This is a genomic window from Pseudomonas sp. Irchel 3E13 (assembly GCF_900187455.1).
Lineage (GTDB): Bacteria > Pseudomonadota > Gammaproteobacteria > Pseudomonadales > Pseudomonadaceae > Aquipseudomonas.
The window spans coordinates 57,672-167,748 of record NZ_FYDX01000002.1; the positions used below are offsets into that span (position 1 = coordinate 57,672).

The following is a 110,077-nucleotide window of genomic DNA, read 5'->3' on the forward strand; positions in this document are numbered from 1 at the left end:
TGCAGGCGCAGCCAGGAGAAGAAGTCCGGCAGGTGCAGGAAACCGATCAGGGCAATGAGAAACAGCAGGAAGGGGAACAACGAGAACAGCATCTGGTAGGCGAGTGCCGAGGCGTAGGTGGACATCTCATCATCGAGAAACTCGCTGACCGTACGCACCAGCACGCGGTGTAGTGGAATCCCGCGCAAGTGGGGAAGAATCATGGCGTCTCCTTTCGCTGCCCGAAGCACTGGTTCCCGGGTCGAAATTGGGAAAAGTTACAAAACAGTCTAATAGACCCCACGCAGATGGTCGCGATTCAATCCTGCAGACAAAAAAACGGCCACCCGAAGATGGCCGCTTTCCGACAGCTACAGCAATCAAGGCTTCTTCACGGCATCCTTGACCTTGCCGACCGCTTGCTGGGCTTCGCCCTTGAGTTCCTGGGCCTTGCCCTCAGCGCGCAGACGATCATTGTCGGTAGCCTTGCCGACGCCTTGCTTGATGTTGCCGACCGCTTCGTTGGCCACGCCTTTGACTTTATCTTTGGTGCCACTCATGGGATTTCTCCTCGAAGGGAACGTCAGAATTGACATGGTGGTTGAGTGGCGGACGAAGCCGAGAGTTTCATTTATTTTTTGCCCGGAGACTCACTGGGTCTCGGAATAGCACATGGCGCGTAGATCCGAGTTGCTGATGGTCCCGCAACTCCCGCTCCCTGTCTTGGCATAGCAGTACGTACGCTGATCGCTGTCGCTGATCGTGCCGCAACTGCCGTTACCGGTCTCGGCATAGCATTGCGTGCGCAAATCGGAGTTGCTGATGGTGCCGCAACTGCCGCTCCCCGTCTTGGCATAGCAGTACGTACGCTGATCGCTGTCGCTGATGGTGCCGCAACTGCCGTTACCGGTCTCTGCATAGCATTGCGTGCGCAGATCGGAGTTGCTGATGGTTCCGCAACTGCCACTCCCCGTCTTGGCATAGCAGTACGTCCGTTGATCGGAGTCGCTGATCGTTCCACAACTGGCATTGGCATACCCGCTGAACATCAACAGCAAAGCGATGAGTACCCGCATTTCTTTTTCTTCCATGGCGATACCAGGGACCAGCCTGGCACTAAATAAGGCGACTTCAATTGTCGACGCTGGTTTTGCGCAATCAAATTGACATCATTTCTGGAAAAAGTTCAGAGAGGGCGTTGAGAACCAAAGCGGTCGCTTTATGTTTCACAGCATTGCCAGCACAATATCCGACCTTTCAAGCGTCACCCGTAGGAAACCTGCATGAAACTCGATAAACCCACCGCCATCGCCCGGCGCAACCAGGCGCTGGAAAAACCCATGCTGAACAGCGACAACACGCTCTTCGCGGTGCTCGACAGCAAGCGCAACCTGTGGTGGTTCGATGTCCCGGTGGCCTGGCTGCGCAAGAACAGTGAGTTCGTCAACCTGCTCCTGCACACCCCCGAGACTGACAATCTGCAGCACCTGAAAGTGCCGGTGCGCGACCTGCGCACGCACCAGGAGAAGATGGAAGTGCGTAACGCCGGCAAACGCCGCGCGACCATCAGCCTTGCGCTGTCGGCCGACCGTGACTCGCTGTTGCGTGACTTGCGGCCCGGTGGCGACAACCTGGACTTCTCCGGTTATCGCCAACGCTGATCAGGCCAGCTCGATGCGGTTGTCGTGGATAACGATCTGACCGCTCTTGTACAAGGCGCCGATGGCCTTTTTGAAGTTGCCCTTGCTGACCCCGAACATGTCGCTGATCACTTGCGGATCGCTCTTGTCGTTGAGCGGCAGCACGCCATCGGAAGCCTTGAGCTTCGCCAGGATCTGCTCGTGCAGGCCAAGAGCGGCGTCCTGGCCGATGGGCTGCAGGCTCAGGGCGATCTTGCCGTCGGCGCGCAGTTCCTTGATGTAGCCCTTTTCCTGCTTGCCGGAACGCAGGAACTTGAACACTTCGTTCTTGTGAATCAGGCCCCAGTGCTTGTTGTTGATGATGGCCTTGAAGCCCATCGGGCTCTCTTCCACCACCAGCAGGTCAACCTGCTGGCCGACCCGGTAGTTGGCCGGCGTCTGGTCCAGGTAGCGGTCCAGCTTGGCGGTGGCCGTGATACGGCGGGTGCGGCGGTCGAGGTAGACGTGCACCACGCAGTACTCACCGGCGCGCATCTGGCGCTTTTCTTCGGAGTACGGCATCAGCAGGTCCTTGGGCAGGCCCCAGTCGAGGAAGATGCCGATGCTGTTGATTTCGATGACCTTGAGGCTGGCGAACTCGCCCACCTGGACCTTGGCCTTCTCGGTGGTGGCGATCAGCTTGTCTTCGCTGTCCAGGTAGACAAAGACGTTCAGCCAGTCTTCGACCTCACTGGGCGTGTCCTTGGGGATATAGCGGTTGGGCAGAAGAATCTCGCCATCCGCGCCGCCATCCAGGTACAGACCGAAGTCCGTGTGCTTGACCACCTGCAAGGTGTTGTAACGCCCAACTAAAGCCATGTCCGAAAATCCTCGTTGCGAGCCGCGCATTCTACACCCGAACCATGGGAATCGCCCGACAGATCAGCGCTTTCATTGCTGAAGGAGATCAGGTTGAACCGGTATGGGAAGACCTGTTCTATACCCAGTAAGGATGCCAACCGAAGGGACTCGCCATGTCCGCTCGTCTACTGCGCTGCCTGCGCCCCGCTGCCTTGATCGTCGCCAGCCTGTTTCTGCTGTCATGCACCCGGCTGGACCTCGCTTACCGCAACCTCGATGTGCTGGTGCCCTGGTCCCTCAGCGATTACCTGGACATGAACCGCCAGCAGAAAAGCTGGCTCAACGAGCGCCTCAAGCAGCAATTGGCCTGGCACTGCAAAACCCAACTGCCCGGCTATCTGGACTGGATGGACCGCATTCGCGGCATGGTCGCCAACGATCAGGTCACCGATCAGGGTTTGCAGGAGCGCACCCAGGAAGCCCGTCAGGCCGTGGCCCGGGTCGCCGAGCAAATCACCCCGTCGGCGGCGCAGTTGCTCAAGGGCATGGATGACGAGCAGGTCCGCGAAATGCGCCAGAGCTTCGCGGAGGATATTCGCGAGCGGCAGGCAAAATACGTGAAAACACCGCTCTCGAAGCAGATCGCGCAGCGTGGCGAGCGAATGGAGAAACGCCTGTCGCCGTGGTTCGGCGGCCTCAGTCCACAGCAGCAAGAACGGGTCGCCGCCTGGTCGGCGAGCCTGGGCGAGCAAAACCGCGCCTGGATCGCCAACCGTGCTCACTGGCAGAACGAATTCAGCAACCTGATGGACCAGCGCCAGAGCGACAACTTCGAGCCGCGCCTGGGTGATCTGCTGAAAAACCGCGAACAATTCTGGACCCCGGAATACCGCGTCGCCTTCCAGAACACCGAAGAGCAATTGCGCAGCTTGCTGGTGGACCTGATGGCGCAGAGCAGTGCTCAACAGCGCCAGCACCTGGACAGCCGGCTGGCCCAGGTGCGGCGCGACTTCAGTGAACTGAAGTGCCTGAAAAGCTGAAGCGGTCCGTCAGGCGATCATTTCTTCGCGGCCTTTACGCCGGTACGGGAAGACATCGATCACCTTGCCGGCGCTGATCGCGTCCTGCAGGCCTTTCCAGTACTCGGCATCGTACAGCTCGCCATGCAACTGGCTGAACAGACGGCGCTGGCCCATATCGGCGAAGAGAAACGGCGGGAACTCCTCGGGGAACACGTCGTGCGGGCCAATGGAATACCAGGGCTCGCTGGACATCTCGTCCTCGGGGAAACGCGGCGCCGGGATGCGGCGGAAATTGGCCTCGGTGAGCAGGGTGATTTCGTCATAGTCGTAGAACACCACCCGGCCGTGACGGGTGACGCCGAAGTTCTTCAGCAGCATGTCGCCGGGAAAGATGTTCGCCGCCGCCAGTTGCTTGATCGCCAGACCGTAATCGTCCAGCGCTTCGCGGACCTGGGCATCGGTGGCGTTTTCCAGGTACAGGTTCAGCGGGGTCATGCGCCGCTCGGTCCAGCAGTGACGCACCAGCACCGTGTCGCCTTCCAGGGTCACGGTCGAGGGTGCCACTTCCAGCAGTTCGGCCAGGCAATCCGGGTCAAACTTGCTCACCGGGAAGCGAAAATCGGCGAACTCCTGGGTATCGGCCATACGCCCTACCCGGTCGACGCTCTTCACCATGCGGTACTTTTCGATCACCGTGGCGCGGTCGACGCTTTTCGACGGCGAGAAGCGGTCCTTGATGATCTTGAACACGGTGTTGAAGCCCGTCAGGGTGAACACGCTCATCACCATGCCGCGCACGCCGGGCGCCATGATGAAGCGGTCGTCGGTGCTGGCCAGGTGGTTGATCAGCGCCCGGTAGAACTCCGATTTGCCGTGCTTGTAGAACCCGATCGAGGTGTACAGCTCGGCAATATGTTTGCCCGGCAGAATGCGCTTGAGGAAGCCGACGAACTCCGCCGGCACCGGCACATCCACCATGAAATAGGAGCGGGTGAAGGAGAAGATGATCGACACATCAGCTTCGTCGGTGATCAGCGCGTCGATCTCGATGCCATGGCCTTCGCGGTGCAGCAGCGGGATCACCAGCGGCCATTGCTCGTCCTGGGTGAAGATCCGCCCCACCAGGTACGCGCCTTTGTTGCGGTAGAGCACCGGCGAGAACAGCTCGATCTGTAATTGCGGGTCCTTGCACATCCAGTCCGGCAGGTTGTCGCGCAATTGCGCTTCCAGGCGGGCCAGGTCGCCCGGCAGGTCGGCGTAGGGCACATCGAAGCGGTAGTCGTTGAAAATCTGCCCGAGCAGCCCGGCCAGTTGCCCGTCCGGGCGATAGACGCGGGTCTGCGCTGCACGTTCATGGGCGCGCAGCGACGGCCGGGTGGTGTGGATGAACATGCAGCCGTCGCTGATCAGGTCGTGGCTGAACAGGCTGCAGAAGATCGAGTTGTACCAGGTCTCCGACAGCTCATCGTCGAGACGCGGGTCGATCAGGTTGATATAGGCGCTCTTCACCAGCGGCCAGAACGAGACATCCAGCAGCACCTCGGCATCAAAGCCCTCGTGCAGGCGGGCGCTGACCTCGGCGACCTTTTCCTCGTAGAGATTGATCCGCGCCGCCGCAGCGCTCTGGATCTGTTGCCAGAGGGCTTTTTCGAAACGTTCGCGGGCACCGACGGTGATCTGGCGGAAGTGCTCGCGGTAGTTGTCGAAACCTTCGAGGATCATCCGGGCGATATCGGCGGCCGGCCATTGCTGGGGCATATCTAGACCTCTGGCACAAAGGACGAAAGCCTGAGAGTAACCGCGGCGCAGGCCGCTGCACAGGGGCGGATCGGCCAAATAGGCACCACTCTGCCAGCATCGCGAACGGGCGTTTTTGCGCGCTGGACGACATTAACCGGCATGAACGGATTCAGCCCGCAAGAAAGCGGACGAGATCGCCCCGGCTTATGCCTTACACTCCTTCCCCCGTTTCTGCCCGGAGAGTCCCGTGAGCCCCATCGCTTTGTCCCGTCTGCTGATCCTCGCCGCCGTCTGGGGCGCCAGCTTTCTGTTCATGCGCATCATCGCCCCGGTGCTGGGCACCGTGCCCACGGCGTTTTTCCGGGTGTCGATCGCCTGCGCCGGATTGCTGGTGATCCTCGCGCTGATGCGGGTGCGCTGGGATTTCCAGGGCAAGTTCAAGGTCGCCCTGATGCTCGGAATGATCAACTCGGGGATTCCGGCGACGCTCTACGCGGTGGCCGCGCAGGTGCTGCCGGCCGGCTACTCGGCGATCTTCAACGCCACCACGCCGCTGATGGGCGTGCTGATCGGCGTGCTGTTCTTCCAGGAAACCATGACGCTGCCCAAGCTGCTGGGGATCTTCCTCGGTCTGCTCGGCGTGGGGATTCTCAGCGGTGCCGGGCCGGTGGCCTTCGACCTGAAGCTGATGCAGGGCGCCCTCGCCTGCCTCGGTGCCACCACCTGTTACGGCCTGTCGGGCTTTCTCGCCCGGCGCTGGCTGGACCAGCGCGGCGGCCTCGACAGCCGTTTGTCCGCGCTGGGCAGCATGATGGGCGCCACCCTCCTGCTGACGCCGCTGTTCATCTGGAGCGTCGCCACCCAGCCACCCGCGAGCTGGGGCGGATGGCCGGTGTGGCTGTCACTGCTGGGCCTGGGCCTGCTGTGCACCGCCTTCGCCTACATCCTGTACTTCCGCCTGATCACGGAAATCGGTCCGGTGAAATCCTCCACCGTGACCTTCTTGATCCCGGCATTCGGCGTGCTCTGGGGCGCCTGGCTGCTGGACGAGCCGATCTCCACGGCGCACCTGTACGGCGGGCTGCTGATCGGCCTGGCCCTGTGGCTGGTGCTCAAGCCCGCGCCGGCTGGCGGAAGACAAACAACAAGCCGATAACGATCAGCCCCATGCCCAGCAGGCTCAGCGCGGCGAGACGGTTACCGAAGATCAGGTAATCCATCACCGCGGTGACCGCCGGCACCAGGTAGAACAGGCTGGTGACATTGACCAGATTGCCGCGGGCAATCAGCCGGTACAGCAGCAGGGTCGCCAGCAGCGAGACCACCAGCCCCATCCACAGCAACGAGCCCCACAGTTGCGCGCCCGGCTGCACCGCCAGCGGCTGGAACGGTGCGAACAACCCGCACAGCAACAACCCGGAGAGGTACTGCAACGGCAGCGTGCCGAGCGGGTTGCGGGTGATGCGCTTCTGCATGATCGAACCGAAGGTCATGCTCGCCAGCGCCAACAAGGCGAAGCCCATGCCGGCCAGGGAGATTCCGCCCAGGCCGAGCCCCTGCCAGACCACCAGCACCAGCCCGGCCAGGCCCAAGCACAAACCGAACACCCGACTGAACGAGCGTTGCCGTTCCATCAGCGCGACGGTGAGGATTGGTTGCACGCCCATGACCGTGGCCATGACGCCGGGCGTGACCTTCAGGTCCAGCGCCAGCAGGTAGAAGATCTGATAGGCGCCGAGTAGCACCGCACCGGTGATCAGCGCCTGACGGATGGCTGCGGGTTCACGGGGCCAGCGCAGCCTGAGCAGCGGCCCGAGCAACAACAGACCGCCGAGGGCGATGAGAAAGCGCAGCAACAGAAAAGCGAAGGGCGTGGCCTGCGCCAGTCCCAGTTTGGAAACGATCGCGCCACTGCTCCAGAGCAGGACGAACAGGCTGGTGGTAGCCGCCGAGGCCACGGATGCTTTGCAAAGAACAGACATGAATTTGCCACCTGTATTCGGGCAAGTAAGCCGAACGGCCGGAGGGGCCGCACTCAGAAGATCGGGATGGGATATGGGCCGATCAGGCCACTACCACCACAACGACGCTGCTGACAGGTGAAGGAGGGCTGATGACCGCCGGCGCACGCACAACCACGACCGCGGGAGGCGCGGTGTCGAATACGGTGGTGAGTGGGGTGGCGGACATGAAGAGGTCTTCGGATGAGATGAAGTGCTGAGGACTATAACCGTGGCCATTTAATGGAGCAAGACACTCTCGCTGGCAAGCGGTGCGCCGCTTGCCAGCGATTGAAATCAGAACAACCAGCGATACAGCAGATAAGCCACAACCACCGCCAGCACCGGCCGCATCACGCGGTAGGCCTTGGGATTGGCGCGCTTGAAGGTCTTCACCCGGGCGCTGATGACATTGCTGAATTTCTTGCTCCAGGCATAGGCCTGGTTGATCCCGCCGACGCGCTCGTCATCGGTGTTCTGCGGCGCGGTGGCGCGGCCGAGGAACGCGCTGACCTTGCGGTTGACGCGGGTCATGAACGGGCTGCTCAGCGGACGCTCGACGTCGCAGAACAGGATCACCCGGGTGGTTTCGGTTTCGTTCTTCACCCAGTGCACGTAGGTTTCGTCGAACATCACGTCTTCACCGTCGCGCCAGGCGTAGGGCTGGCCGTCGACGTAGATCCGGCAGTTATCGGAGTTTGGCGTGGACAGTCCCAGGTGATAACGCAGGGAACCGGCGAACGGGTCGCGGTGCGGGTTCAGGTGACTGCCGCCGGGCAGCAGGGCGAACATCGCGCCCTTGACGTTGGGGATGCTGTTGACCAGCTCGACAGTCTTCGGGCACAGCAGCTCGGCCGACGGCAGCGCCTTGTCGTACCACTTCAGGTAAAAACGCTTCCAGCCTTTCTTGAAGAACGAGCCGAAACCGGCGTCGTTGTCCTTCTCGGCGGCACGGATATAACCCTCGTCGAACAGGTGCATGGCCTCTTCGCGGATGGTTTCCCAGTTGTTCTTCAGCACATCCAGCTCGGGGAAGCGCTCGCGGTCCAGGTATGGCTTGGACGGTACGCCGGAGAACAGGTACATCAGCGAGTTGTAGGGCGCGAACAAGGCCGAATGGTTGACGAACTGGCGCAGCACGGGAAGGCGTGCCTTGCCGCGCAGGTGCACGTACAGGACGCTGCCGAAGAACAACAGCAGTACGCCAGCCTTGGCGACGAAGGAAAAAGTCATGCATCACTCCTGGAATTTTCGTTCAGGCTCGGCGCCGGAAATCGTCCATGATAAACCGAACAGGCCCCGGTAAAAACAACCGGGGCCTGATAGAGAGTTTTGAGGATTATGTAACAACGGCGGGATCGTGGATTTGCCGGAGATCAGGATTTAACGGTATGCCCATCGCTTACTGCATGTTTTCCTGATCCGTGAACAGATCACTGAACAGCATGCTGGACAGATAGCGCTCACCGGAGTCCGGCAGGATCACCACGATGGTCTTGCCCTGCATTTCCGGCTTCTCGGCCAGGCGCACCGCAGCAACCATTGCCGCGCCACAGGAAATACCGCACAGAATCCCTTCTTCCTGCATCAGCCGCAGGGCCATGGCCTTGGCGTCGTCATCGCTGACCAACTCGACCTGATCGACCATCGATAGATCGAGGTTCTTCGGCACGAAACCGGCGCCGATGCCCTGGATCTTGTGCGGGCTCGGCTTGATTTCCTCGCCGGCCAGGGCCTGGGTGATCACCGGCGAGACCACCGGCTCCACGGCCACCGAGAGAATGGCCTTGCCCTGGGTGTTCTTGATGTAGCGCGATACGCCAGTAATGGTGCCGCCAGTACCGACGCCCGCCACCAGCACGTCAACCGCGCCATCGGTGTCGTTCCAGATTTCCGGGCCGGTGGTCTTCTCGTGGATCGCCGGGTTGGCCGGGTTATCGAACTGCGCCGGCATGAAGTAGGTCGACGGGTCGCTGGCAACGATCTCGTTGGCCTTCTCGATGGCGCCCTTCATGCCTTTCGCCGGCTCGGTCAGCACCAGTTCGGCGCCCAGGGCCTTGAGCACCTTGCGGCGCTCGATGCTCATCGACGCCGGCATGGTCAGCACCAGCTTATAGCCACGGGCGGCGGCAACGAAGGCCAGGCCGATACCGGTGTTGCCCGAGGTCGGCTCGACGATGGTCATGCCCGGCTTGAGTTTGCCGCTGCTTTCGGCGTCCCAGACCATGTTCGCGCCGATCCGGCATTTGACCGAATAACCCGGGTTGCGCCCTTCGATCTTGGCCAGGATGGTGACCCCGCGCGGGGCGATGCGGTTGATCTGCACCAACGGCGTATTGCCGATGGAATGGGCGTTGTCAGCGAAGATACGGCTCATGGCAGGAGGTCCTTTTGGCACCGAGCGAAAAGCTCAAGGGTAAGCCTGCCATGGGGGTGCGTCTACCCCGGCCGAACTCCGCGCCCTTGACGGCGGTCAACCCTTCATGCGCATCCGGGAGACGCCGATGAAACGCCGCTACCGCTGGCCCTTGGTGGGCCTGGCCAGCCTGATCCTGCTGCTGCTCGCCCTGCACCTGTCCCTGCCCTGGCTGGTGCGCGACTACCTCAATGACAAGCTCGCCGACATGGGCGAGTACCGCGGCCAGGTCGCCGATGTCGACCTGGCGTGGTGGCGCGGCGCCTACAAAATCAACGGCCTGACCATCGTCAAGACCAGCGGCAAGGTGCCGGTGCCACTGCTCGACGCGCCGCTGATCGACCTGTCGGTGAGCTGGCATTCGCTGTGGCACGACCATGCGGTGGTCGCCGAGGTGACCTTCCTCAAGCCCGAGCTCAATTTCGTCGATGGCGGCAACAAGCAGGCGTCGCAGACCGGTCGCGGCACCAACTGGCGCCAGCAACTGGAAAAACTCCTGCCGATCACCCTCAACGAAGTGCTGATCCAGGACGGCACCCTGACCTTCCGCAACTTCAATTCCAAACCGCCCGTCTCGCTCAAGGCCACCCAGCTCAACGCCAGCATCCACAACCTGACCAACGTGGTGGACAAGGAAGGCCGCCGCGACGCCAGTTTCGAAGGCAAGGCCCGGCTGCTGGGCGACGCCGCCGTGGAAAGCACCGCGACCTTCGACCCGCTGAGCAATTTCGAAGACTTCGAATTCCGCCTGCGTGCCACCGATATCCAGTTGCGCCGCCTCAATGACTTCGCCAGCGCCTACGGCAAGTTCGACTTCAACGCCGGCCACGGTGACCTGGTGATCGAAGCCCGGGCGCAGAAAGGCAAACTCAGCGGCTACATCAAGCCACTGCTGCGGGATGTCGAGGTGTTCAACTGGCAGCAGGACGTCGAAAACAAGGACAAAAACTTCTTCCGCTCGATCTGGGAAGCGCTGGTCGGCGCCAGCGAAACGGTGCTGAAGAACCAGCCGAAAAACCAGTTCGCCACCCGCGTCGAGCTTTCCGGCAGCGTACATCAAAGCGATATCAGCGCCTTCGAGGCGTTTTTGCAGATTCTGCGCAACGGCTTTATCCAGGCCTTCAGTGCACGATATGAGCGCTCGCCGCCCAAGTCTGACTGAGTCATTGAGTGACGGCCCATTCAGAGACTGAATGGGCCGTCTGCGTTCCCAGTCTTGTAGGACGCACGTTATAGTCGCGCATGACAATTTTCCGCCAGGGCCATGCCCCTTGGCATCCGCAATTGAGGATGGGCACATGAAGTTCGAAGGCACCAGCGCATACGTCGCCACAGACGACCTGAAACTGGCGGTCAACGCGGCGATCACCCTGGAGCGGCCACTGCTGGTCAAGGGCGAGCCGGGTACCGGCAAGACCATGCTCGCCGAGCAACTGGCCGAATCCTTCGGCGCCAGGCTGATCACCTGGCACATCAAGTCCACCACCAAGGCCCACCAGGGCCTCTACGAATACGATGCGGTCAGCCGCCTGCGCGACTCGCAACTGGGCGTGGACAAGGTCCACGACGTGCGCAACTACCTGAAGAAAGGCAAGCTCTGGGAGGCGTTCGAGGCCGAAGAGCGGGTGATCCTGCTGATCGACGAGATCGACAAGGCCGACATCGAGTTCCCCAACGACCTGTTGCAGGAACTGGACAAGATGGAGTTCTACGTTTACGAGACCGACGAGACGATCAAGGCCAAGCAGCGCCCGATCATCATCATCACCTCGAACAACGAAAAGGAACTGCCGGACGCCTTCCTGCGCCGCTGCTTCTTCCACTACATCGCCTTCCCCGACCGCGACACCCTGCAGAAGATCGTCGACGTCCACTACCCGAACATCAAGAAAGACCTGGTCAGCGAAGCGCTGGACGTGTTCTTCGACGTGCGCAAGGTGCCGGGCCTGAAGAAAAAGCCGTCCACCTCCGAACTGGTGGACTGGCTCAAGCTGCTGATGGCCGACAACATCGGCGAAGCGGTGCTGCGCGAGCGCGATCCGACCAAGGCCATCCCGCCGCTGGCCGGCGCCCTGGTGAAAAACGAACAGGACGTGCAGTTGCTTGAGCGCCTGGCCTTCATGAGCCGTCGCGGCAACCGCTGAGCCAACGGGGGCGAATGCCATGCTGCTCAACCTGTTCAATGAAATGCGCGCGGCGAAAGTGCCGGTGTCGGTGCGTGAACTGCTCGACCTGATCAATGCGCTGAAGGCGCGGGTCACCTTCGCCGACATGGACGAGTTCTATTACCTGTCGCGGGCGATCCTGGTGAAGGACGAACGCCATTTCGACAAATTCGACCGCGCCTTCTCGGCCTACTTCAAGGGCCTGGAAAACCTCGACCGGCATCTGGAAGCGCTGATTCCGGAAGACTGGCTGCGCAAGGAGTTCGAGCGCTCGCTGACTGACGAGGAACGCGCGCAGATCCAGTCCCTCGGCGGGCTGGACAAGCTGATCGAAGAGTTCAAGAAGCGCCTGGAAGAACAGAAGGAACGCCATGCCGGCGGCAACAAGTGGATCGGCACCGGCGGCACCAGCCCGTTCGGCTCGGGCGGCTTCAACCCGGAAGGCATCCGCGTCGGCGATGCCGGCAAGCGCCAGGGCAAGGCGGTCAAGGTCTGGGACCAGCGCGAGTACAAGAACCTCGACGACCAGGTCGAACTGGGCACCCGCAACATCAAGCTGGCCCTGCGCCGGCTGCGCAAGTTCGCGCGCCAGGGTGCCGCGGAAGAACTGGATATCGACGGCACCATCGACCACACCGCCCGCGACGCCGGCCTGCTCAACATCCAGATGCGTCCGGAGCGGCGCAACACGGTGAAGCTGTTGCTGCTGTTCGATATCGGCGGCTCAATGGATGCCCACGTGAAAACCTGCGAGGAACTGTTCTCCGCCTGCAAGACCGAGTTCAAGCACCTGGAGTACTACTACTTCCACAACTGCGTGTACGAATCGGTGTGGAAAAACAACCTGCGGCGGACCTCCGAACGCACCTCCACCCTGGACCTGCTGCACAAGTACGGCGCCGACTACAAAGTGGTGTTCGTCGGTGACGCGGCCATGGCGCCCTACGAAATCACCCAGCCGGGTGGCAGCGTCGAGCACTGGAACGAAGAAGCGGGTTACGTGTGGATGCAGCGCTTCATGGAGAAATTCAAGAAGCTCATCTGGATCAATCCGTATCCGAAGGACACCTGGAACTACACCGCCTCCACCAACATCATGCGCGAGCTGGTAGAGGACCGGATGTATCCGCTGACGTTGCGGGGGCTGGAAGAAGGGATGAGGTTTTTGTCCAAGTAATTTCTGTTGCTCTTTGGGGCCTCATCGCTGGCAAGCCAGCGATGAGGCCCTCAGCTCAAACAAACCTCTTGAGCCAATCCCGCATCTCGGCCCACGCCAGTTCCTGCACCACCGCCCGAAACCGCACCCTCTCCCCCGGCAAGCACTGCGCCAGCCGTGCCAGCGCCAACGGCGTCAGCGCACCCAGCCGCGGATACCCGCCAATGGTCTGCCGGTCATTGAGCAACACAATCGGCTGCCCATCCGGCGGCACCTGCACTGCGCCCAGCGGAATGCCCTCGGAAATCATCGGCTGGCCCTGATACTGCAACGCCGGCCCCAGCAAGCGAATGCCCATGCGGTCGGCCCGGCTGTCCAGCGTCCAGTCACGGTTGAAGGCGTCGAACAGGCTCTGCCCGCTGAACTCGCCCAGTTGCGCGCCCATCACCAGATCCAGCAACGGCTCGCCCTCGAACGAAGGCCGTAACGCCAACGGCACCTCGCCCCGGCCCGCCGCCTGGCCAGCACATTCCAGTCGATCGCCCTTGATCAGCGCCCGCCCCTCGCCATCCGGCCCGCCGAGCCCTTCGCGCACCACCGTCGCGCAACTGCCCAGCACCTGCGGCACCGCGAAGCCGCCCGGCGCGGCAAGATAGGCGCGGGCGCCGTGCAGCGGCTGATTGAAGCGCAGGCGCTGACCCCGACGCAGGGTGAAGCTGCGCCAGGGTTTGAGGGGGTGATCGTCGAGCCGGGCATCCAGATCGGCACCGGTCAGGGCCAGGCAACAATCCGCCTCGGCCACCAGCGCAAAGCCGCCGAGGGTGATTTCAACGACGGCCGCCTGCGCTGGGTTGTCCAGCAGCCAGTTGGCCCAGCGCGCCGACCCCCAGTCCAGCGCTCCGCCTTGGGTCACGCCCAGATGACGCACGCCGAAACGCCCGGCGTCCTGCACCTGGCACAGCGGTGTGCTGGCCTCGACCGTCAGTACACTCATGGCTGTTCCTCCAGCGGGGTGTCGTCGCCGCCCAGGGCCAGGAATTCAGCGTGGGCGATGGCCACGAAACGCACGCGGTCGCCGGGTTGCAGCAGGCTGTAGCCGTCGCGCTGGCGATCGAACAACGGCGCGGGGGTGCGTCCGATCAGGTTCCAGCCGCCCGGCGACAGCGCCGGATAAGCAGCGGTCTGCCGCTCGGCGATACCGACGCTGCCGGCCGCCACGCGCTTGCGCGGGGTCGCCAGCCGTGGCGAGGCCAGGGATTCTTCCACCAGTCCCATAAAGGCAAAGCCCGGCGCGAAACCCAAGGCGAATACCTGATACTCGCGGCCGCTGTGACGACGGATGATCTCGTCCTCCGACACGCCGCAACGGGCCGCCAGCACGCTCAGTTCGGGGCCGACGCTGGCGTCATACCACACCGGAATCTCAAGCCGCCGCCCGCCGGCGCAGGTGTCTGGCTGCAGGTCGCGCAAGGCGTTATTGATAAGGTCGCGCGCCTCAAGCGGCGAGCACAGCAGCATGTCGAACTGCAGCATCAGCGTGGTGTACGACGGCACCAGATCGATCAGCCGCTCGCCGAACACGGCCCGCAGCCGCTGGCTGGCGGCGAGCATCCACGGCATGTTGGCTTCGTCGATGGCATCGAACAGACGGACCATCAGGCAATCGATGGCGACCACTTCGACGCGCAGCTTCATGGCGTGGCCAGGGCGTCCAGCGCCTCGCGGATCTGCCGTACCGCCGCCACCGAGCTGTGGTTGTCGCCGTGCACGCAAAGGGTCTGGGCCCGCAGCCGCACCGCGCTGCCATCGCTGGCGGTCAGCGGCTCGCCGCGGGCCAGGCGCAGGGCCTGTTCCAGTACCAGGGCGGGATCGTGATGCACCGCTCCCGGCAGGCGCCGCGACACCAACCGGCCGGCAGCGTCATAGGCGCGGTCGGCGAAGGCTTCGAACCACAGCGTCACGCCCAGTTCGTCGCCCAGCGCCTGCGCCGCGCTATCGTCAGCAGTAGCCATCAGCATCAGCGGCAGGGTCGAGTCGTAGGCGGAGACGGCTTCGAGCACGGCGCGCAGGGTGTCCGGGTTGGCCATCATGTCGTTGTACAAGGCGCCATGGGGTTTGACGTAGGCGACGTGGGTGCCCTGGACCCGGCAGATGCCGTCCAGCGCACCGATCTGGTAATGCAGCAGGTCGCGGATTTCCTCGTTGCTGCAGGCCATGGACCGGCGGCCGAAGCCTTGCAGGTCCGGGTAGGCGGGATGGGCGCCGACCAGCACCTTGTTGGCCGCCGCGAGGGCCACGGTCTGGCGCATGATGCCGGGGTCGCCGGCGTGGAAACCGCAGGCGATGTTGGCGCAATCAATGAAAGGCATGACCTCGGCATCCAGACCCATGGTCCAGTTGCCGAAGCTTTCGCCCATGTCGCAGTTCAGGAGCAGACGACTCACACGGGCCTCCGGTTTAACGGTTCAACGCCAGCTTGGCTGCACAGCTTTTCGCCGGCCACCCATGATGACCCAGCCGACCAGCAGCAACAGGCTCTCGATCAGCAGCGCGAACAACACCGCGCAACCCAAACCCCAGGCCGCAGCGTCCGGGGTCAGGAGGATCTGGTAGCTATAGCCCTTGAGGGTTTCTTCGAGGATCGCCGGGTCTGGTCGCGTCAGCACGTGCAGGGTGCGACTCAGCCAACCGCTCTGCAGCGCCTGCCATTCGCTTTCCAGCATCTGGTTGCGGCTGAGCAGGCTGTCGATGCTGTTGGCGTCACTCTGGAACACCGGGTCGTCGCTGGCGCGGTAGTGCCGCACCAGCGCCTGCAAATCGCCCTTGAAGAAGCGCTGCGCAGTTTGCTCGAAGCCTTTCAGGCCCTCGCGCGACTCCAGCAGATGGGCTTCGACCCGCTGGCTGTAGTCGTTGATCAGGCCGGGAATCTGCACCCCCAGCAGCAAACCGCAGGTGAACAGGATCAATCGCAGGTAGCTTCTGAGCATGACGCCTTTCCTTAGCGGGCCTGACCCCGTGCGATGCATTCGCCGCGCCGCCACAGGCCCCATTGGCCGGGCTCGTAGCGGTGCCAGGTTTCGTTTTCCGTGAGCGCCTCGGTGGCGATGACCGTGACCACGTCGTTGGGGGTGGTTTCGGCCTGGAAGTCGACGATCATGTCGACATCCTTGAGCCGGGCCGGGCCGAACGGCGCACGCCGGGTGATGTGTACCAGCTTGGTCGAACAGAAACAGAACAGCCAGTCGCCATCACTGAGCAGGCAGTTGAACACGCCCTTGCCGCGGTATTCGTTGCAGGCCTGTTCGAGCACCGGAATCAGTTCTTCCACCTCCACAGGCTCCGGGAAGGCTTCGCGGATACGGTTGAGCAGGTCGCAGAAGGCCGCTTCGCTGTCGGTGTCGCCGATGGGCCGGTAGAAAGTCGTCTGACCGTTGAACTCGGCCATCTGGCCGTTGTGCGCGAAGCACCAGTTGCGCCCCCACAGTTCGCGGACGAACGGGTGGGTGTTGGACAGGCAGACCTTGCCGACGTTGGCCTGGCGGATGTGGCCGATGACCACTTCACTCTTGATCGGGTAGCGCTGCACCAGGTTGGCGACTTCCGACTCGCAGCTCGCGGCCGGGTCCTGGAACAACCGCAGGCCGCGCCCTTCATAGAAACCGATGCCCCAACCATCGCGGTGCGGGCCGGTGCGGCCGCCGCGCTGCATCAGCCCGGTAAAGCTGAAAACGATATCGGTGGGGACGTTGGCGCTCATGCCCAGTAGTTCACACATTGCTCGGGTCGCTCCAGGCGTTACAGACGCGGTTCGAGACGTTGGCGCGGGCCGCCCGGCGGCAATTCCGGCGGCTCCTCGCGGTAGCGGCTGGCACTTGTAACAGGCTCGGCCATGACTTCGTCGGCATCACGCTTGGCGGCGGCTTCGGCGCGCTCGCGACGGGCACGGGCGCGGGCCTCCAGCGGCAGGCGGATGGCGACGAAGATAAGGTAAAGGGCGAAGGCGATCATGCCGTACATGGCCAGATCGGAAGCGGCGCGCCAGACGTTGTTGCCGACCTTGAACAGCATGTCCAGGGCGGTAATGGCGATGGCCGGGGCGAACAGCTCCTTGACCGGGTCGATGATGGTCGGGGTCAGCAGCAGCACCGCCATCAACACCCGCAGCGGCTCGCGCAGCCAGCGCCACATCCAGCCGGTGATGCGGAAACCCACCCACAGGCAGCCCAGGGCGGCCAGGGCGTACAGGCCCCAGGCGAACAGATAGTCGTTTTCGGTCATGGCGTCCGTGGAAAGGTAGGCAAACAGGCGCTTATGATAACGGCTTTTCCGCGCGCAGGCGCCCCCCAGCCAAGAGAACCCCATGTCCGCTACCGCCAACGCTTCCCCTGCACCGATCGCCCGCCAGGGCGACGGACCGGATCCCTACGCCTGGCTACAGGAGCGCGACGCCGCGGAGGTCATGGCCTACCTGGAAGCCGAGAACGCTTACCAGCAGGCGCAACTGGCCGACCAGGCGGACCTGCGCGAGCAATTGTTCGAAGAGATCAAGGGCCGCATCCTCGAAACCGATCTGTCGCTGCCTTCGCCCTGGGGCCCGTACCTGTATTACACCCGCACCACGGCGGGCGACGAGTATCCGCGGCACTACCGCTGCCCGCGCCCGGCGGACGATTCGAACACCGTCGATCAGGACCGCGAAGAACTGCTGCTCGACCCCAACGCCCTCGCCGACGGCGGTTTCCTCAGCCTCGGCGCCTTCAACGTCAGCCCCGACCACCAGCGCCTGGCTTACAGCCTCGACACCAGCGGCGACGAGATCTACACCCTGTACGTCAAGGAACTGGCCAGCGGCGAAATCCGCGAGCTGCCGTTCGACGACTGCGACGGCAGCATGACCTGGGCCAACGACAGCCAGACGCTGTTCTTCACTGAACTGGACGACACCCACCGGCCCTTCCGCCTGTACCGCCACCGCTTGGGCAGCGCGGACGCCGAGGCGGTGTTCGAAGAAGCCGACGGGCGTTTCTTCCTGCACTGCTACCGGGCCAGTTCCGAGCGCCAGTTGATCCTGCTGCTCAACAGCAAGACAACCAGCGAAGCCTGGGTGCTGGACGCCGACACCCCGGAGCAGCCCTTCACCTGCCTGGCAGCGCGGGTCGAAGGCCACGAGTACTACCCCGACCACGGCCAGCTCGACGGCGAATGGCGCTGGTTCATCCGCAGCAACCAGGACGGCATCAACTTCGCGTTGTTCCAAGCACCAAGCGGCGCGGTACCGAGCCGCGCCGACTGGCAGGTGCTGGTCCCGCACCGCGACGACATCATGCTGGAAGGCCTGACCCTCAACGCCAGCGCCCTGACCCTGAGCCTGCGCGAAGGTGGCCTGCCGATCATTGAAGTGCATCCGGCGGGGCTGCCGGTCTACCGCGTGCAATTGCCGGATGCCGCCTACAGCCTGTACGTGCAGGACAGCCTGGAGTTCGCCAGTTCGCGCATCCGCCTGCGCTACGAGGCGTTGAACCGCCCGGCACAGGTGCGTCAACTGGTCCTCGCCTCTGGCGAGCAGGCCGTGCTCAAGCAGACCCCGGTGCTCGGCCCGTTCGATGCCGACGCCTACGTCAGCCGCCGTCTCTGGGCCACCGCCGGCGACGGCACGCGCATCCCGATCAGCCTGGTGCAGCGCCGCGAAGACCTCGGCCGCCCGGTGCCGCTGTACCTGTACGGCTACGGCGCCTACGGCGAAAGCCTCGACCCGTGGTTTTCCCATGCCCGCCTGAGCCTGCTGGAACGTGGCGTGGCCTTCGCCATCGCCCACGTGCGTGGCGGCGGTGAACTGGGTGAAGCCTGGTATCGCGCCGGCAAGCAGGAACACAAACAGAACACCTTCGACGACTTCATCGCCTGCGCCGAACACCTGATCGCCGAAAACGTGACCAGCGCCGGGCAACTGGCGATCAGTGGCGGCAGCGCCGGTGGCCTGTTGATCGGCGCGGTGCTCAACCAGCGCCCGGAACTGTTCAAGGTCGCCATCGCCGAAGTGCCGTTCGTCGATGTGCTCAACACCATGCTCGACCCCGAGCTGCCGCTGACCGTCACCGAGTACGACGAATGGGGCAACCCGCAGGAGCCGGAGGTGTATGCGCGGATCAAGGCCTACGCGCCTTACGAAAACGTCAAGGCCCAGGCCTACCCGTCCATGCTGGTGATCGCCGGCTACAACGACAGCCGCGTGCAGTACTGGGAAGCGGCCAAGTGGGTGGCACGCCTGCGGGTGACCCGCACCGACGACAATCCCCTGCTGCTCAAGACCGAACTGGGCGCCGGCCACGGTGGCATGAGCGGGCGTTATCAGGGCCTGCGCGACGTGGCGCTGGAATATGCCTTCATCCTGAATGAGCTGGATGTGGTGTAAATCGCGTTTTCCGTTGTCAGAGCTTGCACCGCGACGCCAGTCGCGGTGCGATCACCACAACTCGACAACAAGAAAGACGGAACGCGATGCCTGAAGCCACCTTCCTCACCAACGAAATCCGCGACCTGTTGATGGACTGCGGCCTGTTCGACCAGCTCCTGCCCGGCGACTTCCTCGCCGCCGCCGGCTATTTCGCCCTGAGCAGCATGGACGCGGGCCAGGAGATATTCCGCGAAGGCGATGCCGGCACCTTCATGTGCATCATCGTTCACGGCCAGGTATCGGTACGCAAGACCGACGCCGACGGCCGCGAAGTGGAAATCGCCATCCTGCGCAAGGGCCGCGCCTTCGGCGAAATGGCCGTGCTGGACGGCGAGCGGCGTTCGGCCTCGTGCCTGGCCGCCAGCGACTGCCAATTGCTCAGTCTGGGCAAGGACGCGCTGGAAAAAATGCTCAACGACGCGCCGAAGATCGCCGCGAAAATCATCCGCGCGCTGGCCGTGGCCCTGTCCAAGCGGTTGCGCATGCTCGATGGCCAACGCTTGTCGCAACAGGTCTAGCCGTCTTTCGCCCGCTCCTTGCCGGCATCCGGGGACAACCCGGGCAACGGTTGATCCTTCGGCGGCGCGGGCAGCGGCACGGGCGGCAACAACGGCGCTCCCGGCTTGCCGGAACCGGCGCGCGGCACGACAGGCGGCGACACCTGCGGATACGGCGTCGGGGTGGCGGTTCCCGGGGCGCCGGGCACCGGTGCGATGACCCGCGGTTGCGGGTCGGCGGCCTGGGCCGTGGCGAGACTGGCCCAACACAGCAGGATACTCGTCAGACGCATGGGGGGCTCCTGGTCGAGGTTCTACACTACAGGCTACTCCGCCGCGCAGCAGTTTGCCTGCCCAGGCGCGAGTAGTGGCGTTAAACTGGCGTCAAAACCGTAACAAGCCCGAGCAGGTATAAAAAATGACTTCCTCTTCCTCCGCTGCCGCCACCGCGCGGCTCGATCGCATTCTCGCCGACGCCAAGCGCGACGATGAGCGCGGCTATCGCCAGAAAGCCCTGAGAATGTATCCCCACGTCTGCGGCCGCTGCGCCCGTGAGTTCGCCGGCAAGCGCCTGAGCGAACTGACCGTGCACCACCGCGACCACAACCACGACAACAATCCCCAGGACGGTTCCAACTGGGAATTGCTGTGCCTGTACTGCCACGACAACGAGCACTCCCGCTACACGGACCAGCAGTACTTCAGCGAAGGCTCCACCAGCACCCCGAGCATCGCCAAGGCCACCCATAACCCGTTCGCCGGGCTCGCCGGATTGCTGAAGAAGGACTGAAGTCCGACTTTTCGTACAAAGCCATGCCGGTGACCCCGTATACTCGCGCTTTTTTTGCGAAGGGGCCCGGCACGTGGCGAACAAACGGTACAGTTGCATTGGCCTGTACAACCCCAAATCCCCGGAAAACGTCGGTTCGGTCATGCGCGCCGCTGGCTGCTATGGCGTCAACTCGGTGTTCTACACCGGCAAGCGCTATGAACGCGCCCGCGACTTCGTCACCGACACCAAGCGGGTGCACTACGACATTCCGCTGATCGGCATCGACGACCTGCAGAAAATCATTCCGCTGGGCTGCACCCCGGTCGCCGTGGAACTGGTGGAGGGCGCTCGCCCGCTGCCGGAATACACCCACCCGGATCGCGCCATCTACATCTTCGGCCCCGAGGATGGTTCGCTGGACGACGACGTCCGCGCCTGGTGCGAAGAAACCATCTACATCCCGACCAACGGCTGCATGAACCTCGCGGCCACCGTCAACGTGGTGCTCTACGACCGCATGGCCAAGGGTTTGAACACCCGCTCCGGCCCGCGCTTCAAGTAACCGGCCACACCGATGGAACGCCGGTCGCGCACCGGCGGTCTGCTGACTATCACGTACCCGACAGGAGCATCGTCCATGTCCCAGAAGATCGAGATTCCGAGCACGCCATTCCAGAGCACGCCAGAACAGAACGTCCACGGCTGGGAGCGCGCAAGCTCCGTGGCCACCGGCGTACTGATGGTCGGCAAGGGCTTGCGCCGCGGCGGCCTGTTCGGCCTGATCCAGATGGCGATTGGCGGCGCAGTGCTGGCCCGTGGCGTGACCGGGCATTGCGCGGCCAAGAGCCTGATAGAGCGCGGCCGCGCCGACCTCGACCAGATCCGCTCACGCATCGAGCGCAGCGGCAGTGAGTTGAAGGCGTTGAAGGCAAGCGCCGAGGCGGCTACGCGAGAAGTAACGGTGACGGGGAATGTGTCGCTGGTGAATCCCAAGCCGTGATTTGAATGCTGTATCGCTGACGGCGCTTCGCGAGCAAGCTCGCTCCTACATCATCCATTGATCGCAACGCCCATGGACCTGTAGGAGCGAGCTTGCTCGCGATGCACCGGCACTGAGAACCTAGGTATGTAGATCCCCATAGACCGACAACACCCACACTATTTCAACAACGAACTCTGCAACACCTCTGACTCCCGCCCCAGCACACTCTCCGCCAACTGCACGAACTCCGCGGTACTCACGCTGTTCACCCGCATCAACGCGCGGGTCAGGTCATCCAGCGAGCGCTTGTTCTGGCTGTGCAAGCGTATCTCCCGGTCCAGCGCCTGCAACAGCAGCACCGCGCGGGAGATAGTCGCGCCGCTGATCTGTTCGCCACGCACGCTGGTGACCGCCTTGCCTTCCTTGTTCAGCCGCGCTTGCAGCGCCTGGTAGCGGTCATCGCTGATACCGCCAGCACGACGCAACAGTTCGATGGAGTAGTACTCGGCCAGACCCTCGGTGATCCAGTCGCTGCCCTCGCGGTCGCTGATCCGCGCGAACACCCGCACCAGCTCGCGCAACAGCGGGCTGCTGCCGTTTTCGCTGACCAGCGGCGTGGCGCTGTTGAGGAAGATCGAATTGTTCGCCGCCCGCGCCCCGCGCCACAGGTGCTCGCGCGCGCCGACCAGCAGCAGCTTCGGCGGCGTACGCGGGAACACCGCCTGGTACTGCGGCCAGACGAACGTCAGCAGGGTCAGCGCATCCATCCGCCGCAGCCCCTGGCCGAAAGGTCCGGCGACGCTGACCTCGGTGTCGCCCAGCCGGGTACGCCGGGCGCCGACGTTGCCGGCCAGCATCCAACCGGTGGGGCGGTCGAACAGCCGCGAGACGTTGTCGATGCGAAAACGCTGCTTGCCCACCCGCGGCCAGGCGGTTTCGATGCTTTTCCAGCCAGCGGGCAATTCCAGCGTCAGGCGCGCCACCAGTTCGGTGCCGTCCTGCTGGTCGAGGCGCGCGGGCGGCACCAGGTCATCACCGCGAAACAGCGCCCACTCCGACGACAGGCGGCTGTCATGGCTGCCGTTCTTCAAACGATGGTTGAGGTGCACCCGATAGCTCAGGCTGGCCTTGCCCGGTGCCGGGCGCCAGACGCCGCGCTGGTTGTCGGCCTGTTGCTGCCACGGGCCATCGGCCTTGAAATCGCTGTACAGGCCGTCCTTGCCCAGGTCGAAGTCGAGGCTGCGGACCTGCGCGCCGTCGGCGAGGGTCACGCGCACTTCGGCCTGCCCGGTCTGCGGCAGCAAGCGCACGTGGTAGTCCAGATCGACTTTTTTCGCCCAGGCGGCGTTGCTCGCCAGCAACAACACGACCCACGCCAGATGGTGACGCACAGACATCGCCCGACTCCTTGTTTTAATGCGATGACCGCGAAAGCAGGCTCTACAGCAAGCCTTAGCTGGCGCGGAAAATCAGATAGTCTTCCCAGTCATCCTCGTCCACGCTCTCCTCGCTGAGCATGCGTCCGGATTGTGATATGCGCTGCTTGTGCACCTGCTCGCGGTCGCCACACACCAGATGGTGCCAGCGCGGCAGGTCCTTGCCCTCGCTGACCAGGCGATAGCCGCAGGTCGGCGGCAGCCACTTGAACTGATCCGCCTTGCCCGGGGTGAGCTGGATGCAGTCCGGGACATGCGCGAAGCGGTTGGGGTAGTCGCTGCACTGGCAGGTCTTCAGGTCCAGCAGTTTGCAGGCGATCCGCGTGTAATAGACGCTGTTGTCGTCTTCGTCTTCGAGCTTTTGCAGGCAGCACAGGCCGCAGCCATCGCACAACGACTCCCACTCCAGACGATCGAGCTGCTCGAGGGTCTTGCGGGTCCAGAACGGTTCGGGCGTTGCCTGCATGTCGCGGTGATCCTGTTTCAAAATTCTTCTGCTCTATCGAGCGGCGCCAGTCTAGGACGAGTGCTTCGCCTTTGCCAGACCGCTTGTCAGGGTGTGTAGGACAGGCGTAGTTTTGCAAATCATTTCATACCCCCCTGTCAGGAACCCGCATGAGCGCCAATCCTCGCGTTGCCGAATACGCCATCAACGAACAGTTCATCCAGCGCTGGTCACCGCGGGCCTTCACCGCCGAGCCGATTGCCGAAGAAACCCTGCTGAGCTTCCTCGAAGCCGCACGCTGGGCGCCGTCGGCCTACAACTCGCAACCGTGGCGTTTCCTCTTCGCCCGTCGCGACACCGCGAACTGGGAGCGTTACCTGGGCCTGCTCAACGAGTTCAACCGTAGCTGGGCGCAGCACGCCTCGGCGCTGGTGATCGTGCTGTCCAAGACCACCTTCACCGCCCCCGGTGCCAGCGAAGAAACCCCGGCGCTGTGGCACACCTTCGACACCGGTTCCGCCTGGGGTCACCTGGCCCTGCAGGCCAGCCTGAGCGGCTGGCATACCCACGGCATGGCCGGTTTCGACCAGGAACTGACCCGCAAGGAACTGAAGATTCCTGACGAGTACGTGCTGCATGCGGTCATTGCCATCGGCAAGCTGGGCGACAAGGCGACCCTGGCCGAGTACCTGCAGGCCCGTGAAGTGCCGAGCCCGCGTCGTCCGCTGAGTGAGCTGGCGGCCGAGGGTGATTTTACGCTGTAAGGCATTAGCGCTTTATCGCTGCGGTTCGGAGCACCGAACCGCAGCGATGGCGATCTCAATACCCCCGCGCGAAATCCACTTCCCCGCGCAACGCCTCTCCCGCGCCATACGCCCCCAGGTTCTCCACGAACAACCGCGCCATCGCCACCGGCGAGGTCGGCGCCGAGCTGTGCCCGGTCAGCAGCAGGCCCAGGGCCGTCCAGAACGGATGATTGCGCGGCAGCGGCTCCTGGCGGCAGACATCGATTACCGCGCCGGCCAGATGGCCTTTGGTCAGTGCGTCGACCAGGTCACCATCGACCACCGCCATGCCACGACCGGCATTGATGAACAGCGCATCGGGGTTGAAGCGGGCGAACAGCGCAGCGTCATAGATATCGTGGGTGGCCGGCGTGTCCGGCAACAGGTTGACCACATAGTCCACCTCGCCCACCAGACGGCCGAGATCGTCCAGCCCCGCCACTTCGATAAACGGCGCCAACACACGCGGCTGGCTGGCGACGCCATAGAGGTGAACGCCGAACGGCACGAGGAACTCGCCAACCTGGCAACCGATGTCACCGGTGCCCACGATCAGCACCCGGCGCCCTTCCAGGCTGCGCCCGAGGCGGCCATCCCATTTGCGCTCGACCTGGCTCATCAGCCGGCTCAGCACTTCACGTTCGTGGCCGAGCATGTAGGTCAGCACGTATTCGGCCATGACCTGGCCGAAGATACCCACGGCGCGGGTCAGGCGGTATTCACGGGGCAGGCCATGGGCCAGCAACGGCGTGATTCCGGCCCAGGTCGACTGCACCCAGTCCGGGCGATGCCCCTGGCGCAACAAGGTCGCCAACAGGTCCGGCTGACCGAGCCAGACCGGGCAATCCGCGGCCAGACGCGACAGTTCGGCGGAATCGCCACTGGTGAGGATCTCGAGATCGGGCAGGGCCTCACGCAGCAGACGGGTGTAGAGGGCGTGATCCTGTTCGGCGATCAAAACGCGCATATCGATTACAACCTTGCAAAACGGCGGGATGGCCAGCGTACGGCGGCTGGCCACATGGAGACGAAAACGGGGACGGGATCAGACCGGATCGTTGCGGCGCAGCAGTTCTTCGGGCAGGTGCTCGATGTACTCGTCCTCGAGCGGCGGCATCTGCAGGTGGTAACCCTGCTGGTCGAGGTTTTCCAGGACCTTGGCGATGTCTTCGCGGGCCAGCTTGCGCTCCGGGCTCAACACCAGGTCAAAAGCCAGTTGCGGCGTGCCGAAGGCGGGCAGCAGCCCTTCGGGCACGCGCGCCAGGCCATCGGCCTTGAGCACGTAAAGGTACATTTCGTTCTTGCGCGGGCTTTTGTAGATCGAGCAGATACGTTTCACGAGACTTCTCCAGCAGTGGCCAGGCAGTCCAGCAGCGCCTGGCCCATCCGCTCGCGGCGCCAGCCACGCAGCGAATCAGGCAATTGGTAAGGACCGTCGGGGTAACCGCTCTTGAGCAGCGCCTCGAGGGTTTTCTTGCGCAGCATCAGCTCCGGGGCGATGCTCAGGCGCTCGGCTTCGGCCTGGCCGATGGCCCGCAGTTGTTTCAGCAGCGCCGAGGCTTCGATCGGCAGCGGCTCGGGCACGGCCGGCGGCCACTCGGACGGCGGCAGGCTGCCGGTGCGCTTGATCAGGTCAAGGAGGAACTCGCCGTCCTGGCGCAGGGTGCGCGGGTGCATGTCTTCGATACGGGCCAGCGCCGCCAGGTTGTCCGGCTGGGTCCGGGCCATCGGCCACAGCGCGTGCTCACGCACCACGCGGTTACGCGGCAAATCACGCGCCCGGGCCTCGCGCTCGCGCCAGGCACACAGTTCGCGCAGCACCGCCAACTGGGCGCGGGACAGTTTCCAGGCCAGCTTGGCGTCGCGGTACAGCTCAAAGGGATCGACATCGCGGCGCAGTTGCAGCACCAGTTCGGCGCCGTCGTCCAGCACCCAAGCGTTCTTGTCGTCGCTCAGTTGCGGACGCAGGCGCACGTACAGCTCGGCCAGGTGCACGGCGTCTTCCGCGGCGTAGCTGATCTGGGTTTCGGAGAGTGGGCGTTGCAGCCAGTCGGAGCGGGTCTCGCCCTTGGGCAGTTCGATGCCCAGCACTTCCTGAACCAGCCGCGAGTACCCCATGGAGAAGCCGAGGTTGAGGTAACCGGCGGCCAGTTGGGTGTCGAACAGCGGCGCCGGCAGGCTGCCGGTCAGGCGCAGGAGGACTTCGAGGTCTTCGCTGCAGGCGTGCAGCACCTTGGTGACGGCGGGATCTTCGAGCAGTTCGGCCAGCGGCTGCCAGTCGTTGACCCGCAGCGGGTCGATCAGAAAGGCGCGTTGCCCATCGCCGACCTGGATCAAACCGGCTTTGGGATAGAAGGTGTCGACCCGCATGAACTCGGTGTCGAGTGCCACGAAGGGCAGTTGACGCCACTGCTGGCAATGCTCCGCCAGGCTGCGGTCGTCAGAAATCCAGTGAATATCGATGGCCACAAGGCTCTCCCACGAACAATGGCGCGCAGTATATACGGCACAGGCCACTGCCGGGAAACCGCCCGACAGCCCTCTCCCTATGGTTTGTAAGAGAAGCAGACGAAGCGGCTTTTTGCATCCGACTCAGGAGGTAGTCCCTTTCGGCCGGCAACCGGCGAACAGGTCCAGTTGCGGGTTGTACAGGGCGGTTTTCACCTGCAACAGGCCGAGCATGGAGTGGAACAGGTTGTCCTGGCTCAGCGGTTGGTCACGCTCCTGTTTCAGGCAGTCGACATCCACGCCGAAGCTGCTGCGGTAGTTGTCGGAGAACCAGGCCAGCATTGGCACATGTTTCTGTTGCTCCGGCGCCACCATGTAGGGCGTGCCGTGCAGGAACAGGTTGTACTCGCCCAGCGACTCGCCGTGGTCGGACAGGTAGAGCATCGCCGTGTCCACCTTGTCCTGCTTGCTGCGCAGCAGGTCGATCAGCGAGGCCAGCACGTGGTCGGTATAGGCCAGGGTGTTGTCGTAGCCGTTGATGATGCTCTGCCGGTCGCACTGGTTCAGCGCGTTGCTGTGGCAGACCGGGGTGAAGCGCTCGAACTGCGCCGGGTAGCGCTTGTAGTAATCCGGGCCATGGCTGCCCATCTGGTGCAGGACCAGCACGGTGTCTTCCTTCAGGTCGTCGATGCGCGCGGCCAGGTCCTTGAGGAGGATTTCGTCATGGCATTCGCTGTCGGCGCACAGGCCCGGCTCCTTGAGGTTGCTGACATCCTCGAAGTGCACCCGGTCACAGGTGCCCTTGCAACCGGACTGGTTGTCCCGCCAGTACACCGCCAGGCCGGCGCGCTGGAGCATGTCGAGCAAGCCCTCCTGGTTTTTCGCGGTCGTGGCGTCGTAGGTCTTGCGGGTCATGCCGGAGAACATGCAGGGCACCGACACCGCTGTCTCGGTCCCGCAGGACGTGACATTGCTGAACGCCACCAGGCCCTGCTCTTTCGCCAACTGTGGCGTGGTGTCGCGGCTGTAGCCGAGCAGGCCGAAGTTTTCCGCCCGGGCACTCTCGCCCACCACCAGCACGGTCAGCGACTTGCGTGGATGGCCAGCCCAGGCCGGCGACAGCGTGGCATCTTCGCCGATCGTGCGGAACGACTGGGTCGCCCCGCCGACTTTTTCCCGCACATAGTTCACCGAGGCGCCGATGTAGTTGCTCGGCACGACCATCAGGCGCAGTTCATGGTGATTGCGAAACAGCGAGGCCAGGCCCTGATAGTTGAGCATCGCCACCACCGCGAGGATCAACAGGCTGGCCAGGCCAACCCATAACTTGCGCAACAACTCGCGAGGCAGACTGCGGAAGTTGACGGGTGTCCTGAGCAAAATAAAGGTCGGCACCACGCCCAATAAAACAATATAAACAAGCAACTTCAGCGAGAGCAGATCGCGCACTTCCGTCACGTTGGTTTCCACGGTATTGCGCAACATGCCGATATCGATCAGCACGCCGTATTGATTCATGAAGTACGCCACCCCGGCGCTGACAATAAACAGCAGCGCCAATAGTGGTTTGAGGGTTTTGCGAAACGTCAGCACGGTCAGTACGAAGTTGAAGGCGCACAGCAACAACACGCCGAACGCCAGCCGCAGCAGCAGCCCGTGAGTGTCGCCCTGGAGCACCGTGGAAACGTGCGTCCACAGGACCGAGTTGAAACCGAGCAACAGATAGACACTGGCAAACAGCGTCACCCACTCGGGACGCAACGACTTTATTTTCAACATGACGTTTCGCTTATGTAGAGTTCCCCGCCGAGACCGTTGCGGCCCCGCCTTTTACCGGGCGAACTTTAAGCAGCCATTCATCAATTTTCCGTGAAAAAAGCGCGAACAAACAATGTTCTGGATGAAGCTTTGTTAATCCTCGCCGTGCGTTCAGCCGCGGTTCAGAAACAGCGGCTGTTTTTTAGCTGGCGTCAGGCAGGCAAACGCACTTTGGAATAAGAATCGCGGTCGATATCGAGAATTTCCACGCACAACTGAATATCCACACCCGCCTGGGCCGGAACCACATCCTTCAGCGCCTCCAGCAGGCTGGCGGAGAGTTGCCGTTTGATTTCCGGAGAGCGGCCGCTCAACAACGCCAGCTTCACATGAACAAACGCCCGCTCCAGCGGAGCGATGCCGACCCGGAACACCTCATGGGCCACGGCCCGGCTCTTGATATCCAGCTCGTCGCTGAACTGGCCGCTGGCGACCAGCGCACTGTTCAGGCGCAACAGCGCTTTATCGGTGTCGAGGGTGCGCAGGTTAGCGCTGTACTCCAGATGCAGTTGGGGCATTTCGGTTTCCTGAGGCGGGACAAAGAGCCACAGCCTACTCCAGCTACCCATCCCGACAAAGGCAACTATCCTGAAGATTCACGCCCTCAACCTCAGGAGAACCGTAACCATGCCGGTTAAGCACGATTTACTCGCAGACCTGCAACTGACCCGGGAAGCATTCGAGGACCACAAGAAAAAAGACCCGCACCTGGGCAGCCTGCACCAACACTACCTGAACAAGGACAGCGAAGTGGTCGAGGCCGAACGGGACGGCAGCCCGGATGACAAGGTCACCAAATTGCGCAAAGAGCGCCTGCTGATCAAAGACCAGATCGTCGCCCACCTGAAACCCTGAACCCGCCCCCGGCGCTGACGCAGGCGAGTTCCTCCCCGCGTCAGCGCGACGCCAGACGCAAGGCTTCCAGCGCCTCATAAGACGGTCGCGTCCAGAACTCGATCCGTTCCCGCAATACGTCCGATGCCTCGTCGCGCTTGCGCTGGCTGTCCGGCACGAACGCTTCCGACGGCTGCTTGGCGTGCAGCCCGGCCGCCCGCAGGGCGAGCTGCGCGTCCTCACGGCCAAGACCGAAAAAGCCCGCCAGATGCTCGCCCATGCTTCCCGGCAATTCGGTGTAGTTGACCAGCAGGTTGCCCTCGGCGCGGCTGTGTTCCAGGCCCGCCGCAAGCATCAGGCCGAGGCGCCGGGCGATCTCGTCTTCACGCCCGCCCATGCCCTGGTCACCATCGAGCCACGCCGAACCGAGCATGCCAGGAATCATCTGCATCCCGCCCCGACGCATATGGGAAACGGCGATCTCCAGCGGCTCACGGTACAGGTACAGCCACGGCACCTCGGGGAAGCACTCACGCAACAAGTGCCGCTCACGGATGTTCCAGGCATCGAGCTTGATCACCAACGCCCGCTCCTGCCCGCCGCGGATCTGGCCATAGGCCGAGAGCAGGCCGCGAATCGCCGCCAGGCGTGTTTCATGGGGCAGTTCCGCACGCAGCAGGATGTCCAGCGCGGGCGGCTCAGACACCACCACGTGAGTTTCCAGTTGCGCGAGCATCTGGCCGATCAGGGTCGAGCCACACCGCGACGCGTGATAGACGAACGCGCTCGGCGCCACGCCCGGACACTCCGCCTGCCATTGGCTCAACGCGGCAAGGGACGTCTGCCGGCGGAACGCCTGGTTGAACGGCAGGGACAAGGCATCGTCCACCGAGTCGCGAAAAAACGGCTGGTCCAGCCGCTGCTGGCCAAACCAGCACCAGTCCACGCGCCATTCCGGCCCGTCCTGCCAGACGCTGATCGGCAACCAGCCCTGCAAATTCAGACTTTCCATTGATCACTCCAGCGAGCACGTCCTACGCGCATGGCCGACCGCACCTGGTCACGGCCAAAGATGAAGCCCTGTTCGCTCGCCAGCGCGAGCGTCCGTTCGACGAAGGCGTCCTTGTCGCGCAGCGCCTGCAAGGTCGCGCTCGCCTGCGGGTGTTGCTCCAGCCAGCGGGCGAAGTCGGCGAACGCCTGGGCGAAGCGCCCCACCCCGGCCGCGGGGGTGGTGGCCAGCCCGCTGTCGATCGCCGCGTCGAGCCAGGGCCCGGGACGACAATCGATGACCAAGTGGATACGTGGGCTGCTGTCGTGGTTCTGCACGCTGTGGGGACGGTCGAGATCGAGAAACCAGCACTCGCCCGCCTGCATCGGCACCCGCCGGCCTTCGAGCATGAAATCCACCTGGGCGGGGGTCAGCAGCGGCACGTGAAGGCGCATGTCGGCGTCCGGGCCGCCGAGGTCATAGTCGCGGTGCTCGTGAATATGCCCGCCCGGCCCCAGGCGCATCAGCCGGGCATTGCGGATGTCCACCGACAACCCGCGCAGGCCTTGCTGCCAGCGTGGGTCGCGCACCCAGGGCTGGCGCTCGATCGCGGGGCCGTCGCCGTGGGTCAGTTCACCCGTGGCATCCGCCGGGGAGATCAGCGCAATGCCGCTCCAGTCGCCCTCGAAATAGCGTTGATTGAAATGCCCTTGCCACAGTTGCTCATCGAGATCCGCCAGCGCCGCCAGCAAAGGCGCCAGGTCGATCGGCACCGGCAAACGTGAGAACGCGGGGCGGCGCGCGGCGCCATCCCGGGAAAACCTGGAATCCATACCCTGGCCCCTCTACCCGACTCCCATTGGAATGCGGCCCAGTCTAGGGCCGGCGCATCGGCCGTCAAGCAAAATGCCATCACCTGTCGCGGCGACAGCTTCGTTGATCCGCGCCTGTCAGGCCTGGCGGAAAATCAGATACTCTCGGCAACCGCTGTCGTGGTCATGAACCCGCGCTCGCTGCCGACACAGTGATTATTGCCTTCCCGTGAAAGCAGCCACGGGGTCCAGGCCCTTGAACACCACGCCCAAATTCGAAGCGATGACTATGCACCCTATTTACCTGAACCTCGGTTGCGCCGATCACCCACGCCAGGGCTTCTTCAATATCGACCTGGACGCACCGGGCGCGGACCTGCACCTCGAACAGGGCAAGGCCCTGCCTTGGGAGCGCGGCACGGTTCCGGGTATCTACAGTGCCCATCTGCTCGAACGCCTCGGCCGCAACCAGGGCATTCGCCTGCTGCATGAGTGCCGCCGGGTGCTGCAACCGGGCGGGGTGATCCGCCTGGTCACCACCGACCTCAAGGCCCTGATCGACGATTACCTCAGCGACCGCCCCGATCCCTCGGCACCGGGCATCGGCCGCGGCGAACGCCTCAACAACGCCTTGCGCCAGCAGGCCTGGACCTACGACGAAGCGGAGCTGACGCGGATCTGCAAGATGGTCGGCCTGGAGCCGCTGACGGTTACCGCGCCAGGCGCGAGCAGCGACCCGGCCCTTAGCGGCCTGGAGTCCACCGCGCCAGGGCAACTGGTGCTGGAGTTCCGCAAGCCACTGCGCCAGTTGGCCGCGGACGCCGAGCCACTGGTCAGCATCGTCATGCCGACCTACAAGACCCAACACCTGCACCAGGCCCTGGAAAGCGCGCTGAATCAAACCTACCGCAACCTGGAAATCCTCGTCTGCGACGACTGCCCCACCGATGCCATCGAAACCATCACCGCCGAGTACGGCAAGTTCGACCCGCGCATCCGCTACGTGCGCAACCCGGACGCCGGCAAGGACATCGGCCGCCTCAACCATGTGCTCTGCATGAACGAGGCCCGCGGCGAGTTCATCAAGTTCCTCAACGACGATGACCTGCTCGACCCCGAATGCGTGGAGCGGATGATCAAGAGCTTCAGTGACTACCCGGATATCACCCTGGTGACCTCCAAGCGCCAGCGCATCGATGAGTACGACGCACCGCTGCCGGATATCGCCGCGACCCAGGCGCCGGTGGCCGCTGACTCGATGATCGAAGGGCTGTCGCTGGGCACCGCGCTGATGCTGTCGCAGATCAACTTCGTCGGCGAGCCGAGCACGGTGATGTTCAGGCGCGATGACATGATCGAGGTCACCCCGGACTTCATGTCGGTGGACGAGCAGCCCATCGCCTGGGCCTCGGACGTGGCGATCTTCCTCAACCTCGCGTTGAAGGGCAACACGGTGTACCTGACCCAGCCCTTGAGCAGCTTCCGCATTCACGGCGAGCAGTGCCAGGTGTTGTACGGCGCCGCGGCTCAGGGCGAATCGCGGCGGTGCTGGGAAATCATGCGCAGCTTCTGGGCCCGCCATGAATTCGACAAAGCGCTCTGAACATCCCGGGCCATGCACGGCTCTGACGAAAGACAGGTCGACCGGCACACGCCGGCAACCACGGAAAACCATCATGACGATGCGCAGCCTATGAGCGACAGGGAACCGATTTTCGTGACCCAGCCCGCGCTTCCCGACCTGGAAGCCTTCATTCCCTACCTGCGGGAGATCTGGGACCGGCGCATGCTGACCAACGGCGGCCCGGTGCACCAGCGCCTCGAAGCCGCCCTGTGCGAGTACCTCGGTGTCGAGCACCTCTCGTTGTTCTGCAACGGCACTCAGGCACTGATTACCGCGGTGCAGGCGGCGGGGCTCAGCGGCGAAGTGATCACCACGCCCTACTCCTTCGTCGCCACGGCGCACTCCCTGCTGTGGAACAACCTCAAGCCGGTGTTCGTCGATATCGACCCCGACACGCTCAACCTCGACCCGGCGCGGATCGAGGCCGCGATTACCGACAAGACCACGGCGATCATGCCGGTGCACTGCTACGGCCATCCGTGCGACAGCGGAGCGATTCGCCAGATCGCCGAGCGCCACGGCCTCAAGGTGATCTACGACGCCGCCCACGCCTTCGGTGTTCGCGACGATGCCGGCAGCCTGCTGCGGCACGGCGACCTGTCGGTGCTGAGTTTCCACGCCACCAAGGTCTTCAGCACCTTCGAAGGCGGCGCCATCGTCTGCCCCGACGAGGCGACCAAACGTTATATCGACCAGTTGAAGAACTTCGGACTGTCCCGCGACGGCAGCACGGTGGAACACATCGGCAGCAACGGCAAGATGAGCGAAATCCACGCGGCCTTCGGCCTGCTGCAACTGGAGCATCTGCACGCGGCGCTGGACAAGCGCCGGCAGATCGACCAGCGCTACCGCAATGGCCTCGCCGGTGTCCCGGGCATCCGCTGCATCGACGGGGTCGGCGAACACACCGGCAACCAGGCCTATTTCCCGATCCTGGTGGAACCGGCCTATCCGCTGGCGCGGGACGCCCTGTTCGAACACCTCGCCGCCCACAACATCCATGGCCGACGTTACTTCCAGCCGCTGATCAGCAGCCTGCCGATGTACTGCGACGCACCTTCGGCCAGCCCCGCCAACCTGCCAGTGGCCAACCGGGTGGTGGAACAGGTGATCTGCCTGCCGATCTATCCGAACCTGGAACACGAAACGGTGGACTTCATCGTCAGCCTTATCGCCGGAGCCGCTGCATGACCGCACTGGCGATCATGCAGCCGTACCTGTTTCCCTACATCGGCTACTGGCAACTCCTGCACGCGTCGGACTGCTTCGTGGTCTACGACGACGTGAACTACATCAACCGTGGCTGGATCAACCGCAACCGGATCCTCATCAACGACGAGCCGGGCCTGATCACCCTGCCGCTGCTGCAGGCCTCGCAGAACCGCAAGATCCGCGACATCGAAATCGCACCCGCCGGGCAATGGCAACGGCGCCTGCTGCGCAGCATCGAAATGGCCTACCGCAAGGCGCCCTGTTTCGACGAGGTGTTTCCGCTGATCGAGCAGATCCTCAGCCACGAGGACAGCAACCTGGCCGGATTCCTTACCCACCAGTTGCGCACCCTCGCCGGCTTCATGGGCCTGGAAACGCGGATCGTGTCCAGTAGCCAGATCTACCAAAACAGCCAGTTGGCGGCGCAGGCGCGGATCCTCGATATCTGTCGCCAGGAGCAGGCCACGACCTATATCAACGCACAGGGCGGGCGCGCATTGTATGACCCGGCGGCGTTCACCGAAGCGGGCATCGACCTGCGCTTCATCGCCATGCGCGCGCGGCCCTACCGGCAGCGCGGCGAAGGCTTCACGCCGTACCTGTCGATCATCGATGCGTTGATGGAAGTCGGACCGGAAGGCATCAGGCCGCACCTGGCGGCCTTCGATTACCTCTGAGGTTCAGGCCAAAGACGCTCGCGCTCGAGCGCCACGATGGAGTTCCTGGTCGTCCTTACTTGATGGTGACAATACATTTGGAGGGGTACAGCTCACACTTCTCCAGGATGTACTCGCTCGGCTGAAAGACTTCCTTGAAGGCAAGGGCCTCGCCAGGCGACTCCGGCCAGGTCAGCTCATCCATCAGCAATACGCTACCCGACACAAGATGCGGCTTGACCGCCGTCAGGGCGGCCAGGGTCGGTTCGTACAGACCCAAGTCAAAGTAGGCGAAGGCAACGATAGCCGAGGCATTGGTCCTGAAGTATTCCGGCGCGGTCCGGCACACGTCACCCTCTATCAGCGAGTGCACGCCACGCTTGTGACCGAGCACGTTATTACCTTCGTGGACCTGCAGCAGTTCGTTGAGATAGTCCTTGTAGCCAGCCTTGGTCGAATAAGAGTTTTCCACCCATACACCGCTCTCCTTGCGGTCTTTCTCCCCCGGCGCGGAATAGCCTTCAAACGTGTCGAAGCCGACGATCTGCCGCTGCTTGTTGAACGGTTCATACATCGCCCGAAGGTTTTCCAGCAGCACCAGATTCTGGCCGTACCAGGTACCGAACTCGCAGATCATCCCGGGGATGTGCTTGAAGCGCTTGTACAGGTCGCTGAGGACGATGAACTTCACCAACACCGAACTGCGGGTATACAAACCGATATTGAACAGCAGGTCATCATCGGACAGCGGACTGTTGAGGAACAGGTCGCGTAACTTGTCGCGGAAGGCGTATTGCAGGTCCGACGCGGTGGACTCGAGCTTGTAGACGTCGTCCTGGATATTCGAATTACTCATCATCACTCCACAGCGCCAGGCCAAAGCCGCTGGTGCCGAAACGGTTGCCGTTGTACAGCATGTATTTGGTGCCTCCGGTCTCGAAGATGAACGGGTAGCAGGTCATCAACGAGTCCCAGCCTTCTTCCGATGGCAGGATGCCGTCATCGTCGAAGCGGGTCCAGCTCTTGCCGTCGACGGACTCGGCGTAGCGGATGCGGTAGGAGCCGGCGCCGTTGCGGAAGTCCTCCGACGCCCGCGAGCAGTACCACATCTTGAACAGGCCGTTTTCCTTGATCACGCAGGGGCGGGAGAAGGCTTCGGTGGGGAAGCGCGACTCCAGGCATGGCTCGGGCAAACGGGTGTATTCGTAGCCGTCCTTCGACTCGGCGTACTTGATCACGTACAGCGGCTCATACTTGCCGTTGACCTCCAGCCAGCGGGTGCCGGAGACGTACCACATCTTCCACAGCCCCTCGTCGTACAGCACGGTGGGCGTCACGGCCAGGTAAGGCTCGGTGGCGGTACGGTCCATGATCGGCCCTTCGAACAGTTTCTCGAAGTGCAGCCCGTCGTCATCGGAGACCGCAACGCCCATGGCATTGTGGTACGGCACCGTCAGACGCTGGTTCCAGCCGCTGTAGTACAGGTAGGTACGACCGTCCTTCTTCACCGCGTAGCTGGGCATCACCCCTTCGTCGTCGAAGGTGCCGGGCAGGCCGAAACCGAGGCACGGCTCGCGGTGGCGGGCGACGACCTTGCGCGGGTCCTGCTTGTCCAGGTCGACCGCGTAACACAGGCTTTTCCCCGCGGCATTGCGGGTGGAAATGAACACCCGTATGACATCGTCCAGCACCAGTGCCGTCGGCACCTGGGCATGGGAGCCGACCCAGTCGATATCGGGGTCGAAGGTTCTACCGAGTTTTTTCCAGGCCATGTTCTAAAAATCCAGTTCCTGACTGCTTTTGACCGCCCGTGCGGGCGCGCCGATATACAACTGCCAGGGTTGCGTGTCTTTGGAAATCAATGCGCCCATGGCGACACAGGTGCCTTCGCCGATGGTGCAATTGTTGGTGATGGTTGCGTTGACCCCGAACCATGAATAGGCGTTGACCAGACAGTGCCCGGAGAGGACCACATGGGAGGCGAAGAACACATGGTCCTTGATCTCGCCATGATGACCAATGTGGTTGCCACTCCACATCACCACGTTGTTGCCGATCGTCGTGAACGGCTGCAGGGTGTTGTCTTCGAGGATGAAGCAGTTCTCGCCGATGACATTGTCATTGACCGTGGCATTCGGGCTGACATACGAAATGAAGTCATAGCCCTTGTCCTTGCCCTGGATATAGACCGACTCGCGCAGACGGTTCATCTTGCGTCCGGTCATGGGGGCGAAGAGCTTGTATTCGGTACTCGGGAAATAGTCTTGGAGGGATTCGAACGGCACTACTGGCAGCCCTTCGAATAACTTCGACTCCGGGATATAACGCTCATTCACGGTGAACGCGACGACTTCCACCGTGGGGTCTTTTTTCAGGTAGTAATGCGCCAGTTGCGCGGTATCCAGAACCCCGAAAATCACAACTTTCTGCATCGTGGTCTCCAAGGTCTTCAAAAATGAGTCAGGTCAAAAGGGCCTGTGTAACGGGCTGTGTATACTGCGCCCACCTTAACATTGTCACTGGTGTAACGAGATAGGACTCCGGGCAGATGGGCAAGATTCTTGATCAAGGTCAAATCCGCTTTTACAAGGAAAACGGCTATCTGGTGGCGGAGGATATTTTCGACCCGCGGCACCTCGATGAAACGCTGGAGCACTTCAGCCTTTCGTTCGCCCAACAACTGGAGCGCCTGTCGCTGCCCGTCGCAAGCGGGCCGACCCTGGACGCACTGCACCAGAACATGGCCGCTCTGCTGAGCGCCAACACTGCGCTGTACCTCGCCACCCTGCGCATGTGCTCGAAACTTTATGGTGTCTATCGCCTGATGGCCGCCGAGCGCCTGCGCGATGCCACCGCCGACCTGGGCATCAGCACCCCGCTGTTCCAGACCACCCCGGTGCTGCACCTGATGTCGAAACGGCTGGTTATCCCCGGCGGCTACCAGGGCTTCGATGCCCATCAGGACTGGACCTCGGTACAAGGCAGCCTGGACACCATCACTACCTGGATTCCGTTCATGGATATCGACGCCAGGCTGTTCACCATGGAAGTGGTCCCGAAAAGTCATGTGCAGGGGCTGCTCAGCGGCGCGCAGGAACAACATGTGCTGCGGGTCGACGACCGGCATTTCAACGACGAAGACTTCATACCTGTCTGTGTCGGCAAGGGCGGCGTGTGCTTGATGTCGAATTTCACCATTCATCGCTCTTCGCGCGAAGGCGACGAGCGTATCCGGATTTCCATCAGCGGCCGTTACGAAAACGCCAGCGAGCGGACGTTCATCGAACGCGAGTATCCATTCACTCAGCACAAGTCGATGCAGCGTGGTTTCATTACTGAGGACTTCCCGAGCGTCGAGCAAGTGCGCGACACCTACTCCACCGAGAACACCTGATGGACAACAGCAATCCCTTCCCAGGCCTGATCGCCTATTTCGCCGCCAAGCGGACGATGTTCCAACGGGAAAAACACAGCATCACCCGCCTCGCCCTCGGATCCTCCCACGGCGACTTCGCGTTCGATCCTGCGTATTGCCCCGGCGCGTTCAACCTGTGCAGCCGCTCCCAGGATTTTCGCCACTCCCTGGCGCTTTACCAATACGCCGCCAGCCAGGCACCAAACCTGAATACGCTGATCGTTTTCTATTCTCTGTTTTCGCCCGGTAACGTGCTGGAACAATCACCCAGCGAAAAGACTCTCGCACCGCTGATGAACGAAGTGTTCCGGCTTGGGCAACGCTATGACGATGCGCAACTGATGGAGATTGCTGCCCAACTGGAAGGCAGGTTGGAGGCAATCGACGACACACTCGGCGGGAAGTCCGGTTTTTTGCCGCAACACCAGAAAGGCTTCATGCCAGCAGACTACAGCGTGCAACAGCGGGTCGAGGATCACCTGCGGCTCAACCGCAAGGAAGATGGCAATCAGTACCTGGCTCAGTTGCTGATGCTGGCCGCCGAACGCGGTCACCGGGTGCTCCTGGTGATTCCACCGATGCACCGCGATTACCAGGCCGTCGCCGGCCCGGACTCGCCCCATCTGTTCCGCGGCGCGTTCGAATTGCAGCAGCTGATGGACTGCCTGCGCCCCGGCTTCAACATGAACATCCTCGACTGCTACGCCGACGCTGACTTCGTCGACGAACACTTTGGCGACTACGACCATCTGCTACCTGAGGGCGATGGTGCCCCGCTCCTGTCGACGAAGATCACCGAAGCCCTTGCAGCGTCCTGATCGACGTACGGTATACCGGGTATGGCTGGACAAGTCGCCGGCCTGCCAATACCGCCAACTTAGGCAGGCCCAACCGTAGGCGGTGCAATACACGGGAGTGGAGTCGGGGGAGATTCGCCGGACAGTGCGCGAGCACTAAGTGATTTTTGACTGATGCCGGGCGGGTATGCACCATGGAATGGCGCAATGTGGACTGAAGCCTCCAGTCATGTGCAGAGCATGTTTACTTGTCTGCACATGAACGGTTTCCCCGGCTACTTGTTAGTTGACCGTTTGAATCTGTATTACTGCCGTTCCTGTGTTATTGGAGCAACCGTCGTCGCCAACATAGGCCGCGAGTTCCATGGTGGCTTGAGTCATGTCGACCACAGTCGGTTTGGCTGTGACCACCGTGCCCCACCGAGCGCTCCCCCAGCCGCCCTGCAAGAATACCGTGTCGATCAGACAGCCCGCCGACAGATCGCCGTTTGAACAACTCATGTCATTCGATATCAGCGAAAAAACATAGCGGCCCGGCGCAAGTGGAATTCTTACCGCCGCACCGCCTGCTGTCGGTCCAAATGGACTGGAAATACAATTGCTATTGGCGTTGATCGTGACAGAGGTCGCAGCAACACACGCCAAAGGAGCGGCGAAGACGAGAGCTGCAGTGAGAAGCTTTGCGTACATTAATTACATCCTTTCAAAAAATGTAGGTGATGGGTAATTCCATCAAGCGGAACATCATGATTCCGGCGTTGACCAGCAACTGGCTGACTTGTCGGTGAGTAACCCTCATCAGCACAGGAGCTGCGCTAATTTATCGCAGCGGACAGGGGAATGAAAAGCAAGGTTTCGGTGAACCGGCGTTTTTCAACGAGGTCTTCCCGCACTCAGTCAGGCTCCAACTTTGCGCTCGCGCAGGGTCAGCCAGGTCGTCGCGCCGACGATTACCGCGATGCCCAGCAGCTCATTGCCAGCCGGAACATCGGCCCAGACCAGGAATCCGATCAGGCTGGCAAAGACCAGGGTCGAGTACTCGAAGGGTGCTATCAGTGTGGCGGGCGCATTCTGGTAGGCGAACGTCAGCAGAATCTGCGCCGCGCCGCCCAGCAACCCGATCGCCACCAGCACCGGCAACTCCTCCAGGGAAGGCACGACGCTGTCGAACCATAGCGACAACGCCCCCGCTACAGCCCCGAACACCGTGAAGTAAAACGCCACCGCACTGCCCTTTTCTTCACCGGACATGGTGCGGATGGAAAGCAGGGCGGCGGCCGTGGCCACAGCGCCCGCCAGAGCGACCAGCACACCCGGCTCGACACTGCCCGCGCCCGGCAGCACGATGAGATAGACACCGAGAAAACCGCACAGCAAAGACAGCCATCTGCCACGGCTGACCGACTCGCCGAGAAACAACATTGCAAACAGGCCGATGAACAGAGGCGCCGTGTACGTCAGCGCGGTGGCCGTGGCCAATGGCAACAAACCCACTGCGGCGAAACAAAGCACCTGCGAAGCGGTGCCGAAGGTACAGCGGCGCAAATGTGCCCCGACATTGCGGGTACGCAGAGCCCCCCACTCCCCGAGCAAGTGGATCAACAGGAGGATAGGGATCAAGGCGAACAGATTACGTACGAACAGGATCTGTCCCACCGGATAATCCTGTCCCAGGCCCTTGATCAAGCCGTACATCCCGGCAATCAACAGCGCTGAAACCAGCTTGCAGATAATCGCGCGCCTGACCGCACTCATAGCGCTGCGCTTTCCGCTCCGACACTGGCGAGAATGTCGTCCCGCGAGACGTTCTCCAGGCCAAGAGCGCGAAGATTACGGCCTTGGGCCAGGTAATCGGTGTTGTTGACCGCGGAGGCCAGCCGAATGATCGAGCCAATCATCGAACAGTCCACCCCAATCTGCTGACCCAACTCGAACCAGGGCACCAGCACATAGGGAACATCCTGGGAAACGAAGCGATGACGCATATGGTCCGGCGCCATGTGCAAGGCATTGTGCTCAGGCGAATTACTGGCGAACTCGTTGAAACTGGTGAATGAACGGCCATAAAAACCATTGAGAATGTCCACCACTGAGCGGGTGTGCAGACCAAAACCACGTGCGATACCTTGCCGCTCCTGATCGAGTTGTTCGGCCACCTTGCCGACCGAGGCCGATATACCTTCCCGGTAGAAGTAGAAGTTTCCGCCAGAAGTTTCGATCCAGCCCGCGTTCATTAACGCCGGTACCGGATGAATGACACCGGTAACGCAGGAGAGCCCGATTTCCAGCACATTGTCCCGCCAGTCCAGTGGCATCGGAAATAACGCCTCGATATCGCGCCGGACAGTTGCATCAAGCGCCACCGGCAGGGAAGCGACGGGAAGAAGCTTCTTTATTCCCGTAATACGCACATGGCCGCCATCAAAGCGCGAGGCATAGGGAGATGTACTGGTTTCAATGATTGCCCTGGCATTCAGTTTGCCTCGTGCGACGAGACTAAAGAAGTTGCCGGTAATACAAATGACAACATGCCGGCTCAAATCGAATTCAGCCAATTCATCGATGATGGTCATATGGCCATAAGCAGGAACAGTAACAACAAGATAGCGGGAGAACGCCAGGGCCTCGGCCATGGACGTGCTCAACCGCGGCTGAACACGACTATCGGGCGCCAAGGACGAGGTCAATCCACCTGCGGCCTCGATACTATCGAGATTGCCACTGTGTTGTGGATGCGCATATAACAGCGTATCAATATCGCGATGGGAGAGATCTGCGACAAAGGCACAGCCACAGTGTCCTGCGCCGAGAATGGAAACAGCAGTCATGTCATTATTCCTCTGGAAATGGATTCGGCGGCCATTAGGTTCTTTTGCACACAAAAGAACAATCAACCAATGGTAATCCGATATTTCCGAATCAATAAGAAACCAGAATAACAACCCGCGACACGTAAGTTATTTAACCCACTAAAAAACATTCGACAGGACCTTCCAGACTCCAAGTATCGCCACCATTACGTGAGCATTACATTACTGTTATGGCGGAGTTCGGATAGCGACAATTCCGCCAAGAAGGAAATCACGATTTGACGACCTGAGGGGCTCCCCTCGGCCCCTTGTCCAGCGGCGAATTTTTAGGCACCTGGGTTGTGTAAAAAACGTCGCCGAGAGGCGATCAGCCAAGGTGAAAACAGGCGAGGAACAGCCTGGGGGTCGCTCGACGTTTGATGGGTGTAAATGAGCACTCTGACCAGCGTCACGCAGAAATCTGTTTTCAATTCAGCATGGGTGAGTTCGGATGCATTTCATACAGTGCTTAACATTTGAAGGCGCTCAACCCATTCAGATTGCTTCGCGTCTGCCTCTGCAAGGTGAAGCCTTCGCATAGCCTCCATATTCAGAGTGGGGCGACTCACCTGCCCCGACCGCCCCCCCCCGCCAACAATCTCTTCACTCAAGGTTCTCTAATTCGTCTTATCGCTGTCTTAGCTTTTCGTTCTGTCCGCGCGATGATGAGGGGCCTCAGCCCATAATTCATTAATTGCCATGGACCCAGGCCAGCACAGCTAAATCCGAATCAAGTCTGCATAACCGTTTATGCGGTGTCTGGCAGCTAACGACCTCAGATGCCACTCGCAGGAAAAGCACTCATGACCGGATATCCCTCGGCTGTAATCCGGGGGCACGACGCCCCCTCCAAACTTCCACTCGTTCGAAAAGGAGCCTGGAATACATTTTTTTTGAGCAAAAGTTCAATCCTTAAGTCGCCTATCAGATTGACGGCCCCTTCTCTCGACTATAAAGTTCGCGGTCCTCGACCTAAAATGCGGAATTTGTCGTGATCCTGATCCCTGCTTACGAACCGGATGGAACCCTAGTCAAGCTAGTGGATGAACTGTTGGAGATGATGCGCAGCACCAATCAGAACGTGCCCCTGCTCGTCATCAACGATGGTTCTCGTCGTGAAGTCGCACTTCAAGTGTTTGCCGATCTGGAGGCACGCGGCATCGAAGTTGTGACGCATCCTGTAAACAAGGGTAAGGGTGGCGCGCTGAAAACCGGCATCGCTATCGCACGTGATCGGGGAATGCCTTATGTGCTGACGGCCGACGCCGACGGCCAGCACCTCCCCGTAGACATCCTGCGGGTCATGGCGGCCGGTGTCGAAACCGGCAATTCGGTAATCCTCGGTCGCCGAGTATTTGACGAGTCCACACCGCTGCGCTCCAAGTTCGGCAACGAATTGACCATCCGGGTATTCCATCTGGTGCATGGCAAACGTGTGAACGACACCCAAACCGGACTGCGTTTTATTCCAGCGTGCTTCTATGAAGACTTGCTAGCCATAACCAAGGATAAATACGACTTCGAACTGGCGGCCCTGATTATCTTCGCGCGCAGGAACCGACTGCAGGAGGTCGTGATCCAAACCGTCTACGAGCCGGGCAACCCGTCTTCGCACTTCCGCAAGCTGCAGGACTCGGCGAAAATCTACGCAGTGCTGTTGCGCGGCGGGATGGTGTCGTTGTTCCTCGCCCTGATGGACTTTCTGACCTTCCAGCTAGTCGATTCGATCAGCGGCTCCACAACATTGTCCGTGGTCGTGGCGCGCACGGTCGGAACGTTGGGCTATTTTTATCTGGCCCGCAACTTCATCTACAAAGTGGGTGGAAACACCCTCAGTACCTTCATGAAGTACCTGATCTTGGTGCTCCTGAATATCTCCATCCTGGTGCCGCTCATCGATCTGGCCAAAGAACAGTTCGAAATGCCGAAGGTGCTGACCTATATCGCCGGCACTCTGGGCCTGTTCTTCTTCAACTTCTTCGTGCAGAGGGCTTTCATCTTCAAGAAGGTCGCTCCAGCCCCGGATGTGGCGTCAACTGCGACCCCCGTCCCGCCAAGCGTGGAAACGTCTCGATAATTCCTTTCAGCTCAGGGCTGGTCAGTCATGGCCAACCCTGATGCTTTAGCACTTCCAGTCTGACGGCTCCCGCCCAGGGAACCGCCGCTACCCTGCCTTTGCGAACCAGACATGAATCAGATCAATCAAACACTCCCCTCCTCCCTGGGCAACGACGTGCAGTTGCACCCACGCACTTTCCGCTGGGTCGCCGTATTGCTGGCACTATGGCTTGCCACCGGCGCGAGCTACCTCTACCGGCAGGAACTGTCCATGCAGCTTGGGCTCTGGGACCACTTCGACATCAATGCGGTGAACTACTCCCGCTATGTCGATTCTCGTGACTCTCAGCAAGTATTCCAGGACCAATTGCTCCTTGTGCGCCAGGGCTATCGCAAGGGCGCGCTGTTCGTCGGCCCCAGCAACCTCTACAGCCGACAGTTGCTGCCCATCGATAGCAACAACAGTTACCGGATGAGTTTCGAACTGATAACCCTCACCGATGGCACCGACGACAAGGGCTCGGCCACCTACGCAGGCGTGGTGTTCTTCGACAAGGACAAGAACATCATTATCGAGCCGCAGTCGCATATGTTCGGCGTCGCCTCGAACGATGTAGTAACCCGTGCCACAGGACGCCTCCAGCTCAGCGGCGTGTTCTCTCCGAACGGGCGCGAGTTGAACCGCATTCCGCCCAGCGCTCGCTACATGAAGATCGCAATCAACCTCAACTACGGTGATCCAAGGGCCGCAGTGGTGCTATCGAACGTCAAGTTCGTGCCTTATGTCGCTACTGGAGACAACAAATGACGCTGTTTTTCGGGTTTCTGGCGGTCTCGCTATTCATGCTGCTGATCGGCTTCATCTGGCCGATCAGGGGCCGTATCGACATTTTGTCCCTGACCACGCTGACCGTGGCCAAATCACTGTGGCTGAGCTGGCTGGTAGTGTTCGTGTCCTACTGGCTGAATCTCGGCGACCTGTTGCTGCCAATCCTCCTGGCGGTAACCGTGATCACCGTGCGTCGATTTTTCAAGGGTAACGACGCCAAAGTCGTCTTCAGCTTCGGCAGCCTGCTGCTGGTGGTCGCGCTCATCGCAATCGGCCTGCTGCTGAGCCCGCTGGGAGCGCTTAAGCCAATCCTCGATGGAGAAATCGTTCTATCCGGCTGGGATGTCAACGCCTCTTGGAATAACTGGGCCATGCAGTTATTCGAGAACACCTACTCGCCTTACATCGCCGCCTATCCGCTATTCCTGCCAGGGCTGTGGTCGCTGATTTACAAGGCCCAAGCCAACCCGATGGTTTGGGTCATGACCCGCCTGCTGCTGTGTATCTTCCCGCTGCTGCTGGTCGTGCAGATTGGCTCGCTGACCATCGCCCGCCGGCCCCTGGCGGCACTACTGGTGTTCCTCTCGGTATGGGGCATATTCCTGCTCAACCCACATCTGCTGGCTGGCATCACCGACCCTATCGTGATGATGCTTACCCTGATCGCCGGGGTGGCGCTGTACCTGGCGACCTGCTGCGACCGCCAGGACGAGCGGATCGACCAGTACACCCTGTGCGCCGCACTGTTTGCCGGTATCGGCGCGATCACCAAGCAACCCGGCACCCTGGGCGCGATCGCAATCGCGCTGGGGCTGATCCTGATAGGTCTGCGTACTTCGAAACGGCCTGCCTGGTACCTGGCGCGCCTGGCGGCTATGGTCGTACCACCCGCGACCTTCATGATCATTTTTTCCTCCGCGCCATCGATGCCGACCGCGCTGGGCAATCTCAGCTTCCTCATGAGCCTGACTTCGCGGGCATCTGACGGAGGCGGCATCTACGAACATGGCTGGAACCTCGTGGTAAACATGTTCGGACGCTTCCCTCTGCTGCTGATGCTGACCTTGGCCGCTTTCAACCTATGCACCCCGAAGCGCCTGGTCAGCCAGATCGGCCTGGTCTACCTGGCGTGCTCAGGGGTGGCCTTCATCGCCTATTCGAACTGCTGCGCCTATGACGAACGCAACGGCTGGTTCCTGATTGCACTGCTGGGAATGTCGGCAATCTGCGGCGCCTCGATCCTCGAAGGCCCACTGATGCGCGAACTTGCGCCGCTGCGGGAATTCTTCGGCTCGGCACAGAGCCCCCTGCGACGTCAACACACCCGTGGCAGCGCGACACTGCAGCTCATCGGACTGGTCCTCGCCGTTGCCATCGCAGGCCTGCTGCAACTGGTGACTGGAGAATCGCGCTACCTTGAAGCCGCCAAGGAGGCCCGTCGTGAAATCGTTTGGCCTACCGTCAACCACCTGGCCTACACCGACATCAACAACCTGGGCGATGGCCTGATCATCACCAACTACCAGTTCGTCGCCCTGCTGCCGGACCTCGAAAAGCGTCATCGCATCTGCCCGGATATGGCCTGCGTCACCGCCGCCATCAAGCAGCACCCGGGCAGCCGGGTACTGATGGGACCTGACTCCTTCAATTACCCAGCGCTGCGCGCATCGCTGGCGAGCACAGACTATCTGGCCAACGAGGATAAATACGGTTTCGTGATTACCCGGAGCCTGAAGGTCGAGGATCTGCCGGCAGCTTCAAATCCCTAGCGCAGTCTTCAGTCGTGATTTTCGTCAGGAATCAAGGATTTAACCAATCGGCTCGTAATTTTGTGCCTCTGCCGGCCGCTGCAAGACCCTGAATGCCTGACATTTCCGCACACACTGATTGTGCTGAAGCCAAAAAGAAAAAACGCCCAAGCCCTCCTTACAAAGGGCTTGGGCGTTTTTTTTGCGTGCTGTTGAGACCTCTAGAGGGCACGAGGGGATATTGATTGAGTGGCAACGATAATCTGCCCACCACCTTGCCGCCGAAGGCTTGTTGCAGCAGATGGAAGAACAGAGCAATGCGCCGGGAGTCCGCCGGGGCATCCTCAGCAACCCGGAAGCGCGCCGAGAACTCAGCGACCAGATGAATTGCTTCCCAAGTGAGATTCAGTCGAGTTGTGCCAGTAACGCAGCTTGAGCCAGCAACACGCAACGAGAAACGGCAGCAACCTCTCAGCCCAGCCATGCTTCGAGCACTAAAGCCGGTCAGATCAGTCGTTTACGAATGGGGTTCGACCCGATAAGGGCGGCACATGAGCCCCAACGGGAGCGCTGCCGGATAAAATCGAAAGGCATATGCCAAACAAATGCGCCCGCAACGGCGATACACAGGAACAGGCAGGGAAGTAGAAAGGCCCAGAAACAACAAAGCCCCGATTTCCGGGGCTTTGTGTATTACATATGGCGGAGAGATAGGGATTTGAACCCGCCCAAAGCGCTCATGAGGCCGTAACAGGCCATGATTACGGGCTATTCTGCCGTTAGCGCATGGCCCTATTTGGCCTAAAGCGGCCCAAGATTTGCCCTAAATTTGCCCTAAGATTTTCTCCACCACGGAGCATTCTCATGGATCAACAGGCCTCGACAGCAGCTGACACGCTTGAGCTGCTGCTACTGAATCAGATTGCCATTAGAGCAGCGCTGGAGGAACTCTCGCTTTGGGTCAGCCATCGTGGCGCAGTCGTCACTCACCAAAACGTAATGGCCGCGCTAGCGGCCCTCGACATTCACGCTGAGGCGATCTCATCGGGGATTCAACGCCTTCGATCCTAGGGTTGCACACCCCGATTGTGCTGGGGTATCAGTTCTAAAAGCGCCCCGGCCCTTGATTACAGGGGCTGCACACACCATATGCGCTATCGCATATCCTTTCTTCTAGGCGCTGATGGGCATTGTTTGGCGTCCGATTTGCCCCATTTTTGCCCCATGGATTTCCCGACGCCAGCCCCGCCGAATATCTGCCGATTGGCTGAACTGCTGCGGGCTCTTTGGATGGGGATTTGAACCTGCCCAACCTTCTCATTAGGCCGCTACCGGCCAGCAAAACGGGCTATTCTCGCCTCAGCGGATGGCCCACTTAGGCCCAGCGCGACCTAGAATTTTCCCTAACTCTGCCCTAAGAATTCTCAAGTCTGGAGCCTTGTCATGGATGAAATGGTTTGGACGAAGCCACACTGGGCGAGCAAAGGTAACTCGCAAGGCCGGCCTGCTGGCAAGCGACCCACAGCGATCAGCAGAAATCCCGTAGCGATCGCCTTTATTCCTAACTCATGCCCCAGCAATACGCCCGGATTTAGTGGCCTCCTACAGAAACATCATAATCATAAAAAATTTACTGACAGACAACAAAAGCTCACACTTTCAAACAAAACTAAATAGGTAGCATTTTCGAATGACAACCCAAATAGATAAAGTTTCAAAATTTATCTTTAGCTATGTAGAGAAATATCGCAACCACTATAAAAACTCATTAACTCCGCCTCCTTATGGAGCAGGCTACCCTAACATATTAAAGTCTCCATACCTAGACGCCAGCGAGCTAAACATCTACATCGCGCAAGACGGAATAATCATATCATTAGAAAAAGAGCCGCCTCACCAATGGTACGTTTTCGGAGGACCGGCAAAGTATTCTGACTACGAACCATCAAGGCGCCCCACCTCACTCATAGAACACCTAAAAAAATATGATCTTTATGACAAACCTACTCCTATTTACAGGCTTGTCAGTAAGAAACCACTAGCATCTTGCGTATGGCGTGGACGATTGCAGAAAATCATCACATCTACTACTACGTCAAGTACAGAGCTCAACCTCTCCCTTAAAATTTCGCAGCTTGGAACATCCACACGGGAAGTTCTCAACATCCTAACCTTCGGCGTTTATGGCTCTATTTTCAAGGATACCTTTTATGAAGAAAACGCCGACTTTGGTTTCTCCCAAAAAATCGTAAATATGGGTTTCTTTCCTGCCGACCTAAACAATAGAAGATACTTTCAATATCTCAAAATAATTTGTCATGTTGACGAAGCATCTCTAGATTTGCGTCTAGTTGATTTACTAGTTCAAAAAGACTTACGTCAAGATCTACTTGACGCGGCCGCTTCGAACGGCACGGAGCGTGATGGAGCTATTCTGTCTTTCGGCAATACTGACAAATGGCTAGCAAGCTATAACACCAAAATGGAATCGCTGAAGCTTGCCATAACCGAGTTAAGTGACGCACTTAAATTTAAGAACAACGCACCCGAACAAGTTTTTCACGAAATAATTGAGCGGAACCCTATATTATTAGATGTATATGGAGAGGTTGAAAGCAAGCCGGAATTTCGTTACCCCGGTGGATTATCATCACCCATTGGGAAGAAAAAGCTTCAGCCTGACTTCATCATTCGCTACGGCAATTCCTCATATAAAATGATCGAAATAGAGCGCCCATCGAAAGATATCCGAACCACACAGGGTCAGCCCAGAGCAGAGGTCGGCCAAGCCGTCTTTCAAACCGCAGAATGGAAACACTATATTTCAACTCACTATAACTTACTCTCAGAAAAATACCCTAACATTCACACAAAGTGCAAAACCTGCGTCATAATGAGCCGCGCCACACAGCAGAACATCTCAACTCCAGCCCAAGCTCAAGAATACATCGGTATGGTGACCCTACAATACAATCTGGACGAGTTTCTGACCTTCGACGATCTGCTAGAGAGGGCAATTACAGCCTACTCAAAACTAACTGGATTGAAGCTTGGATAAATAGTTGAATCATTTAGAAAAGTTGCCCTAACTGTTCAGGGTGCCAGTTCATGATCACTAACTCGCCGGTGACCTCAGCCTTACCTTGCCTCTGGTTCGTATTGGTATAGCGGATATCGAGGCTTGCGAAGTGGAAACCCTCGAAGACGCGCCGGATGTCCGGATGGTCATTGATGCTAACCATCACCTTCCCCTTGCACAGGCGCATGAAGTCGGCCATGCGCTCGTACTCCTCAAACGGGAAGTCCACGCCGTAACCGGCGGTCTGCCAGTACGGCGGGTCCATGTAGAAGAACGTGTGCGATCGATCGTAGCGCTCGGCGCAGGCGAGCCAGGGTAGGTTCTCTACGTAGGTGCCGGCGAGACGCTGCCACGCGGCGGACAGGTTCTCCTCAATGCGCAGTAGGTTGATGGCAGGGCCGGTGGTGGCGGTACCGAACGTCTGCCCGGTGACCTTGCCGCCGAAGGCGTGCTGCTGCAGGTAGAAGAAGCGGGCTGCACGCTGAATATCGGTCAGGGTCTCAGGGCGAGTCATCTTCTGCCACTCGAAGATCTGGCGGGAACTGATCGCCCACTTGAACTGGCGGACGAACTCCTCCAGGTGGTTCTGCACAACACGGTAAAGGGTGACCAGGTCACCGTTGAGATCGTTCAGCACCTCCACCGGTGCGGACTGGGGGCGCATGAAGTACAACGCAGCACCGCCGGCGAAGACTTCGACATAGCATTCATGTGGGGGAAAGAGAGGGATCAAGCGGTCGGCCAGGCGGCGTTTGCCACCCATCCAGGGGATGATTGGAGAGGTCATATATGCAAGTCTTTACTGTATGGATAAACAGGTGTTAGGCTCGCCGCGCTTTGTGCACAAGGCAGGGGCCACGGCTGGACTTGCAGGAAGGGTCTGCGGGTTCGGCGGGCCGGGATGGATGTTGACGCATCCAACCGGCTCGCCTCTTTTCATTTGTAGACTTCGCGCACGTAGGCCTGACAGGCGCGAAGCGCGATCAGTCCTTGATCGCCTTCGTCGGTGATGGCGACAATTCGTTGAGCATGCGCAGGGTCAAGTTGGGCTCGACTGGTTCCATGAACCACGCCGCCGGCGCCGGGGGTGGTTGACACCCCACCGCTACCAGCTGAGGAGGCTGGATTGGCGAGGATGACTGACAGCCGCAGATCAGAAGTAGCGAGGCGATCGCGAAGGCGAGCCTGGGCCTGTTGGGCATCTGTAAGCTCCTGGTGATGGTTCTTGTCGGCCGCTTGCAGGCGTGCCTCTAAGGCAATGCGCTTGGCCTGCTCAGCGGTGTTCCATTCAACGACGGCGAGCCCTGCAGCGAGACGCTCGCCCTGGAACAGGCCAGCCTGCTCAGCGAGCTGCCGCTCATACTCGTTCGCCTGCCACCGCCAGGCAGCGCCACCGCCCAGGCCGAGCCCGATTAGCAGCGCGACAGTGGGCAAGCGCCAAGCCAGCAGACTCACTGGAGCACCGCCAGTGCCCGCTCATAAAGCTTCTGCCGATCCTCCTGGCCATTAGCCCCCCCGTTGATATTCCTGGTGATCTGCAGGAACTCTCCCCGGTCTGCGAGGCCATTGAGCCCATTGATCTGCCAGAACCAGGCCGCCGACAGCGACGCATAGACGGGGTGCTCCAGCAACTCGGGAGTAGCGAGCAGCCGCCCATCACTGAACAGCGCCTCGCTGCAGGCGTTGTAGTTCAGCCGGCCGGTAAGCTGGATCAGCCCCCGACCGGGGAAACGCCAACCGTCGCCAGAGGACTCGGCACCGTTGCCCATACGGCCACCGTAGACCGCGTTGGCCAGCTTCTCAGGGTTGCCGGCCAACTCGGCGGCACGCGGTACCAACGAGCGCCAACGACTGTTCGGGGATGACGCCAGGCCAATCTCCCGAATGCGCTCGGCGCGGTAGTTCAGGTTCTCCTTGACCCGCTGCAGGTGGCCGGATTCGTGACCGATCTGCGCAATGAAGGCCGCAATACGCAGCCGCGTGATGATCGCGTATTTCCCCATTGCCGCATTGAGCGCTGGAACAAAAACGCCGGCTTTCTGGCCGGCGTTGGGGAGGATCTGTTGTAGTTGATGTTCTGTAATTGGCATTTGCCACCTCGAATTGCAGACAAGAAAAAGCCCCGTCAGTACGGGGCTCTATTGGTTGAGCTGGACGAGCCAGTCAGGCGGCGCCGGCCGTGACATCTGCTCAGGAAACGCATCGGCCGCCGGCCAGTCGCGCAACGCTTTGCGGTACTCCATCAGTTCCGCGAACTGCTCCGACGTGATCGAGGTGTCGTAACCCATCTCGACTTCATCGCGGTGGCGGGTAACGATCCATTCGTAGCGGCTCAACTCGCTGTCACGCCAGGAACGTTCGATGTCGCGCAGCACGTCATCGCTCGGCGGTGCTGGCTCTGCGATTTCGGGAACACCCTCCTTCCCCGGGCGGACAACCTGACCGGCCGATCCGGCCGCAAGCAGCTCCAAGTGCCGAACTGCGGTAATTTCGACCCCGCCGTTATCCGCGAGTCCATACAAAAAGCGCCCGTCCGACTCGACCCATTTGGCCCAAATACCCATTCATTTCTCCTTAGTAGCCGATCGCGATCCAGCGGATATACGCCGTCGCACTGAATGAATACGCCGTCCCGATATCCTCACGGCGTGACTGGAAGCCCGTCGCCGTCAAGCCGCGCCCCTGCGAGACAACGCCAGACTGGGTCAGCGTTCCATCGTGTGTCAGCATGCTCACGCATGCCGGAATGATGTTGAAGCCCAGGGGAAACGTAACGGCCGTCTCCGCATCCGCCGTATTCGCAACGTGGACGCCCCACTGCACCACCAACCCGCCGAGCCAGGTGGGGAACACAACCGCGTTGTTCGCCCCGCCACCGCCTTTGATCACGTTGAAGCCCAGGCGCATTTTCGAAACAGTTACGACGTTGTTGTCGCCACCGCCTCCCCCGTTGACCTCCTCTTGCGACGCGCGCAACCCCAGCAGCAGCGGCTGGCCATTCCACTTCAACGTGCCGAGGGCATCCATGATCAGACGCCCCGTCGCGCGCCCAAGCCAGTGCAGCCCGATCGCCGGTGCGTAGTCATCGCCGGACTGAGCGTCACCGACTTCGCGAGCCTCGCGGATCTGCATTGCAGAACTGGAATACGTGGTCCCGGTGGTGCCAGCAGCCAGAACGGGCACCTGCTGGCTAACACCCCCGACTGACAGCTTGTTGGCCAGCAGGGCGGTAACCTCGGTTTTCGTGAAAGCATCAGTGATCCCGTACCCGCCCAGGGTGATCGCCCAGTTCGCCTTCTTTGCCAGCTCACCATCGATGTACGATTTGGTGTATGCGTCGACAATGCCGTACCCGACAAGCGTCGTTGCCTTCGTCGCGTACAGCGTTGGATTGAAGTTGCCGCTGTGCCAGAGCGTGCGGGTGTAGCCCCATGCGCCTGCTGACTTCGCCATCCGCGCAAGGATCACGGGCTCTTCGCCGGAAAACGCGAAGGCAAGTTGCGCCGCATAGTTGGCCGTCGAGTAAGGGAAGTTCAGCACCGTGCAATACTGGCCGAAGCCGCTTGCGCCGGCGCCGAACGAATAGAAACCGCCTTCCAGACCGATAACGTCTACCGTACCGATCGGCGCGGTGGTGCCGCCCAGCCCCCGGAAGCCCTTCTGCAGGCCGTCGGTGATGCCATGACCGTCCAGCGTCGTCGGGTTTGAACCCTCGATCACCAGCCCCCGGGCATTGACCTTCACCTTGTTGTAAGTGCCGGCCGGCACGCCGGAAGGCGCCCCGATGATTGCTGCGATGGCCCGCGCCAGTTGGGTGCGGTCGTTTTCATCAGGGACCAGGTCGGCGGCCCGGATCACCCCGAGGATTTCATCGGTGACCGCATTGCCCCAGGCTGACGGGATCAGCGAGCCAATCTGACCGGTAGTAGGGTTTTCGTCAGCGAACTTGCCGTTCACAAGCCCCACGCCGGGGGTACTTTTTGGATAATCCATCGTTGCTCATCCGTAGTTGATAAATTCGACTGCATGCGCCGGCGCCGCGCGACGCACCACGCACTCCAGGGCACCATTCGGATCGGCGCCGAAGCGCTGCCCCCAGTAGCTCGCGCCGAAGCGACGGCCGAGGCGCAGGCGGGGGCCGGCTTCGAGGGTCCACATGTACTGCGCCGACCAGGTGCCGAAGTGTCCGCCCCCGAACCGCGAGCGGCCAAACCGGGGCGAGCGGTGCTCGACGATTCGTGCCTGTGGGTAACCCAGCGAGAACGCCAGGTCGAGGAAGTACGCCCGGGACTGACCGCCGACCTCGACCAGCCGCCGGCGCACCGCCAGCTGCCGGTCGTCGAACGTGGGCGACTCGCCCATGCAGGCGTCGGGCAGCTCCATCACCCGCTCCCAGTCGGGCACCAGTTCGCGCACCGTGTCCGGCAGGGACTCGGCCAACAGATCCGCTGCGCGCAGATCCTCGCGAGCCAGCTCCTGGGCAAGCGAGCCCAGCACGCTATCCACCTCCGGGTTGAACTCGCGATCCCACGCAGGGCCCGGCGGCAGCAGTGCGCGCAGCTGCGCGTAGTAGTCATCTGCCGTCCTCACAGCCACAGGACACCCCCATAGGTCAGCAACTGGTTGTCCTCGGCGGGAACATCACCGATCGGGCTCAGCACCTTGTGGTCGCGCTCGCCTGCAGCGCCGCTAATGGCCTCGCTGATATGTGTCTCGAGTAGCCCGGCGCCCAGCTCGGATTCCCGGTTGTGCAGATCGATCAGGGCAGCTTCCACAGCACGCCGCACGACGCTTGTATCGGGCGTTAGCCTGATCTGGTACTGCACCGGCTTCTCCGCCGGGGGCAGCACATACAGCTCGGCGGTCACAGGTCGTTCGTTTTCGACGTAGGCCCGCACCGCATCGCAAGCCTCGGCCGTGGGGATGATGTCGATATCGCCGTCACGCACGAAAAACAGGCCAACAGTGCCGGGCCCCATCCAGTGACGCACAACCCAGGCGCGGGTGACGCCAGCGACCTCTGTCGCCCAGGTCACGTAGTCGGAGCGACTGCCGCCGTGGGCGATCACACGGTATGAGCGGATCACGCGGGCCCGCAGCGTCTCGATGCTTTCCTGATCGGTGCCGCCTTGCAGCCCCGGCGCTGCGACGGTGAACACGCTGTTCACCCCGAGCACCGGCGACACCAAGTTGAGCGTTTCGCCCGCCTCGGTGTTGCCCAGCGGGCCGGCGTCCAAAGCCTCGACCTTCGCCGTGCCGGTGGTCGCCGTCAGTTGTACGGTGGCCACCACGCGAAAGCGCACGCCATCGCTACGCTGCAACAGCGTGCCGGCATCAAGCAGCGCAGACACCGCACCATTGAGCGACACGGGGCCAGTGGCAGCCACGGCAGCCAGGCGGTCACGCTTGAGCCGGGCACGCGCCATCTTGCGCAGTGTGTCTTCGTCGGCCGTGTCCGGCAGGATCTGGTCAGCGATGTATTTCTGGTGCCCGTAGCGCGCGAAGCTGGCCGCGCCATGCACCCGGGCCAGCACCTCGGCATCAGAGCGCAGCAGGCTTGAGCCCGCCAGGTCGCCTTGGGCACGGGCAATCAGGGCGGGCAGTGTTGGGGTTTCAAACGGCATTGATCACCTGCCAGAAGTTGTCGAGTTGCACATCGATCGCGGTGCCGTCCCGCAGGGAGAGGACCACAACCAGGTCAAGGCGGTTGACTCCCCGGGCGGCCGTTACGGTAACGGCGCTCACCCGGCCGTCATCAAGCATCCAGGCCAGCGCCTCGCGGGCGAACGCAACCGCGTCGCGCTCGGTATCCGCAGTCAGCGATCGACGGCGCAATAGCCACAGGCGCGAGCCGATGCGGTCGTCTCCCAGGGTCGGGAAGCTGTCGCCCCACCAGCCGTAACGCTGGTCGTCATCGAGCACATCGCCGGCATCGGCTCGACGCCAGGTCAGCAAGCTGATCACCGCCGCCCTTCGCCACGCGCTTTCGCCGGGATCGTCAGTCAGCAATGCCATGTCAGCTCCCCGGTACCGGCTTCTTGTCGGAGCCTTCGTGCACGTGCTGCGAGGTGCTGACACCAACAGCCACCACGTCGCCATCGGCCTCGATGCGGCCCGTGGTGCGGATCAGCGGTGTGTCGAAGTTCACGCCGGTTTCGGCCTTCACATTGAGGGTCAGCGTCTCGATCGCGATTTCCCGGCCGCGCTTGAAGTGCAGGAAATCGCCTTCGTCTGTGTACAACGCCACCTCGCCGGTCTTGAGCGCCTGCAGGCGGAAACGGCGATCGGAGATGCAGAGCACAACGCCATGGGAGCGGTCGCCGTTGATGAAGGCCGTCAGGCCCTCGGCGCCGGGGTGCGGGTTTGAGGTGAGGCCGTACGGCTCGAAGTGCTCGATGTCATCCTTCACTTCGTCGGCGGTGAGTTGCATCTGTACCGACTGCATCTTGCTGCCGGCGCCAACCAGGGCAAGCACGCCCCGTACAAGGAAATTGCTCGATCGCTTCATCATTCTGGCTTCCAGTCTGCGGGAATCAGGTATTCGAAGTTGTCCGCCTTGCCGCCCTTCTTGAGCTTGCGCGAGTTGTGCGGATCTTTCGGCTCCGGCTCAAACGCCTCGGGAGGCCCAAGGGTCATTTTCGCGACCGTGCCGGTGTCCTCGAGGCTGTACTCGATTTCGCTGATGAGCATGTCGCGCTCGAGACCCATGAGCGGGTCGACAACTGCAACAACCATGTTTGCGAGCCACAGAGCGCCGTTTGATTGCCGCCAACCCTGCACCTTGTAACGCACGGTCAGCGCCTTGCCGATGCGATTGCCGCGCTCCCAGTTCGCCCGTTCCTCGGCCAGCGCCGGGGTCATCTGCCCGCTTTCATGGATCTGCAGCACACGCTTTCGCGCAGCCCGTGGGTCGGTTGCTGTGGCCTTGACCTCGGACGCAGCCGCGCCGAACTCGGCGTTCGTGCCCGACCGCTGGCCCGTCACCCGGTACTCGGAAAACACGCCGGAGAAATCAAGCTCGGACCAGCCAGTCAGGATGTTCTGCCCCAGCTCCAGCCGATCAACCGCCCGCCCTGCGCTTCCGGCTTTCGCGATCACCAGGCGCCCGCGCGCATCGTCCGTTGAGAGCAACCGCGAGAGCGTCAGCAGGCGGTCGATCGACTCGAATACGGTTTCACCGGGCTCTATGCTGTGATCGGTCACCTGTGTGGTTTCCGGGGTCTGCGTGATAACAGCGACCCCGTAGGGCTCGGCCAGCGCCTGAACGATCTGGTAGACGCTCTGCCCTCGCCACTGCCCCGGCTTGTTGATTGCCGAACAGTCAACAAGGTCTGAGGTCAGCGAGCGGCCGCTGATCGAGCGATTCACCGACCCGGCGTCGTAGCTGATCGGCGTGCCGTAAATCCAGCCGGTCAGCACCAAGTCCCCGCCAATCCGCACTTCGCAGTGATCGCCTTGGCGCACCGGAATTTCAGTGTTCTGGCCAGGCCAGCGCCATGTCACATCCAGCTTGAAGTCTCGGCTCTGCCTCTCAACGCCGACACTGATGCTGGCTTTCGTCCAGCCGCGATAATCCAGGCCGTTCACGGTGAGCGTGACGGCATTCGATGGGTCCATAGGGTTACTCCTGGGCGATGGTCAACGCACCGACAGGCAGGAAGCCCGGGTGATTCACCTTGTTACGCGTAACGATTTCGGCCGCGCGCGAGGCGTCGCCGTAGCACTGGTAGGCGAGCACAACCGCCGGCAGGCTTTCGTGCGTCGTCACCTGGGTGAGCCGCACGCCCGCTCGCGCGACCTCGGTCAAATGGCCACGCAGCGCCTTGCGTACCACTTCAAGCACTTCGAAGTGCTGGTGCGGCACGTCCTGGGCGGCGTCCCAAAGCATGGCGTCGAGGGTGTCGCGGATGGCCACCACGTCCGCCGTCACTGGCACTTCCGGCCGCTCAACCGGCGCGGCGACTTGCTGCTGCAGCGTCGGTGTGCCCGGCAATCCAGCCGGCGCCTTGACCGCCGGCATGGTCGCCGCCACACGGACGGCGTAGACGATCAGCACGTCGCGCACCAGCTCGCGCGCCGCCTGGGCCACGGCAGCCGTGGCCAGCCCGCCGGCGGCATTGGCAGCCGCTCGATCGGCGGCCAGGGCCGCGACGAGAACCTGGGCGGCCTCGACCTTGCCGGCGATATCGCGCGAGGCCGGGACGAAACCGGTAAACTCCGGCTCGACCGCCGGCAACCCAGCGACCGTACGAGCGAACTCGGGGTCCGCATCCAGCGCCGACGTGGTGCTGCTCGACGTTGCGCCCCAATTGTAGCCCGAGGAACGGTTGTGTCCCGTGAAGTCCGCGAACTGGGCCCGGAACATCGCAGCGAAGTTGCCCGGCGAGTTGATCAGCATGTCGGCCAGGGCTTCCACCGAGCTGACAAGTCCCGTCAACTGCGCGAACTCCTGATAGATCGCCTGCTGGATACCGGCGATCGCGTTCTGCAGCGCCAGGACCGACACCCGGACCCGATTGACAACGGCCATGGCCGCCTTGTACCGCCGGATCGCGGATTGCAGCAGGGTTTCCGAGGACTCTTCCAGCTGCCGTGACGTGTTCGGCACGCCGGCGGGAAAGCCCTTCTCGCCTTCCTCGATGAACGTCAGCTCGAAGCGGACCACCCCGCCTTCGCGTCGCTCATGGGTCACATCGCAATCGCCTGCCGTGACGATCATCCGCCCGAACCAAGGGTGTATCAGCTCCCCCGGGCCGGGCTTGTCGAGCGCGTTGAGCAGGTTGTCGCGCTTTACAAGGCAGTCATCACCAACCACGAAGGCGGTCAGCTTGCTGGTCCGGGTGACACGCCCCATGTCTTCGACCAGCGGCTTGTCTCGCTGTGGGTATTCATGCAACTGAGTGCGCCGGCCCACCGGCATGCTGTCGGTATCCACATGGAACGGCACACCCCGAAAAGACGCGGGGTGCAACTGCTCGCGCCAAGTCGTCATGCCCCACCCCCACCAAGCGACCTGTAGCCGACCTGCGGCGTGACTGACAGCCCAGGCTGGTTTGTCTGCGGCTGATCAACCCGCATTCCCGCCGGTGCGTTCTCGAAACGAACGAGCATGGAGCCCTCCAGCTTTGTCTTGTTTGCTGCCGACTGCTCGACGAGCGATCCACGGGACGCCGGCAGGCTTTTAGCCCCCTGCGCCTGCGGCGCGACCAGGCCAGCGCCCGGGTAGCGCACCTTGTTCGCTGTCAGCGCCGGCAGCAGGAATGGGTCTTTTGCGTCGGCGTCGCGCGGGTCGTACGACACTGCCGGCAGCGGTGCCTGCTTGACTGCCGGCACGGCGGACAGCATCGGGCCGTTGGCAGCCGCCGGCACCGGCACGCGCATCAGGTTTGCCGCGTTGGTCACCTCGGGCATCAGTTGCGGCGCGTCGACAATCGGCCGCACCAGCGCCCCCGGGACCGGCTTGCCGGCGCCGTTGCGTGCCTGCTGTTCTTCAGTCCAGGCCTTGACCTTGTTGGTCGCCGCCGAGATAACGCCCTCGCCGCCTTCGGACTCGAACCCCAGGAACTTCATCATCGGCTCGATGATCGGCCGCAGCTTGTCCCACAGCCCCTGGAAGAATGCCGTAATCGGCTCCCAGTGCTTGATCACAATCCCCAGCGGCGACCAATCGAACACCGTTTTCAGGAAGTCGAAGAACGGTACAGACAGCGCCTTGATCAGTTCCCAGCTCGCCCCGAAGAACTCGGACAGCGGCCCCCAGTTAGCGATCACTTGGCCGAGCGGGGTCCACGAAAACGCGGTCTTGATCCAGCCCCACACACGCATCGCCGGCGCCTCGACCATTGCCCACACGCGCTGGAAGTAAGGCCCGATCGTTGACCAGTTGGCGATCACAAGACCCGCAGCAATGGCGATACCGCGCACCACCAGCCCGATTGGGCTCATGCTCGCGACACCGTTCATCAGCGTCAGCATTGCCGTAGCACCGGCGGCGGCTAAGCGCAGTACGGTGAAGCCTACGGCGGCGCCGAGGATACCTTTGATCAATTCGGGATGGGCAACGGCCAAGCTGGTCACTTTTGACACCAGCGGCCCAACCGTCGCGAGGAAGTCATTGAACGGCGGCAGCAGCATCGTGCCGACAGAAATGCCGAGGCGGGTGACCTTGTTCTGCAGCAGTTGCAGGGCGTTCTCGGTCGTCGCCGCACGGGCCGCATACTCTGCAGTCATCGAGCCCGCGTACTTGCCGTCCTTGCCCACAGCCTTGAAGTTGGTCTGCAACGTGCCGAGGCTCGTCAGCAGCGGGGCAATAGCCCCGACCGATTCTTTGCCGAACAACTGGGTCAGAACCGCCGCCTGCTTGGCCTTGTCGACCTTGCCCAGCGTCTGCAGGATCTTGTTGATCGTGCCTTCGCTGTCGGTCTGCATGCCCTTCGCAATCTCGTTTGTATCCAGGCGCAGCGACTTGAATGCCTCTTTTTGCGACTTTGTCGCCGCAGTACCGGCGGTCAGAGTCAGCATGAAGTTCTTGATGCCCGTGGCCGCAACGTCCTGCGCAATACCCACGCCGGCCAGCGTCGAGCCCATCGCCGCCAACTGCCCCGCATTGACCCCGGCCACTTCGCCGAGCGGGCCGATCGCCGTGATGATTTCAGAGATCTGTCCGGTGCTGGCAGCGCCGGTGTTGCCCAAGAAGTTGATCTGGTCAGCCAGCGCGACAACTTGGTCCTGACTCATTTTGAAAGCGGTGCGCCACTTCGCCATCATCTCGCCGGACTTATCGGCGGTCTGATCAAAGGCCACCCCCATCTTCACGGCGTCTTCGGCAAAACGTCCCAGCTCTTTCCGAGCAATGCCGGACTGACCGCCCGCTGCGACAATCTTTGCGATGCCTTCGGCCGCCATTGGCAGCCTCTCGGACAAGCCAAGCACGTCGTCGCCCATCGCCTTGAACTGCGCGGGGGTCTCGAAGTTCACCACTTTCTTCACATCCGCCATGGCGCTTTCAAAGTCCATGGCGGCTTTGACGCCCATCACGAAGGGGGCCGCCATGGCCCCGCCCTTCACGGCTTCATCGAAGGAAATCTTCCCGAGACCGGACTCATTCAGCTGCTTGCGCAGGGTTGCCGCGTTCTTTCGTACCCCCTTCAGCACCGGCGACAGCTTGTCCACGCCGGTGATCAGGGCCTTAAGCTGGAAGCGATCAGCCACGTCATGCCCCCCTTGTCAGGTCGTTGATCCGCCACGCGTTTTCTTCACTCTCGAACAGTTCATCCAGCGGCAGGCTCTGGATCTCGCCCGGACTGGTCTTCCAGAACCAGGCGAGGTCATACGTCAGCTCGACGATTCCTCGGATTCCTTCGAATCGCTGGGCAGGAAAAAACCGACGATCAGCCAGGCCAATTGATTGAGGTCCCGCAGGTCCAACTGGTTAACCGAGGTAGGAGGAATCTTGGCGCACACGGCGATGTACTTCGCCGCTGCTTCGAGTTCGGCCACCGGATAGCCATCGGCACCGATGGTGTAAGGCAGCACTTTGATCGCGCGGCACTCCTGCACCGTGGGACGGCGCAGCTCCAGCTCAGTGACTTCCTCGCCGTGTGCTTGAATCGGGGCGCTCAACTTGTGGGTTACGGTGCTCATTACTGCCAGTCTCCTGCGATACCTTCGAATTTGAGCGTGACCTTTGCGTCATCGCCGGTCACTTTGGTTTCGTCCACCAGGTACGCGCCGGACAGCACGTAGACCGAGCCGTCTGCAAGCTCGGCGGTGACGGTCATGTTGGTCCCGGCCGCCAGCTTGGCCCGGGGGAAGTTGGGGGTTTTCACAGCGTCGACGCTAACGTAAGGCGTCAGGTCCTCTTCCTTGAAGTAGCCAGGCACGATGGTTTCGCGCTTCACGCCCATCAGCGGGGCTTCAACGCCGCCGGTGATGGTGAGCTGGTCGCCATCGACCTTGATGTAGCAAGTGCCCGCGACTTTCTGACCCATGGGGGCCTCCCATAAAAAAGCCCGCACAAGGCGGGCCGGGGTGGATGAACTGCGTTACGCCGCGTCGGCGTACTGCAGGCGGAACTGGTAGAGCAGCGCGAAGACGCGCAACTGGTTGACCAGGTCCGGCGGGAACAGCACGTTGAGTCGGTTCGGGTTGCTCGGGTCGCGCTCGACGATCAGGTTCTGCTTGAACAGCTCGGTGTTCTCGACGATGCCGTCACGCTCCAACGCGCCGTAGGCCGCCACCAGCTCGCCACGGATCACCTTCGGCGTGACGATCGCTTGCCCGGCGCCGAAGCGCGTGCCGTCGTTCGCGAGCTTGTGACGGGCGTACTTGCTCGTGATGATCGAGCGCAGGTAGCGAATCACGTGCGCCGACTGATGCAGCGTCTCGCTGTCGAGGTACGAGTCGTCAGGCTGATCGAACGCGTTACGCTGATAGGTCGTAACGGCCCGCTCGATTCGGTAGCTGCCACCGCTGTAACTCGCCGTTGCCACGCCGCTGGTGAGCAGCGACTGTCGCTCGTTCAGCAGGAAGCGATCGCTGGCCTCAGCCGGACTGATACCGACCAGCACGCCGGTCTGGGTCGGCCGCGCAGGGTCCGCACTGATAAACACCGCAGTGCGGGCCATCCAGGCCGCTGCCAGCTCCCACGCTGGCTGGGGCACGCCGGCTTCGAAGCCGTGCACGCTGACGTGCGGGTCGTTGCGCAGGCGCCCCGCCGCAACCAGCTGGCCTAGCGTTCCCCGGCGCGCAGAATAGACGTGGCCGTAGATCTGCTTGGCCCACGACCAGCGGCCGGCGCTGTCATCCATTGTGTCCTTCCAGGCGTCGAGCGTGGTCGGATCGGTCCAGGGCTGGGCGATGAACTCGAACTCTTCATCACCGAGCGCCGCTAGTGCCGCTGCCATATCCGGCGTGCCAGCACCGGAGGCCATCGGCGCCACGACTGCAGTCAGGCCCGCCGGAATAACTTCGCCGTTGACGCGACCCAGGCGATTAAGCTGCAGCTGAATGTCGTTGCCTAGCTCGCCCTTGAACTTGGCCTTGAGGGTGACGACGCCCTCGGCCGCCGTGGCGGCCACGGGTAGCGTCACAGCCGCGTTGACCGCTGCAGCCAGACCCGCAGCGACAGCAGAAGCATCGGCGCCGGCGACAACGGCCGCCTGCACCCGTGTGCCCGCGACGTACAGATTGAGCAGGCCCGACGCCGAGGCCGCGCCCGTTACAGTAACGGTGCCCGAAGCGACAACGCCGGTGCTGACCTTGAGCGGCAGGCACCACACTTCGCCGGACACATCGATCGCACGCACGCGCGCATGCATCGCGGCGAGCATCGAGCCGTCGCCGGCAATCGTGCGGGCCTGGCTGGGCTGCGATACCAGCGTCAGGCGCCCGACCTCGGGGCTGGTTACGTCGTCGTTGACCTGGCCGACCAGCAGCCGGCGCAGCGTTGAAGTGCCACTGTTCGCCATCGAGTTGTCGACCTCGGCATAGAACAACGGAACGCGGATATCACTCGGGATGTTGCTGTAGCTGATGCTCATGCCTTGGCCCCACGGGAAGGTTTAGGAGTTGTCGGGGCGTCCGCCTGTTCTTCACCAGGCTCGGCTGCCGGGCCCGGATCATCCGTCGCGGTGGCAGTGGGAGCTGGATCGATCTTCACGGCGTCCCCATCGTTGATGCGGCGCTGCCAATAGGCATTGAGGGGCACAGGCGCGCCCTCGGCGGGCAGCAGCTCGCCGCCCTTCTCCGGCATCGGGCACGCGCGCCCCGGGGCCGGCCACAGGTGAATGGTCACTGGGGTAGATCCTCTTTGGTTTCGAATTCGACCCGGCCGTCAGGGCCGCTCGGGGAAAGGTTCTTGTCGACAAGGGGATCGATGAAGTCGTAGCGACTGTCGATCCCCTCCAGCGCTGGCAAACCAGCCAGGACAACTTCTTGCCAGGTCTGCGGCTTGCCCTCGCCGTCCCACTCAAGCCGGCCCAGCTGGAAGTCGGCATAGAAGCGATAGCGGTAAACCATGCGGCCGCGCTCGAGGAGCAGCAGCTGGCCACCGTCATACAGCAGCGGGCCCGATTCATCGTCAGGCTCGAAGCCGACAAGGGCTCGCCACAGCTGCGCCCGCACGTCGTGCAGGACGTCGGCGACCGACTGACCACGCTCGTCATCCGTCGGCAACACGACGCAGACATCGATCGCGTCGCGCACGTCCTGGGCGATCGCGTTCTGCGCCTTGGGCTCGTCGGCAGAGTCGCCGACGCCGATCACGTATGCCGCCGGGGGTTTCATCTTGGCGCTGTCCTTGGTGGGGTCCCAATCCAGACCGCCGGCAACGCGCCCTTCGAAGCCAGGCGCATGGGCGCGCAGCTGATCAATCACAGGCGTGATTTTCATTGTGGGTACTCAATTGAGCAGCGCGGCGGAGAAGGCCTGCTGCAAGATGCGTTGAACTTCATCCCGGCTGTCGACCAGGGCATCGGTCATGTAGTTGTCGCGAGGCTTGATACGCCACCCGCCCCCGCTCTTGCGCCGGACGCCGTAATGGAGGTAGGCCGGATAGAACACCTTCATGCTCGCGCTTTTGCTGGGCGCGATCCGCACAAGAAAGCCCGAGCGTGACAGCTTGAAGCTGATGGAGTCGGTCGTCGCTCCGGTACGGTTGGTCGGATAGTCTTCCCGGCCACCGCCGAGCGCCAGGTTCATCTGCGCCCGGCCAGTGATCAACTGCCCGGCTTTACGCATCCCTGCGCGGATCTTGCGCTTGTTGAAAGCCTCGCGGTCGAACTGGTCGAAGCCGTCGACGTGCAGATAGCCTTCAATCGAAACTGAGTTGGCCATGCTGCTGCCCTCCTTCCCGGCTGTCCGGCCCCAGCTCCTCGACCTCGACCATTGACCAGACACGACGCCCACCAAGATCGGTTGGCCGTTTCACCCGATAAACGCGCCCACGGCCGACAAACTCGCAGTCGGCGTCCAAATCAGGAATGAAGTGGCAGTACAGCCGATGAGTGATGGTCGTTTGGGTCTGCTGGACACTAGCGTAGGTCGCGGTGCCAAGCGGCTCGACTTTGACCCAGCGCCCACAGATCGGTGTGAACTCATGCTCCAGGCCAGGGCCAACCGGTTTGTCAGACCGCCTCCGGACCGCCATGCGGTGCGTCAGCTCGCCTGACTCAGGTGCTCGTATCGCCATGGCTAGAACCTCGGTGGGACAGTGATGTCGGCCAGCAGGTGGTCGACAAAACTACTTGGGATTTCGGCCAAGGACTGCCCCACGATCAGTTGGCCGCGATGGGTGAAAGCCGTTTCAGCTGCCATCAGCAACCAACTCACCACCCCAGGGTGGACCTCCAAATCCACGCCGGCCCGGTAGCGAATCCTCAGCCGCCCAACTGGTCGACCTCCCGGGAACTCCAGGTAGCTCTCCTTACCTCCTGGTATCAGCTCCACTGCGCCCGAAAACGGCACCGGCGAACCGGCATCGCCCAGGACGTGGATGGACTCGATGGCGACCACTTGGCCAACATCCAGCGAATGCCCCGACGGATAGCCCGCCGGCCAGTCTTCTTCATAGATCGCTTCACGGATCGCCGCCCCCGTTTTCGATTCTCCTTGCGCAGTCACGCCGGGGATAATGATGTGGTCGATCAGTTCGGTCTGGAGGTCTTCAGGCTCAGCCCGACATTGAAAGGCCACCTGGTCCAGCGTCAGCACGGGCGCCCCCGTGTAGGCGATGCGGCGTGCCATGATCAGGGTTTCTCTTCGTCATCCGAACTAGTGGCGGTCGAATCAGGATTCGCCGGTGGCTCCGTCGACGGGCCGGACTGGGGGGCCGTCGTGCCCGGCTTGCCCTTACCGCTACCAGACTTGCCACCTTTCTTGCCGTCGCGCAGCTCAGCACGCCCACCATCGATCAGCGACTGCGCAACGTCCTCCTCGAAACCGGCCACTTCGCCCTTGCTGTAACCGCGCCAGGAACCGGTGAACACAACAATTACCTTTGCCATAACTTCCATCCCATCAGCTGAGCGGCCCCGGCCAATCCGGGGCCAAGGATTACATGCCTGCGCCCCACTTCACGGCGATCGCCACAACGATGCTTTCGACGTGACGCGGGCCGAAGTCATGCTTCGCGATTACACGCAGCAGGGTTTGGTCACGCTGGAAGGCGCTGACAACCTCGCCCTGGGCGTCCTTGTAGGACGCTTCGTTGCTGAAGCTCAGGGTCAGGTCCATGTCTTCGCCGATCATGCAATCCGCGAAGTTGACGAAGTAGATTTCGGTTTCGTCGCCATCGGCACCGAGGTTGACCGGGATCTGGTTGGTGAGACCAACCGGGTAGCCCTTGAGCTGGCCGAGATCGATCTCGGGATAAGCCTTGTTGCCGTTTCCATCACGTAACGCTTGCAGGAAACGCAGCACGCGCGGGGCCATCAGCCAGCCGCACGACTTCATCATGACGTTCGCCGTTTCCAGGCGGAGCATCATCTTGCCCAGGAACAGATCGATTTTTTCCAGGGTCAAGCCGTCGACTGCTGGAGCTGGTAGCAGGTTGAACGCCAACGCCCAGTGACGCAGGCCTTTGGGCAGGGAGCCGGAACCATCAGCGCGGATGAAGTGCAGATCCTCCGACAGGCCCATGCTCACAGTCAGGTCGCTCAGCACCAGGCCGTCGACACGCGGGTTGACCCCACTCATCGCCAGCAGGTCGTTGGAGATCGGGACGATGGCCGCTGCCTTTTTCGCCGACAGCTTGGTATCAGCGAACGTCATCCCGGTGATCGGGATATCGGTATCGCTACCGATATAGGTCACGACGGTGTTGCCGGTGATTCGCGGCTGGGTCAGGTTGCCATTGTTCAACGGCAGGCTGGTGACGCCCATTTTTCGCACAATGGAAACAGGACGCAGCGACTCGATGACATCGGTCGCGAAGTTCGTCGGGACAAGCACACCGCCAGCCCCCGGAGTGACAACGCTGAGTGCCATGTGAACATCAGCGGGGAAGCCACCGTCCTTGGCCATCTGCGCGGCGGTCTGCTGGTTGCCCTGGGCAGACGCCAACAGGCGTGCCATCTGGGCCATGCCAGTACCAGGCTTTGCCTTCTCGCTGAACGGACCGGAGATACTGCCTGGTGGGCTGGTTGCGCCCTGGGCCGACTCATTGACAGGTACCGCGCTGGCCGCAGCCAGTTGCTCCGCCGACTCGGCGCGCTTGATTTTGGCGGTCAGGTCATGGACCTGGGCTTCCAGGGTGGTGAACTGCTGCAACTGCTCGGCGGACAAGCTCCCGCCATCGGCCTCAATCTTTGCCAGCGCCTGCACCTGGGCAACCAGGCCGGCGCGTTCGTTACGCATCTGAAGTACAAGGGACATGCTGCCTCCAAGGCATAAAAAAACCCGCTCAGGGCGGGTCAGGATTCGTTTGATAAGAGGGTGGTTCAGGTCAGCGATTGCATCGCCAGGGCTGCTGCGCGCACGCTGATACGGCTCGACTGGCGTGTTGCACGGTTCTGCGCCACAGCACGCGACAACTCATCGACAGCGTGTTGCGGGCTCTGAAGTCGATCAGCAAGCCCAGCGTTGATTGCGCCCTGGCCGCGGTACAAGCCGGCCTCCGTGGCAATCACCTTGGCCACCGGCATACCGCGATACTCGGCGACCGAGTTGACGAACATCTGGTAGCTCTCCTGCACCAGCTCGTTGAGGAAAGCCAAGGACTGCTCCGTAATGGGTTCGTGGGGGGACAGGTCGTTCTTGTGCGCCCCGGCGAACACCGTAGTCACCTTGACGCCCATCCCCTCTTCCATCTTTGAGCGGTCCATGTGGCTCGCAATGACACCAATCGAACCGACCCCGCTGGTGCGACTCACAACCAACTCGCTGCAAGCGGATCCGATCAAGTAGCCACCGCTGTAGGCCATGTAGTTGACCAGGCCGGTGATGGGCTTCTGCGCTGTCATTGCACGGATATCATCGGCCAGTTCGAAAGCGCCGACGGCTGACCCGCCAGGACTGTCGATATCCAGAACGATGCGTTCGACCAGAGGGTCGGCAACCGCGCGCTGCAGCTGCGAGCGGAGCCCTTCGTAACTGGTCATGGTCTCGCACGCATTGATGTGGCTACCACGGCTGACCAGGACACCACTCACCGGGATAACCTCGACCCCGGTCTGAGCAATCGCGTTGCGGCGTTGCTCGTCGGCGATCGCAACCCGGTCGATGGGGTCGTCGTCCTTCCAGAGCTGGGCCGAGCCGCCGCCCAGGTTGATGATGTTGAGGCTCATAGTCTGGTTGGCCCAGCGCACGCCCAGGTCGAGCATGTCGGGGGTAACCAACAGCGGCTGGTTGAACAGCAGGCTGGATGCCCGCAGGTATTGCTTACTCATTGGGCAAGGATCCTCCCGATCTCTGCGTGCTGCAGTTCCAGCTGGGCGCGCACCGTGGGGTTGTTCAGGTCGGGCTGCTTGCCTGCGTCGACCATGTTGAGGGGCTGTAGGTAGATATCACCGCCCTGTACCGGAGGCATGTTCTCCAGGCGCCGTATGTCGTTCACGCTCAGCCAGCCCCACTGGCGACCAATCGCGTAGGCCTCGTAGCGACTCTTCTGGTCACCACGGAGCAGGCCCGACAGGTTGAACTCGATGAAGTGGGTCCGTCGGTCCTTCGGCAGCAGGAAGTCACGCATCATCGCCTGCTCATGGCGCTTCACCCAGGGCAGCAGAGCGAACACCACGAACTGGATCATCAGCTGCTCAAGCGTGTTGTAGTTCGACTTCTCCAGGTCATTGACCATGGGCAACGGGATCTTGTATATCCGCGCGATGTCCAGACCGGTCAGCTTCATGATGCCGACGATCTCAGCGTCAACGTTGGACATGGACACCGGCTTGAAGGTCATCCCCTCTTGCAGCAGCGCGACCTTCTTCGCGTTGTCCATGCCGCCGAACTTCTGGCCCCACTGATCGACGATCTTGTCGACAGTGCCCTGATCCTTGATCGCGGGCGCCTCGCGGGGGCGCTCGATCACGCCGGACACGGCCACGCCGTTGGCGAAGCTCTTGCCGGTGTACTGACGAACCGCCTGGGTAAGGCCGATTGCATCAGCGTGCAGCTCGATCGGAGACAGGCCGACGTAGGGGTTGGTGCCGAACCACCGGACGTGATGAACCATCCGCATCGGCACCGCCTCTCCACCACCAATCCGGTAGTAAGGCATCAGGTCCCCCCCTTTCAGCACCTGCACATGCTCCGGCTTCAGGGCCCACAGCGAGATGACGTTGCCGTCCTCACGGCGATCAATGAAGCTGAATGCGTTCCCCCGCAGACCGGCTGCACCTTGGTGCCGCTCCATGTACTCGCAAGGTGTTTGGAACGGGTTGGGCTGATAGCGCAGTACGTCGTAGAGGGGGTGATTAATGGCCGCCTCCCGCTGTCCTTTATCCTTGCGCTCGAACAGCTCCAGCGGCAGTTGCGCCACGGTTTCAGCCAGCAGCGTGACGCAGTTCTGCAAGATGGGTAGAGCAAGGGCGCTTTCCGGGGTAACAGCAACGCCTGCCGAACTACGCCCTCGGCCTATCAAGCCGCGCCAGAACCCGTTGTCCGGGTTGGTCAACGTGCCCGCGCCCGAGGCGCGTAGACTGGAAAAGAACATACTCAGCCCCCTTCCCTTGCTATCTGGTGCGCAGCCGCCTGATCGGCCAACTTGGCCCAGACCAGCAAACCCACCCCCGCGACGATGAACGCGGCAGGTCGATGCACCATCCAGACGCCGGCGATCAGCAGCGCGAAGCCCAGCAGGCCCGCCACCCACGACGCGATAATCAACTTCATATACCTACCCCTTCGTCGTAAATCGACGTGCCTGATGCCTCGGAAATGTCGCTGCTGATGCCGACCGCCATCACGGCCGCGACAATGCCGTCGATACGGCCCGTGGCTTTGGATTTGTCTACCTTCCGGTTGTTGGCTGGGTCGAAGACGATCACTGCGTTGCCGGCGTTCCAGGTCATCACCGGGTTGTCGTCGTGCAGCAGGGTCTCGACCACCTCGGTGACCGTGGTGACCTCCGACACAACCTCGTAGTCGTCTGGATCCAGCTCGATGACATCCTCTGGCTCGACCTTGCGCCCCAGCAGGCGCCGCTCGAACTCGTCCACTGCTGGGCCCATGTCCTTGAAGCCCTGACCGAAGGGCTTGAGTTCGGGCAGCGTGATGCCGTTGTCGGTCATCAGTTGCAGCAAGTCCTCGATCCGCCAGCGGTCATATGCGATCCGCCGCACGTCGAAGAAATCGCAGATCGTCTGCAGGCGCCGAAGCACATGCAGTTTGCTGATGGCTCGTCCTGGTGTGGTCTCCAGGTGGCGCTCCTTTACCCATTGCAGGTAGGGCACGCGGTCACGCTTCTCTCGTCCCGACAAGTCATCGTCGGGGATCCAGAAGTACGACAGCGAGCGCCAGTGCGGGTCATAGGGCATGGGACTGAACATCAGCACAAACGCCGTCAGGTCCGTGGTACTCGACAAGTCCAGCCCGCCGACGCATGGCCGGTTGCGTAGAACGCGCATCGGCACCCGCTCGGCTGCGCCACGCCAGATCTCCCACGACAGCCATGGCGATGTCGCCTGCGTCCACTCGCAGAAGTTCAGGCGCCTGACCACGGCTTCTTTCGCCGGCAGCCCCTTGGCTTCGGCCACCTGCTCCCGCAGGTACTTGCGACCGGGGATGCCGTCGGTTTGCCCCTCAAGAATGAAGTCCAGGGAAGGGTTCACCTTCGGCCAGCACGCCTCGTCCTTGAACGGGTCTTCACCTTTGTCCAGCGAGCAAATGAAGGCGAAGAACGCATCGTTCTGCTCCTTGCCTTCGCAGATCCGCACGCCCAGGTCGTGATATTGGCCACACACCGAGCCCTTGTCGGAGCCACTGTTCGTGATCATCACGATCAAGGCACGACGCCGAAACTTGGTGCCGGCCCGCATCATGTTCACTGCGCTGGCCGTCTTGTGCTCGTGCAGCTCGTCGATCAGCGCCACATGGGGCCGAGGGCCGGACTGGCCGTCGTCGGAGCTGATCGGGCGGAAAAAGCTGTTGGTCGCGGGATAGAAGAGGTTCCACACCTTTTCATCCCGTCCAGACTGCACCAGGCGCCCGGCAAGGTGAGGCGCCATGTTCACCATCGCGACCGCATCGCGGAACAGGATCTGCGCCTGGTCCTTCTTGGTAGCCGCCGCATAGACCTCTGCCCGCTGCTCGCCATCAGCAACCAGGCCATAGAGGCCGATCCCGCCGACCAGGGGCGACTTGCCAGAGCCCTTTCCGGTTTCGATATATGCCTGTCGGAACCGGCGATAGCCATCGTCGGTGTACCAGCCGAAAAGGCTACCCACGATGAACGCCTGCCACGGAGCAAGGCGAAACGGCAGCCCTTCGAAGTCGCCGCCGTTCAGGCGCAGCACATCCTCGAAGAAGCCGATGGCACGCTCTGCCGCTTCGGCATTCCAGATCAACCCGCGATCGTGTCCGCGATCCAGATCCAGCAGATGGCGGCGGGCTGCGTTGCGAACGTCAGGCCCGGCGACGATTGAACCGGACAACACCTGATCAGCGAAGGCCCTTACCCGGCAGTCAGTTGAAATACTTGTCGGCAGCGTCTCGTCCTGCATGTGGGAACAACTCTCCTTGCGCCGCCGGGGCGGCTCTCATGTTCCGGCGCGCCAGGGGAGATAACCCGAACTGAGCACCCGCAGCGTTCGCGCGCTTCTCGGCGTCGTTGGCCAGCTGCCGCAGCACGTGAGTCTGCTGGGCACCGGTCTTGAAGGTCTGAACCTCACCGCCCAGCCCATCGAGCGATGCAGCGTTGCGCTCGGCAATCAGCCGCTGGAAGCGCAACCAGTCAGCATATGCCTGGCAGTATGTGGCAAGCGCCATCTGGTCGAGCCGCGACACCCAGCCCAGAGCCAACAGCGCCTCGGTGATCCGCGTCCACTCGACAGCCGCGTCCCCGGTGATGAAGTCCGGCATGGGCGGCACGCCCACCGGCACCGCCGGATCTTTGATTTCGTTCATCAGCTGTGCAGGCGAGAGCTTGCTGCGGTTGCCGCTGAGCAGATGCACCGACGCGGGCAGTCCAGGCCGCCCGGAGTTACCGTTTCCGGCCATGGAAACCTCCTATGTCTGATACCCCCCCTCCCTCATTTTTCCCGGTTTTGCACACGGAGGTGGGCGAGCGGTCACGGAAGAAGGCGAGGAAAAGTGTTTTACCCCCCCTACCCCGGCAGAGCAGGACCGGAGGGGCGGCCAGGCGCAGGTCAGCGCCGGTTCCAGTGATGGTTCGGATCGAGCGGGACGCCAGATGCAGTGCACCCGGCAATCCTCCCGCTGCGCTCCAGCCGTTGCTTCACCGAGTCGTGACACAGCTTGCAGAGGGGTTGCCAATTGTCCTTGTCCCAGAACAGCTTCCAGGCATGCCGTAACTGTTCGGCATCGGCGCTTTCCTTGGCCTCGTTCAAACGCGGCGCAACCTTGTGGTCCACCACCGATGCAGCAACAGGACGGCGATCTGTCGAGCACATCGAACAGAAGGGATTGGCTGCGAGGAACACTTCACGCGCCTGCCGCCAGCGGTAACCGTACCCGCGTGAAGCACTGTTTCCCCGCCGGTCATCACCCTTCATTGCGCGACGATGGCAGATCACAAACACCAATCCGCTTGGCAGTCCAACGCTCGTAGAGGTTGATTGCCACATCAGCGCCCGCCACCGCACTCAAACAACCAAACGCTGACGCCGCCCAGAGCGATGCACCCAGCGAGTACAACAGCATGATGGTCGACAGGCCGCACACGATGCAGGCTCCCGACCGCAGCAGGATCCGACGTACCAGCGCCCAGCCGCTGTAGCCGGCCTTGTCCGCACGCCACATCTCCCCTGACACACCACCGACCAGGGAAAGCAGGATCACCATCCACAGCGGCATTTCGATTAAGGCTTGTTGCTCATTGGTCATACGGTCCTCGCAGGTCAGAAAGCACAGCGCCAGAAACAGAAAACCCCGCCGGGTGGCAGGGTTCTCGATGGGTTGCACAACACAGTGCTTGGGGGAGCGCCTAAGCGCAGTTTTGATATCGTGGGGCCTTTTTACATGCCACCGGAAAAACCGAAAAGGGGGTGTTTTCGGTTCGTCGCAATGTGGCAGCTATGTAGCATCGATGTTGCACGCAAGTCGCATAGTGACCCGACGAACGGTATGTTGCTTAACCCTGCCAGCCCTCGCCGCCAAGATCGCAAACACCTGAAGGTGCAGTGCTTTAACCCAATTCCGATAGGTGCGGTCCGCGCTCTCAGCCAGGCCAACCTCGCGCATCTGCTCTCGCACGGGCACCCCATGCAGGTAACGAAGGCGTGCCAGCTTCGCCAGGACCGCACCGCGCTTGTCACGTCGGTCCAACTCAGCCACGGCGGCGTCTACCTCGGCAGCAGAGTGATTGAGGCCAGCACCTGCTATCAAGATTCGTGACCCGGAGGATCCACCACGCGGGGCAGCACCCTTCCATTCCATGATTGTCCCCATCTGGCTGCCCATGCTGGAACCAAGCCCCAGTCGAGCGCACTGCTCACCCCAGTGTTGCATCAGCTCATGAACCAAGCGCAGGCGCTCGGCCGGCTCCAGCAGCTCCGCCATTTCGATGCGATGGGCAGTAAGCCGGGAGGCCAACACGAACTGCATTTCGTCCTTGTTCATTGCGAACCTCCCAAAACCTGAACCCAACACACACTTGGCTTACCCAACACAAACCCAACACAGCTAAAGCTCAATGAAATCAATGGATTAATTAGGTATGTGTTGAGTGTGTTGGGTGTGTTGGGTTTTTCAGCCCTCGCATAGAGAATTTTATCCCGCTGGATAGTGCCCCGAAAAAAATCGCGCACGCGCGCGCGCGCGCACAAACCCAACACACCCAACACAACACCCCTGCACGCCACAGTTTCCGGGCCCCTAATGTGTGTTGGCTTACCAAATCGACCCCAACACAAACCCAACACACCCAACACACTTTCAGTCGTATTCATGCCGCAAGCGTCCTTTTCACGTGCTCCCAACCTTCCACGTTCCAGCCAGCCAGCTTCGCCCGAGCACGCCATTCAGAGACGTTCCTGCCCAGCTCGGCCGCATTAATGGATGGGGGCAGGGAAGGATCGCCGTCAGAAGGAAAGAAGAACGCTGCGAAGCGCCGGGTATTACCATCGGTCCAGGGGATAGCCCGTGTCTTCTCCACCTTTGCACTGAGCATCAGCGAGAACTTGGTCTGACTCATGGAGTGCTCTTTGTTGAGCGAACACCACTCCAAGAACATCGCGTAGACGTCCGAGGTCAGAGCACTGCCCCACAGTCCGTACCCAAGCTCTCCAAGTCGCCAAAGGCTGTAGAACGTCTGCCACGCGGTGCGGCTCAGTTCGACCAGCCGTTGCCGGGCCTCAGTCTTCGGCGGTCGAGTGCGTTGGTCGAAGTCACCCAAGTCGACGCTCAACAGCCATCCGTACAACGCAGCAACGCCACCGTCGGCCAGCTCCCGAGCGATCGCCTTCTGGCGAGCAGCCGGCAACGTCTCCAGCGGCCACATGACCAACATTCGCCGGTCGTCTTCACTGATAGGCCAGGGCATGATTTCGTTGCTCAAGAACGCGGAGTTCATATGGTTGGACTCCTCCCAACCGTTGATGAACTTCGACTCCATGCGCACCGTCTTGCCGGTCACCATGTGCTTGATCTTGCCCACCTGGTTGTACCGCTGATCCCGACTCACAACCTCTTCGAAGACGGCCCACAGCTTGCCGCTCTGCCATGCGTTGAAGTTGCCTTCCAGTTGCTGCTGCCCGACAGTCGCCCCGTATCGGCCGTACAGCTCGCCCATAACGTCCGAAAACAGCAGGCTCTTACCGGAGCCTTCCATCGTTGAGTGGAACAAAATCGCCGTGTCCATCTTGGCGCCCATGTGCTGGAGCGGATAAGCCAGCCACCTGGTGAGCCACTCCAGGGCCTCGGCGTCGTGGTTGCACAGGAACGAGATCAACCAGCGCAGGTTTTCGCACGCGGCATCGTCGCGAACAGGCTCCAAGGGCAGCCCCTCAAACGTATTGATGTAAACCGCAGGGTCCTTGGTCATAGCTGGGTCGAACACGATGTGGTCGACGTCGACCACGCGCCGGTTCGGGCTGTTCAACCAAATCTGATAGGCATCACCCAACGCCATCTTGATGCTGCCTTCCGGCAGCCGGCGCTTCTTCTCTCGGTCCCAAGCCTCTTTCGTCCCGTCGATGTACACGTAGCGATCGAGCGGCGCGAGGCTCATCGCTCCACCCTTCTTACTGGACATCCGACGCGCCTGCTCAAGCTCTTTGACCTGCTCGCCAGATACCAACTTCTTGTCGGTCCTTTCCATCCAGGCCTTGGCAGCCGGCTTGCCGATCAGGGCCTCGAAGCCTGACCGTTTCATGGCCTGCCCCTTGTCCATGTCCCACACGTTCGTCGTGCCTTCGACCAGGGCAAAACGGCGGAGCGCACTCTTGAGCACCAACCCGCCCTCCCCCGCTCCCCCGTCGGTCGAGGAGGAGGCCTCCCCGCCGGCCGAGCTGGGGGCGTCTTGGTCAGCCACATCAGTGTCACCGTCGCCGGCATGTGCGGACTGCTCGATAGGCGATGGGGTGCGGGGAAGCTCACCGAGCGGCGGTGGCTCCGGTGGCCGAGAGCGCGCGTCGAGGCCCAAGGCAACTGCTGCCTCCCTGGTTGCCGCCCGTCGGTCGCCGTCGTGCATCAGGATGCAGTACACGTCGAAAGCGTCGTTCTTGTGGCCGTTGGCAAGGGGGTCAGAGCCATGATGCGAGTAGAGCTTGCCGTCACTGATGGTGACGCCCGGATCGCCGCTGCTGCTGTGAGGGCATAGCCATTTGTCACCCATGCGCTTGTACCCGTGCGCCTCGATCATCGTCGCGATGTCGTGCACGCGGTTGAACTCAGGAATGACTTCCGGCAGATCGCGATTGCCTGAACGGGCCAATGGTCGAGGTTTCTCGACCGCGCGAAGCACTGGCGCGACCGGCTTTGGTCGCCACGGGCAAGCCGCTTCCGCCTTAACCTTGAACTCGTCCCATGCCTGCCAGATAGCCAGCAGCTCGCCTGGCAGCTCCAGCAGCCCAGCGGGATCAGGCGGCTTTCTCCAGTAGTACGGCTCGCCAACATCCGGATGGATGGACGGCGGCAGTACATCTTGAACCGGGCCCGCGCGCAACTCGAACACGGTCACTTTCTTGAATGGCGCGATGGCGAGCAGCAGTGCGTTCTCAGCGACCTTATCTTCGGCATCCCGTGCGGCCTTCACCTGCGCGATTATGCCCTTGTAAATCGATCCATCAGGGTCAGCCTTGCTCGGCCAAACCAGCTTGCGCAGTTTCAGCTCTACACCCTCTGGTAGGCGAAACAAGAGCCGGAAACGCGCCGGATTCCCTACGACAGTCGGGTATTTCGCCGCGAGTTGGTCCAAGTCCAGCCCAAAGATGTCGCGGAAGACATCTCGCGACATCTCCACGTTGTCAACGTCGAGCGAACAAACCCGCCCCGGCCCGAGGACGGCGCCGAGGTTGTGGTTTGGATTCTCGCGCCAGAACGCCTCGGCGGAAGCGACATCGGTGAAATAGCCGCCTGGCCGGTTCCAGCCATCACCCCTCGGGCCCTTTTCCCCTGGCTCGATCGGCACTAGGGCAAGGTTGAAGGTCTCGATGTAACGCCGCGCCCAATCCGCCGTGGTAGGTGTTGAGCGCTGGCTCATCGGCGCCGCTCCCGCAGATCTTGGCAATCGATGCAGGTTTCGCACCCGGGCGCCGCGTCTTGGCGCGCCAACGGAATCGGCTCGTCGCAGTCCTCGCAGAACTGCGCGCTGGGCTTGATGGGACGGTTCGCGTGACGCTGCAGAGCAGCCTGGAGGAAGATTTCAGTCTGCTCAGCAGCCTGATCGAGCGGATCTGCAACGTTAAGCATGTGCGCCATCCTCCATGGACTGACGTGCACCAGCCATGATCGCCAGCACCTGGCGAATCACGTCCACGCCGCAGCTTTCCAGCTTCTGGACTTCGTGTGGTTCCCAAATATTGTCAGCGGCGCCTTCGTGCATGCTGCTGACGAACTGCGCGGCTTCTTCCAGCAGGTGGCCGACGGCTTTCAGTTGCTCGTTCGTTGCGGGGACGGGCTGAGGGCGGTACCAGACCACACCTGCCGCGCGGCCGAGGGCATCAAGCACGCGCTTGTCCTGGGTCCATTGCAGGATTTCTTCCAGCTCGTCGGGAGAGAGCCAGCGGCGTTCTTCATCGTGTTTGAGTTTCTTCTGCAGAGCGTCCACGTCCATACCGAGGTCAAAGGCCAGACTGGTGATACCGCCTCTGTAGGAACGTCCAGCGCGATAAAGCGCGTGACGGAGGGAGAGGGCCGGACCATCGTCCGGCAAAGTGTCGATTCGACTCATAACCGTTAATCCTTGGTTAACGGTGTGGACCGTGGAACAGGCAGGACCTATCCTACGGCCACAACCGTTGTGCAGTGTTTTGCGTGCTGTGGAACATTGCATGCGGTTCTAGTCATCCGGCGAATCTTGTGGTGAGAGGTGCCGGATGGCGGGGGTCGTCCAAACTAGGCTGGGGAAGCTTGTGGTGAGTGAACCCAGCCTAGTGATCCTTGCGCAGGTCGCTTTCTGCGGCCTTGATTTCTTCCTCGTAAAAGACCTCGATTGCTTTGCCCACCTCATAGCGGACAGCAGCTCCCTTCGTAGCGCGGTAGATCGTCGGCTGGGTCACTCCGACCCGATCTGCGATGGCCCGCTGTGAAAATCCCTTTTCGATCAATGCCTTGAGCATCTCTTTTATAGACATGACGCCTACCTATTCGTTAGCGAATACACGGATGTTACCCAAACGAATTATCGCAAGCAATACACTTTCGATACGAAAACTAATCAGAGTCGTAAGCAGTGATAGGAAGCCGCGTAGCAAAGCGTCTGCATGAATTGGGGATGTCTGGATACGAACTCTCCAGGAGATCAGGCGTACCTCAACCCACGATCCACCGGATCTTGAGCGGCACGTCAGCCAGCCCACGACAGGAAAATGTCGAGAAAATCGCTAAGGTTCTCGGGGTGACTACTGAGTGGCTTTGGAAGGGCGAAGCTCGACCCCTGGCGACAACTGGGCACGCTGCCAACGTTGAGCCAGGCCCACAGGTACGCGGGTTTGTTCCTCTGATCTCATGGGTGCAGGCAGGAGCATGGTGTGAAATGCAAGAACCCCTTGAAATAGAGGGTGTGGAGTCGTGGTTACCTTGTGCTGTATCGCATAGCAGCGCGACTTTCGCGCTCAGAGTGCGCGGCCTATCGATGTTCAATCCACATGAGCGCCGATCCTTCAGAGACGGCGACATCATTTTTGTAGACCCGGCTAAAGACTTCGAAAACGGTTCGCTGGTGGTGGCCAAGCTCGCAGACAGCAAGGAAGCAACCTTCAAGCAGCTCGTCATTGAAGGAGAACGTAAATTTTTGAAACCGCTGAACCCTTCGTGGCCGGACCCGATCATTGAGCTTCCCGACGACGCCACAATCTGCGGGGTTGTCGTTTCTAAAGTCGAGATCTTTTAATACCTCAACGCATACCCAATGCTTACGCAAAGGTATTGACCGAGAATATTCGTTTAAGTATTGTCTGGACCGCTACCCCTCTCACCACTGAGGTCCAGACATGGAAATCACACAGCACAACCAAGCGGGCAAGGTGTACTTGCACCCCACCGCTTGCACCCGCCCCGCGTTGGTCGCCGCATTCCAGCGCCGCACCGGCCTGCAACTGATCGTCTCTCCTGCCGGCATCGTCCGCGCGGTTCCCGCGAAGGGGGCCGCATGAACGAATACACCGTCCCGCTGCGCCGCGTCATGCTGCTGCAAGCCACGCTGGAGAACGGCGGTACCGCGACCTGCCAGATGCGTCGCCCAGAAACCTCGACTGACATGCACATCGCGGTCGAGAACGACGACCGCACCCACCACCTCAAGGCCACGTTCGGCCCAATCACCGGCTCGCTCACCCTACAGCGTGGCGATACCGCCAAGTACATGGCCCTGCGCGACTACCTGGAAGAGCTGGCCAACGGCCGGGCCTTCACTGGCGAGCCATCGCAACAGGCCATCGCACTGATGGAAGCCCAGGACTGCGTGAACGGGGTGCTGCCCCCCGGCCATATCGCCTACATCGTCCTCACAACTACCCCCGCCCGTCCCCTCGGTGCAGTTGTAACCGACGCTCAGGGCGAACTGCGAGCAGCCGCCACCGGCACCTGCATGCTGGACCTGGCCGAGATCATCCGCGCGAAGCTCGGGCCCGGCCGAGAGGGGCCCGGGGAGTCGCCATGAGCAAAACGCTGGACCAGTTGCGAACCCAGTGGGCCACACCCTGCCCGAGCATGACCGCTGTGCGAGAGCACTACTTCCCTCACATCGGGACGGACAGACGGTTCAGAGAGTTGATCAAGAAGGGCGAGATCGACCTGACGCTGAAGAAGCTGCACAACTCGGCCAAGGCGCAGCACGTGATCTACCTGTACGACCTTGCCGACTACCTCGATGCCCAGGCGGATCAGGCAAAACAAACGGCATGAATCAGGCGGCCCCGGCCATCAGGGGAACCTCAGCTTGCGCCAGGCCACCACCACACCTCGGCCTGGCGCCGGCCTCTTCGGAGCACAGCACATGCAAGCACCTCACTATATGCTCGCCCTCGCGATTGCGTGGATCGTCACGCTCACCGTCCTGCCTTACCTGTTCACCAAAACTCGCCACCGGGCGTATCACCAGGGCCTGACCAATGGCCTCAGCAAAAGGGATGCATTGTCCTGGCAGCGCCTACAGGATCTCGAGCGCCAACTGGAAAGCCGCTCGATCGAGCGCGAGACCGAGCAGCGCAAGCATCTGCAGAAGACCGCTGCTCTGATGGGGACCGTCAATGAACTGGAAGAACGCATTCGGGCGTACACCGGGCTGGCGGTCACCCCAGCCGACCACCGCCTGATGATTCAAGCCGCTGAAACTCTGCTGCTCGCCCAACGCACCTGGGGAGTGATGAAGGGCAGCGAGGCCTGGCGCGACCGCGCGGCCCTGGAGTCGGCAGCACTCACCCGCCTGGCCGCCTTGGTACACACCGAGGTTCGCCGGAATGCTCCCGCCAAAGCGGAGAGCGCAGCATGACTGCCGCTCAGAAGATCAACTTTGTCGGAGCACAGCAGCAGACCCTCCCCTTCCAGCGCGAGCTGTATGTAGACCTGTTTGCCGGCGCGGGCGGAGCCAGTAGTGGTGGCGCGCGGGTGTATCGCGACCCTGACGTGGCAATCAACCACAACCCGATCGCCATCGCCGTCCACCGCGCCAATCACCCCAAGACCCGGCACTACATCTGCGACATTTACGAGGTCGATCCACTGGAAGCCACCGGCGGGCAACCCGTAGGCATCCTGTGGGCGTCACCCGACTGCCGGCACTTCTCCAAGGCCAAAGGTGGTGCCCCCCGGAGCAAGAGCGTTCGCTCTCTGCCATGGGTTGTGGTGCGATGGGTCTTCGCCACCCGCCCTCGCCTGTTCCTGATGGAAAACGTCGAGGAGTTCCAGGCCTGGGGGCCACTGGACGATGCCGGGAAACCGATCAAGGCAGAAATGGGCCGAACCTTCAGGGCGTTCGTATCCTGCCTCACCACCGGCCTCCCGGCGGATCACCCGGACATGGCAGAAATCATGGCCTGCATCGGTCAATGGGTTCCCATGGAGGCCTTGGTGCGCGGCTTGGGCTGCAACGTGCAGTGGAGAGAGCGCCGTGCGGCAAATGCCGGGACGCCGACCATCCGTAAGCGGCTGTTCCTGATCGGTCGCACCGATGGCCGCCCAATCGTATGGACCAAACCCAAGCGCCACGAGAAACCCAAAGCGGGCCAACTGCCATGGCGAACCGCTGCGGAGTGCATCGACTTCTCCGACCTGGGCAAGAGCATCTTCGACCGGAAACGACCGTTGGTGGACAACACGTGCCGCCGCATGGCGAAGGGTTTCTGGCGGCACACAGTGATGGCGGAGCAACCATTTGTGGTCCCGCTGAGCGACCAGCAGCTGGCCGCCGCCAGCCTCACCGAATTCGCCAACGCGAGCACCCAGCGCACCTTCAGTGTGACGAAGCCCCTGCGCACTCAGGTTGCTCAGGTGAAGGGTGGCCACTTCGCCATGGCGTCGGCGCACCTTACCCACTTGACCCATCACGGGGATCGGTCGGGCTATCCCATGACAGAGTCCGTGCGGACCATCACCGGAGCGAACCGTGGCGAGCAAGCCATGGCCACCGCCTCCATGGTGACTCTGCGTAAGGGCTGCACCGGCAATAGCTTGTTGAAGCCCGTAAATGCCCTGACCACCGGCAGCGGACATCACGCCATCGCCGCCTGCCACTTCGAGCAGGCGAACGGCGGGTTCTACAAAGGCGATGGGCGGGCAGCCAAGGCTCCACTGAGCACCATCCTGGGCCGAGGCACCAACCAGCGCCTGGCGACTGCCTACCTGGTGAAGTACTACGGCACGGGAGGACAGTGGCAAGGCATGGAAGAGCCCATGCACACGCTGCCAACGAAAGAACGCATGGCCTTGGTCACTGTCGTGCAGGTGCCAGTTTCCATTTTGCCACCGGAACTGATGGAGCGAGCCCGGAAGTGCGCCCGCTTCCTGCACAAGTACCTGCCCGAACACTTCCCTGAGCCCGCCGACGTGGTGCTGCTCGGCGAATTCGCCCTGGTGGATTTCTACCTGCGCATGCTCAAGGCGCCAGAGCTCAAGCTGGCACAGGGGTTCAGCCCCGACTACATCCTCGATCGCGGACTATTCGAGAACCCGGAGACCGGTCTGCTGGAGTGGCTGCCCATCAGCAACACCGACCAGATCCGACTGATCGGCAACAGCGTCTGCCCTGAAGAGGCTGAAGACCTGATCGGCGCCAATGCGAAAGACCTGATCGACCTTTACCAGCAGGAGGCCGCATGACCATGCACAAGCACCTCTGGGAAACAGTAGACCTTGACGCCGGCGGCTATCACGTCTGCAAAAAATGCAAGCTAGGTTCTGAGTACGAACAACCAGCGACACCCTGCCCCGTCTCGGACGCCGAGCATCACGCCGCCGCCTGGCTCGGCCCGTTCGGCCTGTACCACTCCCGCACCGAGGCCCAGCTGCACTGCGAGCGAGAGCCTACGCCTGTATCGCTCGACGAGCTGCTGCTGCACGCCCAGCGCTATCTGCTCATCACTCGCCACCTCGGAATGGGATTCAAACCGCCTGGCGGCAAGGCGGTCACCAAGACCCCAGAAGCAACCGACTCTGCCTTAGACGCTCTCTGCACTTATCTGAAGGAGCAGAACAATGCCCAGCCCAGCTAAACAAGTTGATCCGCGCGACCTCTTTATCACTCGCAATCCAACCGGCCTGACGAGCGACGAACTGGAGAAGGGACGCTCAGGCTTCGTTGACGACCGCACCCACGGCGACTACTTGGTTTTCCTCGCCGGCTACGAAGCCGCCGCGGGCCTGGACCCGATCTACAAAGGTCCGGGCCGCCACGACCTGGTAGAAGCCAAGGGCTGCAAGCCCGAGATCAGCATCATGCTCTCCGAAGTGCCCTGCGCCGGAGCAGCGGGTGGACGCGACCTAAACAAGCCGGAGGGCGGCACGCCCGACAGCGACATCCACCCCGGCAGTACATCCACCTCGAAGGCCCGCTGCGAAGCCAAGGCAGCAGATAACGACTTGTTGATGCCACAGGTCGGCTTGCTGGCAGCAGTGAGACGAGTCTACCCAAATGGCAGCCGGCTACTGATCAAAGCCGGCAGGAACAAGATTGAAGTTGAGGTGACAGGCCACTGTGCAGCCTGGTGGTCTCGCCCTGGCTATATCTACGGAAAGAATCCAAAGACCGGCAAAACCCGCACCTTCCATCACAGCGCCGTTTTGGAGGTCCTGCCTTGAGCCCACCAGCCTCCAGGCCTCGCATGGCTACCCACAGCCTTGACCTGCCCGTGATGTGCGACATCTGCGGCCAAGCACGCTCAACCCGCAACCATTCCCGCTGCAGCAAGATCCGGCAGCAGCGCAAGAACGTCGAGTGGGAATCATACATGGCCAACGTCACCGCTAAGAAACTTCATCAGCTTCAACGCCTGCAGCCACTTCGGTAAGTCGGAGAATATTAAATGGCAAAGCCACAAGTAAAACCCATCCACGAAGCAAACAAACAGACCGCCGAAGCGGTTCAACTTCTCATCACTCCCGCTGTATGGATTCGAAAAGAGTTGTTATTCCCTGTCTTCGGCTTGAGCACTGAAGCCGTGCGTAAATATCGCGACCGTGGAATTTGGCTGGAAGAGAAACAATGGCGAACGGACCCTGCTAACGTCATTGTCTACAACCGTGTCGAGATCGAAAACTGGATGGCCGGCCGTCCATGAGTGTCAAACTACCAGCAGGTGTTGACGCCCTACCCACGGGCGTTGATATCAATGGCAACCTCCTGCGAATCGCCTTCATGTACGAAGGCGAACGCCGCCGGGAGCCGCTTCGTAACGTCGCTAAGATCAACAAGGCCGCCATCGCCTATGCGGATAACAAACGCAGGACAATTCTTGCTGAGATTAAGGAGAACCGCTTCGACTATGCGGCTCACTTTCCCGACTCGGCCTGGCTGAAGGCTAGACAGGAAGCTCCAAACGAGCCAGCTAAGCGAACCGTCGACGAAGGCATAGTGCAGTGGCTTGCGGTTGCCAAAGTTAAGAAAGCCCACAGCACGTTCATCAACTACAAAAGTAAATCCGAACACGTTAGAAAGAAGTTTAGCGGCAGAGCAATCGCAAGCATTCCAAAAAGCGAGCTTGAATTATTCCAAGCCGAGCTACTCACTAATGGCCTCAAACCGAAAACGGTAAATGATGTCTTCACGATTATACGGGGGGTGTGGGGGGATGCGTTCAGCGATGAAATCATCAAGCTCAACCCCCTGGAGCGTATCGAGAACATCCAGTCTGACAGCGAGAGCGAATTCGCAGACCCATTCACCCGGAGCGAGATCGAGCGGATAACCGCCGCCGACCCTGAGCGAACAGCAGACAGCCGGATGATCGTCTTCAACTGCTGGGCCGGGCTGTCGCTCTCCGAGTTGATCGCGGCCGGTGTAGAAGATGTCGACCTGGTGGCCGGCACTTTGACAATTCGGCGCGCCCTGGTCGCAGGGGAATTCAAGGTACCGAAGGAACGCTCACGCATTCGTACTGTGGAGCTCATCGCGCCTGCCCGGGAGCTGCTGACCATGATCGTGGCCGACGCCAAGGATGCCGAACCCACCCACATCACCGTTGTGCAACGAGACAACATCACGAAAAAGCATGAGCGGGTTCGCTTCCTGTTCCGCAGCTCCACCAGCGGTCTGCTGTGGAACGGCAAGACCGTCAGCAACTGGTTCACCGCCCACCTCGAAAAAGCAGGTGTTCGTCATCGAGGCGCCAACCAGGCACGCCACACTTTCGCGAGCCAAGCATTATCGAGTTACGTCCCAATTGAGTGGGTCGCCCGCCAACTCGGCCATAGCGACACGACCATGGTGCGCAAGCACTATGGTCGTTGGATTTCGAAGGACACAAAAAGTATGGCAGATATCGTATCGAAGATGATGGGGTTCGATCACGGAATAGCGGGATCAAATTCCACACCAATGGAAAGATGATGCGTCTGCTGCTCTATCAACATATTTCTAATATCTGTCAGACGCACCGCGTGAAGCCGGGGAATCGGACCCTCACTGAATACTAACGCCATACACTTTCGAGCCGCCAGCCAAAAAGTCTTTTCAGCAGGCGGCATTTCTTTATGAATTAGCTCGATGTTATCAAATAACTTTATAAAGCAGGATGCCATTTTTTTAATGTGCTGGATATCGTGCACCACTAACCGCTGCGCACATAAGTATTCTACATCATCATAAAAATGCGATATACGCGATCTATCACTCAAAAAACAAGATCGATTTATTGTCACCTGAACATTGACTACGATCTGCCACAAAATGTCTAGACCACCATACTTCGGATCATCGAACTCGCAATCAATAAGATCGTAGCGCCGAACGTCCGGCAAATCCGGCACCAGCATCCTTATGGTTTCGCCTTCCCAACCACCATCTATTGTGGTTGTCTTGCATTTACTCCAACCCGGCAGACGTTCAAACCATTTCGAGCGCGAATCCATCCTCGCCTTCTGCGCCGCCCAAAGCATGAAATCAACAACTTGCAATCCAGGCTCTGATTTGCCAGCAACCTCAAACGTAACCTTAGGATAGTATTTAACAATGAATGGTGAAAGATATGTATTGCGCGCGAGATCGAACCATAAATCCGGCCACCACTTTGAGAGCAACGCACCTACGTTCAAGTTGCCCCGCTGCTCGAAAACAAACGTCAGTTCGACACAGTGAGAAAACAAGCCGACGACCGCCAATTTTGACGCCAAATCATAGAGGTCTTCTTTCGAGGAAAATGAATGCTTCGCCGTATGGAAGACATGGGACCGGAAATCCCCTTTCACATGCGAGCAAATAGCCTTGCACAAATGAGAATGGGCATTCTTGCTATCGTCAGCCGCGTGAAAGAACGAACGCTCCAAAGTGCGATCATCCATAGGCTTCTGGTCGTGATGGAATCGATCAAGATCATTTCGAAGATTTTCAAGCGCCTCATCGATTACGACCTGCTCAATTCGCTCAGGAGTAACCAGACACGCATACCCACTGAACTGGCCCTCTCCAAACTCAGTTTCATCCAGATACACAAACATTGGATCCTGCCTTCCCTTATGGCCACATCACCAGTGTCGAGATCATACAGCCCTATACTGGTGTCGACACCATGGCCCGAAGCGGCCCAATGCGTTCTCAGGGGCGGAGAATATGCCCTAAAAATGCCCTAACTCTAAACGCTGAAACGACGAAGCCCCCGAAAACTTCAACGTTTTCGGGGGCTTCGGCTACTTCGCGTATGGCGGAGAGATAGGGATTTGAACCCTAGGTACTGTCGCCAGTACAACGGATTTCGAATCCGTCCCGTTCGGCCACTCCGGCATCTCTCCAATGGCGCGCATCATACCAGCACTTTTGCCAAAGGCGAAGCCCCTGGATGAAAAAAATCGCGTGCTTTCAGATGCTTGCGCGAACGTGCCGAATTACAGTGGCACGCCCAGGCGTTTTGCGACTTCTTCGTAGGCTTCGATCACATCACCGAGGCCCTGGCGGAAGCGGTCCTTGTCCATCTTTTTGCGGGTTTCCTTGTCCCACAGGCGGCAACCATCCGGGCTGAACTCGTCACCCAGGACGATTTCGCCGTGGAATACGCCGAACTCCAGCTTGAAGTCCACCAGCAGCAGGCCGGCGTCGTCGAACAGCTTGCTCAGCACTTCGTTGACCTTCAACGACAGGGCTTTCATTTTCACCAGTTGTTCGGCGGTGCCCCAGCCGAAGGCAACAACGTGGGATTCGTTGATGAACGGGTCACCCTTCGCGTCGTCCTTGAGGAACAGCTCGAAGGTGGAAGGCTCCAGCTTGATGCCTTCCTCGACGCCCAGGCGCTTGACCAGGCTGCCAGCAGCGAAGTTACGCACCACGCACTCGACCGGAATCATGTCGAGCTTCTTGACCAGGCATTCGTTGTCGCCCAGTAGTTTGTCGAACTGGGTCGGAATACCGGCTTCTTCCAGTTTCTGCATGATGAAGGCGTTGAACTTGTTGTTCACCATGCCTTTGCGGTCGAGCTGTTCGATACGCTTGCCGTCGAAGGCAGAGGTGTCGTTGCGGAACAGCAGGATCAAGCGGTCAGCGTCGTCGGTCTTGTAAACCGACTTGGCTTTGCCGCGGTAGAGTTCTTCACGTTTTTCCATGATGGGCTCCGCTTGCTAAATGAGAGGGGGCTAGACGATTTCGCGCCAGTCGAGCCCACAATCCTGGTTGGCCACTTGCAGCCAGTCCGGGTCGCACCCAAGGGTATCGACGAAACATTGCCGGGCCAGCTGTGGCAGGTTGTTCTTGCTGCTGAGGTGGGCCAGCACCAGGTGCTGCAGATTTTCCCACCCCAACTCCGCCACCAGGCGCGCGGCCTGATGGTTGTTCAAATGTCCGTAATCGCCGCCAACCCGCAGTTTTAGAAACTGCGGATAATGTCCCCGTGCCAGAAGGTCACGGCAATGGTTGGCTTCGATCAGCAGGGCATCCAGGCCCCGGTAATGGTCCAGCAACGTCGTGTCGTACGAGCCCAGATCGGTCAGCACGCCGAGGCGCCGTCGACCATCCGTGAACACGTACTGCAAAGGCTCCAGCGCATCATGCGTCACACCCACCGCACGAATGCTGAGGGCGCCCACGTCGAACGTATCGTTCGCCGCGAGAAACCCTGCCGCTTCCAGCGGTTTGCGCAACCCGCGCAACGTGCCACGACTGAGATAGACCGGAACATTGTAGCGCCGTGCCAGCAACCCCACCCCATGCACATGATCGGCATGTTCGTGAGTCACCAGCACGGCGCTCAATATGTCTGGCGATACACCGAGCCGCGCCAGGCGCCGCTCGGTTTCACGCAGGGAAAATCCGCAATCGACCAGTACGTGCGTGTCGCCACTGCTGATCAGCGTGCCATTTCCCTGGCTGCCGCTTCCAAGTACCGCGAAGCGCACTTAACCCAGGTTGTCCTGAATGACGCTCAGTACGCGACGGGCCACATCGGCCGGGGCCACGGTGTTGATGTTCTTCTCGACGGTAACCTGGACGCTGTCGCCCACCTTGCTCAGGCGAACCTGATAGCGCTCGGCACGGGCTTCGATCTCTTCCTTGCTCGGCGCACTGCCGAAGACGCGGCTGAAGAAACCAGGCTCGCTTTTCGGCTCGGCTTTCTCGGCCAGGTTGATGTAGTACAAGCCCAGGCTGCGGTTGATGTCTTCAACGCGCCATTCGCCGTGCTCCAGGGCACGACCGACACTGGACCAGGCGCGATCGAGATCGGCACCGAGGTTCAGAACCGGGTTGCCACTACCGTCTTCGCTCAGGCTGACACGGCTAGGTGCATCGAAATCACGGGCCGCGAGCAAGGACACCGAACCGCCCTTCTCGGCGCTGCGGGTCATGCTGGCAAGCATTTCGTCGACCAGTACGGCGTCGACGCCGGTGTTGGTCGAACGGGCCGGGAATTCCTGCTCGGCACTGCTGCCGGCGGCACGCTCGACGGTCACCACATAGACTTCACTGGTGTTGCGCTGCACGCCTGGCTCGATACGGACCCGCGCGCGGACCTCGTTGTCGCGGCTGCTGGCGGCACCACCCAGGCGCTCGGCCATGGAGGCGGAAAGCTCGTCGAAACGCTGCCAGGTGGTGTTGAACTCACCCGTCTGCGGACGCTCTTCGGCGATACGGAAACCGTTGTCCTCGAAGAACTGGCGGGCAACCGGCCAGACTTCGGCCGGAGCGCGCTGGGCCAGGACCCAACGAGCGGCGCCGCTCTTCTGCAGGCTGAAATCGGTAGCGTCGGCGCTGGCCGCAAGCGGCAGCGGACGCGGAACTTCGTATTCACCCTTGACGTTGTCGTCCGCGACGTTGCGCGGGATCGGCAGCAGAGGGTCGAGACGCTTGACGTTGCTCACATCAGGCGGCAACTGCATGGGCGGCTTTTGAGTGGCCTCCAGGTAGTCGCTGCCACGGTCACGGAAATACCCGTCCTCGCCCCAGAGCCAAGCGCAACCGCTGGTGCTGGAAATGATCAGGGCAAGGGCGGAAAGACCAGCCAATCGCTTCATGCGGTGTACGTCCTCAATTAAAACTGCAGGCCGCACTGGCGCATGGCCTGGCGTACCGTATCGTGACAGGAGTCGCTCAGCCAGGTCAGCGGCAGGCGGATGCCTTGGTGCATCAGGCCCATTTCAACCAAAGCCCACTTCACCGGAATCGGGTTGGCTTCGATGAACAGGTGCTTGTGCAGTGGCATCAGTTTTTCGTTGATGGCGCGGGCTTCGTCAGCCTTGCCTTCGAGTGCAGCGTTGCACAGGTCGGCCATTTCACGCGGGGCGACGTTGGCGGTCACCGAGATGTTGCCCTTGCCGCCCAGCAGAATCAGTTCGACAGCGGTCGGATCATCGCCGGACAGCACGAGGAAGTCTTCGCTCACGCCGTCGATGATGGCCTTGGCACGCTTCAGGTCGCCGGTGGCTTCCTTGATACCGATGATGTTCGGCACGGTGGACAGGCGGATCACGGTCTCGGCCTGCATGTCGCAGGAGGTGCGGCCGGGAACGTTGTAGAGAATCTGCGGGATGTCGACAGCTTCGGCGATGTGCTTGAAGTGCTGGTACAGGCCTTCCTGGGTCGGCTTGTTGTAGTACGGCACCACCAGCAGGCAGGCATCGGCGCCGGCATTCTTGGCGTTCTGGGTCAGGTGCACGGCTTCGCTGGTGGAGTTCGCACCGGTACCGGCGATGACCGGGATGCGACCATTGACGCGCTTGACCACGAATTCGATGACCTGGATGTGTTCTTCGACATCGAGGGTCGCCGACTCGCCGGTGGTGCCGACTGCGACGATGGCATGGGTACCGTTCTGCAGGTGGAAGTCCACGAGTTTGCTGAGGCTGTCCCAGTCCAGACGCCCTTGTGCATCCATGGGTGTGACCAATGCCACCATACTGCCCGCAATCATGAAGCTGCTCCTGCCGGAAAAAGAGAGCGGTAATGGTACTGGCGCCATCGGGCTTGCACAAGCGACGCAGGCGGGCAGAGCATTCCCCTCGGCGGCCATTTTCGCTACCCTTCGTCCTTTGATCGGTACATAGCGGCCTGCCGGGCTGCCGACAACGTGCCCCGACAGTGTCCGCCGCCTCGATCCAGAGGCCCGGGAGCACGCTGAACAGCCTGTTCACCCCGTCAAGTACCGACCGCTCATCGCTTTAGGAATGCTATGTCCACCCCCACCGTCCGCGAACAATTCCTTGTCGTCAGTGCTTTGGGCCCAAGCCCGATGGAACTGACCAACATCCTTTGCCGGGCCAGCAACGACAGTCGCTGCTCGGTGGTGACCTCCCGCCTGAGCCGCCACGGCGAATGCAGCGCGCTGATCCTGCAGATCACCGGCAACTGGGATGCCCTGGCGCGCTTCGAGGGCGCGCTGCCGAGCCTGGCGAAAAAGCACGGCTTCATCGTCAACGTGGTGCGCAGCGCCGACCTGGAAGTGCGTCCGCTGTCGCTGCCGTATGTCGCCTATGTCAGTGCCGCCTACCGCCCCGACATCGTCAATGAGCTGTGCCAGTTCTTCATCGACCACAATGTCGAGCTGGAAAGCCTGACCTGCGATACCTATCAGGCTCCGCAGACCGGCGGCACCATGCTCAATGCCACGTTCACCGTCACCCTGCCGGCCGGCACCCAGATCAGCTGGCTGCGTGACCAGTTCCTGGACTTCGCCGACGCGCTCAACCTCGATGCGCTGATCGAACCTTGGCGCCCACAGAACCCGATGTAAGGAAGATTGCTCATGGCCGTTGAACTCGACCAACCCATCGCCGATTTCCAGGCGCTGGCCACCAGCGGCCAGCAGGTCAGCCTTGCCGCGCTGAAAGGCCGTCAGGTGGTGCTGTATTTCTATCCGAAGGACAGCACGCCGGGCTGCACCACCGAAGGCCAGGACTTCCGCGACCAGTACGCCGCCTTCCAGGCCGCCGGCACCGAGGTGTTCGGCGTTTCCCGTGACGGCATCAAGTCCCACGAGAACTTCAAGGCCAAGCAGGCCTTTCCCTTCGAGCTGATCAGTGACAAGGACGAAGCCATCTGCCAATTGTTCGACGTGATCAAGCTGAAGAAGCTCTACGGCAAGGAATACCTGGGCGTGGACCGCAGCACCTTCCTGATCGACAAAAACGGCGTGCTGCGCAAGGAATGGCGCGGCGTGAAAGTGCCGGGCCACGTGGCCGCGGTACTGGCCGCAGCGGAAGAATTGAACAAGGCGTGAATATCAAACGGGGCATGTCGAACATGCCCCGTATTGTTTCAGAGCAACGGTGCCACCGCGGGCTCACGCCGTGGCCAGGCATCCAGCACGGCCTTGAACAGCGTCGCCAGCGGAATGGCGAAGAAGATCCCCCAGAACCCCCACAACCCGCCGAACAGCAGCACCGCGCAGATGATCACCACCGGGTGCAGGCTCACTGCTTCGGAAAACAGCAAGGGCACCAGCACGTTGCCATCCAGGGCCTGGATGATTGCGTAGACGGCCATCAGGTAGATGAACTGGTCGCCCCATCCCCACTGGAACAACGCGATCAGCGTGACCGGCACCGTCACCACCACCGCACCGACGTAAGGCACCACCACCGACAGCCCCACCAGCAGCGCCAGCAACGCCGCGTAGTTGAGCCCGAGGGCAACGAAGGCGATGTAGGTCGCCACGCCGCAAATCAGAATCTCGATGCCCTTGCCGCGAATGTAATTGGCGATCTGCCGGTTCATCTCCTCGGCCACCCGCGTCATCAGCGCGCGCTCCTGCGGCAGATAGCCGCTGACCCAGCGCGCAATGGTCTCGCGGTCCTTGAGGAAGAAGAACACCAGGATCGGCACCAGCACCAGGTAGATCATCACATTGACCAGCAGCGGCAGGCTCGACAACGAGAAGGTCAACGCCCACTGGCCGAACTTGCCGATTTCCCCGCGCATGGCTTCGATGGCTTGCAGCACCTGGTCATCGGACACCAGGTGCGGGTAGCGCTCAGGCAGCAGCAGAAGCAGCGACTGCCATTTGCCGAGCATGCCCGGCAACTCGTTGAACAGCGTGATCAGTTGATGCCAGAGCAACGGCACCAACACCAGCAGGAACACGCCCAGCGCCCCCATGAACAGGGTGAAAACCAAACCCACCGCGACCTTGCTGGGCACGCGCAGACGCTCCAGGGCGTTCACCAGCCCCTGCATGAGAAACGCGAGGACCATGCCCGCCAGCACCGGGGCCAGCATGCCGCCCAGGGTCAATACGGCGGTGAACCCGAGAAACAACAGGACCGCCAACACCACGGCTTCCTCGTCCGAGAAATAGCGGTGCAGCCAACTGCGTAGCACTTTGAACATCGACGATCCTTGGGTAGGAAAGAAACTCAGGCCTTCTTCAGCCAATAGGTGTAGACCCCGCCCTCGGCGGTATCGAGCAGCAGCGTATGACCGGCTAGCCTGGCAAAAGTGCGGAAGTCACGCTGCGAGCCAGCATCGGTGGCAATCACCTTGAGCACCGCGCCGCACGCAAGGCGATTCAGCTCCAGCTTGGCCTTGAGCAATGGCAGTGGACAGTTGAGGCCACTGGCGTCCAGTTCGGCATCGTGGTGCAAGGTGTCAGTCATCAAAACTCTCCAGAAAAACCAGCCGGCCAGACAGCGCTGGCGTGCGGCGCAGGCAAGCCTCGCAGAATACCGCCACTGGTCGCAACCGTGCGAGGCGGCTACAGTAAGGCTCTTTGTCGACCAGAGCTTCGTGCATGAATTTTCTGCGCCCTACCTTGCTGACACTGGCCTGCCTGCTGGCGCTTCCGAGCCACGCCGACGACCTGCCGTCACTTGGCGACGCCAGCTCTGCCATTGTCTCTCCGCAGCAGGAACACCAACTGGGCCGGGCCTGGCTGAGCTTGTTGCGCGGCAATGTCAGCCAGTTGTCGGACCCACAGCTCAAGGATTACGTCGAGTCCAGCGTCTACCGTCTTGCCGAAACCAGCCAACTGCAGGACCGCCGCCTGGAGTTCATCCTGATCAACAGCCCGGACCTGAACGCCTTCGCCGCTCCCGGCGGGATCGTCGGCGTCAACGGCGGCCTGTTCCTCAATGCCCAGACCGAGGGCGAATATGTCTCGGTACTGGCCCACGAACTCGCGCACTTGTCGCAACGCCACTTCGCCCGCGGCGTCGAAGCCCAGCAGCGCATGCAACTGCCGATGATGGCCGCCCTGCTGGCGGGCATCGTGATTGCCGCTTCCGGCGCCGGTGACGCCGGTATCGCCGCCATCGCCGGCACCCAGGCGGCGGCCATCCAGGAACAGCGGCGGTTCTCCCGCCAGAACGAACAGGAAGCCGACCGTATCGGCATCCTCAACCTGGAAAAAGCCGGCTACGACCCGCGCAACATGCCGTCCATGTTCGAGCGACTGATGCGCCAGTACCGCTTCGACGCCAAGCCGCCGGAATTCCTGCTGACCCACCCGGTGACCGAGTCGCGTATCGCCGACACCCGCAACCGCGCCGAACAGGCTCCTGCCGGCGGCACCGAAGACAGCCTGCGCTATCAGTTGATGCGTGCCCGGGTGCAACTGTTCTATGAGGGGACGCCCGGCCTCGCGGCCAAGCGCTTCCGCGCCCTGCTGGATGAAACCCCCAACCTCGATGCTGCGCGCTACGGTCTGGCGCTGGCACAGATCAAGGGCGGCCAACTCAATGAAGCGCGGGAAAATCTCAAGCCGCTGCTGGCCAAATCACCCAACGACATCACCTACAACCTGACCCAGATCGACCTGGACATCACCAACAACCGCCTGGCCGATGCTCAGCAACGGGTCGACAAGATGCGCCAGCTCTACCCGGGCAACTATCCGCTGCAACAGGTTCGGGCCGACCTGCTGCTCAAGCAGAACAAACCCGCCGAAGCCGAAAAAGCGCTGGAAGCCTTGATCAAGAACCGTGGCGACGACCCGGATATCTGGTACGACCTGGCCGAAGCCCGCGGGCTTTCAGGCAACACCATCGGGCTGCACCAGGCACGCGCCGAGTTCTTCGCCCTCACCGGCGATTTCGACCAGGCGCTGCAACAACTGGATTACGCCAAACGCCGGGCGGGTACCAACTTCCAGCTCGCGTCGCGGATCGACGCCCGTCAGCGGGATTTGCTGGAGCAGCAACGAATGGTCAAGGACATGATGCGCTGAGGCCTGTGGCCTCGATCCACAGGATTTGAGCCCGCCTCGACAACGAGGTTGGCGCAAATCCTGTGAAGGGCTGCCGAGCAGCCCTGAAAGACTCAAGCGTTACCGGACAACTTCAGCCGCGCAGCCTGGGTAAAGTCCAGCATCCGCTGCAACGGCTTGATCGCCTGCGGAATCAATGCCGGTTCCACGAAAATCTCGTTCGTCCCTTCACGCAGGCACTGCAAGGTGCGCTCAAGCGTGTTCATCGCCATCCAAGGGCAGTGCGCGCAACTGCGGCAGGTCGCGCCGTTGCCGGCGGTCGGCGCTTCGATGAACTCTTTGTCGGGGCACAGCTGCTGCATCTTGTAGAAGATGCCGCGATCGGTTGCGACCACAAACTTCTTGTTCGGCATGCGTTGCGCGGCGGCGATCAACTGGCTGGTGGAGCCCACAGCGTCAGCCAGCTCGATGACGGCGGCCGGCGATTCAGGGTGCACCAGAATCGCGGCGTCGGGGTACAGCGCCTTGATATCGGCCAGTTGCCGCGACTTGAATTCTTCGTGAACGATGCACGCACCGTCCCACATCAGCATGTCGGCGCCGGTCTGCTTCTGGATGTAGTTGCCCAGGTGCTGGTCCGGTGCCCAGATGAAGGTCTCGCCGTTGTCCATCAGGCTTTCGACGATTTCCAGCGCGCAACTGGAGGTCACCACCCAGTCGGCACGGGCCTTCACTGCCGCCGAAGTGTTGGCATACACCACCACGGTGCGCTCCGGATGCTTGTCGCAGAAGGCCGAGAACTCGTCCACCGGGCAGCCCAGGTCGAGGGAGCAGGTGGCGTCGAGGGTCGGCATCAGGATGCGTTTTTCGGGGGTGAGGATCTTCGCGGTCTCGCCCATGAAGCGCACGCCGGCCACCAGCACGGTCTTGGCCGAGTGGTTCTTGCCGAAGCGGGCCATCTCCAGGGAGTCGGCCACGCAACCACCGGTTTCCTCGGCCAGCGCCTGGATCACCGGATCGCAATAGTAGTGGGCGACGAGCACCGCATCCTGCGCCTTGAGTTCGGCGGCGATGGCGGCACGGTATTCGGCCTCTTGTTCAGGCGTGAGCGGCTTGGGCTGCTTGGCGTCCAGATGGGCCTGGACCAGAAGGCGTTCGGAAATCTGCGTCATGTTCGCAAGACCTGCTGGCGCTGATGCGCGTAAGTCGAGTGTATCATCGGGCACGGACAAATCGGGTAACAGCTTGGCCTTTGCATTTTCGGCAAAAGTCCGCCGCAACCTCGGTTTTATGAGTCGCCGAAGGCTACAGATAATCGGATGAATTCTAAAGAGATTTTTGCCCGATAAAGCGAGCGGGCGACGCTCGACACGTCGCCCGCGGAGCAAGGTGATTACTGAGCAGCACCGGTCAGCAGTGCGGCACGTCCCCTGACGAAGGCGTCGAACTGCTCAACGGTCATTTTCTGCCCGTTGAAGTCCACCAGGCCGTCGGCGTAACCCAGGTGCATCAGGATGTTGTCACCCTGCACCGTCGCCATCTGGGTTTGCAAGGCCATCATGCCGACCATCTCGCCCGCTGCCGACGCCTGCCGGATCGAGTCGGCATCCAGGCCATCCAGCGTGGCACGCAGGGCCGCGATATCACCGATCATTGGCTTGGAAATCTTCAGATTGGCCTGGACCGACTTGATCGATTGGGCCAGCGCCTGCTCCGGCGGCAGGTCCGCCAGCGCCACACCGGCGAGGTCGACAGCGAGGTCAACGCGGCTTTCGCCACTGGCCGTCTTGAACGACAGTTCCTCCAGCGCTACCCGTGGCTGGCCGGCCAGCACGCCCTGCAATACATCCTTCAACAGCGGATCGTTCAGAAGCTGGGCACCATCGGACTGTTCCAGGGCAATGGCTTCCAGTTCCGGCATATGTTGCTCATACCAACTCACCAGTTTGCCGATTGCCTCGGGATTCAGGCGCTGCACGCTCCAGCCCATGCGTGCGCTGCCCAGCGGCTTGCCGGCATAGCTGATATCGGAAACCTGATACACACCCTTGAGCGCCAGACCATCGTTCTCGATGCGGTAGGTGTCACGCAGGTCCAGGCCGAACTTCAGCGACGGCTGGCCATCGTAGACAACCGACACCTCTCCCAGGTCGGCCACATAAGAACCGGTATAGAAGCCGTAACGGCTCTTGCTCATGTCAGCGGCGAAGGTAAGGTCCTTCAGGCCGAAGTCCAGTGTCGAACCGTCGCCTTGCGTCAGGGTCAGGTGCTCCATGGCAGCCCCGAAGCGCAGCTCATCGCCATGGGCATCGGTGTCGATCTGCAGCGTCAGACCGGAAAACGAGAACATCACGCCCTCCTCGCCCTTCACTTCCAGCGGCGCCAGCTTGAGGTTGGTGCGCACGGCACCGCCATAACTCAGGCTCATGCTGCCGCCCAACGGCAGTTGATCACCTGCGGCGGCGAACCATTTCTCGGTCTTGTCGGTTTTCTCAAGCGCGTAAGTGCTCGCAGCCATCACGGGTGCAAGTTGCAACTGCTTGAGCCGCGACCACGGGAAAGGCCCGTGCTCGATGTGATCGACGAAATCCAGCGCCACCGACTCTCCGTCCGGGTCGCTGAGGGTCACCCGGTAGCGGGCGAGACTGGTGAATTTATGCGACTCCAGGGAAAGCAGTTCCACCTTGCCCTGCATTTGCGTGCCCATGGCCACGTCCAGTTGGCGATTGACGTCGGCCAGGGCAGCGTTCAACTGCGCGGGCAGTTGCTGGCCGGTGTACCACGCGATCGACGTCCAGGTCGCCGCGACCATTACAGCCAGCCCGCCGATAACTACCAGTGTTTTCTTCATGAAGTGATCCAGTTGCGTTCCTTGGAAAAGAAAGCCCGGACACCAGGGTCCGGGCCTTCAAGGCGGCGAGAGTAGCATTTATGCTGCGGGATTCAGTGCAATGCGGACAGCGATCGTCTGGCCATATCTATCCAGATCGTTCTCAAGAACTCCTCCCTTGTCATCTTCTTGCCATTGAGATCCACATCATCAGGTGGGCTAAGTTGCAGCTTCATCAGAATGCTGTCGTCCACTACTTCCAGAAAAGGACTCCGCTCAGCCTCGCTTGAAAGTATCTCCCACAAGGTTCGACTGTTGAACGCTCCGCGCATGGTGTCCGCAGTGAGCCTGCCGAGGTTGAAGGGACGCGCCCACTCATCGATAGTCGATTTGGAGATCTCGAGATTGACATTGCCCGACTCAGGCATCTGCTCAATCAAGTCAGCAAAGGAAATACGGTCATCGTCCGGCCGACGAAATTGAACAGACATGTCCGCCCGACTCTCTCCCTCGCTCGTTTTGAATGACAACTCTTCGATTACGAATTTCGGCCTGTTCGTCAGCAGCTTGAGCATGGCTGCTTCAAGCCGATCGTCCGATTCGCTCAACAACCCTTTCGGATCGGTATTTGCTCCATTTGTCTCGGCAACATCTACCGCGCTCATAGTGCCCCACACTCCCGAGCGCCGTCCCTGCAAAAATCCTTTGAGCGCCGCCGGGTCCAGACCTTCGACACGCCACGCCAGCCGAGCGCTGCCATACGGCCAACCAGCCAGCCGGATATTCGGAGCAACGATTATCTGCTTCCTCGAATACCCGTCCTCGGCAACCTGATACTCATCATGGAACGCGGCCCGGCCAAACGATAAAGTCTTACCGGCAGATTGAAATCCGACATCCGTCGAACCGACTTTCAGCCAACCGGTCCGCAGCCCCTGAAGACCTGTTCCCAAGTGAGCATTCACATCTATTCCCGCGAGATAGACATATACACTGCGGATGTTCTCACTCTTCAGATGTATCCTGAGGCGCTCCATCTCGCCGGAAATAGCCACGGTGTCGTCACCTTGAGCCGAGTTCAGGAGCAAACTTCCTCCGCTGGACGTCAGCGAATAATCCTGTTCCGTGATCTCGAACGGCGCGAACTCGACGTGAGTGTTGATGGTTTCTTCGTAATTGACGCTGATACCCCCACGCAACGGAACCTCCCCTTTACTGGCGGAAAACCAGGTCGCGGAGCCTTCGGTTTTGACCAATGAGAAATTGCTTGTAGCCATCACTGGCATCAGTTGCATGCGCTTCACCCTCGACCACGGTAACGGCCCATACTCGATACGATCAACGAACTCCAGTTGAACAGGGTCCTGCCCCACCGACTCGTAGGTCACCCGGTAACGGGCATCGGCACTGAAGGTATGAAAGGCGCTCCAAAGCAGCTCGATTTTTGCCTCCCCCTCGTGCCCCAGCGCTACCTGCAATTGCTGGTTGGCATGCTCAAGCAGCGCATCCATCCGTGTCGGCATTGATTTGCCGGTGTGCCATGTGATCCACGCACAGCCAGCAGCACTGAGCGCAACAACGCCAGCGAGTGCAACCAGTATCTTTTTCATGAAGAGGTCCAGACAGTGGAGAAAACCACCCGGACCTTGCGTACCGGGCATCAGGGGCCAGGAGGTTAGCACCGCGATCGCGGGCAAAAAGCTCAGGAATCCGCCACCGATACGCTGGAAAACTCGACGCATTTCGTAGCCTGTTTCCGAGGCCAAATCCGATGCCGGCAACCAACGCCCTAGAATCCACCTCACAACCCCGCCAGACACTCACATAACTGTCATCGGACGCTGACATGTTCAGGCCATGCCCTGCCTGCCCGGGCAGGAGGAACAGCATCGGCCTGATAACGGAGCTTCGTATGAAACTTGCTGTGTTTGGTACCGGTTATGTTGGTTTGACCCTCGCCGCCTGCCTGGCCGAGGTTGGACACTGGGTGTGCTGCGTGGATGTCGATGCCGAGCGCGTTGACGCGCTGTCCCGTGGCCATTGCCCGATCTTCGAGCCTGGCCTGCCGGCACTGCTGCACAAAGGCCTGGCCAGTTCTCGCCTACTGTTCAGCACCGACGCGGTGCCCGCCATCGAAGCCGCCAGCGTGATATTCATCGCTGTGGGCACCCCGCCGCTGGCCGATGGCAGCGCCGACCTGCGTCAGGTCTTCGCGGTCGCGGACGCCATCGCCCGGCACGCCCACGGTGAGAAAATCATCGTCAACAAATCCACCTCGCCGGTCGGCACCGTCGATGCCATCAAGGCCCGCCTGATCAGCCTGCGCCCGGACAGCGCCGCGCAACTGGACGTGGTCAGCAACCCGGAGTTTCTCAAGGAAGGCTCGGCGGTCATCGACTGCATGCGCCCCGACCGGGTCATCATCGGCGGCGCCAGCACCGCGACGCTGGCCCTGTTGAAGGAACTGTTCAGCCCCTTCAGCCGCAATCACGACACCTTCATCAGCATGGACGCCCGCAGCGCCGAGCTGAGCAAGTACGCGGCCAACTGCATGCTGGCGACAAAGATCTCGTTCATGAACGAAATGGCCAACCTCGCCGAACACCTGGGCGCGGACATCGAAGCCGTGCGCCGCGGTATTGGCTCGGACCCGCGTATCGGCTACGACTTCATCTATGCCGGCTGCGGCTTTGGCGGCTCGTGCTTTCCCAAGGACCTGACAGCCCTGCAGCGAATTGCCGAGCGACACGACTACCAGCCCCGCCTGTTGCAAGCGGTGGATGCCATCAATCAGCGACAGAAACATCGCCTGTTCGAAAAGATTCTCCAGCATTACAACGCAGACCTGTCCGACAAGACGTTCGCCGTGTGGGGCCTGGCCTTCAAACCCAATACCGACGATATGCGCGAAGCACCCAGCCAGGTACTCCTGCAGGCGCTATGGCAGGCCGGCGCGAAAGTCCGCGCCTTCGACCCGCAAGCACGGCACGAAGCGCGTCGTCGCTACGGTGAGCGCAATGATCTGGAGTTGCTGGACAACAAGGAGGATGCGCTGAAAGGCGCCAACGCGTTGGTGATCGTCACCGAGTGGGAGGACTTCAAAGTCCTGGACAGCGAACTGGTCAGGCAGCGCCTGCTCGATCAGGTGATCTTCGACGGACGCAACCTGTTCGAACCGGCGCACATGGCCGATGCGGGCCTTGCCTACTACAGCATCGGACGCGAGGACGTGCGACCTGGCAATCCTCGCGCCCGAGACAACGAAGCGTCTTACTCGTTGACGTCCATGAACTCACGCGCCCAGACGATGTAGTCATTTGGCTGGGTGTAGGTGTGCGTCAGCTCCGTCGCGCTCAGGTCGGAAGCGGAGCTGGTAATGCGCCGCTGCTCGCGCAGGCAGTCGTAGGTCGCCTTGATCGCGGCGAAATAGGCGCCATGGCCGTCAACGGCAATGCGCACGCCAAGCTCGGCGAGACGCACGTCATCGTGCAGTTGCGGGTTGCCGTAGGTGACCAGCATGAGCGGAACGGTGACGTGACGGGCAATCTCTTCCAGGTGCTCGAAATCGCGGATGCCGACCATGCACACGCCGTCGGCACCGGCGTTCTGGTAGGCCACGACGCGAGCAATGACTTCCTCGGTCGGAATCGCTCCGGCATTGGTCCGGGCAATGATCGACAGCTCTTGATCGACCCGGGCTTCCAGCGCCGCGCGAACCTTGCCGACGCCTTCCTCGATGCTGATCAGGTCGGTGGACTTGCGGCCGAACTGGGCCGGCAACAGGGTGTCTTCGATGGTCAACGCGGAAACGCCAGCGCGCTCCAGCTCGATCACGGTGCGCATCACGTTCAGGGCATTACCGTAGCCATGGTCGGCATCGGCGATGAACGGCAGTTGTGCAACACGGCCGATGCGAGTGGCCTGTTCGGCGAACTCGCTGAGGGTGATCAAGGCAAAATCCGGTGCAGCCAATACCTGTAGCGACGCCACCGAGCCTCCCAGAATACCCACCTCGAAACCAAGGTCGGCGGCAATGCGCGCTGACATCGGATCGAATACCGAGGCGGTGTGGTAACAACGAGGGGAGGCAAGCAGTTTACGGAACGCACGACGCAAATCTTGATGGGACGCTTTAGGCATGATCTATCCACTATTTCGACTTCATTCTGAGGCGAAACATACCACCCCTTGATGTCTCTCTGACAGCAGCGAAGGTCTTTGTCCGACAAATCGACGCAAACGTTTCACCTCCCGGGGTTAAAGGGCCGACACCGACCGGGAATCCCTGATGGACAGAACGAAGGAAGCGAGTGTGAAGAGGTCGATCCGGCTGCGCTGTGGCGAAAACATCGAAGAGCCACCAGCCGGGATGGCGAGCTTTTTTTGCCGATTTCATCAAAAAATCGCGAAATGTGTATGAACTGTGCATGCAGATGATGAATACGCCGGGTACGGCAAAGCCTGACGTCAGGCATCAGGGAAAACCGTATGTGCACATGCTTTCTTATCAGTGATTCCCTTATCTATTAAGCGTAGGCTTTGTACGGTTATGGCATAATGAAATCATTCCACAACTCCAGATAACGAGCCGTGATTTGTGTCAGTGACGACCTTAACTGTATGTGATGACTCTACTGTTGCCCGCAAGCAGGTCCTGCGGGCGCTGCCAGCGGACTGGCCGGTGTCGATCACCCAGGCCAGCAATGGCCATCAATGCATGGACGCCATTCGCAAAGGTCTCGGCCAGGTCGTGGTTCTCGACCTGAACATGCCGGAGATGGACGGTTATCAAGTGCTTCACGCCTTGCGCGATGAAGGCCTGAAGGCCGCCGTCATCGTTATCTCCGGGGATGTGCAGCAGGAAGCGGTGCGGCGGGTCCGCGAACTGGGCGCCCTGGCGTTCCTGCAAAAGCCTTTCGACCAGGCAGAACTGCGCCAGACCCTTGGCGAGCTGGGGCTGATGAGCCTGCCGGGGCAAGCGGCGCAAAGCCACCGTCCGGCGACCAACACCAACGTCACCTTCAATGAAGTGTTCCGCGAAACCGTCAACGTCGCCATTGGCCGCGCCGCCGCGCTGATCGCCAAGGTGCTCGGGGTTTTCGTGCAGTTGCCGGTGCCGAACGTCAACGTACTCGAAGTCGGCGAGTTGCACATGGCCCTGGCCGATGCCGGGCGCTGCAAGCAACTCACCGCGGTCTGCCAGGGCTTTATCGGTGGTGGTATCGCCGGCGAAGCCCTGCTGATGTTCCATGATTCGGAAATCGCCGACATGGCGCGTCTGATGCAGCATCAGAACAGCGAATCATCCGACCTGGAAATGCTCCTGGATCTGTCCAGCGTCCTCATCGGCGCCTGCCTCAGCAGCATCGCCGAGCAGGTCGACGTCGTGTTCTCCCAGTGTCACCCGCAGATCCTCGGCCAGCATGCCGGCATCGAGGAACTGATCCGGGTCAACCAGCAGCGCTGGAAGAAGACCCTCGCGGTGGAGATCAGCTACGGTCTGGAGGGACACGATATCCGCTTCGACCTGTTGCTCCTGTTCACCGAAGACTCCATCGAACGACTGACCCACAAACTCGCGTACCTGATGAACTGACCCATGAACAAACCCATTGATCTGACCGAGTTCCATTGGCTGCTGGCGATCGTGCAAAGCATCGACGTCGGCGTGGTGGTGCTCGATCGCGACTACCGCGTCCAGGTCTGGAACACCTTCATGGAGAACCGCTCGGGCGTTGCCCCCAAGGACGCCCACAGCGAATCGTTCTTCACCCTCTTCCCGGAGGTCAACGTTGGCTGGTTCAGCCACAAGCTGGAAAGCGTCGCGACCCTGGGCACGCCCGCGTTCACGGTGTGGGAGCAGCGCCCTTATCTGGTGCGGTTCAAGAACTACCAGCCAATAACCGGGCAGGAAGACTTCATGTACCAGAACACCACGCTGTTCCCGCTGCGCTCCACCGACAGCAGCATCAGCCACTTCTGCCTGGTGATCTATGACGTGACCGACGTCGCCACCAACCGGCGCATGCTGCAATCGGCCAACGCGCAGCTGCAGAAGCTCTCCAGCACTGACCGCCTGACCGGCCTGTACAACCGCGGCCACTGGGAAGACAGCCTGAAAGTCGCTTACGCCCGTCACCAGCGCCACGGCAACCACACCAGCCTGGTGATGTTCGACATCGACCACTTCAAGCGCATCAACGATACCTACGGCCATCAGGCGGGCGACAAGGTGATCGAACAGGTCGCCGCGATGCTGCGCGAGTATGTGCGCGATACCGATGTGGCCGGGCGCTATGGTGGCGAGGAGTTCGGCGTGGTGCTGTCGGATACCGACAAGCATGGTGCGAGCGCCTTCGCCGAGCGATTCCGTAAAGCGATCGAGGGGCTGGAAGTGCAGCACGAGGGGCAAAGTATTCGCTTCACCATCAGCCTGGGTGTCGCGGACCTCAGCCAGCCCTCGGAAGGCCATGCCGACCTCATCGCCTGGGCCGACCAGGCACTGTACGCCTCAAAGAAAAATGGCCGTAACCAGGTGTCGATTCACGAATGACAACCGTGATATCCAGCCTTTCGGGCACCCGGTAGTCGGTCACCGGGGCCCGGCCTGAAAGTCTCCCAGCCTGTATTGCCTTCACGGCCAGCTCACTGAAGGCAACTTGCCAACACCCCGTGGCTTCAAGATAATAAGATTTATTATCAATTGTAACTTCGGGTTATCCCATGTCCGATCTGGTTCATCACGCAGCGATGCACACCCTCTACGAGGAGCATCACGGCTGGCTCAAGGGCTGGTTACGCAAGCGCATGAACTGCAGCGAGCAGGCCGCGGACCTCGCGCAAGACACGTTTTTACGTGTGCTGACCCAGCGCAGGGCCGACGTTGTTCGCGAACCACGGGCTTATCTCAGCCGCGTGGCGCGCGGCCTGATGATTGACATGTTCCGCCGCCGTTCGCTGGAACAGGCCTACCTGGAAACACTGGCAGCGATTCCCGAAGCGCTGGATATCTCCCCGGAAGAACGCCTGCTGATCATCGAGTCGCTGCTGGAAGTCGACCAGATGCTCGATGCCCTCGGCACACGGACCCGCGACGTGTTCCTGATGTCCCACCTCGACGGGCTCAGCTACGTAGAGATCAGCAAGCGCCTGCAAATCTCGGTCAACACCGTGACAAAACACGCGGTGCGCGCCCTCACCCAGTGCCTGCTGCTGATGGAGGATTGAGCCTTGGCATCCCCGGGACTCGATATCGCCACACTCGAAGCCGCCGCCCAATGGTATGTCGATCTGCGCAACGGAACGCCGGATGAGTCGCTGCACCGCGAGCATCAACGATGGCTGCAGAGCGACCCGCGCCATCTGCTGGCCTGGGAACGACTCGGGCGCCTGCAGGGCAAACTTGAGCGGCTTGCGCCCGCAATTGGCAGCCCGATTCTCAAAACCGCGCATGCCAAGCGCCGCGACGTGTTGAAAGTACTGTCGGGGCTGCTGGCCACGGGCGCCGCCGGCACCTTGGGCTGGAGGGCCACGCCGCTGCCTCAGTGGGCAGCGGACCAGCGCACCGGGATCGGAGAGCGACGCAGCATTCACCTGGAGGACGGCAGTCAACTGCACCTCAATACCGCCACGGCGGTGAACATCCGCTACAGCCAGCAGTTGCGTGAACTCTTGCTGCTCAGCGGCGAAATCCTCGTCGAGACCGCCAAGGACAAGGCCGCCCGGCCTTTGATCGTGCACACGGCTGAAGGCAGCCAGCAGGCGCTTGGCACACGCTTTATCGTGCAACAGGAACAGGATCGGACCCGGCTGACCGTGCTGGAGCATGCCGTCCTGGTACGCCCTGCCAACCAGCCCGACACTACGCTGACCGTACACGCCGGTGAGCAGATCAGCTTCAGCGCCGACGCGTTGGGGTCGGTCATGCCAGCCACCGCTCAAGCCGATGCCTGGCTGCACGACACACTGGTGGTGAACGGCTGGCGCCTGGATGACTTTCTGCAGCAACTGCAACGTTATCGCCCTGGCTACCTGAGCTGCGACCCGGCCGTGGCCGGGTTGCGGGTGTCCGGCTCCTTTCACCTGCGCAACACCGACCACGTCCTGGAAAACCTTCGTCTCACCCTGCCCTTGCGACTACGGCGGTTTACCCGCTACTGGGTACGCCTCGAAGCGGCATGAACGTCGACCGTAAAAAATTTCACTGAGGGGTTGGTGATTCTGATTCTCGTTCGGCTTGCCAAGTAGAGGCGCACAGACGCCGCCATTGCCAACGAGCGTAAGGAAACACCATGCCGCATCACGCACACCCCGCAGAACCCGGCTTGATCAACGCCCCCTTCCACAACCGCCCGCTGCAACGTGCAGTGCACCTGGCCATGCTGAGCCTGGTGCTGGGTGCAAGTGTCGGCAGCACGCTGATCAGTCCGGCGGCGGCGGCACAGCACACCGTCGAACACGAATTGGACTTCAACGTTCCCGCCGGCCCCCTCGATCAGGCGGTGGCGCAATTCAGCTCGATAGCCGGCATCAGTGTTTCGTTCGATGCGGGCCTGGCGCAGGGCAAACAGTCCCCGGGCGTTCAGGGACACTATTCGCGGGATGAAGCACTGCGTCGTTTGCTGCTGAGCAGCGGCGTCGAGGCGGTGGCGCTGGGCAGTGGCGGCTATTCGCTGGTGCAGGCGCAAGACAGCACGGGGGCGCTCGAACTGGGCGCAACCAACGTACTTGGCGCGGCACTGGGGTCGACCAGCGAAAACACCGGTTCCTACACCACGGGCACGATGCAGAGCGCGACCAAGCTGTCATTGTCGATTCGCGAAACACCGCAGTCGGTCACGGTCATTACCCGCCAGCGCATGGACGACCAGAACATGAGGTCGCTGGAAGACGTGCTCAAAAGCACGCCCGGCATCGCCATCACCAAAGACGGCCCACAACGCTCGACGTTCTACTCCCGCGGCTTCGCCATCGAAAACCTGATGACCGACGGCTTGCCCAACGATCTGTCCCACTACCTCAGCCGCGACATGAACTCTTCGCCGGACATGGCGATATTCGACCGGGTGGAAGTCGTGCGCGGCGCCACCGGCATGATGCAAGGCTCCGGCAACCCGGCTGCGGCCATCAACATGGTGCGAAAGCGCCCCACTGCCACGCCGCGTATCAGCATCACCGGCAGCGCCGGTAGCTGGGACAACTATCGCAGCGAGTTCGACGCGTCCAACGCCCTGAACGACAGCGGCACCCTGCGCGGCCGAGTGGTCACCGCGTATCAGACCAAGGGCAGCTTCCAGGACTTCACCAGCGCCGAACGCTCGGTGTTCTACGCCATCACCGAAGCCGACCTGAATGACGATGCAACCTTGACCTTTGGCGCCTCCAACCAGAATGCCAATCACAACAGCGCCTGGGGCGGCTTGCCCGTCGCCGCCGACGGCAGCGACCTGCACCTGAAGCGCTCCACGTACCTGGGCAGCAAATGGGAATACTGGGATCAGGACAACACCACAGCGTTCACTCGCCTGGAGTACCGTTTCGCCAACAATTGGAAAATGCTCCTGGCCGCCAGCAAGAGCTGGTCAAAACTGGACATGCTCGGTTCCCTTCCCGAGCGCATGGGCGATAACTACGATCAGTTCGGTCAGTACATCGGCAGATACGACTATAAAGACCGGCAAAGCAGCTATGACGGCTACGTCACCGGCCCCTTCTCGCTGTTCGGTCGCACCCATGAACTGGTCGTGGGCGCCAGCAAGAGAGACCTCACGTTCAACGGCAAGGGGCTACCCATCGACGTCGAGACCAATACTGATCTCCACAACCCCACCGGCATCCCCAAGCCCGACGTAAGCGCCAATCCCTGGACGCAGCATCGCACCACTCAACAGGAAGGCACCTACGTCACTACTCGCCTGAACATCACGGATGAGCTGAAAGTCATCCTTGGTGGGCGCCTGGACTGGTACGAGCACGACGTGGATACCCGGTGGAACGGAAAATCATCAGCCAGCAGCCTGCCAAACAAAGTGACGCGCAACCTCACGCGCTACGCGGGTGCGGTTTATGACCTTGACCAGCATCACTCGGTCTATGTCAGCTACACCGATATTTTCCGCCCGCAGACCGAGCTGGATACCCAGAACAACGCGCTGATGCCGATAAAGGGCAAAAACTACGAGCTCGGCATCAAGGGCGAGTACTTCGATGGAAACCTGAATGCCAGCGCAGCGATCTTCCGTATCGATCAGGAGAACCGCGCCAAATTGCTCAACCCCATCCAGTGCACGCCGATCGGCGGCACCTGCTATGACGCGGCGGGTGAAGTACGAAGCGAAGGGATCGAGCTGGAACTCAACGGCACCCTGGCGCCAGGCTGGGAACTGGGGGCGGGTTACACCTACTCCGCCGCCAAATATACAAAAGACGCCAACGAAGACAACGTGGGGCGCTTGTTCGCCACCAACATCCCCCGCCACATATTCAAGGCGTTCACCACCTACCAGCTACCTGGTGACCTGAGTCGCTGGAGTATCGGTGGCGGCCTGTATCGGCAGAACACCGTCTACAACAAAGGCACCAATGATTACCTGACCACGTTCGACTACCGTATCGAACAAAAGGCCTACACCGTGGTAGACCTGATGACCAGCTATCAGGCTTCGGAGACCGTTCACGTGCGACTGAACCTGAACAACGTCTTCGACAAGACCTACTACCAGGACATCAGCTCCAACACCGACTTCGGTAACAGCCTCTACGGCGAACCCCGCAACGCCATGCTCACGATCAACTGGACGCTCTGAGACTGACTGACCGGTACGGCAAACAACGGGACAGTACCAATATCTGCCCACTGTTTGCCGAGTCGGTTCTTTGCGCCCACGGGATGCACTACCAGCGCGAACGACAGAAACGAAAAAGCCCGCAATCCTTATCGGAACGCGGGCTTTTTCAGGTGTTTCACCGTCGGTTGTGTCCACCATCATTCAGCAACTATCTGCCAACTTCCGGTTTTAACACTGCCAACTTTATATGGTGGGTCGTGTAGGATTCGAACCTACGACCAATTGGTTAAAAGCCAACTGCTCTACCAACTGAGCTAACGACCCGTTGGATGGCGCGTATAATACTGATTTCTAACAGGAAATCAACACCCCATCGCAAAATAATTCAAAAATAGCGAGTCGGGTCCTGTACGCCGGCCGCAGCAAAGCCATCCGCACGCAGGCGGCAGCTATCGCATTTGCCACACGCACGACCTTGATCATCCGCCTGATAGCAGGAAACAGTGAGGCTGTAGTCGACGCCACGGGCCATGCCCGCCTGGACGATCTGCGCCTTGCTCAGGTTCTGCAACGGCGCCTGGATCCGGAACCCATTGCCTTCTACCCCGGCCTTGGTCGCGAGGTTGGCCATGCGCTCGAACGCCTCGACAAATTCAGGACGGCAATCCGGGTAGCCGGAATAGTCCACGGCGTTGACGCCGATGAAGATGTCGCGCGCATTCAGCACTTCAGCCCAGCCCAGCGCCAACGACAGGAACACCGTGTTGCGCGCCGGCACGTAGGTCACCGGAATGCCCTCGCTTGGGGTCTCCGGGACATCGATGCTGCTGTCGGTCAGGGCCGAGCCACCGATGCCGTTGAGGTTCAGGCCAATGACCTTGTGCTCGACCGCACCCAGGTCCCGCGCCACCCGGGCTGCCGCATCCAGCTCGGCGCGATGGCGCTGGCCGTAATCGAAGCTCATGGTGTAGCAGTCATAGCCTTCGGCCTTGGCCATGGCGACCACGGTGGCCGAATCCAGACCACCCGACAATAGAATTACCGCGCGTTTCTCACTCATTGCAAAAGCTCCTGTCAGCGTCCCGGCTCGTCGTTCCAGAGCAGTTTGTGTAACTGCATCTGCAGACGAACCGGCAGGTTGTCGGCCACGATCCAGTCAGCCAGATCGGTTGCGCTCAATTGATGATGGCTAGGCGAAAACAGAACTTCGCCGACACGCTTGTCGAGACCGTACTGAATCAGCTTCGATACGGCCCAGTCATAGTCCTCGCGCGAACAAAGGACGAATTTGACCTGATCGTTCGGGGTCAGCAGCTCGATATTCTCGTAGCGGTTGCGGTGAACTTCAGCAGAGCCTGGGGTTTTCAGGTCCACAACGCGACTGACGCGCAGATCGACCGGTGCAATGTCCATCGAGCCGCTGGTTTCCACGGAAACCTCGTAACCGGCGTCACAGAGCCTTTTCAGCAGCGGGATGGCATTGGGCTGGGCCAGCGGCTCGCCGCCCGTCACGCAAATGTAGCGCGGCCGGAAGCTGGCAACCTGTTCGAGGATCGAGTCGAGCGTGCGTACGGTGCCGCCGTTGAAGGCATAGGCGCTGTCGCAATATTGGCAGCGCAAGGGGCAGCCGGTGAGGCGCACAAATACCGTGGGCAGCCCAGCGGTGCGCGTTTCACCCTGCAAAGAGTAAAAAACTTCGGTGATGCGTAATGTGTCTTGCATAGTCGCCACGGGCGTAACAGCTAAACAGGCTGTCCGCCTCCGTCAGGCACCGCTGCGAACCCGGCATAGCGTTATTCGCAGCAGCGTGTTTCATAAAAGGGCGCAAATTCTAACGAAAAAACCCGCGACAAGCGCGGGTTTCTTTTAAAACGTGCGGATCAGAGCTTTTGCAGGTCGCGCTGAGCCAACTGTGCAGCCGAGGTACCCGGATATTGGGTCACCACCTGCTGAAGAATACCTTTGACCCGGTCGGCATGACCCAGGCGACGCTCCACATCGGCCAGCTTGTACAGCGAATCAGGCACTTTGTTGTGCTTCGGGTACAACTGGCTGACTTTGGCGAATGCCTGGCCGGCACCTTGCAGGTCACCTTTGGCCAGGTTCACTTCACCCAACCAGTACTGGGCGTTGCCCGCGTACTGGCTGTTGGGGTACTTGCGCAGGAAGGCATTGAACGCCTGGCTGGCCTTGTCGAAATCCTTGGCCTTGATCAAATCGAAGGCAGCGTCGTAATAGAGCTTTTCCTTCGCTGGATCGCCAGGTTCGCTGCTCGCGGCGGGCTGGTTGGCTGCCGGTGCGGTATTGCCGGCGGCCGGCGCAGAAGCACCACCGTCAGCGGAATTCTCGGGAGTCGCGGTCGGTGCCGGGGCAGCGCCGCTGGAGATACGTCGATCCAGGTCCTGGTAACGTTCCAGGCCTTCCTGTTTCAGACGTGCAACTTCGTTTTGCAGAATCTCGATAGTGTTCTGTTGACGCTCTATCTGTTCCTGCATTTGTTGCAACTGCATGAAAAGCTGGCCCTGTGCAGAGGCAGGGGCCGAAACCCCTCCCCCGGCATAGGCGCCGTTCGTACCGTAACCCGCAGGCGGATAACTGCTTGCGCCGTTATAGCCAGCGTTGTCATCAACAACAGGAACCTCAGCCGCTGCCATGAGAGGCAGCGTGAGAGCCAGGACGGTTACAGCACGACGGCACGCTCGCATATCGAATTACTTACGCAGTTCGACGCGACGGTTCTGAGCCCAGGACTGCTCGTCGTTGCCGGTGGCAACTGGACGCTCTTCGCCGTAGGAAACCAGTTCCAGCTGAGCTGGGGAAACGCCTTGCAGCACCAGGTAGCGCTGAACGGCCTTGGCACGACGCTCGCCCAGAGCCATGTTGTATTCGCGAGTACCACGCTCGTCGGTGTTACCTTCC

General features: G+C 61.2%; 120 protein-coding genes and 2 tRNA genes (2 of these 122 only partly in view). 41 read left to right on the forward strand and 81 right to left on the reverse strand.

Annotation, left to right across the window (positions count from 1 at the left end; genetic code table 11):
* The 3 genes from CKW37_RS02625 to CKW37_RS02635 form a co-directional block, all read right to left on the reverse strand.
* Positions 1–203: the start of a YihY/virulence factor BrkB family protein gene (locus CKW37_RS02625; RefSeq protein WP_095153894.1), read on the reverse strand. The gene continues 772 nt to the left of window position 1, outside the view; 203 of the gene's 975 nt are visible here — the first part of the coding sequence; its start codon is at positions 201–203; its stop codon lies off the left edge, out of view.
* Between the two features lie 156 nt (positions 204–359).
* Positions 360–539, reverse strand: a complete 180-nt coding sequence (locus CKW37_RS02630; protein ID WP_095153895.1) for a CsbD family protein — start codon at positions 537–539, stop codon at positions 360–362.
* A gap of 90 nt (positions 540–629) precedes the next feature.
* A complete protein-coding gene (locus CKW37_RS02635) occupies positions 630–1,070 on the reverse strand; it encodes a hypothetical protein (RefSeq protein ID WP_371864259.1) in 441 nt (146 codons plus the stop codon).
* 192 nt (positions 1,071–1,262) lie between these two features.
* Here CKW37_RS02635 and CKW37_RS02640 point away from each other — a divergent pair, with 192 nt between their 5' ends.
* Positions 1,263–1,640, forward strand: a complete 378-nt coding sequence (locus CKW37_RS02640) for a hypothetical protein (RefSeq protein WP_095153897.1) — start codon at positions 1,263–1,265, stop codon at positions 1,638–1,640.
* Here the strand turns inward: CKW37_RS02640 and CKW37_RS02645 are convergent, their stop codons facing one another.
* A complete protein-coding gene (locus CKW37_RS02645; protein ID WP_095153898.1) occupies positions 1,641–2,477 on the reverse strand; it encodes a S1 RNA-binding domain-containing protein in 837 nt (278 codons plus the stop codon).
* A 155-nt stretch (positions 2,478–2,632) separates the two neighbouring features.
* On the opposite strand from CKW37_RS02645, the gene CKW37_RS02650 reads away from it, so the two are divergent.
* The gene (locus CKW37_RS02650) at positions 2,633–3,499 is read left to right on the forward strand and encodes a DUF6279 family lipoprotein (protein ID WP_095153899.1); all 867 of its coding nucleotides are present in this window, start codon (positions 2,633–2,635) and stop codon (positions 3,497–3,499) included.
* Positions 3,500–3,508: 9 nt separating this feature from the next.
* Here the strand turns inward: CKW37_RS02650 and aceK are convergent, their stop codons facing one another.
* Positions 3,509–5,239 carry a bifunctional isocitrate dehydrogenase kinase/phosphatase gene (gene aceK / locus CKW37_RS02655; protein WP_095153900.1) on the reverse strand — a complete coding sequence of 577 codons (1,731 nt, stop codon included), beginning with the start codon at positions 5,237–5,239 and terminating at the stop codon, positions 3,509–3,511.
* Positions 5,240–5,468: 229 nt separating this feature from the next.
* Between aceK and CKW37_RS02660 the strand changes: the two genes are divergently transcribed.
* Positions 5,469–6,377, forward strand: coding sequence for a DMT family transporter (locus CKW37_RS02660; protein WP_095153901.1), 909 nt, complete (start codon positions 5,469–5,471; stop codon positions 6,375–6,377).
* Here the strand turns inward: CKW37_RS02660 and CKW37_RS02665 are convergent.
* The 3 genes from CKW37_RS02665 to cysK all read right to left on the reverse strand — a co-directional run bounded on the left by CKW37_RS02665 (position 6,334) and on the right by cysK (position 9,598).
* A complete protein-coding gene (locus CKW37_RS02665) occupies positions 6,334–7,203 on the reverse strand; it encodes a DMT family transporter (protein ID WP_095153902.1) in 870 nt (289 codons plus the stop codon). The genes CKW37_RS02660 and CKW37_RS02665 overlap by 44 nt on opposite strands.
* A 315-nt stretch (positions 7,204–7,518) precedes the next feature.
* Entirely contained in the window at positions 7,519–8,454 is a 936-nt protein-coding gene (locus tag CKW37_RS02670; RefSeq protein WP_095153903.1) for an aspartyl/asparaginyl beta-hydroxylase domain-containing protein, read from the reverse strand.
* A 169-nt stretch (positions 8,455–8,623) separates the two neighbouring features.
* Positions 8,624–9,598: a cysteine synthase A gene (gene cysK, locus CKW37_RS02675; RefSeq protein WP_095153904.1), complete on the reverse strand. Its 975-nt coding sequence runs from the start codon at positions 9,596–9,598 to the stop codon at positions 8,624–8,626.
* Between the two features lie 127 nt (positions 9,599–9,725).
* On the opposite strand from cysK, the gene CKW37_RS02680 reads away from it, so the two are divergent.
* The 3 genes from CKW37_RS02680 to CKW37_RS02690 all read left to right on the forward strand — a co-directional run bounded on the left by CKW37_RS02680 (position 9,726) and on the right by CKW37_RS02690 (position 12,979).
* Positions 9,726–10,799, forward strand: coding sequence for a DUF748 domain-containing protein (locus tag CKW37_RS02680; RefSeq protein ID WP_095153905.1), 1,074 nt, complete (start codon positions 9,726–9,728; stop codon positions 10,797–10,799).
* Positions 10,800–10,935: 136 nt separating this feature from the next.
* Complete coding sequence (locus tag CKW37_RS02685; protein ID WP_095153906.1) at positions 10,936–11,781, forward strand: MoxR family ATPase; 846 nt, start codon at positions 10,936–10,938, stop codon at positions 11,779–11,781.
* A 19-nt stretch (positions 11,782–11,800) separates the two neighbouring features.
* Positions 11,801–12,979, forward strand: coding sequence for a VWA domain-containing protein (locus CKW37_RS02690; RefSeq protein WP_095153907.1), 1,179 nt, complete (start codon positions 11,801–11,803; stop codon positions 12,977–12,979).
* A gap of 55 nt (positions 12,980–13,034) precedes the next feature.
* Here CKW37_RS02690 and CKW37_RS02695 read toward each other — a convergent pair whose 3' ends face one another.
* Genes CKW37_RS02695 through CKW37_RS02720 form a run of 6 tightly spaced genes read right to left on the reverse strand, consistent with a single transcriptional unit; the run spans position 13,035 to position 17,236 of the window.
* Positions 13,035–13,952, reverse strand: coding sequence for a biotin-dependent carboxyltransferase family protein (locus CKW37_RS02695; RefSeq protein WP_095153908.1), 918 nt, complete (start codon positions 13,950–13,952; stop codon positions 13,035–13,037).
* Entirely contained in the window at positions 13,949–14,653 is a 705-nt protein-coding gene (gene pxpB, locus CKW37_RS02700; protein WP_095153909.1) for a 5-oxoprolinase subunit PxpB, read from the reverse strand. Before pxpB ends, CKW37_RS02695 begins: the two co-directional genes overlap by 4 nt.
* Positions 14,650–15,402: a 5-oxoprolinase subunit PxpA gene (locus CKW37_RS02705; protein ID WP_095153910.1), complete on the reverse strand. Its 753-nt coding sequence runs from the start codon at positions 15,400–15,402 to the stop codon at positions 14,650–14,652. Before CKW37_RS02705 ends, pxpB begins: the two co-directional genes overlap by 4 nt.
* Before the next feature lie 21 nt (positions 15,403–15,423).
* Positions 15,424–15,945 (reverse strand): DUF2937 family protein, encoded by a 522-nt coding sequence (locus CKW37_RS02710; RefSeq protein ID WP_095153911.1) that lies wholly within the window; start codon positions 15,943–15,945, stop codon positions 15,424–15,426.
* Between the two features lie 11 nt (positions 15,946–15,956).
* Positions 15,957–16,733: a class II glutamine amidotransferase gene (locus tag CKW37_RS02715; protein ID WP_095153912.1), complete on the reverse strand. Its 777-nt coding sequence runs from the start codon at positions 16,731–16,733 to the stop codon at positions 15,957–15,959.
* Between the two features lie 20 nt (positions 16,734–16,753).
* Positions 16,754–17,236 carry an MFS transporter gene (locus tag CKW37_RS02720; RefSeq protein WP_095154330.1) on the reverse strand — a complete coding sequence of 161 codons (483 nt, stop codon included), beginning with the start codon at positions 17,234–17,236 and terminating at the stop codon, positions 16,754–16,756.
* Between the two features lie 82 nt (positions 17,237–17,318).
* Between CKW37_RS02720 and CKW37_RS02725 the strand changes: the two genes are divergently transcribed.
* Together CKW37_RS02725 and CKW37_RS02730 are read left to right on the forward strand one after the other, a co-directional pair.
* Positions 17,319–19,370 (forward strand): S9 family peptidase, encoded by a 2,052-nt coding sequence (locus tag CKW37_RS02725; protein WP_095153913.1) that lies wholly within the window; start codon positions 17,319–17,321, stop codon positions 19,368–19,370.
* An 86-nt stretch (positions 19,371–19,456) separates the two neighbouring features.
* Positions 19,457–19,930, forward strand: a complete 474-nt coding sequence (locus CKW37_RS02730) for a cyclic nucleotide-binding domain-containing protein (RefSeq protein WP_095153914.1) — start codon at positions 19,457–19,459, stop codon at positions 19,928–19,930.
* On the opposite strand, the gene CKW37_RS02735 is transcribed toward CKW37_RS02730, so the two are convergent.
* Entirely contained in the window at positions 19,927–20,202 is a 276-nt protein-coding gene (locus tag CKW37_RS02735; RefSeq protein ID WP_095153915.1) for a hypothetical protein, read from the reverse strand. The two genes, CKW37_RS02730 and CKW37_RS02735, sit on opposite strands and share 4 nt — an antisense overlap.
* 125 nt (positions 20,203–20,327) lie before the next feature.
* Between CKW37_RS02735 and CKW37_RS02740 the strand changes: the two genes are divergently transcribed.
* The 3 genes from CKW37_RS02740 (at position 20,328) to CKW37_RS02750 (ending at position 21,681) form a co-directional block, all read left to right on the forward strand.
* Positions 20,328–20,699, forward strand: coding sequence for a YajD family HNH nuclease (locus tag CKW37_RS02740; RefSeq protein ID WP_095153916.1), 372 nt, complete (start codon positions 20,328–20,330; stop codon positions 20,697–20,699).
* 73 nt (positions 20,700–20,772) lie between these two features.
* Positions 20,773–21,243 carry an RNA methyltransferase gene (locus tag CKW37_RS02745; RefSeq protein WP_009399572.1) on the forward strand — a complete coding sequence of 157 codons (471 nt, stop codon included), beginning with the start codon at positions 20,773–20,775 and terminating at the stop codon, positions 21,241–21,243.
* A gap of 75 nt (positions 21,244–21,318) precedes the next feature.
* Positions 21,319–21,681 (forward strand): DUF2892 domain-containing protein, encoded by a 363-nt coding sequence (locus CKW37_RS02750; protein ID WP_095153917.1) that lies wholly within the window; start codon positions 21,319–21,321, stop codon positions 21,679–21,681.
* Between the two features lie 158 nt (positions 21,682–21,839).
* On the opposite strand, the gene CKW37_RS02755 is transcribed toward CKW37_RS02750, so the two are convergent.
* Positions 21,840–23,054, reverse strand: a complete 1,215-nt coding sequence (locus CKW37_RS02755) for a hypothetical protein (RefSeq protein WP_371864266.1) — start codon at positions 23,052–23,054, stop codon at positions 21,840–21,842.
* 61 nt (positions 23,055–23,115) lie between these two features.
* Positions 23,116–23,565 (reverse strand): YcgN family cysteine cluster protein, encoded by a 450-nt coding sequence (locus CKW37_RS02760; RefSeq protein WP_095153919.1) that lies wholly within the window; start codon positions 23,563–23,565, stop codon positions 23,116–23,118.
* A 149-nt stretch (positions 23,566–23,714) separates the two neighbouring features.
* On the opposite strand from CKW37_RS02760, the gene CKW37_RS02765 reads away from it, so the two are divergent.
* The gene (locus CKW37_RS02765) at positions 23,715–24,308 is read left to right on the forward strand and encodes a nitroreductase family protein (RefSeq protein WP_095153920.1); all 594 of its coding nucleotides are present in this window, start codon (positions 23,715–23,717) and stop codon (positions 24,306–24,308) included.
* Between the two features lie 55 nt (positions 24,309–24,363).
* On the opposite strand, the gene CKW37_RS02770 is transcribed toward CKW37_RS02765, so the two are convergent.
* The 5 genes from CKW37_RS02770 to CKW37_RS02790 all read right to left on the reverse strand — a co-directional run bounded on the left by CKW37_RS02770 (position 24,364) and on the right by CKW37_RS02790 (position 29,113).
* Complete coding sequence (locus CKW37_RS02770) at positions 24,364–25,296, reverse strand: D-2-hydroxyacid dehydrogenase (RefSeq protein ID WP_095154333.1); 933 nt, start codon at positions 25,294–25,296, stop codon at positions 24,364–24,366.
* 78 nt (positions 25,297–25,374) lie between these two features.
* A complete protein-coding gene (locus tag CKW37_RS02775; RefSeq protein WP_095153921.1) occupies positions 25,375–25,668 on the reverse strand; it encodes a YcgL domain-containing protein in 294 nt (97 codons plus the stop codon).
* The gene (gene rnd, locus CKW37_RS02780) at positions 25,665–26,798 is read right to left on the reverse strand and encodes a ribonuclease D (RefSeq protein WP_095153922.1); all 1,134 of its coding nucleotides are present in this window, start codon (positions 26,796–26,798) and stop codon (positions 25,665–25,667) included. Before rnd ends, CKW37_RS02775 begins: the two co-directional genes overlap by 4 nt.
* Positions 26,799–26,921: 123 nt before the next feature.
* The gene (locus CKW37_RS02785) at positions 26,922–28,556 is read right to left on the reverse strand and encodes a phosphoethanolamine transferase (RefSeq protein WP_095153923.1); all 1,635 of its coding nucleotides are present in this window, start codon (positions 28,554–28,556) and stop codon (positions 26,922–26,924) included.
* Between the two features lie 191 nt (positions 28,557–28,747).
* Entirely contained in the window at positions 28,748–29,113 is a 366-nt protein-coding gene (locus CKW37_RS02790) for a 5-carboxymethyl-2-hydroxymuconate Delta-isomerase (RefSeq protein ID WP_095153924.1), read from the reverse strand.
* A 109-nt stretch (positions 29,114–29,222) separates the two neighbouring features.
* Here CKW37_RS02790 and CKW37_RS02795 point away from each other — a divergent pair, with 109 nt between their 5' ends.
* Positions 29,223–29,450: a DUF465 domain-containing protein gene (locus CKW37_RS02795; RefSeq protein WP_095153925.1), complete on the forward strand. Its 228-nt coding sequence runs from the start codon at positions 29,223–29,225 to the stop codon at positions 29,448–29,450.
* A gap of 40 nt (positions 29,451–29,490) precedes the next feature.
* On the opposite strand, the gene CKW37_RS02800 is transcribed toward CKW37_RS02795, so the two are convergent.
* Together CKW37_RS02800 and CKW37_RS02805 are read right to left on the reverse strand one after the other, a co-directional pair.
* Positions 29,491–30,441 (reverse strand): sulfotransferase family protein, encoded by a 951-nt coding sequence (locus CKW37_RS02800; protein ID WP_095153926.1) that lies wholly within the window; start codon positions 30,439–30,441, stop codon positions 29,491–29,493.
* Positions 30,429–31,250 (reverse strand): aspartyl/asparaginyl beta-hydroxylase domain-containing protein, encoded by an 822-nt coding sequence (locus tag CKW37_RS02805; protein WP_095153927.1) that lies wholly within the window; start codon positions 31,248–31,250, stop codon positions 30,429–30,431. Before CKW37_RS02805 ends, CKW37_RS02800 begins: the two co-directional genes overlap by 13 nt.
* A gap of 268 nt (positions 31,251–31,518) precedes the next feature.
* Here CKW37_RS02805 and CKW37_RS02810 point away from each other — a divergent pair, with 268 nt between their 5' ends.
* From CKW37_RS02810 to CKW37_RS02820, 3 genes are all read left to right on the forward strand, one after another.
* On the forward strand, positions 31,519–32,832 hold the full coding sequence (locus tag CKW37_RS02810) for a glycosyltransferase (RefSeq protein WP_095153928.1): 1,314 nt from the start codon (positions 31,519–31,521) through the stop codon (positions 32,830–32,832).
* 90 nt (positions 32,833–32,922) lie between these two features.
* Entirely contained in the window at positions 32,923–34,044 is a 1,122-nt protein-coding gene (locus tag CKW37_RS02815; RefSeq protein ID WP_095153929.1) for a DegT/DnrJ/EryC1/StrS aminotransferase family protein, read from the forward strand.
* A complete protein-coding gene (locus CKW37_RS02820) occupies positions 34,041–34,742 on the forward strand; it encodes a WbqC family protein (RefSeq protein ID WP_095153930.1) in 702 nt (233 codons plus the stop codon). The genes CKW37_RS02815 and CKW37_RS02820 overlap by 4 nt, the downstream gene beginning before the upstream one ends.
* 55 nt (positions 34,743–34,797) lie before the next feature.
* Here CKW37_RS02820 and CKW37_RS02825 read toward each other — a convergent pair whose 3' ends face one another.
* From CKW37_RS02825 to CKW37_RS02835, 3 genes are read right to left on the reverse strand one after another with little or no spacing between them, the layout of a single operon-like run.
* Positions 34,798–35,577, reverse strand: coding sequence for a TylF/MycF/NovP-related O-methyltransferase (locus CKW37_RS02825; protein WP_095153931.1), 780 nt, complete (start codon positions 35,575–35,577; stop codon positions 34,798–34,800).
* Positions 35,570–36,493 carry a hypothetical protein gene (locus CKW37_RS02830; RefSeq protein WP_095153932.1) on the reverse strand — a complete coding sequence of 308 codons (924 nt, stop codon included), beginning with the start codon at positions 36,491–36,493 and terminating at the stop codon, positions 35,570–35,572. The genes CKW37_RS02825 and CKW37_RS02830 overlap by 8 nt, the downstream gene beginning before the upstream one ends.
* A gap of 3 nt (positions 36,494–36,496) precedes the next feature.
* The gene (locus CKW37_RS02835) at positions 36,497–37,153 is read right to left on the reverse strand and encodes an acetyltransferase (protein WP_095153933.1); all 657 of its coding nucleotides are present in this window, start codon (positions 37,151–37,153) and stop codon (positions 36,497–36,499) included.
* Between the two features lie 116 nt (positions 37,154–37,269).
* Here CKW37_RS02835 and CKW37_RS02840 point away from each other — a divergent pair, with 116 nt between their 5' ends.
* Together CKW37_RS02840 and CKW37_RS02845 are read left to right on the forward strand one after the other, a co-directional pair.
* Positions 37,270–38,115 carry a phytanoyl-CoA dioxygenase family protein gene (locus CKW37_RS02840; RefSeq protein WP_095153934.1) on the forward strand — a complete coding sequence of 282 codons (846 nt, stop codon included), beginning with the start codon at positions 37,270–37,272 and terminating at the stop codon, positions 38,113–38,115.
* A complete protein-coding gene (locus CKW37_RS02845; RefSeq protein ID WP_095153935.1) occupies positions 38,115–38,954 on the forward strand; it encodes a hypothetical protein in 840 nt (279 codons plus the stop codon). Before CKW37_RS02840 ends, CKW37_RS02845 begins: the two co-directional genes overlap by 1 nt.
* Positions 38,955–39,215: 261 nt before the next feature.
* Here CKW37_RS02845 and CKW37_RS02850 read toward each other — a convergent pair whose 3' ends face one another.
* The 3 genes from CKW37_RS02850 to CKW37_RS02860 all read right to left on the reverse strand — a co-directional run bounded on the left by CKW37_RS02850 (position 39,216) and on the right by CKW37_RS02860 (position 41,761).
* Positions 39,216–39,623: a hypothetical protein gene (locus CKW37_RS02850; RefSeq protein WP_095153936.1), complete on the reverse strand. Its 408-nt coding sequence runs from the start codon at positions 39,621–39,623 to the stop codon at positions 39,216–39,218.
* A gap of 207 nt (positions 39,624–39,830) precedes the next feature.
* A complete protein-coding gene (locus CKW37_RS02855) occupies positions 39,831–40,688 on the reverse strand; it encodes a DMT family transporter (protein ID WP_095153937.1) in 858 nt (285 codons plus the stop codon).
* A complete protein-coding gene (locus tag CKW37_RS02860; RefSeq protein WP_218241202.1) occupies positions 40,685–41,761 on the reverse strand; it encodes an NAD/NADP-dependent octopine/nopaline dehydrogenase family protein in 1,077 nt (358 codons plus the stop codon). Before CKW37_RS02860 ends, CKW37_RS02855 begins: the two co-directional genes overlap by 4 nt.
* Before the next feature lie 1,012 nt (positions 41,762–42,773).
* Here CKW37_RS02860 and CKW37_RS02865 point away from each other — a divergent pair.
* From CKW37_RS02865 to CKW37_RS02885, 4 genes are all read left to right on the forward strand, one after another.
* Positions 42,774–43,859 carry a glycosyltransferase gene (locus CKW37_RS02865; protein ID WP_095153938.1) on the forward strand — a complete coding sequence of 362 codons (1,086 nt, stop codon included), beginning with the start codon at positions 42,774–42,776 and terminating at the stop codon, positions 43,857–43,859.
* 111 nt (positions 43,860–43,970) lie between these two features.
* Positions 43,971–44,648: a hypothetical protein gene (locus tag CKW37_RS02870; RefSeq protein WP_095153939.1), complete on the forward strand. Its 678-nt coding sequence runs from the start codon at positions 43,971–43,973 to the stop codon at positions 44,646–44,648.
* The gene (locus tag CKW37_RS02875) at positions 44,645–46,438 is read left to right on the forward strand and encodes a hypothetical protein (protein ID WP_095153940.1); all 1,794 of its coding nucleotides are present in this window, start codon (positions 44,645–44,647) and stop codon (positions 46,436–46,438) included. The genes CKW37_RS02870 and CKW37_RS02875 overlap by 4 nt, the downstream gene beginning before the upstream one ends.
* A gap of 1,669 nt (positions 46,439–48,107) precedes the next feature.
* Positions 48,108–49,475, forward strand: coding sequence for a Shedu anti-phage system protein SduA domain-containing protein (locus tag CKW37_RS02885; RefSeq protein WP_095153942.1), 1,368 nt, complete (start codon positions 48,108–48,110; stop codon positions 49,473–49,475).
* A 13-nt stretch (positions 49,476–49,488) separates the two neighbouring features.
* Here the strand turns inward: CKW37_RS02885 and CKW37_RS02890 are convergent, their stop codons facing one another.
* The 34 genes from CKW37_RS02890 to CKW37_RS03050 all read right to left on the reverse strand — a co-directional run bounded on the left by CKW37_RS02890 (position 49,489) and on the right by CKW37_RS03050 (position 77,407).
* The gene (locus tag CKW37_RS02890; RefSeq protein ID WP_095153943.1) at positions 49,489–50,283 is read right to left on the reverse strand and encodes a DNA adenine methylase; all 795 of its coding nucleotides are present in this window, start codon (positions 50,281–50,283) and stop codon (positions 49,489–49,491) included.
* Between the two features lie 149 nt (positions 50,284–50,432).
* Complete coding sequence (locus tag CKW37_RS02895; protein WP_095153944.1) at positions 50,433–50,951, reverse strand: lysis system i-spanin subunit Rz; 519 nt, start codon at positions 50,949–50,951, stop codon at positions 50,433–50,435.
* Complete coding sequence (locus CKW37_RS02900) at positions 50,948–51,586, reverse strand: glycoside hydrolase family 19 protein (RefSeq protein ID WP_095153945.1); 639 nt, start codon at positions 51,584–51,586, stop codon at positions 50,948–50,950. The genes CKW37_RS02895 and CKW37_RS02900 overlap by 4 nt, the downstream gene beginning before the upstream one ends.
* Before the next feature lie 48 nt (positions 51,587–51,634).
* The gene (locus CKW37_RS02905; RefSeq protein WP_095153946.1) at positions 51,635–52,060 is read right to left on the reverse strand and encodes a phage tail assembly chaperone; all 426 of its coding nucleotides are present in this window, start codon (positions 52,058–52,060) and stop codon (positions 51,635–51,637) included.
* Between the two features lie 10 nt (positions 52,061–52,070).
* Complete coding sequence (locus CKW37_RS02910) at positions 52,071–53,489, reverse strand: hypothetical protein (protein ID WP_095153947.1); 1,419 nt, start codon at positions 53,487–53,489, stop codon at positions 52,071–52,073.
* Between the two features lie 6 nt (positions 53,490–53,495).
* Complete coding sequence (locus CKW37_RS02915; protein ID WP_095153948.1) at positions 53,496–54,092, reverse strand: YmfQ family protein; 597 nt, start codon at positions 54,090–54,092, stop codon at positions 53,496–53,498.
* On the reverse strand, positions 54,083–55,120 hold the full coding sequence (locus CKW37_RS02920; RefSeq protein ID WP_095153949.1) for a baseplate J/gp47 family protein: 1,038 nt from the start codon (positions 55,118–55,120) through the stop codon (positions 54,083–54,085). The genes CKW37_RS02915 and CKW37_RS02920 overlap by 10 nt, the downstream gene beginning before the upstream one ends.
* Positions 55,110–55,505, reverse strand: coding sequence for a phage GP46 family protein (locus CKW37_RS02925; RefSeq protein WP_371864267.1), 396 nt, complete (start codon positions 55,503–55,505; stop codon positions 55,110–55,112). The genes CKW37_RS02920 and CKW37_RS02925 overlap by 11 nt, the downstream gene beginning before the upstream one ends.
* A gap of 7 nt (positions 55,506–55,512) precedes the next feature.
* Positions 55,513–56,004 (reverse strand): phage baseplate assembly protein V, encoded by a 492-nt coding sequence (locus CKW37_RS02930; protein WP_095154336.1) that lies wholly within the window; start codon positions 56,002–56,004, stop codon positions 55,513–55,515.
* Positions 56,004–57,113: a phage baseplate assembly protein gene (locus CKW37_RS02935; RefSeq protein ID WP_095153951.1), complete on the reverse strand. Its 1,110-nt coding sequence runs from the start codon at positions 57,111–57,113 to the stop codon at positions 56,004–56,006. The genes CKW37_RS02930 and CKW37_RS02935 overlap by 1 nt, the downstream gene beginning before the upstream one ends.
* 4 nt (positions 57,114–57,117) lie before the next feature.
* Entirely contained in the window at positions 57,118–58,488 is a 1,371-nt protein-coding gene (locus tag CKW37_RS02940) for a DNA circularization protein (RefSeq protein WP_095153952.1), read from the reverse strand.
* Complete coding sequence (locus CKW37_RS02945) at positions 58,485–60,707, reverse strand: phage tail tape measure protein (protein WP_095153953.1); 2,223 nt, start codon at positions 60,705–60,707, stop codon at positions 58,485–58,487. The genes CKW37_RS02940 and CKW37_RS02945 overlap by 4 nt, the downstream gene beginning before the upstream one ends.
* Positions 60,708–60,830: 123 nt before the next feature.
* Entirely contained in the window at positions 60,831–61,139 is a 309-nt protein-coding gene (locus CKW37_RS02950) for a phage tail assembly protein (RefSeq protein ID WP_095153954.1), read from the reverse strand.
* Positions 61,139–61,486, reverse strand: a complete 348-nt coding sequence (locus tag CKW37_RS02955) for a phage tail tube protein (protein ID WP_095153955.1) — start codon at positions 61,484–61,486, stop codon at positions 61,139–61,141. The genes CKW37_RS02950 and CKW37_RS02955 overlap by 1 nt, the downstream gene beginning before the upstream one ends.
* A 54-nt stretch (positions 61,487–61,540) precedes the next feature.
* Complete coding sequence (locus CKW37_RS02960; RefSeq protein WP_095153956.1) at positions 61,541–63,037, reverse strand: phage tail sheath subtilisin-like domain-containing protein; 1,497 nt, start codon at positions 63,035–63,037, stop codon at positions 61,541–61,543.
* The gene (locus CKW37_RS33495) at positions 63,034–63,291 is read right to left on the reverse strand and encodes a DUF2635 domain-containing protein (protein ID WP_371864260.1); all 258 of its coding nucleotides are present in this window, start codon (positions 63,289–63,291) and stop codon (positions 63,034–63,036) included. Before CKW37_RS33495 ends, CKW37_RS02960 begins: the two co-directional genes overlap by 4 nt.
* Positions 63,288–63,887, reverse strand: coding sequence for a hypothetical protein (locus CKW37_RS02970; RefSeq protein ID WP_095153957.1), 600 nt, complete (start codon positions 63,885–63,887; stop codon positions 63,288–63,290). The genes CKW37_RS33495 and CKW37_RS02970 overlap by 4 nt, the downstream gene beginning before the upstream one ends.
* Positions 63,888–63,896: 9 nt before the next feature.
* Positions 63,897–64,331, reverse strand: a complete 435-nt coding sequence (locus CKW37_RS02975; RefSeq protein ID WP_095153958.1) for a hypothetical protein — start codon at positions 64,329–64,331, stop codon at positions 63,897–63,899.
* Positions 64,309–64,686: a phage head closure protein gene (locus CKW37_RS33500; RefSeq protein ID WP_095153959.1), complete on the reverse strand. Its 378-nt coding sequence runs from the start codon at positions 64,684–64,686 to the stop codon at positions 64,309–64,311. Before CKW37_RS33500 ends, CKW37_RS02975 begins: the two co-directional genes overlap by 23 nt.
* A 2-nt stretch (positions 64,687–64,688) precedes the next feature.
* A complete protein-coding gene (locus tag CKW37_RS02985) occupies positions 64,689–65,240 on the reverse strand; it encodes a hypothetical protein (RefSeq protein WP_095153960.1) in 552 nt (183 codons plus the stop codon).
* Positions 65,241–65,242: 2 nt separating this feature from the next.
* The gene (locus tag CKW37_RS02990; protein ID WP_095153961.1) at positions 65,243–65,500 is read right to left on the reverse strand and encodes a hypothetical protein; all 258 of its coding nucleotides are present in this window, start codon (positions 65,498–65,500) and stop codon (positions 65,243–65,245) included.
* A 49-nt stretch (positions 65,501–65,549) separates the two neighbouring features.
* Positions 65,550–66,869, reverse strand: coding sequence for a phage major capsid protein (locus tag CKW37_RS02995; RefSeq protein WP_095153962.1), 1,320 nt, complete (start codon positions 66,867–66,869; stop codon positions 65,550–65,552).
* A gap of 65 nt (positions 66,870–66,934) precedes the next feature.
* Complete coding sequence (locus CKW37_RS03000) at positions 66,935–67,882, reverse strand: S49 family peptidase (RefSeq protein ID WP_218241204.1); 948 nt, start codon at positions 67,880–67,882, stop codon at positions 66,935–66,937.
* On the reverse strand, positions 67,879–69,147 hold the full coding sequence (locus CKW37_RS03005) for a phage portal protein (RefSeq protein ID WP_095153963.1): 1,269 nt from the start codon (positions 69,145–69,147) through the stop codon (positions 67,879–67,881). The genes CKW37_RS03000 and CKW37_RS03005 overlap by 4 nt, the downstream gene beginning before the upstream one ends.
* Before the next feature lie 2 nt (positions 69,148–69,149).
* Positions 69,150–69,326, reverse strand: coding sequence for a hypothetical protein (locus CKW37_RS32925; protein WP_177454393.1), 177 nt, complete (start codon positions 69,324–69,326; stop codon positions 69,150–69,152).
* Positions 69,323–71,155 carry a terminase large subunit gene (locus CKW37_RS03010; RefSeq protein ID WP_095153964.1) on the reverse strand — a complete coding sequence of 611 codons (1,833 nt, stop codon included), beginning with the start codon at positions 71,153–71,155 and terminating at the stop codon, positions 69,323–69,325. Before CKW37_RS03010 ends, CKW37_RS32925 begins: the two co-directional genes overlap by 4 nt.
* Positions 71,118–71,651, reverse strand: coding sequence for a phage terminase small subunit P27 family (locus tag CKW37_RS03015; protein ID WP_095153965.1), 534 nt, complete (start codon positions 71,649–71,651; stop codon positions 71,118–71,120). Before CKW37_RS03015 ends, CKW37_RS03010 begins: the two co-directional genes overlap by 38 nt.
* Before the next feature lie 149 nt (positions 71,652–71,800).
* Complete coding sequence (locus CKW37_RS03020) at positions 71,801–72,166, reverse strand: HNH endonuclease signature motif containing protein (RefSeq protein ID WP_095153966.1); 366 nt, start codon at positions 72,164–72,166, stop codon at positions 71,801–71,803.
* Positions 72,156–72,497 (reverse strand): phage holin family protein, encoded by a 342-nt coding sequence (locus tag CKW37_RS03025; RefSeq protein ID WP_095154342.1) that lies wholly within the window; start codon positions 72,495–72,497, stop codon positions 72,156–72,158. The genes CKW37_RS03020 and CKW37_RS03025 overlap by 11 nt, the downstream gene beginning before the upstream one ends.
* 189 nt (positions 72,498–72,686) lie before the next feature.
* Entirely contained in the window at positions 72,687–73,172 is a 486-nt protein-coding gene (locus tag CKW37_RS03030; protein ID WP_177454399.1) for a hypothetical protein, read from the reverse strand.
* A 385-nt stretch (positions 73,173–73,557) separates the two neighbouring features.
* Positions 73,558–76,314 carry a DUF5906 domain-containing protein gene (locus CKW37_RS03035; RefSeq protein ID WP_095153967.1) on the reverse strand — a complete coding sequence of 919 codons (2,757 nt, stop codon included), beginning with the start codon at positions 76,312–76,314 and terminating at the stop codon, positions 73,558–73,560.
* Positions 76,311–76,523: a TraR/DksA C4-type zinc finger protein gene (locus CKW37_RS03040; RefSeq protein WP_095153968.1), complete on the reverse strand. Its 213-nt coding sequence runs from the start codon at positions 76,521–76,523 to the stop codon at positions 76,311–76,313. The genes CKW37_RS03035 and CKW37_RS03040 overlap by 4 nt, the downstream gene beginning before the upstream one ends.
* The gene (locus CKW37_RS03045; protein ID WP_095153969.1) at positions 76,516–77,004 is read right to left on the reverse strand and encodes a phage regulatory CII family protein; all 489 of its coding nucleotides are present in this window, start codon (positions 77,002–77,004) and stop codon (positions 76,516–76,518) included. Before CKW37_RS03045 ends, CKW37_RS03040 begins: the two co-directional genes overlap by 8 nt.
* 199 nt (positions 77,005–77,203) lie before the next feature.
* Positions 77,204–77,407: a helix-turn-helix domain-containing protein gene (locus tag CKW37_RS03050; protein WP_095153970.1), complete on the reverse strand. Its 204-nt coding sequence runs from the start codon at positions 77,405–77,407 to the stop codon at positions 77,204–77,206.
* Between the two features lie 98 nt (positions 77,408–77,505).
* Here CKW37_RS03050 and CKW37_RS03055 point away from each other — a divergent pair, with 98 nt between their 5' ends.
* From CKW37_RS03055 to CKW37_RS03100, 10 genes are all read left to right on the forward strand, one after another.
* On the forward strand, positions 77,506–78,165 hold the full coding sequence (locus tag CKW37_RS03055) for a LexA family transcriptional regulator (RefSeq protein ID WP_095153971.1): 660 nt from the start codon (positions 77,506–77,508) through the stop codon (positions 78,163–78,165).
* Between the two features lie 100 nt (positions 78,166–78,265).
* Positions 78,266–78,427: a hypothetical protein gene (locus CKW37_RS32765; protein ID WP_159985216.1), complete on the forward strand. Its 162-nt coding sequence runs from the start codon at positions 78,266–78,268 to the stop codon at positions 78,425–78,427.
* Positions 78,424–78,933: a hypothetical protein gene (locus tag CKW37_RS03060; RefSeq protein WP_095153972.1), complete on the forward strand. Its 510-nt coding sequence runs from the start codon at positions 78,424–78,426 to the stop codon at positions 78,931–78,933. Before CKW37_RS32765 ends, CKW37_RS03060 begins: the two co-directional genes overlap by 4 nt.
* Positions 78,930–79,178, forward strand: a complete 249-nt coding sequence (locus tag CKW37_RS03065; RefSeq protein WP_095153973.1) for a pyocin activator PrtN family protein — start codon at positions 78,930–78,932, stop codon at positions 79,176–79,178. Before CKW37_RS03060 ends, CKW37_RS03065 begins: the two co-directional genes overlap by 4 nt.
* 91 nt (positions 79,179–79,269) lie before the next feature.
* On the forward strand, positions 79,270–79,764 hold the full coding sequence (locus CKW37_RS03070; RefSeq protein ID WP_143501865.1) for a hypothetical protein: 495 nt from the start codon (positions 79,270–79,272) through the stop codon (positions 79,762–79,764).
* Positions 79,761–81,590 carry a DNA cytosine methyltransferase gene (locus CKW37_RS03075; protein WP_095153975.1) on the forward strand — a complete coding sequence of 610 codons (1,830 nt, stop codon included), beginning with the start codon at positions 79,761–79,763 and terminating at the stop codon, positions 81,588–81,590. The genes CKW37_RS03070 and CKW37_RS03075 overlap by 4 nt, the downstream gene beginning before the upstream one ends.
* A complete protein-coding gene (locus CKW37_RS03080) occupies positions 81,587–81,982 on the forward strand; it encodes a hypothetical protein (protein ID WP_095153976.1) in 396 nt (131 codons plus the stop codon). Before CKW37_RS03075 ends, CKW37_RS03080 begins: the two co-directional genes overlap by 4 nt.
* Positions 81,966–82,568: a hypothetical protein gene (locus CKW37_RS33110; RefSeq protein WP_256587676.1), complete on the forward strand. Its 603-nt coding sequence runs from the start codon at positions 81,966–81,968 to the stop codon at positions 82,566–82,568. Before CKW37_RS03080 ends, CKW37_RS33110 begins: the two co-directional genes overlap by 17 nt.
* Before the next feature lie 224 nt (positions 82,569–82,792).
* Complete coding sequence (locus CKW37_RS03095) at positions 82,793–83,047, forward strand: hypothetical protein (RefSeq protein ID WP_095153978.1); 255 nt, start codon at positions 82,793–82,795, stop codon at positions 83,045–83,047.
* Positions 83,044–84,315: an Arm DNA-binding domain-containing protein gene (locus CKW37_RS03100; RefSeq protein WP_095153979.1), complete on the forward strand. Its 1,272-nt coding sequence runs from the start codon at positions 83,044–83,046 to the stop codon at positions 84,313–84,315. The genes CKW37_RS03095 and CKW37_RS03100 overlap by 4 nt, the downstream gene beginning before the upstream one ends.
* On the opposite strand, the gene CKW37_RS32295 is transcribed toward CKW37_RS03100, so the two are convergent.
* From CKW37_RS32295 to dapA, 6 genes are all read right to left on the reverse strand, one after another.
* On the reverse strand, positions 84,273–85,421 hold the full coding sequence (locus CKW37_RS32295) for a hypothetical protein (protein WP_143501867.1): 1,149 nt from the start codon (positions 85,419–85,421) through the stop codon (positions 84,273–84,275). The two genes, CKW37_RS03100 and CKW37_RS32295, sit on opposite strands and share 43 nt — an antisense overlap.
* 201 nt (positions 85,422–85,622) lie before the next feature.
* Positions 85,623–85,712, reverse strand: a tRNA-Ser gene (locus tag CKW37_RS03110).
* A gap of 93 nt (positions 85,713–85,805) precedes the next feature.
* The gene (gene purC / locus CKW37_RS03115; RefSeq protein WP_095153981.1) at positions 85,806–86,516 is read right to left on the reverse strand and encodes a phosphoribosylaminoimidazolesuccinocarboxamide synthase; all 711 of its coding nucleotides are present in this window, start codon (positions 86,514–86,516) and stop codon (positions 85,806–85,808) included.
* A 30-nt stretch (positions 86,517–86,546) separates the two neighbouring features.
* Positions 86,547–87,305 carry an MBL fold metallo-hydrolase gene (locus CKW37_RS03120; protein WP_095153982.1) on the reverse strand — a complete coding sequence of 253 codons (759 nt, stop codon included), beginning with the start codon at positions 87,303–87,305 and terminating at the stop codon, positions 86,547–86,549.
* Entirely contained in the window at positions 87,306–88,418 is a 1,113-nt protein-coding gene (gene bamC / locus CKW37_RS03125) for an outer membrane protein assembly factor BamC (RefSeq protein ID WP_095153983.1), read from the reverse strand.
* A 17-nt stretch (positions 88,419–88,435) separates the two neighbouring features.
* The gene (gene dapA / locus CKW37_RS03130) at positions 88,436–89,314 is read right to left on the reverse strand and encodes a 4-hydroxy-tetrahydrodipicolinate synthase (RefSeq protein ID WP_095153984.1); all 879 of its coding nucleotides are present in this window, start codon (positions 89,312–89,314) and stop codon (positions 88,436–88,438) included.
* Positions 89,315–89,572: 258 nt separating this feature from the next.
* On the opposite strand from dapA, the gene CKW37_RS03135 reads away from it, so the two are divergent.
* Positions 89,573–90,133 (forward strand): glycine cleavage system protein R, encoded by a 561-nt coding sequence (locus tag CKW37_RS03135; RefSeq protein ID WP_095153985.1) that lies wholly within the window; start codon positions 89,573–89,575, stop codon positions 90,131–90,133.
* 12 nt (positions 90,134–90,145) lie between these two features.
* Entirely contained in the window at positions 90,146–90,619 is a 474-nt protein-coding gene (locus CKW37_RS03140; protein WP_095153986.1) for a peroxiredoxin, read from the forward strand.
* A gap of 38 nt (positions 90,620–90,657) precedes the next feature.
* Here the strand turns inward: CKW37_RS03140 and CKW37_RS03145 are convergent, their stop codons facing one another.
* Together CKW37_RS03145 and CKW37_RS03150 are read right to left on the reverse strand one after the other, a co-directional pair.
* Positions 90,658–91,728, reverse strand: a complete 1,071-nt coding sequence (locus CKW37_RS03145) for an AI-2E family transporter (RefSeq protein WP_095153987.1) — start codon at positions 91,726–91,728, stop codon at positions 90,658–90,660.
* Between the two features lie 26 nt (positions 91,729–91,754).
* On the reverse strand, positions 91,755–91,994 hold the full coding sequence (locus CKW37_RS03150; protein WP_095153988.1) for a sulfurtransferase TusA family protein: 240 nt from the start codon (positions 91,992–91,994) through the stop codon (positions 91,755–91,757).
* Positions 91,995–92,128: 134 nt separating this feature from the next.
* On the opposite strand from CKW37_RS03150, the gene CKW37_RS03155 reads away from it, so the two are divergent.
* Positions 92,129–93,562: a M48 family metalloprotease gene (locus tag CKW37_RS03155; RefSeq protein WP_095153989.1), complete on the forward strand. Its 1,434-nt coding sequence runs from the start codon at positions 92,129–92,131 to the stop codon at positions 93,560–93,562.
* 92 nt (positions 93,563–93,654) lie between these two features.
* Here CKW37_RS03155 and nadA read toward each other — a convergent pair whose 3' ends face one another.
* The 3 genes from nadA to CKW37_RS03170 form a co-directional block, all read right to left on the reverse strand.
* Positions 93,655–94,713 (reverse strand): quinolinate synthase NadA, encoded by a 1,059-nt coding sequence (nadA, locus tag CKW37_RS03160; RefSeq protein WP_095153990.1) that lies wholly within the window; start codon positions 94,711–94,713, stop codon positions 93,655–93,657.
* Between the two features lie 221 nt (positions 94,714–94,934).
* Complete coding sequence (locus tag CKW37_RS03165; RefSeq protein WP_095153991.1) at positions 94,935–96,392, reverse strand: YdgA family protein; 1,458 nt, start codon at positions 96,390–96,392, stop codon at positions 94,935–94,937.
* Positions 96,393–96,484: 92 nt separating this feature from the next.
* On the reverse strand, positions 96,485–97,981 hold the full coding sequence (locus tag CKW37_RS03170; RefSeq protein WP_159985218.1) for a YdgA family protein: 1,497 nt from the start codon (positions 97,979–97,981) through the stop codon (positions 96,485–96,487).
* Positions 97,982–98,283: 302 nt separating this feature from the next.
* Between CKW37_RS03170 and CKW37_RS03175 the strand changes: the two genes are divergently transcribed.
* On the forward strand, positions 98,284–99,684 hold the full coding sequence (locus CKW37_RS03175; RefSeq protein ID WP_095153993.1) for a UDP-glucose/GDP-mannose dehydrogenase family protein: 1,401 nt from the start codon (positions 98,284–98,286) through the stop codon (positions 99,682–99,684).
* Here the strand turns inward: CKW37_RS03175 and CKW37_RS03180 are convergent.
* The gene (locus CKW37_RS03180; protein ID WP_095153994.1) at positions 99,642–100,511 is read right to left on the reverse strand and encodes an oxaloacetate decarboxylase; all 870 of its coding nucleotides are present in this window, start codon (positions 100,509–100,511) and stop codon (positions 99,642–99,644) included. The two genes, CKW37_RS03175 and CKW37_RS03180, sit on opposite strands and share 43 nt — an antisense overlap.
* Before the next feature lie 457 nt (positions 100,512–100,968).
* On the opposite strand from CKW37_RS03180, the gene CKW37_RS03185 reads away from it, so the two are divergent.
* From CKW37_RS03185 to CKW37_RS03205, 5 genes are all read left to right on the forward strand, one after another.
* Entirely contained in the window at positions 100,969–101,967 is a 999-nt protein-coding gene (locus tag CKW37_RS03185; RefSeq protein WP_095153995.1) for a response regulator, read from the forward strand.
* Positions 101,968–101,970: 3 nt separating this feature from the next.
* A complete protein-coding gene (locus tag CKW37_RS03190) occupies positions 101,971–102,924 on the forward strand; it encodes a sensor domain-containing diguanylate cyclase (protein WP_095153996.1) in 954 nt (317 codons plus the stop codon).
* Between the two features lie 170 nt (positions 102,925–103,094).
* Positions 103,095–103,598 (forward strand): sigma-70 family RNA polymerase sigma factor, encoded by a 504-nt coding sequence (locus CKW37_RS03195; RefSeq protein ID WP_095153997.1) that lies wholly within the window; start codon positions 103,095–103,097, stop codon positions 103,596–103,598.
* A 3-nt stretch (positions 103,599–103,601) separates the two neighbouring features.
* Positions 103,602–104,552 (forward strand): FecR domain-containing protein, encoded by a 951-nt coding sequence (locus tag CKW37_RS03200; protein WP_095153998.1) that lies wholly within the window; start codon positions 103,602–103,604, stop codon positions 104,550–104,552.
* Between the two features lie 110 nt (positions 104,553–104,662).
* On the forward strand, positions 104,663–107,176 hold the full coding sequence (locus CKW37_RS03205) for a TonB-dependent siderophore receptor (protein WP_095153999.1): 2,514 nt from the start codon (positions 104,663–104,665) through the stop codon (positions 107,174–107,176).
* A gap of 230 nt (positions 107,177–107,406) precedes the next feature.
* Here the strand turns inward: CKW37_RS03205 and CKW37_RS03210 are convergent.
* The 5 genes from CKW37_RS03210 to pal all read right to left on the reverse strand — a co-directional run.
* A tRNA-Lys gene (locus tag CKW37_RS03210) sits at positions 107,407–107,482 on the reverse strand.
* Between the two features lie 61 nt (positions 107,483–107,543).
* Complete coding sequence (gene queC / locus CKW37_RS03215; protein WP_095154000.1) at positions 107,544–108,218, reverse strand: 7-cyano-7-deazaguanine synthase QueC; 675 nt, start codon at positions 108,216–108,218, stop codon at positions 107,544–107,546.
* Positions 108,219–108,232: 14 nt separating this feature from the next.
* Positions 108,233–108,880, reverse strand: coding sequence for a 7-carboxy-7-deazaguanine synthase QueE (queE, locus tag CKW37_RS03220; RefSeq protein ID WP_095154001.1), 648 nt, complete (start codon positions 108,878–108,880; stop codon positions 108,233–108,235).
* A 158-nt stretch (positions 108,881–109,038) separates the two neighbouring features.
* Positions 109,039–109,863 carry a tol-pal system protein YbgF gene (ybgF, locus tag CKW37_RS03225; protein ID WP_095154002.1) on the reverse strand — a complete coding sequence of 275 codons (825 nt, stop codon included), beginning with the start codon at positions 109,861–109,863 and terminating at the stop codon, positions 109,039–109,041.
* 6 nt (positions 109,864–109,869) lie between these two features.
* Positions 109,870–110,077, reverse strand: partial view of a peptidoglycan-associated lipoprotein Pal gene (pal, locus tag CKW37_RS03230; RefSeq protein ID WP_042121796.1) — the end only. Its footprint extends 290 nt past the window's final position; only the last 208 of its 498 coding nucleotides appear in the window; its start codon lies off the right edge, out of view — the gene reads right to left on this strand; its stop codon occupies positions 109,870–109,872.

Coding starts and splice junctions, on each gene's coding strand:
- CKW37_RS02630 (WP_095153895.1), bottom strand. CDS start 539: ATGAGTGGCACCAAAGATAAAGTCAAAGGCGTGGCCAACGAAGCGGTC.
- CKW37_RS02635 (WP_371864259.1), bottom strand. CDS start 1,070: ATGGAAGAAAAAGAAATGCGGGTACTCATCGCTTTGCTGTTGATGTTC.
- CKW37_RS02640 (WP_095153897.1), top strand. CDS start 1,263: ATGAAACTCGATAAACCCACCGCCATCGCCCGGCGCAACCAGGCGCTG.
- CKW37_RS02645 (WP_095153898.1), bottom strand. CDS start 2,477: ATGGCTTTAGTTGGGCGTTACAACACCTTGCAGGTGGTCAAGCACACG.
- CKW37_RS02650 (WP_095153899.1), top strand. CDS start 2,633: ATGTCCGCTCGTCTACTGCGCTGCCTGCGCCCCGCTGCCTTGATCGTC.
- aceK (WP_095153900.1), bottom strand. CDS start 5,239: ATGCCCCAGCAATGGCCGGCCGCCGATATCGCCCGGATGATCCTCGAA.
- CKW37_RS02665 (WP_095153902.1), bottom strand. CDS start 7,203: ATGTCTGTTCTTTGCAAAGCATCCGTGGCCTCGGCGGCTACCACCAGC.
- CKW37_RS02670 (WP_095153903.1), bottom strand. CDS start 8,454: ATGACTTTTTCCTTCGTCGCCAAGGCTGGCGTACTGCTGTTGTTCTTC.
- cysK (WP_095153904.1), bottom strand. CDS start 9,598: ATGAGCCGTATCTTCGCTGACAACGCCCATTCCATCGGCAATACGCCG.
- CKW37_RS02680 (WP_095153905.1), top strand. CDS start 9,726: ATGAAACGCCGCTACCGCTGGCCCTTGGTGGGCCTGGCCAGCCTGATC.
- CKW37_RS02685 (WP_095153906.1), top strand. CDS start 10,936: ATGAAGTTCGAAGGCACCAGCGCATACGTCGCCACAGACGACCTGAAA.
- CKW37_RS02690 (WP_095153907.1), top strand. CDS start 11,801: ATGCTGCTCAACCTGTTCAATGAAATGCGCGCGGCGAAAGTGCCGGTG.
- CKW37_RS02695 (WP_095153908.1), bottom strand. CDS start 13,952: ATGAGTGTACTGACGGTCGAGGCCAGCACACCGCTGTGCCAGGTGCAG.
- pxpB (WP_095153909.1), bottom strand. CDS start 14,653: ATGAAGCTGCGCGTCGAAGTGGTCGCCATCGATTGCCTGATGGTCCGT.
- CKW37_RS02710 (WP_095153911.1), bottom strand. CDS start 15,945: ATGCTCAGAAGCTACCTGCGATTGATCCTGTTCACCTGCGGTTTGCTG.
- CKW37_RS02715 (WP_095153912.1), bottom strand. CDS start 16,733: ATGTGTGAACTACTGGGCATGAGCGCCAACGTCCCCACCGATATCGTT.
- CKW37_RS02720 (WP_095154330.1), bottom strand. CDS start 17,236: ATGACCGAAAACGACTATCTGTTCGCCTGGGGCCTGTACGCCCTGGCC.
- CKW37_RS02725 (WP_095153913.1), top strand. CDS start 17,319: ATGTCCGCTACCGCCAACGCTTCCCCTGCACCGATCGCCCGCCAGGGC.
- CKW37_RS02730 (WP_095153914.1), top strand. CDS start 19,457: ATGCCTGAAGCCACCTTCCTCACCAACGAAATCCGCGACCTGTTGATG.
- CKW37_RS02735 (WP_095153915.1), bottom strand. CDS start 20,202: ATGCGTCTGACGAGTATCCTGCTGTGTTGGGCCAGTCTCGCCACGGCC.
- CKW37_RS02740 (WP_095153916.1), top strand. CDS start 20,328: ATGACTTCCTCTTCCTCCGCTGCCGCCACCGCGCGGCTCGATCGCATT.
- CKW37_RS02750 (WP_095153917.1), top strand. CDS start 21,319: ATGTCCCAGAAGATCGAGATTCCGAGCACGCCATTCCAGAGCACGCCA.
- CKW37_RS02760 (WP_095153919.1), bottom strand. CDS start 23,565: ATGCAGGCAACGCCCGAACCGTTCTGGACCCGCAAGACCCTCGAGCAG.
- CKW37_RS02765 (WP_095153920.1), top strand. CDS start 23,715: ATGAGCGCCAATCCTCGCGTTGCCGAATACGCCATCAACGAACAGTTC.
- CKW37_RS02770 (WP_095154333.1), bottom strand. CDS start 25,296: ATGCGCGTTTTGATCGCCGAACAGGATCACGCCCTCTACACCCGTCTG.
- CKW37_RS02785 (WP_095153923.1), bottom strand. CDS start 28,556: ATGTTGAAAATAAAGTCGTTGCGTCCCGAGTGGGTGACGCTGTTTGCC.
- CKW37_RS02790 (WP_095153924.1), bottom strand. CDS start 29,113: ATGCCCCAACTGCATCTGGAGTACAGCGCTAACCTGCGCACCCTCGAC.
- CKW37_RS02795 (WP_095153925.1), top strand. CDS start 29,223: ATGCCGGTTAAGCACGATTTACTCGCAGACCTGCAACTGACCCGGGAA.
- CKW37_RS02800 (WP_095153926.1), bottom strand. CDS start 30,441: ATGGAAAGTCTGAATTTGCAGGGCTGGTTGCCGATCAGCGTCTGGCAG.
- CKW37_RS02805 (WP_095153927.1), bottom strand. CDS start 31,250: ATGGATTCCAGGTTTTCCCGGGATGGCGCCGCGCGCCGCCCCGCGTTC.
- CKW37_RS02810 (WP_095153928.1), top strand. CDS start 31,519: ATGCACCCTATTTACCTGAACCTCGGTTGCGCCGATCACCCACGCCAG.
- CKW37_RS02815 (WP_095153929.1), top strand. CDS start 32,923: ATGAGCGACAGGGAACCGATTTTCGTGACCCAGCCCGCGCTTCCCGAC.
- CKW37_RS02820 (WP_095153930.1), top strand. CDS start 34,041: ATGACCGCACTGGCGATCATGCAGCCGTACCTGTTTCCCTACATCGGC.
- CKW37_RS02825 (WP_095153931.1), bottom strand. CDS start 35,577: ATGAGTAATTCGAATATCCAGGACGACGTCTACAAGCTCGAGTCCACC.
- CKW37_RS02830 (WP_095153932.1), bottom strand. CDS start 36,493: ATGGCCTGGAAAAAACTCGGTAGAACCTTCGACCCCGATATCGACTGG.
- CKW37_RS02835 (WP_095153933.1), bottom strand. CDS start 37,153: ATGCAGAAAGTTGTGATTTTCGGGGTTCTGGATACCGCGCAACTGGCG.
- CKW37_RS02840 (WP_095153934.1), top strand. CDS start 37,270: ATGGGCAAGATTCTTGATCAAGGTCAAATCCGCTTTTACAAGGAAAAC.
- CKW37_RS02845 (WP_095153935.1), top strand. CDS start 38,115: ATGGACAACAGCAATCCCTTCCCAGGCCTGATCGCCTATTTCGCCGCC.
- CKW37_RS02850 (WP_095153936.1), bottom strand. CDS start 39,623: ATGTACGCAAAGCTTCTCACTGCAGCTCTCGTCTTCGCCGCTCCTTTG.
- CKW37_RS02855 (WP_095153937.1), bottom strand. CDS start 40,688: ATGAGTGCGGTCAGGCGCGCGATTATCTGCAAGCTGGTTTCAGCGCTG.
- CKW37_RS02860 (WP_218241202.1), bottom strand. CDS start 41,761: ATGACTGCTGTTTCCATTCTCGGCGCAGGACACTGTGGCTGTGCCTTT.
- CKW37_RS02870 (WP_095153939.1), top strand. CDS start 43,971: ATGAATCAGATCAATCAAACACTCCCCTCCTCCCTGGGCAACGACGTG.
- CKW37_RS02875 (WP_095153940.1), top strand. CDS start 44,645: ATGACGCTGTTTTTCGGGTTTCTGGCGGTCTCGCTATTCATGCTGCTG.
- CKW37_RS02885 (WP_095153942.1), top strand. CDS start 48,108: ATGACAACCCAAATAGATAAAGTTTCAAAATTTATCTTTAGCTATGTA.
- CKW37_RS02890 (WP_095153943.1), bottom strand. CDS start 50,283: ATGACCTCTCCAATCATCCCCTGGATGGGTGGCAAACGCCGCCTGGCC.
- CKW37_RS02900 (WP_095153945.1), bottom strand. CDS start 51,586: ATGCCAATTACAGAACATCAACTACAACAGATCCTCCCCAACGCCGGC.
- CKW37_RS02905 (WP_095153946.1), bottom strand. CDS start 52,060: ATGGGTATTTGGGCCAAATGGGTCGAGTCGGACGGGCGCTTTTTGTAT.
- CKW37_RS02910 (WP_095153947.1), bottom strand. CDS start 53,489: ATGGATTATCCAAAAAGTACCCCCGGCGTGGGGCTTGTGAACGGCAAG.
- CKW37_RS02920 (WP_095153949.1), bottom strand. CDS start 55,120: ATGCCGTTTGAAACCCCAACACTGCCCGCCCTGATTGCCCGTGCCCAA.
- CKW37_RS02930 (WP_095154336.1), bottom strand. CDS start 56,004: ATGAAGCGATCGAGCAATTTCCTTGTACGGGGCGTGCTTGCCCTGGTT.
- CKW37_RS02935 (WP_095153951.1), bottom strand. CDS start 57,113: ATGGACCCATCGAATGCCGTCACGCTCACCGTGAACGGCCTGGATTAT.
- CKW37_RS02940 (WP_095153952.1), bottom strand. CDS start 58,488: ATGACGACTTGGCGCGAGCAGTTGCACCCCGCGTCTTTTCGGGGTGTG.
- CKW37_RS02950 (WP_095153954.1), bottom strand. CDS start 61,139: ATGAGCACCGTAACCCACAAGTTGAGCGCCCCGATTCAAGCACACGGC.
- CKW37_RS02955 (WP_095153955.1), bottom strand. CDS start 61,486: ATGGGTCAGAAAGTCGCGGGCACTTGCTACATCAAGGTCGATGGCGAC.
- CKW37_RS02960 (WP_095153956.1), bottom strand. CDS start 63,037: ATGAGCATCAGCTACAGCAACATCCCGAGTGATATCCGCGTTCCGTTG.
- CKW37_RS02970 (WP_095153957.1), bottom strand. CDS start 63,887: ATGAAAATCACGCCTGTGATTGATCAGCTGCGCGCCCATGCGCCTGGC.
- CKW37_RS02975 (WP_095153958.1), bottom strand. CDS start 64,331: ATGGCCAACTCAGTTTCGATTGAAGGCTATCTGCACGTCGACGGCTTC.
- CKW37_RS33500 (WP_095153959.1), bottom strand. CDS start 64,686: ATGGCGATACGAGCACCTGAGTCAGGCGAGCTGACGCACCGCATGGCG.
- CKW37_RS02985 (WP_095153960.1), bottom strand. CDS start 65,240: ATGGCACGCCGCATCGCCTACACGGGGGCGCCCGTGCTGACGCTGGAC.
- CKW37_RS02990 (WP_095153961.1), bottom strand. CDS start 65,500: ATGGCAAAGGTAATTGTTGTGTTCACCGGTTCCTGGCGCGGTTACAGC.
- CKW37_RS02995 (WP_095153962.1), bottom strand. CDS start 66,869: ATGTCCCTTGTACTTCAGATGCGTAACGAACGCGCCGGCCTGGTTGCC.
- CKW37_RS03000 (WP_218241204.1), bottom strand. CDS start 67,882: ATGAGTAAGCAATACCTGCGGGCATCCAGCCTGCTGTTCAACCAGCCG.
- CKW37_RS03005 (WP_095153963.1), bottom strand. CDS start 69,147: ATGTTCTTTTCCAGTCTACGCGCCTCGGGCGCGGGCACGTTGACCAAC.
- CKW37_RS32925 (WP_177454393.1), bottom strand. CDS start 69,326: ATGAAGTTGATTATCGCGTCGTGGGTGGCGGGCCTGCTGGGCTTCGCG.
- CKW37_RS03010 (WP_095153964.1), bottom strand. CDS start 71,155: ATGCAGGACGAGACGCTGCCGACAAGTATTTCAACTGACTGCCGGGTA.
- CKW37_RS03015 (WP_095153965.1), bottom strand. CDS start 71,651: ATGGCCGGAAACGGTAACTCCGGGCGGCCTGGACTGCCCGCGTCGGTG.
- CKW37_RS03020 (WP_095153966.1), bottom strand. CDS start 72,166: ATGAAGGGTGATGACCGGCGGGGAAACAGTGCTTCACGCGGGTACGGT.
- CKW37_RS03025 (WP_095154342.1), bottom strand. CDS start 72,497: ATGACCAATGAGCAACAAGCCTTAATCGAAATGCCGCTGTGGATGGTG.
- CKW37_RS03030 (WP_177454399.1), bottom strand. CDS start 73,172: ATGGCGGAGCTGCTGGAGCCGGCCGAGCGCCTGCGCTTGGTTCATGAG.
- CKW37_RS03035 (WP_095153967.1), bottom strand. CDS start 76,314: ATGAGCCAGCGCTCAACACCTACCACGGCGGATTGGGCGCGGCGTTAC.
- CKW37_RS03040 (WP_095153968.1), bottom strand. CDS start 76,523: ATGCTTAACGTTGCAGATCCGCTCGATCAGGCTGCTGAGCAGACTGAA.
- CKW37_RS03045 (WP_095153969.1), bottom strand. CDS start 77,004: ATGAGTCGAATCGACACTTTGCCGGACGATGGTCCGGCCCTCTCCCTC.
- CKW37_RS03050 (WP_095153970.1), bottom strand. CDS start 77,407: ATGTCTATAAAAGAGATGCTCAAGGCATTGATCGAAAAGGGATTTTCA.
- CKW37_RS32765 (WP_159985216.1), top strand. CDS start 78,266: ATGGAAATCACACAGCACAACCAAGCGGGCAAGGTGTACTTGCACCCC.
- CKW37_RS03060 (WP_095153972.1), top strand. CDS start 78,424: ATGAACGAATACACCGTCCCGCTGCGCCGCGTCATGCTGCTGCAAGCC.
- CKW37_RS03065 (WP_095153973.1), top strand. CDS start 78,930: ATGAGCAAAACGCTGGACCAGTTGCGAACCCAGTGGGCCACACCCTGC.
- CKW37_RS03070 (WP_143501865.1), top strand. CDS start 79,270: ATGCAAGCACCTCACTATATGCTCGCCCTCGCGATTGCGTGGATCGTC.
- CKW37_RS03075 (WP_095153975.1), top strand. CDS start 79,761: ATGACTGCCGCTCAGAAGATCAACTTTGTCGGAGCACAGCAGCAGACC.
- CKW37_RS03080 (WP_095153976.1), top strand. CDS start 81,587: ATGACCATGCACAAGCACCTCTGGGAAACAGTAGACCTTGACGCCGGC.
- CKW37_RS33110 (WP_256587676.1), top strand. CDS start 81,966: ATGCCCAGCCCAGCTAAACAAGTTGATCCGCGCGACCTCTTTATCACT.
- CKW37_RS03095 (WP_095153978.1), top strand. CDS start 82,793: ATGGCAAAGCCACAAGTAAAACCCATCCACGAAGCAAACAAACAGACC.
- CKW37_RS03100 (WP_095153979.1), top strand. CDS start 83,044: ATGAGTGTCAAACTACCAGCAGGTGTTGACGCCCTACCCACGGGCGTT.
- CKW37_RS32295 (WP_143501867.1), bottom strand. CDS start 85,421: ATGTTTGTGTATCTGGATGAAACTGAGTTTGGAGAGGGCCAGTTCAGT.
- purC (WP_095153981.1), bottom strand. CDS start 86,516: ATGGAAAAACGTGAAGAACTCTACCGCGGCAAAGCCAAGTCGGTTTAC.
- bamC (WP_095153983.1), bottom strand. CDS start 88,418: ATGAAGCGATTGGCTGGTCTTTCCGCCCTTGCCCTGATCATTTCCAGC.
- dapA (WP_095153984.1), bottom strand. CDS start 89,314: ATGATTGCGGGCAGTATGGTGGCATTGGTCACACCCATGGATGCACAA.
- CKW37_RS03135 (WP_095153985.1), top strand. CDS start 89,573: ATGTCCACCCCCACCGTCCGCGAACAATTCCTTGTCGTCAGTGCTTTG.
- CKW37_RS03140 (WP_095153986.1), top strand. CDS start 90,146: ATGGCCGTTGAACTCGACCAACCCATCGCCGATTTCCAGGCGCTGGCC.
- CKW37_RS03145 (WP_095153987.1), bottom strand. CDS start 91,728: ATGTTCAAAGTGCTACGCAGTTGGCTGCACCGCTATTTCTCGGACGAG.
- CKW37_RS03150 (WP_095153988.1), bottom strand. CDS start 91,994: ATGACTGACACCTTGCACCACGATGCCGAACTGGACGCCAGTGGCCTC.
- CKW37_RS03155 (WP_095153989.1), top strand. CDS start 92,129: ATGAATTTTCTGCGCCCTACCTTGCTGACACTGGCCTGCCTGCTGGCG.
- nadA (WP_095153990.1), bottom strand. CDS start 94,713: ATGACGCAGATTTCCGAACGCCTTCTGGTCCAGGCCCATCTGGACGCC.
- CKW37_RS03165 (WP_095153991.1), bottom strand. CDS start 96,392: ATGAAGAAAACACTGGTAGTTATCGGCGGGCTGGCTGTAATGGTCGCG.
- CKW37_RS03170 (WP_159985218.1), bottom strand. CDS start 97,981: ATGAAAAAGATACTGGTTGCACTCGCTGGCGTTGTTGCGCTCAGTGCT.
- CKW37_RS03175 (WP_095153993.1), top strand. CDS start 98,284: ATGAAACTTGCTGTGTTTGGTACCGGTTATGTTGGTTTGACCCTCGCC.
- CKW37_RS03180 (WP_095153994.1), bottom strand. CDS start 100,511: ATGCCTAAAGCGTCCCATCAAGATTTGCGTCGTGCGTTCCGTAAACTG.
- CKW37_RS03190 (WP_095153996.1), top strand. CDS start 101,971: ATGAACAAACCCATTGATCTGACCGAGTTCCATTGGCTGCTGGCGATC.
- CKW37_RS03195 (WP_095153997.1), top strand. CDS start 103,095: ATGTCCGATCTGGTTCATCACGCAGCGATGCACACCCTCTACGAGGAG.
- CKW37_RS03205 (WP_095153999.1), top strand. CDS start 104,663: ATGCCGCATCACGCACACCCCGCAGAACCCGGCTTGATCAACGCCCCC.
- queC (WP_095154000.1), bottom strand. CDS start 108,218: ATGAGTGAGAAACGCGCGGTAATTCTATTGTCGGGTGGTCTGGATTCG.
- queE (WP_095154001.1), bottom strand. CDS start 108,880: ATGCAAGACACATTACGCATCACCGAAGTTTTTTACTCTTTGCAGGGT.
- ybgF (WP_095154002.1), bottom strand. CDS start 109,863: ATGCGAGCGTGCCGTCGTGCTGTAACCGTCCTGGCTCTCACGCTGCCT.